Below are 110,299 nucleotides of genomic sequence, written 5' to 3' on the forward strand. Positions count from 1 at the left end.
TTAGAAAGTGGTACTCGACGACCAGACCTGATTTTGTTTACAGGTGCGGTAGGGAGAGCATACCAACAACTGTATGACCCGGTGATGCCTTATAAGGATGAGATGGAGTTGTTTGTATAACACTACAAGGAAGTATGGAAGGAGGGCTTTGCGTCTATTGTTAGTCGTCCAAACCACGGCTGCTACTGGCTTCAGTGGCTTGACTCCCCCCGTCATCTAGCCAACAATGGCCCCGCGCTGCCATACAAACAGCGCCGGGACTGGTCTCCTGTATGTCTCCCCCGGCGGACACGCCGCGATTTCGCGGCTTTTTCGTGTCCGGTTGCTATTGCTTTGCCTGAATCTGGGCGGGCCGTGGCAGGGGCGCCTACGGGCGCGCCGGTCCGAGGGAGCGGTGAGACCAGCCTTGTCATGTGCCCGCCTTGCCGCGTCTAGCGGCCAGGCCCTTCATTTAAGGAGGTTGCAATGGCGAAGCCAGTCCGTCCGATGCCCCACATCGAATCCACTCCATCCCATTCCAAGGATCCCGCCGTCCAGCAGGACAGCATTTCCCCGCAACAGCCGGCGCTGCGGCGCTCGCAGTACCGCTGTGTTTCCGTGGAAACCAAGGCAACCCGCCTTCCTTTTGTCCGCTTTATTCTGGGCCGCAATCATCCGCATTACTGGCAACCGGCCGAACCCGAGGATTACGCCGAGGCCTGCATGCTGGGCCGCCAGTATGCCGCGCACCTGGCGCAGTGGCTGAAAAGCAATGAGCTGGACGCCGGCCGCGGCTTGCTGCTGCGCATTGCCAGGGATATGGACCACAGCGACCGCAGCCACCGCAACGGCTTGCGCCGCGGCTTTTTCAACTATCTGGAGACCTTGCTGTGCGTGGCCGGGCGGCAGTTGAACTTGTATCGCCACGTGGAGGCGATGCACCAGTTGCAGCGCAGCCGGGATCTGATGGCGTGCCTGGAAGGCAAGCGTAGACGTTGAGCGGATTTAAGCGCGGCCTGGCCTGGGTCAAACCGCGCTTGAGCTGATTGTAAAATGCCCCGCCTGCTGATGCTGGCGGGGCATTTTATTGAAAAAGAACAGGTGTGAGCGGAGCCGCTCATACGGCTTGATGCCCAAGCCTCCCTCAGCCAATTGACGGGATGTTTCCCGCCGCGCGAGCGCGAACGCCGGGCCGCCAGACGCCAACCGCTGCGGTGGCCACGATCAGCAGGATGTTGAGCCCGCCGCCTATGGCTTCGCGCAAAGTCGCGGCGTGGAAGTCCGCGCTCAGCGCGCCATTGAGCAGCGCGGCCTGGGCCAGTTGATTGGCCATATCCACCGCCGGCACCACCACGAAAGAGGCGTTGAGCAGGATCAGCAGCGTCAGGCCCAGCTTGAGCTGGAAGAAGCGGTTGCGCGGGCCGTAGCGCCGGTAGCCCAGCAGCAGGCCGCTGATCAGCATCAGCCACAGGCCGGGCACGGTCAGCGCCCAGGTGCCGATATGGATTTGCTGCCGCGTTTGCGCCAGCAGGGCCGGCGTGGCCGGGCCAGTTTCGGACAGCACAACCCAGGCCAGGATGCTGCCCAGAAACAAGGCCAGCGCGATGAAGTGAATCAGTTTGAGCGTGCGGTTCATGACTCTTCTCCAATGGGGGGGCTGAGCGTGTCCAGCGTGCTCAGCAGCTGTTGCAGGGTGTGGCAGGCGGCGTCGAAATCCGCGTCGGGCAGGTGCCGCGCCAGTTGCTCCGTCCATTGCGCCTGGCTGCGCTGGGTGCCGGCCACGGTGCGTTCTCCCTTGGCGCTCAGCCGGTACAGCGGGGAGCGGGCGTGTTGGGGGTTGGGCAGCACGTCGAAATAGCCTTCTTCCACCAGCTTGTGCAGTTGCTTTTGCGCGCCTTGGCGGCTGATGCCCATGCGGGCGGCGATTTGAGGCGCGGTTTGCGCTTCGCCCGCCAGGCCCGCCGCGCCCAGCACTTGCCAGCGCGCGCTATTGATGCCCAGGTGGGCTACCAGTTGATCGCCTCTGTCCAGCAGGGTGCCGTTTAGGCGGAAGATCAGCAGCATCAGATCGGTGATGCGCTGTGGGCGATGGCTTGGGTTTGATGGCATGCGGCTTCCTTTTTGACAACTGGTTGCCATTATTGACAACTGGTTGTCAAATTGCAAATCTATTTTGATCCTGTCGTGAATACTGTTGCTTGGGCATGACGGCGCAAGGTGGGGCGCCAGCGGTGCGGGCTCGAAAATTGAGTGGCAAATGATGATAAATGCGTATGTTCTTGTAAATATAGTCAAAAATGAAAATGTAATTTCTATGTTAGCATCGTCGGCTTTCTAAAAAGCTCAGTTCAAATCCAATGAAAAAACTCTTGCCCTTCTTGTTGCTCAGCCTGCAAGCCCATGCCGACGATGAGGCGCTGCGCCAGATTTTCAATTGCGACGGCAGTTTCTTTCGCTACATAGCCCAACCGGGCAAGGCTATTCCCGGCCTGCCGGTGACGGTGGAAAACGGCCGTGCCGCATTGCGGATGCAGCCTATTCGCGATCAAGCTCGGGAGATGGAGGAAGACGTCAGCGGCGCGTCCGAAGGTTTGACCTCGCTGTTACGCCACTCCGCAATCGAGGAGCCGGTAGCGCTGACCCCGCAATGGGCCTTGCGTAATTACGTGGAAGAGCACTACCACTTCACCAATAGCCCGACAGACGTCAACGGTGTGTCGGAAGCCTATAACTGGGGCTTTCGCTTGCTGGGTCAGCGGGATATGACGCTCAAGCAGTTCGTGGCTCAGCGGCCGGATCTGAAGTTCACCTGCTCCAAGGAAAAGGGTGGCGTTTGTACGTTGTTCCGCCAATGGGACAAGGGCGCGTGGAAAACCATCAAGCCTTCGCAGCAGTACGCGGATGTGCCGCGTTTGTTGCTGATCGCTTCAAAGTCTGATCCCAAGCATTTCTCGCTGGAATGCTCCTTGCTGGTGGAGGGCGAACGCCTGCCGTCGCAGTTGATCAAGGATTTGCAGCCGGATTGGGCCTTGAATTTTTAAAGTCTCGCTCTTGCCTGCGAGACTTTGAACAGCCTCTGAGTGTTGGCTCGCGATGTGCGTAGTCAGAGGCTGGCGAGATTCCCGTTTCAGCCCCTTTTTGGGGCTTTTTTCATGGGCAGCGCGGTTTGACCTGCAATGCCGATAGCCTACCCACAGTCTGTTTGGTGATATGAAAATGATAAATGGGAATTTAGTTTTAAATATGAATTACGTAGTAATAACTAAATCCTTGCCCAGGCGCGGATGCCCTAGCTATACCGGCATTGGGCGGGGCGGGCAAAGCTGGCTCCGTGTTGTTTCCAGTGTTGGATAACTCATTACGGGAGCATGACATGTCTGAACAATTGCTGGGTGGTTGGTCCGGTTTCCGGCCGGTGGATGAAAAGGACCGCAAGGTTTTCCATCAGGCCACGGAAGGTTTGCTGGGCGTGAAATACGTGCCGTTGGCGGTGTCCACGCAGGTGGTGGCCGGGGAAAACTATATTTTCCTGGCTAGCGCGGAGGTGGTGTATCCCGGCGCGCAGCCGCATCTGGTGGCGGTGTACATCTATCAGCCGCTGGGCGGCAAGCCGCCGCATGTGACTCGCATCGAGAACGTGCGTCTGTAAGCCTTCAGTCAAGACGCTGTTGCGCAACAAGCCCGCCGCCCGGCGGGCTTTTGTTTTGGGCGGCCGCGGCTTGTTCCAGCAGCCATTGTTTGAAGAAGCCCATTTCCGGGTCGCGCAGGAGGTCCGGGCGGTGTATCAGGTAATAAGCGAGATCGCTTCGTAGCGGCGGCGCGGGGAGTTCGCGCAGCCGGCCGGCGGCCAGTTCGGCTTGCAGCAAGGAGCGCCGCGCCAGCGCGTAGCCGCGGCCGGCCAGCGCGGCTTCGATGGCGGCGTTGGAGTCCACGCAGACCACGCCTTGGTCGCAGTCCAGTTCCAGGCCGGCGGCGCGGCTCCATAGCCGCCAATCGCCGCGGTGTTCGTCGTGCAGCAGCTGTTCCCCGCTGAGGGCGTCCAGCCGCGCCGGCAGCGTGGGAGCGCATACCGGCGTCAGTTCGTCGTCCAGCAGCTTGCAGGCGTTGAGGCCGGGGTAGTCGCCCAGGCCGTGGCGCACGGCGAAGTGGATGTTTTCCGAAGCGAGGTCGACCACGCGGTTGCCGGTGCTGACGTGGACGTCGATATGCGGGTGCTCGCGCATGAAGCCCTGTAGCCGGGGCAGCAGCCATTGCGCGCCAAACGATGGGGTGCAACTGAGCAGGATCACCCGGCGCGCGCCGGTCAGCCGCGCGGTGGCGTGGTCTATCAGGTCCAGCGCTTGGCGGCAGGCGTCCAGGTAGTCGCGGCCGGCGGCGTTGAGCGCCAGGCCGCGGGCGCGGCGTTCAAACAAGGGCTGGCCGAGGAAGCTTTCAAGTTTGCGCAGTTGCTGGGAGACGGCGCCGGGCGTGACGTGCAGTTCTTCGGCGGCCTGCTTGACGCTGAGCCGTCTTGCGGCGGCTTCAAAGAAGCGGAGGGAGTCCAGCGGCGGTTTGGGCATATCCGTTTAGATTTTCTAAATCATCAAGCAGGAAAAATCGTTTGTTCGCCGCATCTTTGCGGTTGATGATTTCAGTATCTGGTTTAGCAAAGTTAAATACAAGGCGAAGGGAGAGGCATCATGGGGATGGCGAGCTTGAGTCGTTTGCTGCTGTTGGCGGCTTTGTGGGGTGGCAGTTTTTTGTTCATGCGCATCGCCGCGCCTACGCTGGGTGCGTTGCCCACGGCGTTTGGCCGGGTGGCGCTGGGGGCGGTGGGCCTGTTGGGGTTGATCGCCTTGCTGCGGGTGCGTTTGTCCTTCAAGGGCAAGCTGGCCGCCACCATGATGCTGGGGGTGATCAATTCCGGCCTGCCTTTTCTGCTGTTCGCGCTGGCGGCCCGGGTGTTGCCGGCCGGTTATAGCGCGATCTTGAACGCCAGCACGCCGCTGATGGGGGTGTTGATCGGCGCGGCGGCGTTTGGAGAACGTATTACCGCCAACAAGCTGGCCGGTGTATTGATTGGTTTGGCGGGCGTGGCGGTGTTGACACGGACGGGGCCGGCCGCGGGGCCGGAAGCGCTGTGGGGCGTGGCGGTTTGTCTGACGGCCACCGCCTGCTATGGGCTGGCGGGGTTTCTGACCCGGCGCTGGATAGCGGACCGGGGCGGCCTGGATAGCCGCGTGGTGGCTTTGGGCAGCCAGCTGGGCGCGGTGGTGTTGCTGTTGCCGTTCATGGCGTGGCAGGCAAGCGCGCAGCCCTTGAGGTGGCCGGCGGCGGGAGCGGAAGTGTGGCTGGCGATGCTGGCCCTGGGCCTGCTGTGTACTTCGCTGGCCTATATCTTGTACTTCCGCTTGATAGCCGACGTCGGCCCGCTGAAGGCGTTGACGGTGACGTTCTTGATTCCGCCCTTCGGCATTTTCTGGAGTTGGCTGGCGCTGGGCGAGACGGCGACGCTATCCCAGGCCCTGGGCGGCGGTTTGATCGCGCTGGCGCTGTGGCTGGTGCTGCGGCCGGAAGCGCCGGCGGCGCGCGCCGCCGCGCCGGACGAGGATTGGTCGATCTAGCGGCGGCGCGGGGCGGGTTTAGTTAAGCAGCAGATAGTTGATCGGGCTTTCTCCGCAGGCCGCCAGGCCGCATTCGAGGAACACGGACAGGGCGTTGCCCAAGAGCAGCAACATGGTCAGGGCCACGCCGGCTCTGGCCAGCCGGCTCAGTTGCGCCGGGGGCTGGCGGTCGAAGCTGTGTTCTCGCTGGCACAGCATCAGCAACAGCCCGCTGCCGATGAAGACGGCGAAGAAGGCGATGGCGGCCCAGGTGTAGAAGTGCAGGCCCAGGACGGGCGGGCCGAAGCCGGCGTCGCCGGGGGCGATGTGCAACAGCACTTGGCGGCCGGCCACGGCGAAGCCGGCGGCGGCGGCCAGCAGCATCATGCCGTAATGGCCGGGCTTGTCGCCCAGCAGCACGTTGGCGGCCAGCGCCACCGCTATCGCGCACAAGGCCACGCGTTGCAGCAGGCAGAGCGGGCAGGGCAGTTCATGCTGGGCGAACTGGAAGTAGAAGGCGACGAGCAGCATCAGGTTGATCAGCAGCAGGCCCAGCTGGTTTAGTTTGCCGGTGAGGTTTTGCGTCATGTCGGGCTCCTCACAGGGAAATGGGCAATGTGCTGGTGGCGTGGAACTTGAACCAGTACAGCGTGAGCGCGAAGGCCAGGCCCCAGCAGGCGTAGGCCCATTGGCGCTTGCGCAGAATCAGGGCCAGCAGGGAGGCGGCTAGCAGTAGAAACAACAGGGTATCCATCGGGAAGTCCTTAATGTGGCGGGTCGGCGGGGCCGGCCTGGGTGGTGGTTGCCAATGAATATTAGCGCTTGCTTAATGTTGTGTGAATAGCTTGTTTACGGGCGGTGCAGCGAAATTCTTTACGCAATCAGTACATTTACGATTCGTATCGTATAAAACGGGCGCGGCCGCGCGCGATGCCGCGCCGCCGAGCTTTACGGCCCGCGGCGGCCATTGGCAAGCTTTTTGCATTGAAGCTGTTGTTAGCATACGCTCAAGGCCGCCGCCATGTCCGCCTCCGATCCCGCGCCGCTTTACGCGGTGAAAGTCCGTCGCGATTACAACAGCTGGGTAGCGCGCGAGTCGCTGGAGGATTTTGCGCTGCGTTATACCCCGCACAGCTTCCGGCGCTGGTCGCCGTGGCGAGTGGCGCACACCGCGCTGGGCGGTGCCGCCGCCTTTCTGGTGTTGGAGGCGGTGGGCGCGGCGATGCTGACGGCGGGAGGCTTCGTCAACGCGGCCTGGGCCATTCTGGCGGTGGGGCTGGTGATTTTGCTGGTTGGCCTGCCGATCAGCGTCTACGCCGCCCGCTATGGCGTGGACATGGATTTGCTGACCCGCGGCGCCGGTTTCGGTTATCTGGGCTCCACCGTCACCTCCTTGTTGTACGCCGCCTTCACCTTTATTTTCTTCGCGCTGGAAGCCGCCATCATGGCGTATGCGCTGGAGTTGGGGTTTGGCCTGCCGCCGGCCTGGGGCTATCTGCTGTGCACAGTGGCGGTGCTGCCGCTGGTGGCTCACGGGGTCACCGCCATCAGCCGGCTGCAAGCCTGGACCCAGCCGCTGTGGCTGGGCCTGCTGCTGTTGCCTTACGGCTTCGTGCTGGCGCGCCAGCCGGAGGCGCTGAGCGGCTTCTGGCACTATGCCGGGGCGGAAGGCGGGGCGGGCGGTTTCGATCTGCGCCGTTTTGGTGCGGCCTTCGGCATCGGCATCGCCTTGATCGCCCAGATGGGGGAGCAGGCGGACTATCTGCGCTTCATGCCGCCGCCCGCCGCCGGCCGCCGCCGCTGGTGGTTGGCCTGTCTGGCCGGCGGCCCGGGATGGGTGTTGCCGGGCATGCTGAAGATGCTGGGCGGCGCGCTGCTGGCCTGGCTGGCCTTGGATCACGGCCAGACGGACGGGCCGGCGCCGGATCCGGCTCGCCTGTATTGGTTCGGCTATGTCCAGGGATGGGGCGACGGCCGGCTGGCGCTGGCGGCGACGGTGCTGTTTGTGCTGCTGTCGCAGCTGAAGATCAATGTCACGAATGCCTACGCCGGTTCGCTGGCCTGGTCCAATTTTTTTGCGCGGCTGACCCACAGCCATCCGGGACGGGTGGTGTGGGTGGTTTTTAATCTCTTGATCGCGCTGTTGCTGATGGAGCTGGAGGTTTTCCAGGCGCTGGCGCATGTGCTGGCGCTGTTCGCCAATCTGGCGATCGCCTGGATGGTCACCGTGGCGGCGGATTTGGCCATCAACAAGCCGCTGGGGCTGAGCCCGCCGGGCATAGAGTTCCGCCGGGGCTATCTCTACGACGTCAATCCGGTGGGGCTGGGTTCGCTGGTCTTGGCCTCGGCGGTTTCGGTGTCGGCGCATCTGGGGGCGTTGGGCGAGCAGATGCAGCCGCTGGCGCCCTTCCTGTCTTTGCTGACCGCTTTGCTGGCCACGCCGGCGCTGGCCTGGCTCAGCGGCGGCCGTTATTACCTGGCGCGCCGGCCGGCGTTGCCGCCGGCCCCGCCGCAGCGCTGCGTATTGTGCCGCCGCCAGTACGAGCCGCCGGACATGGTGAGCTGCCCGGCGTATCGCGGTTGGATCTGTTCCTTGTGCTGCACGCTGGACGCGCGTTGTGACGACCGCTGCAAGCCCAAGGCGCGGCTGGACGAGCAATGGCGCGCATGGCTGAGCCGGCTGTTGCCGAGCGCTTGCCGGCCGTATCTGCAACGAGGCCTGGCCGATTATCTGCTGCTGATGACGCTGTTGCTGGCGGGCTTGGGCCTGTTGTTGGGCGGCTTGTTTTGCCTGGCGCGGAGCCGACCGGGCTTGGACGCGCTGGCGGCGCGGCTGCCGCAATTGGGCGCGGGCCTGCTGTTGGGCGGCAGCGTGCTGGCGTGGTGGCTGGTTTTGCTGCGCCAGAGCCGGCAGGTGGCGAGGCAGGAGTCCAAGCGGCAGACCCAGCGTTTGTTGCGGGAGATCGCGTCCCACCGCCGCACCGACGCGCTATTGCAAAAGGCGCGCCGGGCCGCGGAACAGGCCAACCAGGCCAAGAGCCGTTATGTGAGCACGCTCAGCCATGAGCTGCGCACGCCGCTGAACAGCATGTTGGGCTATGCGCAGATCCTGGACGGGGACCCTGAGATTCCGCCGTCGAAGCGGCCGGCGTTGGCGGTGATCCGCCGCAGCGGCGATCACCTGCTGTCGGTGATCGAGGGCACGCTGGATCTGGCGCGGATCGAGAGCGGCCGGCTCAATCTGGAGCCGCGGCCGCTGGATTTCGCTGAGTTCATCCGCCAATTGACGGCGATGTTCCAGTTGCAGGCGCGGGAGAAGGGGCTGGGCTTCCGCTTCCTTCCGCAAGGGGAATGGCCGGCCATGGTGCGCGCCGACGAACGCCGGCTGCGACAGGTCCTGATCAATTTGCTGGGCAACGCGGTCAAGTTCACCGCGCATGGCGAGGTTAGCCTGGGCTTGCGTTATCAGGGCGAGGTGGCGTGTTTCGAGATTGCCGACACCGGCCCCGGCATCGCGCCGGAGGAGGCCGAGCGCGTGTTCGAGCCGTTTGAGCGCGGCGGCGGGGCCGCCGGCCAGGGCGGCAGCGGGCTGGGCCTGACCATTGCGGGGATGTTGACCTCGCTGATGGGGGGCGAACTGAGGCTGGACAGCCGGCCGAGCGGGGGCTGCGTGTTTACGCTGCGCTTGTTCCTGCCGCGATTGGGCGCCGCGCCGGCGCCGCCCTTGTCGGCGCGCGTCGGCTATCAGGGCCGGCGGCGGCGGGTGCTGCTGGTGGACAACCATGCGCAGGATCGGGAGATGCTGGCCAGCGCCTTGCTGCCTTTGGGTTTCGAGGTGGAGCAGGCCGCCAGCGGCCAGGCTTGCCTGGACTGGCTGGAGCAGGCGGGGGCGCTGCCGGACCTGGTGTGCATGGATCTGGCGATGCCGGGCCTGGACGGCTGGGAAACCTTGAGGCGTATCCGCCGTCGGCACGGCGATGCGCCGGCGTTGGCGGTGATTTCCGCCAATGCCTTCGAGCAGGGGCAGGACAACGACGCGGGCATCCGCGCCGAGGATTTCTTCGTCAAGCCCATCCGGGTAGAGCGCCTGCTGGACTGGATAGGCCAGCGCTTGGAGCTGGAGTGGCTGAACGGCGCGGAGCCGGCGCTGCGCTGGCCGCCGGAGGAGGCGCTGGGGCTGACTCCGCGTCAGGCCGAGGTGCTGCATTGGCTGAGCCTGGGCAAGACCAACCGCGACATCGGCGACATCCTCGGCATGAGTCCGCGCACCGTCAACAAGCATCTGGAGCATGTGTTCGCCCGACTGGGGGTGGAAACCCGCACCTCGGCCGCGGCGCTGGCTTTGCGCAGCGCCGGAGGCGGGTGAGAGGGCATACGTCATGTAACGTATTTCGGCCGGGCGGGCCGGGGCTTAGTCTGATCCTGCAGTGCAACAATTTCCAGCCGGGCCGGCCAGACGGCCTCCCGGCGTTTCAGGATCGCCCCAGGAGCTTCCCATGTTCATTCGCCCTCATGTCTTGCCTACCCTTGCGCTGAGCCTGGCGCTGGGCGGCCTCGGCGCCGCGCCGGCCCTTGCCGCCGGCACCATCAAGGTGGGGGTGCTGCACTCCCTGTCCGGCACCATGGCCATTTCCGAAACCTCGCTCAAGAATATGGCGCTGTTCGCCATCGACCAGATCAACGCCGATGGCGGGGTGCTGGGCAAAAAGCTGGAGCCGGTGGTGGTGGACCCGGCTTCCAACTGGCCGTTGTTTGCGGAGAAGGCGCGCCAATTGCTGAGCCGAGACAAGGTGGCGGTGACCTTCGGCTGTTGGACTTCGGTGTCGCGCAAATCGGTGTTGCCGGTGTTCGAGGAGTTGAACGGTTTGCTGTTCTACCCGGTGCAGTACGAGGGCGAGGAGATGTCGCCCAATGTGTTCTACACCGGCGCGGCGCCCAATCAGCAGGCGATCCCGGCGGTGGAGTACCTGATGAGCAAGGAAGGCGGCGGCGCGCGGCGCTTCTTCCTGCTGGGCACCGATTATGTCTACCCGCGCACCACCAACAAGATTCTGCGCGCCTTCCTCAAAACCAAGGGGGTCAAGGACGCGGACATCCAAGAGGCCTACACCCCGTTTGGCCATAACGACTACCAGACCATCGTCGCCAATATCAAGAAGTTCGCCGCCGGCGGCAAGACCGCGGTGGTGTCCACCATCAATGGCGACTCCAATGTGCCGTTCTACAAAGAGCTGGGCAATCAGGGCCTGAAAGCGGCCGAGGTGCCGGTGATGGCGTTCTCGGTGGGCGAGGAGGAGCTCAAGGGCATGGACGCCAAGCCCTTGGCCGGCCATCTGGCGGCCTGGAATTACTTCATGAGCGTTAAGAACCCGGTCAATGCCAAATGGACGGCGGACTACCGCGCCTGGGCGCGCAAGAAGGGCATTGCCGGGGCGGACAAGCTGGTGACCAACGATCCGATGGAGGCGACCTACGTCGGCATCCGGCTATGGGCGCAAGCGGCGCGCAAGGCCGGCAGCACCGATGTGGCCGCGGTGAGCAAGGCCCTGGCCGGGGTGCGCCTGGACGCGCCGTCGGGCTATCCGCTGGAGATGGACGCCCGCAACCACCATTTGCGCAAGCCGGTGATGATTGGCGAGATTCAGCCCAACGGACAGTTCTCGGTGGTGTGGAAAAGCCGGAGCGTGGTGCGCGCACAGCCGTGGAGTCCGTACCTCCCTGGCAACGACAAACGGCCGGATGCCCCGGTGAAGAGCAAGTGAGCCGAGAAGGAGTCCGCGATGCCCTGGTGTAAAGCCTTGTCTTGGGCGCTGGCGCTGTGGTGCGCGGCGGCCGGCGCCGGCCCCTTGGCCGACCTGGCCGGCGCCGATCCGGCCGAGCGCGCCGGCTTGATTGAAAGCTGGGCGCCGCGCCCGGACGCGGAGCGCCGCGCGGCGGTGGCCGCGTTGGAGGAGGGCCGGCTGTTGCAGTCCGCCGATGGCCGGCGCGTGTTGTGGCTGCGGCCGGACGGCGCGCTCGGCGATGCGGTGTCCGGCCAGCCGGCGGCGGGCGACGCCGCCAGTCTGGAGCCGCTGCCGCTGAACAACCGGCTGCGCGGCGCTTTGGCGGTGTTTCACGCGGTCGACGAACTGGCCGCTGCGGATGCTGTCCGGCGGCTGGCCGCGGTCCGTGTGCTGGCGGACAGCGCTAACCCGGCCTTGCTGCCCTTGCTGCGGAACCGGCTGGCGCGGGAGGGTGACGCCGAGTTGCGGCGCGCGTTGGAGCAAGCGTGCGCCCGCTTGTCGCTGGCCAGCCCGGACCCGGCGCAGCGGAGAGCCGCCGCCGCGGCGCTGGCGGACAGCGGCGATCCGGCCGCCTTGGCCTTGCTGGCGCCCTTGACCGACGCCGCCAACGAAAGCGACGCCGGGGTGCGCGACGCCGCGACGAGTGCGCAAGCGGCCATCCGCGCCAGCGTGCAGGTGGACAATTTACTGGGAGCGGCCTTCGCCGGCCTCAGCCTGGGCTCGGTGCTGCTGCTGGCGGCGTTGGGCTTGGCCATCACTTATGGCTTGCTGGGCGTGATCAATATGGCGCACGGCGAGATGCTGATGCTGGGGGCCTATGTCTCTTATGCGGCGCAAAGCCTGTTTCAAAGCCGCTGGCCGGCCGCCGCCGACGCCTATCTGGCGCTGGCGTTGCCGGCGGCCTTCCTGTTCACCGCCGGCGTGGGCATGGCGCTGGAACGGCTGGTGATCCGCCATCTCTACGGCCGGCCGCTGGAAACGCTGCTGGCCACCTGGGGCATCAGCCTGGCGCTGATGCAGTTGGTGCGAACGCTGTTCGGCGCGCAGAACGTGGCGGTGGCCAATCCCGGCTGGTTGACCGGCGGCTGGGTCTTGAGCCCGGCGCTGACGCTGCCCTACAACCGCATCGCCGTCATTTTGTTCTCCGCGCTGACGCTGGGCCTGGTCTGGCTGGCGCTGAACCGCAGCCGGCTGGGTCTGTTTGTGCGCGCGGTGACCCAGAACCGGAGCATGGCGGACAGCCTGGGCGTGGCGACCGGGCGGGTGGACATGCTGGCCTTCGGCCTGGGCAGCGGCATCGCCGGCCTGGGCGGGGTGGCGCTGAGCCAGATAGGCAATGTCGGCCCGGACTTGGGCCAGGGCTATATCGTCGACAGTTTCATGGTGGTGGTGCTGGGCGGCGTGGGCCAGTTGGCCGGCGCGGCGTGGGGCGCGCTGGGCCTGGGCGTGGCCAACAAGCTGCTGGAACCGGCGCTGGGCGCGGTGCTGGGCAAGATTCTGATCCTGGCCGGCATCATTCTGTTCATCCAAAAACGTCCGCAAGGCCTGTTCGCCCTCAAGGGCCGGGCCGTGGATTAGGAGCCGCCATGCATCTTCCTTACTCTTTGAGGCTCTTGTCTGGCCTGAGCCGCAGGCGCTGGGGCGCGGCGGCGTTGGCCCTGGCCTGGCTCGGCTTGCTGGCGCTGCCCCTGCTGCATGTGTTCGCGCCGGCGGACAGCGGCTGGCGGGTGTCGGCTTATGTTCTGACCCTGGCTGGCAAGATTCTGTGCTACGCGGTGCTGGCGCTGGCTTTGGACCTGGTCTGGGGCTATGCCGGCTTGCTCAGCCTGGGCCACGGCTTGTTCTTCGCGCTGGGCGGCTACGGCATGGGCATGTATCTGATGCGGCAGATCGGCAACGATGGCGTCTACCAGAGCGCGCTGCCGGATTTCATGGTGTCGCTGGACTGGCGGGCGCTGCCGTGGTTCTGGCAGGGCAGCGAGCACCTGGCCTGGGCCTTGTGCCTGGAGGTGGGCGCGCCCGGGCTGTTGGCGCTGGGCTTTGGCTGGCTGGCTTTCCGTTCCCGCATTCGCGGTGTGTATTTTTCCATCATCACCCAGGCGCTGACCTACGCGGCGATGCTGCTGTTCTTCCGCAACGAGACCGGTTTTGGCGGCAATAACGGCTTTACCGGTTTCAAGCGCATCCTGGGCTTCGGCATTGCCGAGCCGGCCACCCGCGCCTGGCTGTTCATCCTCAGCGCGCTACTGCTGTCGCTGTCTTTGCTGGGGGCGTTCTGGCTGATGCGCGGCAAGTTCGGCCGCATTCTCACGGCGGTGCGCGACGCCGAATCGCGGCTGATGTTCTGCGGTTATCGGCCGCAGGATTACAAGCTGGCGATATGGGTGTTGTCCGCCATGCTGTGCGGGCTGGCCGGCGCCTTGTACGTGCCGCAGGCCGGCATCATCAATCCGGGCGAGATGTCGCCGGGCAATTCGATAGAGGCTGCCGTCTGGGTGGCGGTGGGCGGCCGCGGCACCTTGATTGGCCCGGTGCTGGGCGCGGTGCTGGTCAATGCGGCCAAGAGCTGGTTTACCGTGGCCTTGCCGGAGTACTGGCTGTTCTTTCTGGGCGGCTTGTTCATCGCCGGCACCCTGTTGCTGCCGCGCGGCTTGATGGGTTTGCTGGCGCGAGGCCGCGGCGCGTGAAGCCGCCGCGCAGTTATTTATTTTCCGGATATGCGACATGAATGCAACAAGCGAAAATACCGCTCCGCGTGGGCAGTGGGAGGGCGAGGCGGTGGGCTTGTCCCGTCCATTGACGTCGGGACTGGACATCCGGCACGGACAGATATTATATCTTGACGATGTCATAGTTGATTTCGACGGCTACCGCGCTTTGAACCGCTTGACGCTGTCGATCGCCGTCGGCGAATTGCGGGTGGTGATCGGCCCCAACGGCGCCGGCAAGACCACGATGATGGATGTGATCACCGGCAAGACCCGGCCCGACGCCGGCAGCGTGTTCTTCGGCCAGACCATAGACCTGCGCCGGCACGACGAGGCCGAAATCGCCCAACTGGGGATAGGGCGCAAATTCCAGAAGCCCACGGTATTCGAGGCGATGACGGTGGCGGACAACCTGGAGCTGGCGCTGGCCGGGGACCGATCGGTGCGTGCCAGCCTGCGCGCGCGGCTGGGCGCGGCTCCGCGCCGCCGCATCGACGAACTGCTGGAACGGGTGCGGCTGCAAGATCAGCGCGGCCGGCTGGCCGGCCTGCTGTCGCACGGCCAAAAGCAATGGCTGGAGATTGGCATGCTGCTTGCTCAGCAACCCAAGCTGCTCTTGCTGGACGAGCCGGTGGCCGGCATGAGCGACGCCGAAACCGAGCAGACCGCGGAGCTGCTGCTGAGCCTGAAGGGCGAGCACTCCCTGATGGTGGTGGAGCACGATATGGATTTCGTCGCCAGCCTGGGCTGCAAGGTGACGGTGCTGGCCGAAGGCGCGGTGCTGGCGGAGGGAACGCTGAGGCAGGTGCAGGCGGACGAGCGGGTGATCGAAGTGTATCTGGGGCGCTGACATGCTGGAAATCGACGGACTGGAACAGTATTACGGCGGCAGCCGCATCCTGCGCGGTATCAGCCTGCGCGCCGAGACTGGGCAGATCACCTGTCTGCTGGGGCGCAACGGCGCGGGCAAGAGCACGCTGCTCAAATGCCTGAGCGGGCAATTGCCGATACGCGGCGGGCGCATGCTCTGGCGCGGCGAGGACATTGCCGCGCTGGCCCCGCATCAGCGCGCGGCGCGCGGCATCGCCTATGTGCCGCAGGGGCGCGAAATCTTTCCGAGGCTGACGGTGGAGGAAAACCTGCGCTTGGGGCTGGCTCGCTTCTCCGGCGCGGCGGGCCGGCGCTTGCCGGACAGCGTGTTCGAGATGTTTCCGGTGCTTGACGAGATGCGCGGCCGCCGGGGCGGCGACCTGTCCGGCGGCCAGCAGCAGCAATTGGCGATTGGCCGCGCGCTGGTAGGGCGGCCGTCGCTGCTGATGCTGGACGAGCCGACCGAGGGCATTCAGCCCTCCATCATCAAGCAGATCGGCGCGGCGATCCGCCAACTGGCGGCTGGACGCGAGATGGCCATTTTGCTGGTGGAGCAGTATTACGACTTTGCCGAAGCGCTGGCGGACCGCTATCTGGTGATGGCGCGCGGCGAAGTGGTGCGCAGCGGCCTGGGCGGGGATATGCAGGCGGACGGCGTGCGCGGACTGTTGGCGATCTGAGCGATGCGCCGCGACTCCGCCGCCATCGGCCTGCCGCCGCCCTGGGCCGCCGAACTGGAACTGGCTTACCAGCGCCGCGACGGGCGCACCATTCCGGTGCGGCGCCGGCATTGCGGCCCTTTGAGGGTGCAACGCCACTTCATCGACGCCGCCGGCCAGTGCCAGCACATCATCGTGCACCCGCCGGGGGGCATGGCGGGCGGCGACAGCCTGAATCTGGCGGTGAGTTTGGAGGAGGGCGCGGACGCGCTGCTGACCAGCCCCGGCGCCGCCAAGTGGTACGACGGATTCGGCCGCCCGGCCAGCCAGCGGCTGGAGCTGAGCTTGGCTCCCGGCGCGCGGCTGGAATGGCTGCCGCTGGAAACCATTCTGTTCGCCGGCGCGGAGGTGAGCTTGCAAGGCCGCGTCCGGCTGCAGGGCGACGCCGCGCTGCTGTACGGCGATGTGCTCTGCCTGGGGCGTCCGGCCTGCGGCGAGCGTTTCGACCGCGGCCGCTGGCGGCAAAGCCTGGACATTGAACGCGACGGCCGGCTGATTTGGTGCGAGCGCGCCGCCTTGGCCGGCGGGGACCGCATGCTGGACGCGGCGGCGGGGATGGGCGGCCAGACCGTGGCCGGCCTGCTGCTGTGGGCCGGGCCGGCGCTGCCGGCGGCCTTGCACCAGGCGATCTTGGAACTGCCGCTGACGGGCCGCGCCGCCGCCAGCCAGCTGCCGGATGTCTGGCTGGCGCGCTTCATCGGGGACAGCGCCGAAGCCGCCCATCATTGGCTGCGGCGGGCCCGGCGTTTGCTTTACCCGTTCACCCATGGCCGCGCGGCGCAGGAGCCGCGCATCTGGGCGACTTGACCCTTCAATGAGAAATGGTATTTCACGATGGAATTGACGCCCAGAGAAAAAGACAAGCTGCTGATCTTCACCGCCGGCCTGCTGGCGGAGCGCCGCCGCGCGCGGGGCCTGAAGCTGAACTATCCGGAGGCGATGGCTTACATCAGCGCCGCCATCATGGAGGGTGCGCGCGACGGCAGGAGCGTGGCGGAGCTGATGCATTACGGCGCCACGCTGCTGGGCCGCGAGGAGGTGATGGACGGCGTGGCCGAGATGATCGCCGATATTCAGGTGGAAGCCACTTTCCCGGACGGCACCAAGCTGGTCACCGTCCATCAGCCCATTGTATGAGGACGCCGCGATGATTCCGGGACAGATCCAGGCCGCCGAAGGCGAGATCGAACTCAACGCCGGCCGCCGCACCGTGACGCTGACGGTGGCCAATACCGGCGACCGGCCTATCCAGGTGGGCTCGCACTATCACTTTGCCGAAACCAACGACGCCTTGCAGTTCGACCGCGCCGCCGCCCGCGGCTGCCGGCTGAACATCGCGGCCGGCACCGCGGTGCGCTTTGAACCGGGACAGACCCGCAGCGTGGAACTGGTGGAGCTGGCCGGCCTGAGGCGGGTGTTCGGCTTTCAGGGCCGGGTAATGGGGGGCTTATGAAAATCAGCAGGCAGGCGTATGCCGAGATGTTCGGCCCCACCGTCGGGGACCGGGTGCGCTTGGCCGACACCGAATTGTGGGTGGAGGTGGAGCGCGACTACACCGTGTACGGCGAGGAAGTGAAGTTTGGCGGCGGCAAGGTGATCCGCGACGGCATGGGCCAAGGGCAGGGGCTGGCGGCGGAGGTGGCCGACACCGTGTTGACCAATGCGCTCATCCTGGATCACTGGGGCATCGTCAAGGCCGACATCGGTCTCAAGGACGGCCGCATCGCCGCCATAGGCAAGGCCGGCAACCCGGATATTCAGCCCGGCGTCGACATCGTCATCGGCGCCGCTACTGAAATCATCGCCGCCGAAGGCATGATCGTCACCGCCGGCGGCATCGACAGCCACATTCATTTCATCTGCCCGCAGCAGATCGAAGAAGCCTTGATGTCCGGCGTCACCACCATGATAGGCGGCGGCACCGGGCCGGCCACCGGCAGCAACGCCACCACCTGCACGCCGGGGCCATGGCATCTGGCGCGGATGCTGGAAGCGGCGGAGGCCTTTCCGATGAACCTGGGCTTCACCGGCAAGGGCAACGCCAGCCTGCCGGAGCCGCTGCGGGAGCAAGTGCGCGCCGGCGCCATCGGCCTCAAGCTGCACGAAGACTGGGGGAGTACCCCGGCGGCGATAGACAACTGCCTGACGGTGGCGGACGAGATGGACGTGCAAGTGGCGATCCATACCGACACCCTGAACGAATCCGGTTTCGTCGAAGCCACGCTGGCCGCGTTCAAGGGCCGCGCCATCCACACCTATCACACCGAGGGCGCCGGCGGCGGCCACGCGCCGGACATCATAAAAGCCTGCGGCTACGCCAATGTGCTGCCCAGCTCCACCAACCCCACCCGGCCGTTCACGGTCAACACCATAGACGAACACCTGGACATGTTGATGGTGTGTCATCACCTGGACCCGGGCATCGCGGAGGACGTGGCCTTCGCCGAAAGCCGCATCCGGCGCGAGACCATCGCCGCAGAGGACATCCTGCACGACCTGGGCGCCTTCGCGATGATGTCCTCGGACAGCCAGGCGATGGGGCGGGTGGGGGAAACCATACTGCGCTGCTGGCAGACCGCGGACAAGATGCTGCGCCAGCGCGGCCCCTTGCCGGGCGACGGCCCCGGCCACAGCAACTTCCGGGTCAAGCGCTATCTGGCCAAGTACACCATCAACCCGGCGTTGACCCACGGCATCGCCCATGAGGTGGGCAGCGTCGAGCCCGGCAAGCTGGCGGATTTGGTGCTGTGGCGGCCTGCCTTCTTCGCGGTCAAGCCCAGCCTGATCCTCAAGGGCGGCGTGATCGCCGCCGCCGCGATGGGAGACCCCAACGCCAGCATTCCAACGCCGCAGCCGGTGCACTACCGACCGATGTTCGGCAGCTGCGGCGCGGCGGTGGCGCGCGGCAGCGTCACCTTTGTATCGCAGGCGGCGCTGCAGGCCGGCATCGGCGCGGAACTGGGCCTGCGCAAGCGCTTGGTGGCGGTGCGCGGCTGCCGCCATCTGCGCAAGACGGACCTGATCCACAACGATTATCTGCCGCATATCGAGGTGGACCCGCAAAACTATCAGGTGCGCGCCGATGGCCAGCTGCTGTGGTGCGAACCGGCCGAGCGCCTGCCGCTGGCGCAGCGCTATTTCTTGTTTTGAGAGGATGCCATGTTGCTGCTGACACGCCGCGCCGACGATGCGAGCGCCTGGGACGATGAGCTGCTGATGAGTTGCGAACTGCGCGGCAAGCGCCGGCTACGCACCCGCAGCGCCGCCGGAGAAGACTGCGGGCTGTTTCTGGAGCCGGGGCCGCCGCTGGCCGACGGCGAAGTGCTGCAGGCAGAGGATGGCCGCCGGGTGCGGGTAGTGGCTGCGGCGGAAGCCTTGCTGCATGTCAGTTGCGCCGACGCCATGGCCTTGACCCGCGCGGCTTACCACCTGGGCAACCGCCATGTGCATCTGCAAGTGGGCGACGGCTGGCTGCGGTTGCTGGACGACGAGGTGCTGGCGCGGATGCTGGAGCAGATGGGCGCGCAGGTGCGAAAAATCGACGCGCCGTTTCAGCCGGAGGCCGGCGCTTACGGCGGCGGCCATCACCACTCCCACGGCAAAGAGGCGGCCTTCCAATATCCGCCGCGGCTGCATCAGTACGGCGCGGCATGAGCGCGCTGTCGCGGCTGCAACTGCTGCGGCTGGCCAGTCCGGGCCTGCCTATCGGCGCGTATAGCTACTCGCAAGGGCTGGAGAGCGCGCTGGAGCTGGGCCTGGTGCATGACGCCGCCAGCGCCGCCGCCTGGCTGGGCGATGTGTTGCAAGGACCGCTGGCCCGTTTTGAAGCCGCGCTGCTGGCTCAGGCCTGGCGCGCGCTGGCCGCCGACGATCAACCGGCGCTGGCGCGGATCAATCAGCAATTGCTGGCCAGCCGAGACAGCCGCGAATTGAGGCAGGAAACCGTGCAGATGGGGTATTCGCTGCGCCGCTTGCTGCAAGCGCTGCCGGAGTGCGCCGCTTTGCCGTGGCCGGCCGGCCTGGAGCAGCCGGAGTTGGCGCTGCCGGCGGTATGGGCGCAGGCGGCGCGCGCGCTGGGCGCGGACGAGGCCGGCGCGGTGGATGCTTATCTATGGAGCTGGCTGGAAAACCAAGTCACGGTTCTGCTCAAGGCGATGCCGATGGGACAGACGGCCGGCCAGCAATTGTTGTCGGCGCTGTTGCCGGCCGTGGCCGCGGCCGGCGCGGAGGCGAGACGGATGCCGGCGGAACAACTGAGCAATTTCGCCCCTGGCCTCGCCTGGGCGGCGATGAAGCATGAAACCCAGTACAGCAGGCTGTTCCGGTCTTGAGCCGGCGGCCGCGATCTCAAGGAGAATAGCGATGAACACAACAGGACTCGCCAAGGGCCGCGGACCGTTGCGGGTGGGCATAGGCGGGCCGGTGGGCTCCGGCAAGACCCACCTGACCTGGGCGCTGTGCGCGGCGCTGCGCGATAAATACAATGTCGCCGCCGTGACCAACGACATCTACACCCAAGAAGACGCGCAATTCCTGGTCCAGCATCAAGCGCTGGAGGCGGATCGCATCATCGGCGTGGAAACCGGCGGCTGCCCGCACACCGCCATCCGTGAGGACGCGTCGATCAACTTGGAGGCGGTGGCGCGGCTGAACGCCCGCCATCCCGGCCTGGATATCATCTTCATCGAAAGCGGCGGCGACAACCTGGCCGCCACTTTCAGCCCGGAGTTGTCCGATCTGACGCTGTACGTGATCGATGTGTCCGCCGGCGACAAGATTCCGCGCAAGGGGGGGCCGGGCATCTGCAAGTCGGACCTGCTGGTGATCAACAAGATCGATCTGGCGCCGTTGGTGGGGGCCTCGCTGGACGTGATGGCGATCGACGCCGGCCGCATGCGCGGCGAGCGGCCCTTCGTTTTTTCCAATCTCAAGCTTGGTCAGGGTCTGGCCGACATCATCGCCTTTGTCGAAACCCAGGGCATGCTGCAACTCAACGTCTCAGGAGCCGAAAATGACTCTCTTGCGTAAACCTCCGTCGGCCGCGCTGGCCATATTGCTGGTCAGCGGGCTGGCCCAGGCTCACCCCGGTCACGCCGTCGCCGGTTTCTCCAGCGGCCTGGCGCATCCGCTTGGCGGGCTGGACCACCTCTTGGCCATGCTGGCGGTGGGCTTGTGGTCGTGGCGGCTGGGCGGCGCGGCCCGATGGCAAGGACCGCTGACCTTCATGGCTTTGCTGGCGATTGGCGGCGTCCTGGGCTGGTTGGGCGTGAGCGCGGCGGCGCTGGAAAGCGGCATCGCCGCCAGCGTGATCGCGCTGGGCTTGCCGCTGGCCTTCGCCTTGCAGCCGCGACGGGGGCTGGCCTTGACGGCGATTGCCGGTTTCGCCTTGCTGCATGGCATCGCCCATGGTCAGGAGATGCCGCACGACGCCTCCGGCTTGGCTTACGCCGCCGGTTTCGTGCTGGCTTCCGGCCTGTTGCACGCGGCCGGCTTGTTGTTGGGGCGAGCGGAAGCGCGCTTTGCGCTGGGCGAACGGCTGGGCCGCGTTGTCGGCGGCGGCATCGCCCTGTGCGGAGCGCTGATGCTGGGCGGCTGGGTCTAGCGGCGCGGCAAGGCAGGGCGCCGGCGGGTAAGCGGCCATCTTGCCAATGAAAAAACGCCGGCAAGCCGGCGTTTTCCGCTGAGACGGCCAGGGGCCGGTTCAGGCCTCCGCGTTGTGGTGGGCGACTACGTTGAAGCCTTCCTGCGGGCTGGGCGGCACGAAGTAGCGGGTGATGTGGTCGAACTCCGCCTCGCTGACGCTGAACGGGTGGGCGCCCTTGGCGTTGCGCTGACGCAGCCGCGCCTTGCAGGCTTCGTCGCTGACGTCCAGCAGGTGCAGCTGGTGCGCCGCGCCGCTGGCGTCGATCAGCTCGCGCATCCAGCGGCGGCTGTCCAGTGTATTGGCCGGCATGTCCAGCACCACGGACAGGCCTTGGCGCAGCAGGGAGGCGATGTGGGCGGTCAGCGCCTGTTTGAGCGACTGCGAGCGGCGCACGTAGTCGGTCATGGTACGGATCTCGCCGGGATAAAGCTGGGCCAGCCATTCGTCCTCGCTGATCAGTACGGTGCGAGCTTGTTTGGCCAGGTTGCGGGTCAAGGTGGACTTGCCCGCGGCGATCTTGCCGCAAACCAGATGCAGCGTCGCCGCGGCCGTGTCTTTGGATTGTTCATTGCTAGGCATGGCAGTCTCCTGGTGGTGGCTCATATGAAAAAACCCGCCGGGAGGGCGGGTTGCCGGGCTTCGTCTGGCCGCGCGCTAACCCGCCCCGAAACGGGCGTCGATCCAATCTTGGCTGGCATAGGGGACGAAACGGCGCATAGTGGGCTTATGGTCGCCGCTTGAGGCTTGCTTGTCAAACCGAGGCGGCGGGCCGGCCGCCGCAATATCCGGTAAACTGCGGCGATGTGCGTCAACTATCTATGTCCCCATCCCGATCAACTGCCGCTGTTCGGCGTGGAGCCTGGCGGGCTGGTCTGGCAGGAAGAGGCCTGGCAGGACTACGCCGCTCCCTTCATCGTGGCCGGCCGCCAGGGCCTGGAGCTGCGGCTGGGCAATTACGGGCTGGTGCCCAAGCGCCATCAACCGGATGGCCTGCGGTTGTCCACCACCAACGCGCGCTCGGAAACCGTGGCCGAGCTGAAAAACTTCCGCTACCCGTGGCGGGCCGGTCAGCGTTGCCTGGTGCCGATGCGGGCCTTCTTCGAACCTTCGTATGAAACCGGCCGCGCGGTGCGTTGGCGAATCGGCTTGGCCGACGATGCTCCGTTCGCGGTGGCTGGGTTGTGGCGGGCGTGGTCGGAGCCGGACGGCTCAATCAGCCACGCCTTCACTCAGTTGACGGTAAACGCCGAGGCGCACGCGCTGATGCGCCGCACGCATAAGCCTGAGGACGAAAAGCGTTCGCTGGTGATTGTGCGGCCGGAGGATTACCTGGCCTGGCTGACGGCGCGCCGCCCGGACGACGCGCATCGCTTGCTGCGGCTGTTTCCGGCGGAGGAGATGCGCGCCGAGGACGCGCCGCTGGCGCCGCGCCAGGGCGGGTCCAAGCCGGCGCCTCAGCCGCTGCCGCGTACATTGGGTTTATTCGACTGAGCGCCGGCGGTCTGTTCATGCTCTTCCTCTTCGCCCCGCGAACCACGAGGAAGAGCGTGAACCGGTTTTTAGATCATCGCCTTCGGATCCACCCACTGGTCAAACTGCTCCGCCGTCACATAGCCCAGCTCCAGCGCCGCCTGCTTGAGGGTGCCGCCGTTGGCGTGGGCCAGCTTGGCGATGGCGGCGGCCTTGTCGTAGCCGATGTGCGGATTGAGCGCGGTGACCAGCATGAGCGATTGCTCCAGCAATTGCTCGATGCGAGGACGGTTTGCCTGCATGCCGCGCACGCAATGATGGTTGAGGCTGTCCATGCCGTCTGCGAGCAGGCGCACGCTCTGCTGGAAGTTGTGCGCGATCAGCGGCTTGAACACGTTCAACTCGAAGTTTCCGGAAGCGGCGCCGATGGACAGCGCCACGTCGTTGCCCAGCACTTGGCAGCACAGCATGGTCATCGCCTCGCACTGGGTGGGGTTGACCTTGCCCGGCATGATGGAGCTGCCCGGTTCGTTTTCCGGAATCAGCAGTTCGCCCAGGCCGCTGCGCGGGCCGGATGCCAGCCAGCGGATGTCGTTGGCGATCTTGATCAAGGCGGTGGCCAGTTGTTTGAGCGCGCCGTGCGAGTGCACCTGCGCGTCGTGCCCGGCCAGCGCGGCGAATTTATTGCCGGCGCTGACAAAGGGCAGGCCGCAAGCGCGGTTGAGTTCGGCCGCCACGCGCGGGCCGAACTCCGGGTGGGTGTTGAGGCCGGTGCCCACGGCGGTACCTCCCACGGCCAGTTGGTAGAGGCCGGGCAACGCGGCGCGGACGGCGTGTTCCGCTTGCTCCAGCTGATCCACCCAGCCTGACAGCTCCTGGCCCAAAGTCAGCGGAGTGGCGTCCTGCAAATGGGTGCGGCCGATCTTGACGATGTCGGCGAAGGCGGCCGCTTTGTCCACCAGCGCGGCGCGCAGCCGGCTCAGCGCCGGCAGCAGCCGGTCATGCACCGCGCGCGCGGCGGCCACGTGCATGGCGGTGGGATAAATGTCGTTGGAGGATTGGCCGCGGTTGACGTCGTCGTTGGGGTGGACGAGCCGACCGGGGCCGCGCTCGCCGCCCAGCAGTTCCGAGGCGCGGTTGGCCAGTACCTCGTTCATGTTCATATTGGTTTGAGTGCCGGAGCCGGTTTGCCATACCGACAAGGGGAAAGCGTCCGGGTGTTTGCCGGCCAGCACTTCGTCGGCGGCGGCGACGACGGCGTCGGCCTTGTTCGCCGGCAGCTTGCCCAGCTCGCGGTTGGTCAGCGCGGCAGCGCGCTTGACTTGGGCCAGCGCCAGGATCAGTTCTTGCGGCATGGTTTCGTTGGAGATGGCGAAGTGGCCGAGCGAGCGCTGGGTTTGCGCGCCCCACAGCGCATTGGCCGGAACTTCAATGTCGCCGAAGGAATCGTGTTCTATTCTGTGTGTCATGGCATGCCTTTCGCACGGGAATGAGGTTTCGATTGTATGCCAAATGCAAGGCAAGGGCTGAACCATTGACCTGTTTTAGGGTCTGAATACAAGGCGGAGCACCTCGGACTGGCCGCTTTTCGAGGTGCTCCCATCGTTTTGGCCTTTGAGAGCGTGTTGACGATCTCGCGAGAAAAAGCGAGACAAGACGAAAACAGCGGAGAAAGTGGCACGTACATGGGGTACATGAGCGTTTCGACACTGTACTCACCGTGTCGAGTCTGACGAATCGCAGCAGATCGTAAACAGGTTCTTGGCTTGCATCTTGGCTTTCAACAGGAGTCCACCATGTCGCTTCGTTCCGAATCCACTTTGCGTTCCTTTACCCTGGCCTCGGGCCAGTCCTGTCAATTTCATTCGCTGCCGGCCCTGGCGGAGCTGGGTATCGGCGATGTCAGCCGGCTGCCGGTGTCGCTGCGCATCGTGCTGGAGTCCTTGCTGCGCCATCTGGACGGCCAGCGCGTCGGCGAGGAACATGTGCGCCAGTTGGCGGGCTGGCGGCCGCAGGCGCCGCGCAGCGAGGAGATCCCCTTTGTGGTGGCGCGCATCGTGCTGCAGGATTTCACCGGAGTGCCGCTGCTGTGCGATCTGGCGGCGATGCGCTCGGTGGCCGAGCGCTTCGGCAAGCCGCCCAAGCGCATCGAGCCGCTGGTGCCGGTGGATCTGGTGGTGGACCACTCGGTGCAAGTCGACCACTTCCGCGAGAACAACGCTTTGGACCTTAACATGAAACTGGAATTCCGCCGCAACGCGGAGCGCTACCGTTTCATCAAATGGGGAATGCAGGCCTTCGACACCTTCAAGGTGGTGCCGCCGGGCATCGGCATCGTGCATCAGGTGAACCTGGAATATCTGGCGCGCGGGGTATTGAGCAAGGACGGCGTGTATTACCCGGACAGCCTGGTGGGCACGGATTCGCACACCACCATGATCAACGGCCTGGGTGTGGTGGGCTGGGGCGTGGGCGGCATCGAGGCGGAAGCCGGCATGCTGGGCCAGCCGGTGTATTTCCTGACGCCGGACGTGGTGGGCGTGCATTTGAAGGGCAGGCTGCGCGAGGGCGTGACCGCCACCGACTTGGTGCTGACCGTCACCGAGCTGCTGCGCAAGGCGCAGGTGGTGGGCAAGTTCGTGGAGTTCTACGGCGCAGGCGCGGCCTCGCTGACCTTGCAGGACCGGGCTACGCTGGCGAATATGGCGCCGGAGTACGGCGCCACCATGGGTTTCTTCCCGCCGGACGAGCAGACCGCCGCCTATCTGACCGCCACCGGACGCAACGAAGCGGAGGTGGACGCGTTCCGCCGCTATTTCCAGGCGCAGCAGATGTTCGGCATGCCGCAAGAGGGCGAGATCGATTACAGCAGCGTGTTGGAACTGGACCTGGCCACGGTGGTGCCCAGCGTGGCCGGGCCGCGCCGTCCGCAGGACCGCATCGCCTTGCCGCAGCTGAAGCCGCGTTTCACCGAGCTCTTGCATCAGCCGGCCAAGGCCGGCGGCTACGGCAAGAACGAGGCAGGCGGTTTCAGCGGCAAGCTGCGCCACGGCTCGGTGCTGATCGCGGCGATCACCTCCTGCACCAACACCTCCAACCCGGGGGTGATGCTGGCCGCCGGCTTGCTGGCGCAAAAGGCGGTGGCGCGAGGGCTTAGCGTGGCCAGCCATATCAAAACCTCGCTGGCTCCCGGCTCGCGGGTGGTGACGGACTACCTGGGCAAGGCGCATTTGCTGGCGCCGCTGGAGCAACTGGGTTTCCGCGTGGCCGCCTACGGCTGCACCACTTGCATCGGCAACGCCGGCCCGCTGGATCCGGAATTGGAGAACGAGGTCAGCGGTCAGGATTTGATCTGCGCTTCGGTCTTGTCCGGCAACCGCAACTTCGAGGCGCGCATCCATCCGGCAATCAAAGCCAACTTCCTGATGAGTCCGCCGCTGGTGGTGGCCTTCGCCATCGCCGGCCGGGTGGATATCGATCTGGAACATGAGCCGCTGGGCGTTGGCGTGGATGGCAAGCCGGTGTACCTGCGCGATATCTGGCCCAGCCAACAGGAAGTGGGAGAGGCTTTGCTGCAAGCTACGGACGCGGCCACTTACCGCCGGCTGTACCAGGATTTCGCCAGCGGCAACCCCTTGTGGAACGACATTGCCGCCAGCGTGGGCGAGGTCTACGGTTGGGAGCCGTCCAGCTATATCGCGGAGCCGCCGTTCTTCCAGAATTTCGCGATGCAGCCCACGGCGCAGCCGCCCATCCGCGGCGCGCGCGCCTTGGCGATCTTCGGCGATTCGGTGACCACAGACCACATCAGCCCGGCCGGCTCGATCAAGCCCAGCTCGCCGGCCGGTCTGTATCTGCAGGCGCAGGGCATCACGCCCGGCGATTTCAACAGTTACGGCTCGCGCCGAGGCCATCACGAGGTGATGATGCGCGGCACATTCGCCAACGTGCGCATCCGCAACCTGATGCTGGCACCGGATGCGGACGGCAAGCCGGTGGAAGGCGGCCTGACCCTGTTGCAGCCGGACGGCGAGCAGATGTCGATTTACGACGCGGCGATGACCTATGTGCGCGCCGGCACGCCGACGCTGATCTTCGCCGGCGAGGAGTACGGCACCGGCTCCAGCCGCGACTGGGCCGCCAAGGGCACGCGGCTACTGGGCGTGCGCGCGGTGGTGGCCAAGAGCTTCGAGCGCATCCACCGCTCCAACCTGGTGGGCATGGGGGTGTTGCCGCTGCAGTTCCTGGACGGCGACAGCGCCGCCGGCCTCAAGGGCGATGAAACCTTCGAGCTGCGCGGGCTGGAGGACGGCATTGAGCCGCGGCAGCGGGTGCGCCTGCTGATCCGCGACGCCGCCGGAGGCGAACGTGAACTGCCCTTGCTGCTGCGCATCGACACGCCGGTGGAAGTGGATTACTACCAACACGGCGGCATCCTGCCTTATGTATTGAGGCAGTTGCTGGCCTGAGCGCCGTATTTTGAACGGCGCTTAATGAACAACAGCCGCTCAAAGCGGCTGTTGTTCATTGGCGGCGCGGCGTGGATTCAGCTGCGGCCCAGCTTGAAGTTTTGCCACAAGCGGCCGTAGATGCGCAGGGTTTCCTGACCCACGCTCTTTTGGATGAAACTGTTTTTCAAGTCTTCGGCGTTGGGGAAGATGGAGCGGTCGTTCAAGTACTGCTTGTTGACGAACTGCCGCGCCGGCAGGCTGCCGGGGGCGAAGGTCACGGTATTGGCGTTGTCCGCGGCGATCTTGGGATCCAGGCTGTAGTTGATGAAGGACAGCGCATTGGCCACGTTCTTGGCGTCTTTGGGGATGGCCATGCTGTCCACCCAGATGGCCACGCCCTGTTTGGGCATCAGCGGCACCACTTTGACGCCGTTCTTGGCGTCCACGGCGCGGCGCTTGGCGATGTTGAGGTCGCCGCCGTAGCCCATGGCCAGACAGACTTCCCCGCTGGCCATATCGTTGATGTAGCCCGAAGAGGAAATGCGGGTCACGCTGGCGCGAATGGCGTTGAGCTGGGGCATGATGGCGCGGTAATCGGCTTCCTTGGTGCTGCCCGGGTCCTTGCCGAAGTAGTGCAGCGCCATCGGGAAGAATTCGGATGGGGAATCCAGGATGCTGACACCGCAGGATTTGAGCTTGGATACATATTCCGGTTTGAACAGCAGGTCCCACTCGTTGGCCGGCAGCTTCCCGCCCAACGCTTTTTTAACCTTTTCCTCATTGATGCCCAGAGTGATCACGCCCCAGAAATACGGCACCGCGTATTTATTGCCGGGGTCCGACACTTCCATCATTTTCAGCAGCGCGGGGTCTATGTTCTTGTAATTGGGGATCTTGGTCTTGTCCAGCGGCTGGAACAGCCCGGCCTTGATGCCCAGGCCCAGCACATTGTTGGACGGCACCACCAGATCGAAGCCGGAGCGGCCGGTCATCAGCTTGGCGTTGAGGGTTTCCATGCTGTCGTAGACGTTGTAATTGACTTTGACGCCGGTTTGCTTGCTAAAGCCTGGCACGGTGGTGGGGGCGATGTAGTCGGACCAGTTGTAGACGTTGACGGTATTGGCTTGGGCATGGGCGCCCGCAGCGAGGCCGAGCGCTAGCAGGCAGTGCTTCCAGGTATTCATATTCTCTTCCTTCTCTCTCTTTGCGTGGTTCTTTTAGAGCCTGTTCAAAGTCTCGCGAGCAATGGCGAGACAAGGCGAAAACGAGCGAAAAAGCGGAGTGCACAAGGGGTGCATGAGCATTTTGAGCTTGTACCCACCGTGCAACGCTTCACGAAGCGCCGCGGATTTTGAACGGGTTCTTATGCGGTGGCCGGTGAGCCCGGCTCTAGCGCAAGGCACCGGCGCGGGCCGGATCTTGCCGAGCCAGCATATCGCCCCATGCGAGTTGCGTCTATTATTTTTGCCATGTGATGTTTTTGTGTTAATTATCTGCATACTCCATGCAACCACGCCTGACGCGCGCGGTCCTGTCATAAGCGGGGCCAGCCGGCGGACACGGCGGGACGCGCGCATTCGCGCCGGTGCTTGTGTGCCGGCGCGGACAAAGATAACAAGGCGAGGGCCGACGTTGCGGCGGGGTCCCGGAGCAAAGGAGATGCACCATGCGTAATGTTGACAACGCGCTGCCGGCCCCGGACGGGGGAGGCTTGAGCGCCAAGGGCTTGCCCGCCGGTTCCATTGGCATTCTCGGACTGGTGGTGATTGGGATTTCCGTATGCGCGCCGGCGTACACGCTGACCGCCTCCCTGGGCCCCGCGGCCACTCAGGTGGGCAAGCAGATGCCGGCGGTGTTTTTCGTCAGTTTCATTCCCATGCTGTTGGTGGCCATAGGCTACCGCGAGCTGAACCGCGAGATGCCGGACGCTGGAACCTCCTTCACTTGGGCAACGCGGGCTTTTGGGCCATGGATAGGTTGGGTCGCGGGCTGGGGGCTGGTGGTGTCCACGGTGCTGGTTCTGTCCAACACCGCCGCGGTGGCGGTGGACTTCATGTATCTGGCGCTGGGACAGGCCTTGGAGCGGCCGGACATCGCAGCGCTGCCTGACGACGCGGTGGTGAACATCGCCTCCTGCCTCAGCTTCATGGCCGTGGCCACCTGGATTTCCTGTCGCGGTCTGCAATCCACCAAGCGGGTGCAATATGTGTTGGTGTCGTTCCAGGCTTTGGTGTTGGCCTGGTTTGCCTGGGCGGCGTTCAGCGCCGCCGCCGACGGTGGCCATCCGTATTCCATACCGGTGGAGTGGAGCTGGTTCAACCCCTTCGCGGTGGAGAGTTTTTCCCAATTCGCCGCCGGGGTGGCGGTGTCCATCTTCGCCTATTGGGGCTGGGACACGGTGGTGACCATCAGCGAGGAAACCACGGGCGACAAACGCGCCAATCTATCCGGCAAGGCCGCCACGCTGGTGATGGTGCTGCTGGTGGGCTCTTATGTGCTGATCAGCGCGGCGGTGGTGTCCTTCGCCGGGGTGGGCACCGACGCCACCGGCCTCGCCAACCCGGCTATCGCGGCCAATGTGTTCACCGCGCTGGCCGGGCCCGTGATGGGGCCGGCGGCCATCTTGCTGTCGCTGGCGGTGATGTCCAGCTCCGCCGCGTCCTTGCAGTCCACCTTTATGTCGCCGGCGCGCACCATGCTGGCGATGGGCCATTACCAGGCCTTGCCGGCCAAGTACGCGGTGGTGGAGTCCCGCTTCAAGGCGCCGGCTTACGCCACCGTGGTGTCAGCGCTGGTGGCCTCTGTGTTTTATGCGGTGATGCGGGTGGTGAGCGAGAACGTGCTGTCCGACACCATTACCGCGCTGGGCATGATGGTGTGCTTCTATTACGGCCTGACGGCCTTTGCCTGCGTCTGGTATTTCCGCAAGCAGGCACTGACTTCGGCACGTCATTTCCTGTTACGCGGCCTGTGTCCGGGCTTGGGCGGCATCCTGCTGTTCGTCGCGCTGGTTCGCACCACGCTGGACAGCATGGACCCGGCCTTCGGCAGCGGTTCTCATATCGGCGGCCTGGGCCTGGTGTTCATTCTGGGCGTGACAGTGGCGCTGACGGGCTTGCTGGTCATGCTGTACATGTATCGTAAATATCCAGCTTTTTTCCGCGGCGAGGTATTGAAGAAGGGCACGCCGGTGTTCGGCTTCGACGAAAAAATCTGAGCGCGCGCAAATGAAAAGCCGCCCGGGAGGGCGGCTTCGACTGGGCCGGCGCGGCGGTTCAGATGCGGAAGAAACGCACCGCTTGATGCAGGCGCTGGGCAATGTCCGACATGGAGTGGGAGCTGTCCGCCACATTGCTGACGATGGCGGTATTTTCCTCTGCCATCTGCGCCACTTTTTCCATGTTCTGCGCGATTTCGGTGCTGGCCAGCTTTTGCTCCTGCACGGCGCTGACGATGGTGCCGGTGCTGTCGGTGGACTTGGCCACCGCTTGTTCGCCCTCCTGCAAGGCGTTCTCCACGGTGGAGACAAAGGCCTGGCTGCTGCTGAGCGAAGCAAGGCTGCTGGTGATGGCGTCTTCCAGTTCCACCGACTGGGTGCCCAGCACATGAGTGACCTGGTCGATTTCCTTGGCGGATTCAGCCGAGCGTTCGGCCAGTACGCGCACTTCGTCGGCCACCACCGCGAAGCCGCGGCCCAGTTCGCCAGCGCGCGCGGCTTCGATGGCGGCGTTGAGCGCAAGCAAGTTGGTTTGGTCGGCGATGTCGCGCACCTGGCTGGTCATGCTGGTGATCTTGCGGGTGTTGGCGACGAAGTTCTTCACCGCTTCGGCAATGCCGTTGACGGCTTTTTCGACATTGTTGACCTCCTTGACCAGCAAGCTGAGTTGGGCGGTGCCGTTCTTGGCGGTGACCAGGCTGGTTTGCGCGTGCTCACGCACTTCCTGGGCCGCTTCTGCCACATGGCTGATGCTGACGGTCAGTTCTTCCACCGCAGCGGCGGAACTGGCGGCGGCCTGGCTTTGCTGGTGGGAAGCGGTCAACACTTGCTCGGCGGATTCGGACAATTGGCTGGCCACGCTATTGGCTTCTTCCGCGCCTTGCTGGACGTTGCCGATGGCTTGCACCAACTGCTCGCGCATATCGGCCAGCGCGGCGATCACCTGGGCGGGTTCGTCCTTGCCGTCCGGCTTCAACTCGATGCGCAGATTGCCGGCGGCCACTTCGCGCGCGGCCTCTACGGCGCTGTTCAGCGGGCGGGTGATGGAGCGGGTCAGCAGCCAGCCTATCAGCGCGGCCGCGACCAGGCAGATGGCGGTGATGGTCAGCGAGGTGGCGCGCACGGCGGTGGCGCTGGCCTCCGCGTCCTTGCGGCTGTCTTGAGCCCGGTCCGCCAGCGCCTTGCTCAGCGCTTCCACCTTTTGTTCCAATTGGTGGATCAGCGGACGGTGCTGGTTGACCATGAAGGCTTCGGCCTCCTTGTTCTGGTTGGCCATGGCCAACGCCATCAGCTTTTTAGTGGGCGCGTCCAGCGCTTCCTGTGCCTGGCCCACGTCTTTGAGCAGGGCGGCGGTAGCGGGCATGGGCGGAAACTTGGTGAAGTGGTCTTCCAGCGCTTTTTCGGCGTTGTTGAAGGCCTTGATGGTTTGGTCGGTCTGCGCCTTGATCTCGGCCATCTTGGCTGGATCGGTTTCAATGATCAGATCGCGCGCGCCGATGCGCTGCTGCTGCAGGTGGTGGTCCAGCTGAGCGACTATCAGCAGGGATTCCAGCCGGTTGTCAGTAATGTCCTCCATGCCGTCGCTGATGGAGGAGAGTCCGTTGAGCATGACCACACTCATGATCAGCACCAGGGCGATCAGCGCGCCGAAGGCGAGGGCGAGTCTTTGTCCAATGCGCAGGTTTTTCATCAGTTTGTCCCGTAGTGTCTTTATTGTGGTACTTCCAATTTAATATATTTATGAAGTGATCAAAAAGTGAATAATTACTTATAGGACAGCGGATAAAATTTTTGGAGACGTTTTTGCTACCTTGCGGAAAACCATGGGCATGAAGCAGGCGAAGGCAAGGCGGGTGGGAGCGCGGCCTGGCGGCGCGGATTATGCGAAAGATATGAAAAAAGCGGACCGGGGTCCGCTTGATCTGCTTTGCCGCGGCGCGCGGCTTACTTCTGGATTTGCGCCTTGGCTTTGAGCTCGGCGATCAGCTTTTCCACGCGGCCGCCCATGATGCGCTGGGTCAGTTGCGGGCGGATGTCGTCCAGCGCCGGCACATTGCGTTGCACGCGGGCGTCGTCCAGCTTGATCACGTGCCAGCCGAACTCGGTTTTCACCGGTTTGGCGGTCACTTCGCCCTTGGACAGCTTGGTCATGGCTTCGGAGAACGGCGCTACAAAGGTGCCGGCTTCCTGCCAGTCCAGATCGCCGCCCTTGTCCTTGCTGCCCGGATCCTGGGATTTCTCCTTGGCCAGTTTGTCGAAGGCCTTGCCTTTCTTCAGCGCGTCGATCACCGCCTTGGCTTCGGCTTCGGTTTTCACCAGGATGTGGCGAGCATGGTATTGCTTGGTTTCCGGCACGCTGGCCACCAGCTTGTCGTATTCGGCTTTCAGGTCGGCGTCGCTGAACGGGTTGGACTTTTCATAGTCCTTGATCAGGCGGTTGGCCAGCGCCATTGCCTGCATATTGGCCAGTTCGGCGGCGAATTCCGGCGATTTGTCCAGACCCTTCTTCACGGCTTCCTGGCGCAGCACTTCGGCAGTGACCAGTTGATCCTTGACCATGTCGCGCGCTTGCGGGTTGGCCGGCTGGCCCTGGGCTTCCATCATCTTGACCACGGCGTCGATGCGGGCGTCGGAAATGGCCTGGCCGTTGACGACCGGGCCGGCAACCACGATGGCGCTGCCGGCGAAGGCGGCGACGAGGGCGCTGGTCAGCAGGAGTTTACGCATATTCTTAGGTGTCCTGAAGGTTTGGTTTATTGGATCTTGGCCTTGGCGCGCAGGTCTTCCACTGCCTTGGCGATGGCTTCTTCTTGCAGTTGGCGGCCGATTTGCGGCTTGGCCTCATCCAGCGACGGAAGCTTGGCGTCACGAATGTCTTCCACCTTGAACACGTGCCAGCCCAGCGGGGACTGGTACGGTTTGCTGCTGGTCTGGCCTTTGCGGATGTCTTTCAGCGCGGCGGCCAGCGGCGGGTCCATGCGGTTGAGGTTGCCCCAGCCCATTTCGCCGTTGCTCTGCTTGGCGTTGGGGTCGATAGAGCGGGTTTTCACCAGTTCGTCGAACTTGGCGCCTTTTTTCAGATCGGCGATCACTTTTTGCGCGTCGGCCTCGCTCTTCAGCGTGATCTGGCGCGCGTGGATCTCCTTGCTGCCGGTCTGTTGGGCGGCGAGCTTGTCGTAGACGCTCTTGATCTGGGCGTCGCTCACCGGCGTTTGTTTGGCGATGTCGGCGAACAGCGCTTCTCGCAGCATTTCATTGCGGATGTCATCCAGGCGCTGGGTGAACAGCGGCTGCTTGTCCAACTGGCGCTTGCGCGCTTCCTGCAGGATGACTTCGCGGGTGATCAGCGAGGTTTTCAACTGCTCGCGCAATTCCGGATTGTCCTGAGCCTTGCCGCCGCTGCTTTGCACGATGTTGGCGACTGCGGCGTCCAGTTCTTTCTTGTCGATGGCTACGCCGTTGACCACGGCGATGGATTCCGCGGCGGCGGGCAGGGCGATGGTGGCGGCCAGCACGACGGCGGCGATGCGGGAAAGCTTCATGGGGTACCCCTTGGATGGAATCAATTCAGATTTCTTCAGGCGTGAACGCTCTGATGGCCAGAGCGTGCACCTTGGTTTGCATCAAGTCGCCCAGCGTTTCGTAGATCAGCCGGTGGCGATGCACGCGGCTCAGCCCCTGAAAGCGGGCGCTGACAATGGTAAGCGTGTAATGCCCGCCGCCGTCGCGCGCGCCGGCGTGGCCGGCGTGCAGCGCGCTGTCGTCCTGGATGTCCAGGTGTTCCGGTGTTAAGGCTTGCAAGGCGGCGCGGAGGAGTTCAACCGTGGCGCTCATTGAGGCAACACCTTGAGGAAGGGCTTGACGCTGACGCAGGCGTAGACGCCGGCCGCCGCATAGGGATCCGCGTCGGCCCAGGCCTGGGCGGCATCCAGTGATTCGAACTCCGCGACGATCAGGCTGCCGCTGAAACCGGCGGGGCCGGGGCTGGCGCTGTCGATGGCGGGACAGGGGCCGGCCAGCACCAGGCGGCCGGCGTCCTGCAGCGCCTGCAAGCGCGCCAGATGGGCCGGACGGGCTTCCAGCCGGCGCGGCAGCGAGTCTTCGTTATCTTGGCCGATGATGGCGTAAAGCATTATTTCTTTTCCTCAATGTATTTGGAGAGGAACAGGCTTTGGGCGATGACGAAGGCCAGCATCAGGCCCAGGCCGCCAAACAGCTTGAAATTGACCCATACGTCTTCGCTGAAGCGATAGGCGACGAACAGATTGAGCGCGCCCATGAAGGCGAAGAAGCCCACCCAGGCCCAAGTCAGCTTGCGCCATACCGGCGCCGGGAGCTGCAACTGTTGGCCCATCATCAGCTTGAGGCCGTTTTTGCCCAGGAAGTCGCTGATCAACAAGCCGGCGCCCATTACCCAGTACAGCACGGTGGGCTTCCACATGATGAAGTGCTTGTCGTGCAGCAGCAGGGTGGCTCCGCCCAGCACCACGATCAGGCCCAGGCTGACCCACTGCATGGTGTCGACCTTGCGGTGACGCAGCCAGGTCCAGCCCACCAGCAAGGTGGTGGCGACGATGGCGACGCCGGTGGCGATGAACATGTCGCGGCTCAGCCAGTAAGTGGCGAAGAACAGGACGACGGGAAATAGGTCAGTGAAGAATTTCATGCGCACGATTATGGGGGCGGCCCGGCGGATATTCAAGCCGGGCAAGGGTTGAAGAGTTCAATGCGAAACGGTGGCTCGCCCGGCGTCCGCGCGTTGGGCGAGCCTGTTGCAAGGCAGCGTCAGCGCTGGGTTTGCTTGACCACGCTCATTGCGCTGGCCACCAGCGAGCTTACGTCGGCCACGTTGGCAGGCAGGATGATGGTGTTGTTTTCCTTGGCCAGTTTGCCGAAGGCCGCGACATATTGCTCCGCCACTTTCAGGTTGACCGCTTCCAGACCGCCCTCGGTGTGGATGGAGCTGGCCACGCGCTTGATCGCGTCGGCGGTGGCGTCCGCCACTAGGCGCAGCGCCTCGGCCTCGCCCTGCGCTTTATTGATGGCGGCCTGTTTGTCCCCCTCGGAATTGTTGATGGTGGCTTGCATCTCGCCCTGGGATTTCTGGATCGCCGCTTCGCGCGAGCCGTTGGCCAGGTTGATCTGTTCCATCTTCAAGCCTTCGGACTGGGCGATGCGCGCGCGCTTTTCCCGCTCCGCGGTGATCTGCGCCTGCATCGCGTGCAGGATGTCCTGTGGGGGCACTAGGTCCTTGATCTCGTAGCGCAGCACTTTCACGCCCCAGTTGACGGCGGCTTCGTCCAGCGCGGCCACCACGGTCTGGTTGATCTCGTCGCGTTCCTCAAAGGTCTTGTCCAGCTCCATCTTGCCGATCACCGAGCGCAGCGTGGTTTGCGACAGCTGGGTGATGGCGATGATGAAGTTGCTGGTGCCGTAAGAGGCGCGCTGGGCGTCGGTTACCTGAAAGTAGAGGATGCCGTCCACTTTCAGTTGCGTGTTGTCGCGGGTGATGCAGACCTGGCTGGGCACGTCCAGCGGCACTTCCTTCAGGCTGTGCTTGTAGGCGATGCGGTCGATGAAGGGAATGATGATGTTGAGGCCGGGAGCCAGCGTGCCGTGGTAGCGGCCGAGGCGCTCGACGATGTAAGCGTTCTGCTGCGGCACCACGGCCAGTGATTTGAACACGAAGACGATGACGGCGGCGAGCAGGATCAGGGGCAGGAGTTCCATGGGTCTTATTGTTCCGGTTGGGTTGAACTGATTTTGAGCAGGTTGCCGTCGCGGCCGACGATGTAGGCGGTGGCGCCGGTTTCCAGCGGCGCGCCATCGACCGGGGCGGCGTCCCAGGCCGCGCCGCGGTATTGCACGCGGGCGTGGCCGGAGGCGGGGGCGTGGAGAATTTGCACCGGCTGACCCAGGTCCGGGTCGTCGGCCCGCGGCTGGGCGGGGAGGGGCGGATGTCGGCGTTTGTAGCCGTAGACCAGCGCCACGCCGGCCACGCCGGCGATGCTGGCGATCACGTATTGGCTGGCTTCGGGCGCGCCCAGCCAGGCGGACACGCCGCCGCACAACATGGCGACGGCGACGACCAGCAGGTAAAAGGTGCCGGAGTAGAACTCGGCGATCAGCGCGATCAGCGCGCTGGCAATCCAGATGGCGGTTAGCGGCAAGATGATGCCCTTGTCAAATTAATGCGCTCATTTTCATGCCATCGCCGCGGAATGACAAGCGAGCGGGAGCGTGTCCCTCAAAAACGAACGCGCTCTCAAGAGTCGGTTCAATGCCGCTTTGCCGAAGCGCGGCGGACATCAAACCGGTTCTTTAGACATGATCTTTGTCCGGCAGATAATGGGACAGGCGAGCCTCTTCCTCGTCATCCAGCCAGAATTTGTCCAGCATGACCCAGACTACGGCAAGCAGCGAAGCGAGCACGACGAGCAGGATGATCATGGCTTTGGCTCCTTTAAGGTGAACAAGGCGCATTCCCGTTTTCATTATAGTGCTTGCCCCGGTGCTTTGCCGGCGATAGGGGTACAATCCACCCCTTCAGACACCCAGAGGGACGGAATGTTCCATTTGCAAGCGTTGGCGCAGGCCGAGGTTGAAATCAAGAAGAGCCGTTTCATCGGCATTGTGCAAGCGGTGAGCAGCCGGGAGGAGGCGCAGGCGCGGCTGGCGGAGATCCGCGCCCAATGGCCGGATGCGCGTCATTACTGCGCGGTGTTGCTGTGTGGCGCGGATTCCATGCTGGACGACGACGGCGAACCTTCCGGCACTGCTGCGCGGCCAATGTACAACGTGCTTAGGCACAAGGGCGTCTGCGATGTGCTGGCGGTGGTGGTGCGGTATTTCGGAGGAATAAAATTGGGTGCGGGCGGCTTGGTCAGAGCCTACACTCAAGCTGTTAACGCCGCGATGGACGCGGCCAGCCTGGTGGCGGTGGTGCCGCGCGGAGATTACGAGGCGACGGTGGATTTCGCCGGCGAGGCGCGTCTGCGCCATTTATGCCAAGAGCTGGGGGTGCCGGTGTCGGCCCCCAGTTACGGCGAGCGGGTGAGCTTGAGGCTGAGCTTGCCTCTCGCCGAGGCGGAGGCCCTGCTGGCGGCGTTGACGGACGGGATGGCCGGCGCGTTGGAGGTGTCGCCGGTCGACTGAGGCGCCGTACGGCGCGGGCGGGGCCGCGCCGGCCCTTCAAGCTGGAGAGAGGGAACTCATGTCGCAACAGCAATATCGCCTGGTGACGCGCAGCGATTTCGACGGACTGGTGTGCGCGGTGCTGCTCAACGAGCTGAATCTGATCAACGAGATAAAGTTCGCCCACCCCAAGGACATGCAGGACGGCAAGGTGGAGATCACCGAGAACGACATCACCACCAACCTGCCGTACGTGGCGGCGGCGCATCTGGTCATCGACCATCATCTTTCCGAAACCCTGCGCAACTCCAGCGCGGACAATTATGTGATAGACCCCAAGGCGCCCTCGGCGGCGCGGGTGGTGTACAACCACTTTGGCGGCAAGCAGGCGTTTCCCAATATCAGCGACGAGATGATGGAGGCGGTGGACAAGGCCGATTCCGCGCAGTACACGCTGCAGGAAGTGCTGCACCCGTCCGGCTGGGTGCTGCTCAATTACCTGATGGACGCGCGCACGGGGCTGGGGCGCTTCAAGGAGTTCCGCATCAGCAATTATCAGTTGATGCTGGACTTGATTCGTTATTGCCGAGATCACAGCATCGATCAGATCCTGGCCCTGCCGGATGTGCAGGAGCGCGTCGAGTTATACGCCAAACACGAGGCGTTGGCCAAGGAGCAGATCCGGCGCTGTTCCCGCGTCTATGGCAACCTGGTGGTGTTGAATCTGCTGCATGAAGATGTGATTCACCCGACCAATCGTTTCATGATTTACGCGCTGTTCCCGGACTGCAATATCTCCATCCATCAGCTGTGGGGCGTCAATCGCCAGAACACGGTGTTCGCGGTGGGCAAGTCCATCATTAACCGCACTTCGCGCACCAATGTCGGCGCGCTGATGCTGCAGTACGGCGGCGGGGGGCACGAGGCGGCCGGCACTTGCCAGGTGGGCAACGACCAGGCCGAGGACGTGCGCGATGAGTTGATCGCGCGCATCCGCGGCCACGGCTGAGAAAACGGATGCTGGCGTCCAGCAACGACTTTGCGAGCAAGCGCGAGCCAGCGCAACAGATCTTGAACAGGCGCTAAACGTCAGGCCAGCTGGCGCAGTACGTCCAGGGCCTGATGCAGGTCTTGGCACACCGCCTGCGCGTGATGGGTCTGGTCCGCTGGCGGGGCCACCAGGTCCGGCACCAGAATCACGCGCATGCCGGCGGCAACGCCGGCGTGCAGGCCGTAAATCGAGTCCTCAAGCACTACGCAGCGCTGAGGGTCGACGCCTAGCTTGCGCGCGGCGGCCAGGTAGACGTCCGGCGCCGGCTTGGTGTGGGCCACTTCGTCGCCGGCCACCACAGTGTCGAAATAACGCGAGAGCCCGGTGCGGCCCAGCTTGATGTCCGCCAGTTGACGCTGGGTGGATGTAGCCACCGCGCGGGGCAGGCTCTGCGCGAGCGCCCAGTCCAACAGCGCCTCGATGCCGCGCTTCAGCGGAATCTCTTCATGTTCCAGCATCTGCCAGTAATGCCTGCGGCCCACGTTCTGCAGCGCGACGGCGTCGTCTTGATTGCCCAGCTTTTCGCTGAGGAATTCGGTGCAGCGGCGCATGGACAGGCCCACCATGTCCAGTAGCAGCTGATCGCTGAGCGTCACGTCCAGCTCGTCGGCGGCTCGGCGCCAGGACTCCATGGAAATTCTCTCGGTATCTATCATCAAGCCATCCATGTCGAGCAGAATGGCGTCATAATTTTGCGGCATGCGGACTCCTTTTCCGGGCTTCGACCATACGCCTATAGCCCGGCTGCGGCAAGCGCTCGCCCTCTGGTATAGTGTCCCATCGCAAACGGCAGAGGAGGCGGATGTGCAATCGGTATTGGTAGCCAATCCCAAGGGCGGCAGCGGCAAATCGACCTTGGCGACCAATCTGGCCTGCTATTACGCCGCGCGCGGCAAACGCGTGATGCTGGGCGATGTGGACCGGCAGCAATCCTCGCTGGGCTGGCTGGCGCAACGCGACGCTGCGCTGCCCTCCATCGCGGGTTGGGAGGTCAAGGCCGGCGAGGCCGCGCGGCCGCCCAAGGGCACCGAGGTGGTGGTGCTGGACAGCGCGGCGGGCCTGCACGGCAAGAAGCTGGCGGCGCTGGTGTCCCGGGTAAGCCGCATCCTGGTGCCCATTCAGCCGTCGCCGTTCGATATGTGGGCGAGCGAGGCTTTTTTCGAGCAACTGCTGGAAGAGAAGGCCATTCGGAAGAACAAGGCTTTTATGGCGGTGGTGGGCATGCGGGTGGACCCTCGCACTCGCTCCGCGCGCGCGCTGGAGAAATTTCTGGCGGACCACGAAGTGCCGGTGTTGACCTGGTTGCGCGACACCCAACTTTACGTGCAGGCGGCTTCCAGCGGGCTGTCCCTGTTCGATCTGCCGCCGTCGCGCACCCAGCGCGACCGAGAAGCCTGGCAGCCGCTGCTCAACTGGCTGGGCGAGGGAGACGAAAGCTGGTGCGACAAGTGAAAAATTTTGTCTTGATCTGAAATAAAATGGCTTGACGTGAAGAAACCGGCGGCGTAAGGTGTACCGGTAAGTGCGTGCGAGCCAAACGAGGCGTCGCAGGGGACACTGTAAACGGGAGCCGTCGGGGCTCCCGTTTATATTTGGGGCCCCTCGTTTTTTGACTCTATTTCCGCTTTGGGAGCACACGCATGATCAAGACAGAACTCAATTACGGCGACGTTTATCTGGTGCCGAAAAAAACCGTAGTGGACAGCCGCAAGGAATGCGACACCTCGGTGCAGTTCGGCCCGCGCCGTTTCGACATGCCGGTCTACGCGTCGAATATGAAGTCGGTGGTCAGCGCCGAGACCAGCGAGCTCTTCGCAGCTCAGAACTGGTTCTACACCATGCACCGCTTCAATGTGGACGCGGTGGCTTTCACCCGAGCCATGCAGGAAAAAGGTCTGTTCGCCTCCATCAGCGTAGGCGTCAACGAAGACACCCTCGAACAACTGGACGCGCTCAAGCAAGCGGGGCTCACCCCTGAGTACATGACGCTCGACATCGCCAACGCCTGGTGCGTGAAGGCGGAGCGCATGATCAAGCACATCAAGCAGCTCTTCCCCGGTACTTTCCTGATCGGCGGCAACATCGCCACCGCGGAGGCCGCGCGCGACCTGGAAAGCTGGGGCTGCGATGCGATCAAGGCCGGCATCGCCGGCGGCCGCGTCTGCATCACCAAGAACAAGACTGGCTTCCATCGTCCGATGATTTCCACGGTGCAGGACTGCGTGGCCGCGGTCAAAGTGCCGGTGATCGCGGATGGCGGCATCGTCGAGCACGGCGATATCGCCAAGGCGCTGGCCTGCGGCGCCAGCATGGTCATGGCGGGCTCTCTGTTCGCCGGTTACGACGAATCCGCCGGCGAGATCGTCGAGATCAACGGCAAACACTACAAGGAATACTTCGGCAGCGCCTCTCAGTTCAACAAGGGCGCCTACGTCAACGTCGAAGGCAAGAAAATCCTGGTGGAGTACAAGGGCAGCATCGGTAAGCTGTTGCGCGAACTGAAGGAAGACCTGCAGTCGTCGATCAGCTACGCCGGCGGCAACACCTTGCAGGCCTTGCGCAACGCCGAGCTGATCCAGGTTCGCCGCTGATCCGGGCTGCTCGGCTCAGGCGTGCTGCGTCGTCGGACGGGGCGCGTCTTCTTGAGGCTGGGCGCGGCATTGCGCCCAGATCGAGCACTCCAGTTGCATGGCCACCTCGTCGCGTTGATTGAGGGTGGTCCAGCGCACTTTCACCACGCCGAAGCCAGGCTGGCTGTTGGAGCGGCGCTTGTCCAGCACCTCCACGGCGACGCGCAAGGCGTCGCCGGCGCGGGTGGGCTGCGGCCAGCGCATCTTGTCGATCTGCATGCCGATCAGGCCGTTGGCCATCTTCCCAAGCTCGGTCTGGGTCACTAGCCGCATGCTCAGGCTGCTGGTCTGCCAGCCGCTGGCGGCCAGGCCGCCGAACAGGCTGTCCGCGGCGCTTTGCGGGTTGGTATGGAAATGCTGCGGATCATACTGCCGTGCGAAGCCGATCAGCTCTTCCTCGCTCAGTACGTGGGTGGGGCTGTGGAACAATTGTCCCGCTTTCAAATCTTCAAAATAGAGCATATCGACTTACGTTCGCGTCACCTCGAGCGCGCAGCTTAACGCGGCCGGCGAAACGGGTCAAAATCCGCAAGGCATTCAGCCTGGCAAGGGGGATATTTTGTCGCAAGATAGACAGTTGGAAGTGTGCGCCGGCTCGCTGGCGTCCTGCCTGGCCGCCGCGCGGGGCGGGGCGGCCAGGGTGGAATTATGCGCCAGCCTGGAAACCGGAGGGGTCACGCCGTCGCCGGGTATGATTGCACTGGCGCGGCAGAGGCTGGACATCGGCCTGCATGTGATCGTGCGTCCGCGCGGCGGTGATTTTCTGTATTCCGACGACGAATTCGAAGTCATGCGCCGCGACGTGCTGGCCTGCCGCGAACTGGGCGCGGACGGGGTGGTGCTGGGCTTGCTGACCGCGGACGGCGACGTGGATGTGGAGCGCACGCGCGAGCTAGTGCGGCTGGCGGGGCCGATGACAACCACCTTCCACCGCGCCTTTGATATGGCGCGAGATCCGGAACTGGCGCTGGAGCAGGTCATCGCCAGCGGCTGCCGGCGCGTGTTGACCTCCGGCCAGGCGCCGGACGCGCTGCGAGGGGCGGCTTTGATCGGCCGCTTGCGTCGTCAGGCCGGAGAGCGCTTGACCCTGATGCCGGGCAGCGGTGTGCGACCGGACACGTTGGCCGAGCTGGCGCGGGCCACTGGTTGTCGTGAATTCCACGCCTCTGCTCGGAGCAGGGTGAGCAGCGCGATGCGCTATCGCCAAGCCGAGGTGAGCATGGGGGCGGTGGGCATGGACGAGTATGACAGAATGGAAACCTGTGTCGAAACCGTGCGAGTCATGACGGATTTGCTGCGCGGATTGGATTGACGCTTGTCTGGCGGAACGGATTTGCAGGATGATGTTGACATTTACCGGCGGCGGGCCATTTTAAGAGCCTGTTCAAAGTCTTGCGAGCAAGAGCGAGACAAGGCGAAAACGGCTGAGAAAGCGGAATGACGCGTGGTGCATGAGCATTCGAGGACGGTTTCAACGCCGTATCGCCGACGCGCAGCAGATCGTGAACAGGTTCTAAGGGCCGCTAAGCAAACCTCGCGGAGACCTGTACCAAGGCGCGCCGACTCAGGCCTTGAGTGCGACAAGAAGGCTCAACGCAGGGTCAGGGGTTTTGTGAGCGGTTTTAAGGAGCGCAAGATGAGCAAGCCGTCGCATGTGGTCAATATCGACCAGGTGGAAGCCGTGGACTATCGGGAAGGGGATGGGTGGGGCGGCAGCTATCAGCCGTTGACGCCGGCGCTGGACGCCTTGCCCGGCCGGCTAGGCGCCAATCTGACCCGCCTGCCGCCCGGGCGCGCGGGCTGTCCCTTTCATTCCCATGCCCGCGAGGATGAAATCTTCTATGTGTTGTCCGGGCGCGGAGTGCTGCGCTTGGGCGATAGCCTGCAGGAAATCGGTCCAGGAGACTGTATTTCCTGCCCTGCGGGCACCGGCGTCGCGCATCAGATCGCTAATCCCTTCGATCAAGACCTGGTCTACCTCGGCATCGGCGTCAACGACCCGCACGAGGTTTGCGTGTATCCGGATAGCGGCAAGGTGCTGGTGCGCCATCTGAAACAAGTGGGGCGATTGGAAAGCGCGCCGTATTACGATGGCGAGCCGGCGCGCCCAGGCATCTTCGACTTGCTGGAGCGCCAGCAGGTTTTGCCCCGGAAATAGGCGGTTTGGCATGCGGCGGCGGCATGAGCGATAAAGGAACCATCGCTCATTAATGGACAAGGCAATGAAGAGGCGGGGATTAAGTCTTGCGGGAGCGGTGTTGGCGCTGGCCTGGCCGCTGAGCGCGGCGGCGGAGCCATTGCTGCTCTGCTATGAGGACCAGGCCTCCTATCCCTGGCTGGACGGCCGCGGCGGCGGGCTGGACATTCAACTGATCAAACACCTGCAGAGCGGGTTGAAACGGGAGCTGTCCCTGCATCCAATGCCGTGGCGGCGCTGCATCAATATGCTGCGCCAAGGCAAGATGGACGGCGCTTTCGCCGCCAGCTTCCTGCCCGAGCGCTTGCAATGGGGCGTGTACCCCATGTTGTCGGATGGCGAGCCGGACGCCAGCCAGCGGCTGCATAGCGCCACTTACTCCCTGTACCGGCTCAAGGGCACCACGGTGGACTGGGACGGCGCGCGTCTATCCAGCGGGATGGCGCCGATAGGCATGCAGACCGATTTTTCCATCGGTGTTTTCCTGCGCAAGCAGCAGGTGGCGATAGACGACAGCAACCGCGATCCGCTGGCCATCCTGCAAATGTTGCGCTTGCGGCGCTTAAGCGGCGCGGCGCTGCAAACACCGCGCGCGGAGCAGATTCTGCACGACCATCCCGAGCTGGCGGAGGCGATAGAGCGCTGCCGGCTGCCTTTGGAAGAGAAGCCTTATTTTCTGATACTGTCTCGCCAATTGGCGTACCGCGAGCCGGGCCTGCCGGGCAGAATCTGGGCGGAACTAGAACGGCAACGGGAAGCGCCGGCTTTTCTCGCCCAGTTGCGGGCGGCGGGAGCGCACCGGGAAGCAGGCGGGGCGGCGCGCAAATGAAGACAGAATGCTCAGCGACCGCTTGCTATCAAACTTAAAGTTTTTGCTTTATTATTTTCCGCTCCATGATTGACTTGGGAATCCCAATGCATAAAAAAACGCTTCTGGCCGCAGGCTGTTTGTGGCTGACCGCCGGACCGGTCTTGGCGGAGGCCTGGTCCTATCCCGGCTGGCAGGATGGCCGCGACACCCGCGTCAAGGCGCTGGCTCTGTTGCAAACCTTGAACGCCACCTTGCTGAGCAATAGCAGCGCCACCCGCACTTTGCAGCAGTGGTGCGCCGATCACCGGATGGCGTCGCCGGCCCAGATTCGCGCCTTGCGCAATCCGGCGGACCACAAGGACGCCAGCGCGGAAGTGCGCGCCCAGTTGCAGGCGCGGCCGGGCGAACGCATCGCCTACCGCCGCGTGCAATTGGCCTGCGGCGAACACGTGCTGTCCGAGGCCGATAACTGGTATCTGCCCTCCAAGCTGAGCGCGGAAATGAACCGCCTGCTGGACAGCAGCGATGTGCCGTTTGGCCGCGCGGTAGCCGCGCTGAATTTCCGCAGGCAGACCGAGGAGGTCAAGCTGCTGTGGTCGCCGTTGCCGGCTGGCTGGGAAATGAAAGCCGCTGCTTCGGAGACCGCCGCCGCCGGGCTGGATATCGCCCAGCAAGTGCTGCAACACCGCGCCGTGCTGTATCGCGGCAGCGACAACGCGCCGTTCAGCGTGGTGGTGGAAACCTATCAGCGCGAAGTCTTCGCCTTTCCGCTGGCTTATTGAGAATCTGTTCATGTTCTGCTGCGGGTCAGCAGATAGCTCGAGCCGGGTGCTGGCAGCGCCCGCCGAGTAAACATCACAAGAAAAAACGACCATGATGAAGCAAAAACAAATGCTGGGCTGCCTGTTGGTGGGCAGCCTGATGGCGGGCCAGCCGGCGCTGGCGGACCGCTTGGACGACATTCTGCAACGCGGCAGCGTGCGGGTGGGCACCACCGGCGACTACCGCCCGTTCAGCGAACGCGATTCCGGCGGCGACTACCGCGGCCTGGATATCGAAATGGCCCAGAGCCTGGCGCGGGCGCTGGGCGTCAAGTTGGAGCTGGTGGCCACCAGCTGGCCGACGCTGATGCGCGACCACGCTGCCGGCAAGTTCGATATCGCGATGAGCGGGGTGTCGATCAATCTGGAGCGGCAGAAGAGGGCGCTGTACTCCTTGCCTTATCTGAACGACGGCAAGACGCCGATCACCCGCTGCGAAAACGCCCAGCGTTTCCAGACCATCGCCCAGATCAACCAGCCTCAGGTCAAACTGATCGTCAACCCGGGCGGCACTAATGAAAAGTTCGCTCGCGCCCGCCTGCCGGCGGCCGCGTTGACCGTGCATCCGGACAACGTGACCATTTTCAAGCAGATCATGGACGGCAAGGCGGATCTGATGGTGACCGATGCGGTGGAAACCCGTTACCAGCAAAAGCTGCACCCGGAGCTGTGTGCGGTACACCCGGACAAGCCGTTCGACTTTTCGCAAAAAGCCTATCTGCTGCCCAATGACTGGCGCTGGAAAGCCTGGGTGGACCAGTGGCTGAGCCAGACACTGCAAAACGGCGAGTTCGCCGGCTTGTCGGCCAAGTGGCTGGGAAACTAAGCGGAACCTTAAGAACCTGTTCACGATCTGTTGCGCTGCGGCGATACGGCGTTAAAAACAAGCTTAAAATGCTCATGTACCACTCGACCATTCCGCTTTTTCGCTCGTTTTCGCCTTGTCTCGCTCTTGCTCGCGAGATCGTGAACAGGTTCTAAGAACGTGTTTTCGCCTTGTCTCGCCCCTGCTCGCGAGACTTTGAACAGGCTCTAAGGCTCGCTGCCGCGTAGTTGCTCGATATAGCAATTGAACAGCTCGGCATGGCTGGCCACGCCGAGCTTCAGATACAGATTGCGGCGGTGCACCTTGACCGTTTCCGGCGAAATGGCCAATTGCTGGGCGATGGCCTTGCTGGACAGGCCGCACAGCGTCAGCCGCGCCACCTCGGCTTCGCGCTCTGACAGCTTGCCGTGGCCAAAATGACTCAGCGTTTGAGTCAGTTGGTCGGACAGGCGGGCAGAAGGCGGGGCGGGCGCGGAGCACAACTGCCAGTGGCGCCGCATTGCGGACAGCAGCCATGGCTGCATCACGCGCAGCTTGCCGATGTCGGCGGGCTCGAACTCGCTGGCCTTGCCCAGCGACAATGACAAGACCTGTCCCGCATCGACGCGCAGCAGCACCTGAACCTCGTCCACGCCGACTTCGCCGCTCATGTATCGTTGAAAATATTCGCTTTGACGGAAGTGGTCCGGCGCGATGTCGGGCAAGTGGTGGATGCCGTCGACAAAGGGATGCTGGGTGTATTGATAGAAGGGGTCCAGCAGGTACAGCCCCTGGCAGTAAAGCGCCATCGGCGACGCCGCGGCCTGATGTTGAAAATCGCACTCTTCCAGAATCCGCGGCGGCGCATCCGTGTGGTAACAGGCGGCCAGCGCATTGTCCAGCGGCACGCCGCCGCGCAACAGTAAAACCATCTGACGCCAAAACCCGGGCAGGCCGATTTGCGCCATCAGCTGAGCCAGATGATGGTGCAGCGGCAGTTCCTTCAACAAAGCTTCCATCCGGCAATCCCCGCTTGGGGTAACCCATCACGGTGATTGGGCACCTTCTCGCGTCAAAATACACTGTCTTCCGCAAGTCTGACTACAAGACCATAGCGACAAGAGGAGAACAGCATGAGCCAAGAAGCAAGCAGTCCGGGATTGCGCCGCTCGTTGAGCGTGACGGATGTCGTGTTGATTACCGTATCCGGCGTGACGCCGGCCAGTTCCATTTTCGTGATTGCGCCGTTTGCACTGCAAGGCGCCGGCAGCGGGGCTTTTTTGGCCTTCGCGCTGGCGGCGGCGCTGGCCGTCGCGTTCGCGCTTTGCTACGCCGAGCTGGGCGCGGCCCACCCCAACGCCGGCGGAGAATACGTGATCATCGAGCGGGTGTTCGGCCGAGCGCTCAGCCTGCAGATGTATCTGCTGATTCTGTGTCTGCTGCTGTTCATTCCCGCGGTGCTGGCCACCGGCGCCGCGCCCTATCTGAATTCCGCGCTGGGCACCCGGCTGGACGGCGCTGAAGTGGCGCTGGCCATGATTGTGCTGTGCTTCGGCATCGCGGTGCTGGACATCAAGCTGAACGCCTGGCTGACCGGCTCCTTCCTGCTGCTGGAGCTGGCCGCCTTGGCCTTGATCGCCTGGCTGGGTTTCAGCGAGGCGCAACAGCCGGCGACGGTGCTGTGGCAGCCGGTAAAGGCGGGGGCCGACGGCGGCCCGAGCGCGGTGTCCGCCGCGACAATCTTCGCCATGGTGGGGACGGCCGTGTTCGCTTACAACGGTTTTGGCGGGGCGGTGTACTTTGCCGAGGACATGCGAGAAAGCGGCCGGCCGGTGGCGCGGGCGGTGCTGGCTGCGCTGTCCATCGTGGTACTGGTGGAGCTGATACCGGTGACCGCCTTGATCCTGGGGGCGCCGTCGCTGGCGGAGATGAGCCGGCAGGCTGACCCCATCAACTACGTGCTGAGTCATTTGAGCAGCCCGACGCTGGCGTGGGTGATCAGCGGCGGCATCTTTTTATCGGTATTCAACGCCATCATCGCCATCGTGGTGCAAAGCGGTCGCTTTTTGTACTCCAGCGGCAGGGACGGCTTGTGGCCGGCGCCGGCGAGCCGGGCGCTGCAGCGCATCCATCCGCGCTTTGGCACGCCCTGGGTGGCCACGCTGGCATTGGCCATCCCGTCCGCCTTGTTGACCTTTCATTCCAGCTTGGGCGATCTGGCTTCCTTCACCGTAATCATCCTGATGCTGAACTACTTATTGCTGGCGCTGGCGGCCTTGCGCAGCCGCCTGGGCCTGCACCCTCACCCTTACCGCATGCCGGGCTGGCCGTGGCCGCCCTTGCTGGCGGCGGTTGGCAGCCTGGCCCTGTTGTGGGCGGTGCTGCGGGACGCGCCGACGCGCGACTGGTGGATTATCGGCGGCATCGCGCTGACCGGGCTCTTGCTGGCGGGCCGTAAGCAGCCTGTCGCGGTATTGATCGTTGAAGAACAGAAAGAGAGGTGATTATGTTGAAACGAGCCAGGGCATTGGGCATTCGCATCGGCCAGGGCGAGCCCGGCCCCTTGAACGCGATTACGGACGTGCCCGGCGTGCGGGTGGGGCATGCCGCCGCCTGGGCGGATTTCGACGACGGCCGCCGCGCACGCACGGGGGTCACGGTGATTGAGCCGCGGCTGGGTTTGGCGCGGCGCAGGCCGTGCTTTGCCGGCGTGCATGTCTTGAACGGCAACGGCGACGCCACCGGGCTGGAGTGGCTGCGCGAGGCCGGCGTGCTGAGCACGCCGATCGCGCTGACCAATACCCACAGCGTGGGCGTGGTGCGAGACGCCTTGATCGCCAGCGAGCGCGAGGTGGTGGCCGGAGAGCCTCAGCTGTATTGGACCATGCCGGTGGTGCTGGAAACCTTTGACGGCCTGCTCAACGACATCAACGGCTTCCACGTGACGGCGGAGCACGCGCGCGCCGCGCAAAAGGCGGCCAGCGGCGGCTTGCCTGCCGAGGGCAGCGTGGGCGGCGGCAGCGGCATGATCTGCCACGAATTCAAAGGCGGCATCGGCACCGCCTCGCGGCGGCTGCCGGCGGAGGCGGGCGGCTGGACCGTGGGGGCGTTGGTGCAGGCCAATCATGGCAAGCGAAGCTCGCTATTGGTGGAGGGCTACCCGGTAGGCCGCCAGCTGAGTTGCATGGAGATTCCCTCTCCGTTTGAAACTGGACGGCTGCCGCAGCCCGGCATGGGTTCCATCGTGGCGGTGCTGGCCACCGACGCACCCTTGTTGCCGGATCAATGCCGGCGGCTGGCGCAGCGCGCCGGCATCGGCATCGCCCGCACTGGCGGCGGCACCGAGGACTCCAGCGGCGACATCTTCGTGGCCTTCGCCACTGGCAATCAGGGCTTGCCGATGACCGATTACGCCGGCAAGGGCGAGTTGACCTGCGCGGTGGAAATGGTGAACGCGGACCATCTGTCGCCCTTGTTCGAGGCGGCGGCGGAAGCGGTGGAAGAGGCCATCGTCAACGCCTTGCTGGCGGCGGGAGATCTGATGGGCAACCACGGTCGCGCGGCGCATGGACTTAAGGCCGAGCGCTTGCTGAGCGCGCTGACGGAAAGCGGCTGGCGTCCGCGTTAAGACCCGCTAACCAAACCCCTGATCCTGCGTTGCGCCTCCTTGTCGTACTACTTGTACTGCCTGCGTCGGCGCGCCTTGGCTCAGGTTCTCTGCGAGGTTTTGTTAGCGGCTCTAAGCCGCAGGTCCGTCAGGCTCCGGCATTGGGTTTGCGCCATGTGATGCTATTATCATTGTGTGGCCGCCCCAGGCGGCGAATCGACGTGCAGGAGGCGGGCATGAAGACACCGGACATTCCGGCGGACGAGCCGCAGCGTTTGGCAACCCTACGCGCGTTGGGCGTGCTGGACACCGCGGCGGAGGAGCGTTTCGACCGGCTAACCCGCATGGCCAAGCGCTTGTTCCGGGTGCCTATCGCCTTGGTCAGCCTAGTGGACGAAAACCGCCAGTGGCTCAAGTCCTGCGTCGGCATGTCGACGGTGGAAACAGAGCGCGATATTTCCTTTTGCGGCCACGCCATTCTGGGCGATGACATCTTCTACATCCCGGACGCCTTGGCGGATGAACGTTTCGCCGACAATCCGCTGGTGACGGGCGCGCCGCATATCCGTTTCTACGCCGGTTGTCCGCTGCATGCCGCCAACGGCGCCAAGGTGGGCACTCTGTGTGTGATCGATGTCCAGCCGCGGGAGTTCGATCACGACGACGCACAGGCGCTGCACGATCTGGCGCGCATGGTGGAGGCGGAACTGATTGCCTTCCAGGCCGCCACTACGGATGAACTGACAGGCCTTTCCAATCGGCGAGGTTTCCGGCTGCTGGCGCAGTACAGCCTCAATTTCTGCGCGCGGCAAAACCTGCCGGTCAGCCTGGCTTTTATGGACCTGGACAAGTTCAAGGCGATCAACGATTGCTTCGGTCACGCCGCCGGCGACCAGGCGCTGGCGGCCTTTGCTGAGCTGATGCATGGCTCTTTTCGATCCGCGGACTTGCTGGCGCGGCTAGGTGGAGACGAGTTCGTGGTGTTGCTGTCCGATGTCGGGCAGGAGCGGGCGCAGGCGGCGATGGCCAAATTCGCACGCCATCTGGACGCTTACAACGCCAGCTCCGGGCAGCCGTATCCGCTGGCGTTTTCCGTCGGCATCGTGGAGCTGGACGCGGAGCGCCATTTCTCCATCGAGGCCTTACTGGCGGAGGGCGATGAACTGATGTATTCGATCAAAGCCGCTAAAAGGTAGCCGCAACCAAGTTTTTCGTGGCTGTCCGTGTGGTTTTTTGCGCCGGAACTTTCTCTTTTCATGCCCCTTTGGTCTGAAAACAGACTGCGCATTGCATGCGTTCAGAATAATATTCAAGAGTCGGTTCAAAGCCTCGCTCTTGCTTGCAAGAGCGTAAACACGTTTTCAGAGTGGGCGCGCCGCCTGGAGCGCCGTCCCGACCTCTATGAGTACCGAGCGCACATATCTGGCGGGCAGCATAGGCCGGCACGTGCTGCACTGCTTCACCGCCGAAGCGGCGCAGGCGGCGCACTGAACGCGGCCGCTCAGTCCCGCTCCAGCCAGGCTTTGGCCGCGGCCAGATCGCGCGCCACCCAGTCGGCGTCGGCTTCGAATTGCGCGTCGTCGACGCCCGGCTGGCGGAACAGCGTCAACAGCAGCTCGCAACCCTCGTCCCGCGCCAGCAGGCGCAAGGGGACGTAGATTTCCGCCAGACCGGGCGGCGACACCCAGTGATCCAGCACGCCGTAGGCGTTGGCCGGCGGAAAGCGCAAGGGCATCACGCCGTGAGGCGTGTCCGCCAGCCAGCCGTCGCTGCCGTGGTGCTGCGCGCCGGCCAGCAATTGCCCGAGGCGCTGCGCCGGGAGATATTCCGCCAGCCATCGCGTCAAACGCCGTTGGTCGCCGCGCGGTCTCCACAAGCTTTGTGGAGTTTGCTGGAGGCGATGTACAGCGTTGAATGCGCGCGAGAGAGGTTGCAGTTGTGGATTGCTTAGCGGTGGGATGGTTTAGTCAAGTAGACTGCCTGGAGACAAGGCGAAAAAGACAAAAGCCCGGACATATGTCCGGGCTTTTGATATTGGCGGAGGCTGTGGGATTCGAACCCACGGACGGTCGCCCGTCGGCAGTTTTCAAGACTGCTGGTTTAAACCACTCACCCAAACCTCCAGCGTCTGGTCATTACCGATACGAGCAGAGTGCAAGATCACGGCATGAGCCCGACCTGCCGCACTCCCCGAATCGGTAAGAGGGCGCAATTCTAGCGGGTCTTAGCCGCTTTGACTAGAGGGCCGGTGCATTTGACGCCAGCATTTCCGCCGCGTGCTCGCGCGTGGTCTGGGTCAGCTCCACGCCGCCCAGCATGCGGGCGATTTCCAGCACCCGCTGTTCGCTGTCCAGCGGTTCGATGTGGCTCTTGACCCGGCCTTTGTGCTCGCTCTTGCTGACCTGCCAGTGGTGACTGCCGCAGGAGGCCACTTGCGGCAGGTGGGTGATGCACAGCACTTGGTAGCGCTGGCCCAGCTGGCGCAGCATGTGGCCGATGACTTCTGCGACGCGGCCGCCGATGCCGACGTCCACTTCGTCGAAGATCAACGTGGGTACGCTGGCCACTTGGCTGATCACCACCTGCATGGCCAGGCTGATGCGGGACAGTTCGCCGCCGGAGGCCACTTTGGCCAGCGGGCGCAGGCTGGTGCCGGCGTTGGCCGCCACCAGGTATTCGATGGATTCCAGGCCGTGGGCGCTGGGCTCGGACAGGGGTGCCAGCTCGATGGCGAAGCGCGCGCCGCTCATCGCCAGGTGCTGCATTTCCGCGCCGATGCGCGCGGACAGCTCGCTGGCGGCTTGGCGGCGTTTACCGGACAGCGCTTCGGCCTGCGTGCGGTAGCGCGCCAAGGTGGAGGTTTCCGCCAGGGACAGCGCTTCGATGTCGGCGGAGGCTTCCAGTGCTTGCAGCTGCTGCTGCCAGTCGTCCAGTTTTTCCTGCAGGTCTTGCGGCTGAACCCGGTATTTGCGCGCGATGCTCATCAGCGCGTCGAGCCGGCTTTCCACTTCGGCCAGCTGGCCGGGGTTTTCGTCGATGTCGCTGGCGTAGTCGCGCAGGCTGTAAACCACTTCGCGCAGTTCGGCGTCCACGGAGTCCAATAGCGACAGGGTGTCCGCCAGCCGCGGGTCCAGGTTGGCCAGCTTGCTGAGCCGGGTTTGCACCTGGGACAGCATGGTCAGGCAGCTGTTGTCCATCTCGGACAGGGTGTCCACCGCCAGCTGTGCGCTTTGCGCCAGTTCGGCGGCGTTGGCCAGCCGGGAGTGGCTTTGGTTCAACGCGCTCCATTCGTCCGGCTGTAGATTGAGTTCGCTCAGTTCGTTGATCTGCCAGTTCAGCCTTTCGCGCTCGACTTCGGATTCGCGCGACAGCCGTTCGGCGTCGGCGCGGGCGCGGCGGGCGGCTTGCCAGTCCTGCCAGGCTTTGTGCACGTCGCGGGCCAGCGCGGTGGAGCCGGCGTAGGCATCCAGCAGCTGGCGCTGGGCGTCGGCTTTCATCAGCGACTGGTGGGCGTGCTGGCCGTGGATGTCGACCAAAAATTCGCCCAGCTGCTTGAGTTGGCTGAGGGTGGCGGCTTGGCCGTTGACGAAGCTGCGCGAGCGGCCGGATTTATCCAGCAGCCGGCGCAGCAGGAGCACGTCGTCGTCGCCGTTGAGGCCGTTTTCTTCCAGCCATGCGTCGATTTCCGGGCGGCCGCGGGTGTCGAATTCGGCGGTGATCTCGGCGCGTTCGGCGCCTTCGCGCACTTGGGCGCCTTCTGCGCGGTCGCCCAGCAGCAGGCTCAAGGCGTCCAGCAGTATGGACTTGCCGGCGCCGGTTTCGCCGGTGAGCACGGTGAAGCCGGCTTGGAAATCCAGCGAGATGCTGTCGACGATGACGAAGTCTTTAACAGTCAGCGATAGGAGCATGGGTGTTCGCGTCAGGTGTCAGAGCAGGCGCTCGCCCCAGTGGAGCTTGTGGCGCAGCATGTCGTAGTAGTTGTAACCCACCGGGTGCAGAATGCGCAGCGGGTTGCGGTAGCGGCGGATCAGCACGCGGTCCATTTCCATCAGGTCGCAATGGGATTGGCCGTCGAAGTGCACGCGCGCGTCCAGGCCGCGGGTGAGCATGAATTCCACTTCGCAGGAGTCATTGACCGCGATGGGGCGGTTGCTCAGCGATTGCGGGCAGATGGGCACCAAGGCGATGGCCTGCAGCGTGGGGTGCAGGATGGGGCCGCCGGAGGCCAGCGAGTAGGCGGTGGAGCCGGTGGGGGTGGAGACGATGAGGCCGTCCGAGCGTTGGCTGTAGACGAACTGGTTATCGATGAAAACTTCGAATTCTATCATCGAGCCCATCGCGCCGCGGCTGAACACCACGTCGTTGAACGCCAGCGCGTTGGCCACCTCGGCGTCTTCGCGTATCACCGCGGCTTGCAGCAGGATGCGGTCTTCCGGCACGAAATCGCCGCGCAGGATGGCGTCCACCGAGTCCAGCATCTCGTGCAGCGGGATATCGGTCATGAAGCCCAGCCGCCCCTGGTTGATGCCGATCAGCGGCACCCGGTAGGGGGCCAGCAGGCGGGCGATGGACAGCATGGTGCCGTCGCCGCCCAGCACAATGACGATGTCGGCCAGCTTGCCCATGTCGTTGCGGTCTATCAGCGCGTGCGGGCCGGCTTCTTGCTGGGTGGCGCTGTCTTTGTCGATCAGCACGGTGGCGCCGGAGGCGGACAGGTGGTCGGCCAGCCGGCGCAGGGATTCGACGATGGCGGGCTTGCTGTGCCGCGCCACCAGGCAGACGTGTTTGAACAGTCGTTCCATGGCGTTGTTTCAGTAAGGGGTGGGCGTATCGTTCAAAAAACTGTCGTCGTTGGGTTTCTTGCCGGTGGCTTCCAGCGCTTTCAGGTAGAAGCGCACCAGGTCCGCCAGAGAGTCTACACCGAGTTTGTTGAACAGGTTGGCCCTATGTACTTCTATGGTGCGCGGAGACAGGTCCAGCACCCGGGCGATTTCCTTGCTGGACATGCCGTCCGCCACCAGTTCCAGCACTTCGCGCTCGCGGCCGCTGATGCGGGCGAGCAGGCCCATCACTTCCTGGGTTTCTTCTTCCTTGCGGTGTTGCAGGATGCTGAGGCGTATGCCTTTGCGCAGGCTTTCGATCAGCCGCGCTTGGTCTATCGGCTTGGTCAGAAAGTCGATGGCGCCGGTTTGGAAGGCGCGGCGGCATTGTTCGATGTCGCCGTGGCCGGTGATGAAAACGATGGGCAAGGTCACGTTTTTATTGATCAGTTGCTCCTGCAGCGCCAGGCCGTTGATTTGCGGCATGCGGATGTCCAGCACCAGGCAGGCGATGTCGTTGCCGCCGTAGTGGGCGAGAAATTCCATCGCGTTGGGGAAGGTGACGGTGCGCATGCCTTGCGCGGCGATGAGCATGGCCAGCGAATCCAGTACGGCCGGATCGTCGTCGACGATGTAGACGGTTGGCGTGGTGTTTTGCATTGTGTTTTTGACTCCTGCCGGTTACCCCGTTGACGGCGGCGCGTCCCTTTGCGGCAGTTCAATGATGAATTCCGCGCCGCCGGTTGATTTGTTGCGTGCGCTCAGCTTGCCGCCAAACGCTTCTATGGCGGTCTGGCAGATGGCCAGGCCCAATCCCATGCCGCTGGCTTTGGTGCTGAAGAAGGGCGCGAAGATGCGATCCAGCAATTCCGGCGCGATGCCGGCGCCGTTGTCGCCTATGCTGAGCCGGATCCAGCGGCCGTTCAGGCTAGTGGCGATGCTGAGCCGCCCCCAGGGGGCGACGGTTTCCATGGCGTCCAGCGCGTTGCACATCAGGTTCAGCACCACTTGTTCCAGTTGTATGTTGTCAGCGTAGACCAAGGGCAGATCATGGCAAATATTCTGCTCAATATGAATATCGTGGGTTTTTAGTTCGTATTCCAGCAGGTTGAGCGCATTGTCCACCACCTGGTTCAGATCGATGGGGGTGAATTGCTGGGTTTTTTTGATCACGAATTCGCGCAGGCGCTGGATGATTTGACCGGCGCGGCTGGCTTGGGTGACGGAGGAATCCAGCGCGCGGCGCAGCATGGCCATGTCCGGCTCTTCGTCTTCCAGCAGGCTGAGGCCGGCCTGGCAGTAGCTCATGATGGCGGACAGCGGTTGGTTGATCTCGTGTGCGATGCCGGAGGCCATCTCGCCCATGGTGTTGATGCGGGCGACGCGGGCCAGCTCCATTTCGTGCTGGCGCAGGCGGGTTTCGCTGGCTTCCAGCGCGGCCAGCATGCGGCGGCGGATCGGCGCGGTATCGCGGAAGGTCAGCACCGCGCCCATCAGCCGGCCGTCGCGGCCGGGCAGCGGGGAAACCGAGCCTTCGATCAGCAGTTTTTCGCCGTCGCTGCGCATCAGATAGCAGTTTTGCGCCAGCAGCACGGTTTCGCGGCGCTGGATGGCCTTGTGCACCGGATCCTCCTCTACCTGGCGCGCAAACTCATAGTTGAGCCTTACCACTTGATGCAGCTTGCGTTGCGCGGCGTCCCGGGCTTTGAGGCCAAGCAGGGTTTCCGCCGCCGGGTTGAGGTAGCGGATGCTCAGGTCGATGTCGATGCTGATCACAGCGTCGCTGATGCCGCTGAGCGCCACCATCGCGTATTCGCGCTCGCGGTGGAGCTTGTCTTGCGCCTGTTCCTGCGCCTGGCGGTTTTGCGCCCGCAGCGCCAGGATGACTAGCAACAGGTAGGCCGGCACCATGGAGAAGACGGCGCTGAGCAGGAGTTCCAGCGGAGCGGTGCGGTCGAAACTGAGCTGGCGGCGCACCGTCAGTTCATAGGGCAGGTAGGGCGTGTCCAGGCTCTTGCGGATTTCCAGGGCCGGCAGCAGCCATTGCGCCAGCCAGCCGGGCTGGTCCTGTTGCTGATGGCGGTAGATGAGCGGGTCGTAGCCGCTGGGCGCGCTGTCCTTGCGCTGTAAGGCCACGCTGTAGCGCGTCGCCATATTGGGGGTCAGGCTGACCAGCTTGTCCAGCGCCAGCACCTGCACCACCATGCCCGCGGTCTGCTCGCTGCGCACCAGCGGCACTGGCGAGGGGGCTTCGGTATTGTAGATGGCGGAGAAGAAGGCCAGGGCCTGCTTGCCGTTGTTGAGGCGCAGCACCGGGGATACCGCCTCGCCCTGACCCATCGCGCGGTGGACGGTGGGCGCCAGCACGGTGTCGGCCAGCAGGTCCAGGCCCATTTCGCGCCAATCGTCGGAGGCCAGGCCGGGCTCGGCCATGCTCAGCGGCAGGTAGCGCGGCCGTTTAGCCGCCAGCCGCCAGGCTTGTTGCTGGTCCCAGGCGTTGTCCTGCTGGTGCTGGTAGTCGCGGATGCGGTAGGGCTGGCCTTGCAGCTGGCTGCGCATGCGTTCGAATTCGCGGCGGTAAGCGTGGCTGACCAGCGGCTGGTAGCCGATGAAGTAGAGCTGAGGCTGTTCGCGCGCCAGAGACTCCACCAATAGGCGGATGCGCGCTTCACGCAGGCTGTTTTCCTGATCGACGATGTCGACCACGCTTTGTTGCAGCATCTCGCTTTCCTGCAGGCGGGTCTGCAGGCCGGAGAGAATCAGGCTGTGCACCTGTTGGTGTTCTTGATGCTGCTGATTGAGGTCCAGCGCCACCGATTGGCCCAGCAACAGGGCGAAGGTGAGCAGCCACAACACGGCGCAGGCCAGGCGTCCGCGGGGGGAGGCGGTGCGCAACAGGTCCAGGTGACGGGTGAAGGCGGTGCGGAATGCAGTGATGATGCTGTGCTTGTCTGCCATGGGGAGGTTGGGTTCGTCCGGCGCGCAGCCAATCTGGGCATCGCCGCTACTGTGCCGGATTATAGCGGCGATGCCCGGGGCGCGCGAACCAAGCCGGGAGCTGGGTTCGCCCCTGGCAGGGTGTGGCTTATTTCTTCAAGTAAACAGAAAAATGTTGCTGAAACTTGGCCAATTTTGGCGCTACAACCATCTGGCAATAGGGCTCGTGGCCATGTTGATCAAAGTATTGCTGGTGATAGTCTTCCGCCGGATAAAAAGGCGCCGCTGCCTCCAGCCGAGTGACGATGGGCGCCGGGTAGTCGCCGGCCAGGTCCGCTAGCTTTCGTTCCGCCGCCTGACGCTGTTCTTCGTCGTGGTAAAACAGCACCGACGCGTATTGCGGGCCGACGTCGTTGCCCTGGCGGTTGAGGGTGGTGGGGTCGTGCAACGCGAAGAAGGCGCGCAGCAGGGTGTCGTAATCGATCTGGGCCGGGTCGTAGCGGATCTGCACCGCTTCCACGTGGCCGCTGCGGCCGCCGCAGACTTCCTTGTAACTGGGGTTGGCGCCGGGGCCGCCGGTATAGCCGGAAATGGCGCTGTGGACGCCGGCCAAGCGGTTGTAGGCGCTTTCGATGCACCAGAAGCAGCCGCCTGCGAAGGTTGCGGTTTTCATGTTTGGCTCCATTGACGGGTGGGATGAGTATGAGTCGTGTCGGGGAGAGGGATCTGTCCCTCGGCGCCGAAAATTTGCCAAGCCAGGCGCACGGTTTCGGTCTGGATCGCCACGGTGTCCTCAATTGGCACCGCGTAGCCGCCGCCCATGACGACGGCGACAGCGGCCTTGGCCTGGCGACAGGCTTCCAGCACCATGCGGTCTCGTGCGGCCAGGCCGTTGAAGCTTAGCGCCAGCTTGCCCAGGCGGTCCCCAGCATAGGGGTCGGCGCCGGCCAGGTAAAACACCAGGTCCGGGTCCGTGGCGAACAGGCGCGGCAGTTGCTCGGCCAGAATGGCGAGATAGGCCTCGTCGCTGGCGCCGTCCGGCAGTTCTATGTCCAGGTTGCTGGCTTCGCGGCGGAAGGGAAAGTTGCCGGCACCGTGCATGGAGAAGGTGAAGATGCGGTCGTCGCTGCGCGTGATGGCGGCGGTGCCGTCGCCCTGGTGCACGTCCAGGTCTATTACCAGCGCGCGTCGGGCCCGGCCTTCGTCCAGCATCAGCCGCGCGGCCACGGCGATGTCGTTGAACACGCAAAATCCGCTGCCCATCGCGCGGCCGGCGTGGTGGGTGCCGCCGGCCAGGTTGACGCCGCAGCCGCGCGCCAGCGCCCAGCGGGCGGCGGCGATGGTGGCGCCCACCGAGCGACGGCTGCGTTCCAGCAGTTGCGGGCTCCAGGGCAAGCCGATCTCGCGCTGCTCGGCGGCGCTGAGCGCGCCGTTGAACACCTTGTCCAGATAGGCGTCGTCGTGGGCCTGCGCCAACTCGTAGCGGCTGGCCGCCGGCGCGGCGTCCATTGCTTCGGCGGCGAACCTCGCCACCGCCTGCGCCAGCAGCGCGTATTTTTGCGCGGGGAAGCGATGGCCGGGCGGTAGCGGCAGCGGAAATTGATCGGTGCGGAAAATGCGCATCGCGGCGCTCAGAAGGCTTTGACCAAGGCGAAACGCGGCAGGGTCTGGCCCTCGTGAGCGACGCTTTCCTCGAACATGCCGGCCGGGCGCGCCCATAGGCCGAACTCGCCGTAAAGCGCGCGGTACATCACCAGCAGTTCACCGGTTTCGGAGTGGGTGGCGGTACCCAATACTTCGTAGAGCGGTCCTTTGTAATGGCGATAAATGCCGGGAGCGATTTTCATGGGGCCTCCTTGGGTTTACGGCAGATGGGCGAGGGCGTCGGCCATCAGTTGGAACAGGCCGTCGGCGTCCACCTCGGTCAGGTAGAGCGCGTTGGGCTCGCGGCCGGATTCTCCGTGCCAGTCCACCACGGTGGCTCCGGTGGTGTAGTGGCCGGCCAGTTCCACTACCACGTTGACGGTGCGGCCGCGGAACAGATCGGGGCGCAGCAGGTAGGCGATCACGCAGGGGTCGTGCACCGGCGCGCCGTCCTGGCCCAGCTTTTGCACGTCGTAGCGCTCCAGAGACGTCAGCAGCGAGGCCGCCAGCGGCCCGCAGCGGTTGGGGAGGTCGCGCAGCAGCGCCACGCGCGCCGGGGTGGTGGTTGCCTGGTGGGTGACATCCAGCGGCAACATGACGATGGGCGCGCCGCTGCGCAACACAATGTCCGCCGCGTGCGGGTCGGTATGAATGTTGAACTCCGCCGCTGGGGTCATATTGCCGCCGGCGAAATAGCCGCCGCCCATGAGTACGATGCGGCCAATGCGCGCGGCGATGTCCGGCGCCCGGCGCAGGGCCAGCGCGATATTGCTCAATGGCCCCACCGGGCAAAGGGTGACGCTGCCCGGAGGTTCGCGGCGCAGCGTGTCGATGATGAAGTCCACCGCATGCTCTGAGCGCACCGGCATCACGGGTTCGTGCAACGGCGCGCCGTCCAGGCCGCTGGCGCCGTGCACATGTTCGGCGCCCTGGTAGGGCTGGACCAGCGGCCGGTCTGCGCCGGCGTAGACGGGCACGTCGCCGCGTCCGGCCCATTCGCAGACGATGCGGGCGTTGCGGGTGGTCAGTTCCACGCCGACGTTGCCGGCCACCGTGGTCAGCCCCAAGAGCTCGATGTCAGCGCGCGCGCCCAGCAGGAACAGGATGGCGACCGCATCGTCCAGGCCGGGGTCCGTATCGAAAATGACGCGGTGCTGTTTCATGTCGGCTCCATTGGGCAATGTCATCAAGGGGGCGAAGGATGCCGCAGCGCTTGGCGGCGCGTCAAGGCGCGGCCGGTGCTGACGACGAGGACTCGCTCCATTCATAGACTCTGAATTCGGTATCCAGTTTAAACCCTGATCGTTCATACAGCCGCTGCGCGTTCAGGTTGTCGTGCGCGGTTTGCAGCGTGACGCCGCCGCCCAGCGCGGCGACATGGCGCTGGCAATGTTCCAGCAATAATTGGCCGACGCCGCCTCCGCGAGAGGCCGGCGATACGAACAAGTCGTGCAGCAACCAGTGCGGACGCAAGTCTAGCGAGGAGAAACCAGGATAGAGCAGGGCGAAGCCTTGGACGCCGGCCGCGTCTTCGGCCAGGAAAACCACCGCTTCGCCCTTGCGCAGCCGCTGTTCCAGAAAGGCGGCGCAGGCCTCCGCCGGCTGCGTTGTCCGATAAAAATCGAGATAGGCCAGAAATAAGGGCAGCCATGAGCCGACGGACTCTTCGTCGGCCTGGCGAATAGCGATTTGCATTGAATGCCTTTCCCCGCTTTGCGGTACAATATTCGCCTTTTTTCCGGCGATGTTTGCAATGAAATTGGTTCTTGCCCCGATGGAGGGCCTGGTGGACGAGGCGATGCGCGATGTGCTGACCCGGGTGGGCGGCATTGATCTGTGCGTGACCGAGTTTGTCCGCGTCACCTCGGCGCTTTTGCCCACCCGCACCTTCATGCGGCTGGCGCCGGAGCTGGCGCGCGGCGGCAAGACCCGCGCCGGCGTTACGGTACGAGTGCAATTGCTGGGTTCGGACCCGGTTTGCCTGGCCGAGAACGCGGCCAAGGCCGCCAGCCTGGGCGCGCCGGGCATAGATCTGAATTTCGGCTGTCCGGCTCCCACTGTCAACCGCCATCGCGGCGGCGCCGTTTTGCTTAACGACCCTGAACTGCTGTTCCAGATCGTGCAGGCGGTGCGCGCGGCGGTGCCAGCCGAAATACCGGTTACCGCCAAGATGCGGCTGGGCTATGAAGACAAGAGCCGGGCGCTGGAGTGCGCGCGGGCGTTGGAGGCCGGCGGCGCGCAGGAACTGGCGGTGCATGGCCGCACCAAGGTGGAGGGCTACCGCCCGCCGGCGCACTGGGACTGGATCGCCCGCATCCGTGAGAGCGTGGCGGTGCCCGTGGTGGCCAACGGCGAAGTGTGGACGCTGGACGATTACCGCGCCATCCGCCAGCAAAGCGGCTGCGACACGGTGATGATAGGGCGGGGCCTGGTCGCCTGCCCGGACCTGGCTTTGCGTATCAAGCGCCAGGACGGCGCCGAACCCATGCCCTGGAACGAGATGCAGCCCTGGGTGCTGGACTTGTTCCTGCAGTGCCGCGTCCAGTCCGAGGATGGACGCTACCCGGTGGCGCGGACCAAGCAATGGCTGGGGCAACTGAAACGAACCTGGCCGGAGGCCGGCGCCTTGTTTGAGCGCATCCGCAGGCTGACCACGCCGGACGAAGTGGAGCCTGTACTGCGAGACATGCTTGCTAAGTAAATGTACTCATATCTAAATGCTATGGGAATGTGTAGCATTCAATTGCGCGCTGCACTGGTATAGCAGGGCGCTGTGATTCCGGCGGCTCCCCAGCTCCGGCGATTACACTTCCCCGATACCTTGCAGCCCTCCCTATACGGGAGGGATTTTTTTTATCCGCCGCGATGGACTATCAATGAAAAGCGGCCGGCCTGTTGTTTCCTCTTTGTTCCCAGCCGCAGCGGCGCCGCCATCGGCGGTTTCCCATCAAGACTTCATCGCGGAGGCGGCATGGATACGGCCCCGACGGTTAGCTGGCTGGAAAAGCTGATCCCTCAGGCGTGGCACGACAGCTTGACGCTGTTTGTGGCGTTGACCGCCGCCTGCGCCGCCTTGCTCTATCTGCTGCGGCCGGAAACCCGTAAATCGACGCTGCGCTCTTTGTTGGCCGCCGCCCTAGCCTTGGTGGCGATCAATCTGGGGCCTCAGGACGGCCAGGCGGTGGCGGAGTGGATCAAGCAGGTGGCCGTCATCGTACTGGGACTGGCCTTGATCCGGCTATGGGCGATGATGTTGATGCGGCTGTTCCTGCCCTTGCTCCGCCTGCATCCGCCGCGCATTCTGGAGGACATCCTGCTGGTGCTGGGCTGCGTGGGCTGGGGGTTGGCGCTGCTGCGTCTGGCTGGCCTGGATCTGAGCCACATCGTCACCACTTCGGCGGTGATCACCGGCGTGCTGGCGTTCTCCATGCAGGATACGCTGGGCAATATTCTGGCCGGCCTGTCGCTGCAACTGGACAATTCGGTGGAGGTGGGAGACTGGATCAAGTCCGGCGAGCTGTCCGGGCGGGTGGTGGAAATCAACTGGCGCGCCACCTTGGTGGAAACCCGCAACTGGGAAACCGTGGTGATTCCCAACAGCCAGCTGATGAAGGGGCAGTTCGCCATCCTGGGCAAGCACCAGGGCGCGCCGTTGCAATGGCGGCGCTGGGTGTGGTTCAACATTAACTGGGATACCTTGCCCAATCAGATCATCACCGTGGTGGAACGCTCCTTGCGTGAGGCCCAGTTGCCCGGCGTGGCCTTGTCGCCGGAGCCCAACTGCATTCTGATGGGCTTCGAGAACGGCTATAGCAAGTACGCAGTGCGTTACTGGCTGACCGATCTCGCAGCCGACGATCTGACTGATTCCGTGGTGCGCACCCATATCGACGCCGCCTTGCGCCGCCATAATCTGAAAATGTCCTCGCCGCACTACAATGTGCTGACCATCAAGGACAATGAAAAGTACATGGAAGCGCGCATGAAGAAGCACCTGGAAGAACGGGTGCAGGCGTTGCGCAAGGTGGAGCTTCTGTCCAGCCTCAACGACGAGGAGCTGGTGGTACTGGCCGATCAACTCAAGTTCACCCCCTTTGTCACCGGCGACATCATCATGCACCAGGGCGCGGTGGCGCACTGGCTCTACATCATGCTCAACGGCGAGGTGGAAGTGTGGGTGAATCTGCCGGATGGCAGCCGAAAGCTGGTGGACGTGCTGGAGGGCGGCAACTTCTTCGGCGAAATGGGCTTGATGACCGGAGAGGCGCGCAGCGGCACCGTGATCGCGCGTTCCAATGTGGAGTGCCTGCGGCTGGATAAAGAAGCCTTTCAGGCGATTCTGAGCTCGCGCAAGGAGTTGGCGGAGGCGATTTCGTCGATTCTGGCGGAGCGGCTGGCGGAACGCACTCGCAAGCTGCCGCAGGATTGGCAAGAGGGCAACGGCTTGCCGCAACGGGCGGAACTGGTGGACAAGATCAGACGCTTCTTTGGCTTGGCCAAGCACTGACCCATTACGGCCTTGGGCCAAGTTCTCCTCAGAACCTGTTTACGATCTGCTGCGCATTGTGCAGCGCTATCCAGTGAGTACGTCTTCGAAATGCTCATGTACCCCGTGTGCATTCCGCTTTCTCAGCCGTTTTCGCCTTGCCTCGCTCTAGCTCGCGAGATCGTAAACAGGTTCTCAGGACATTAAGCGTGGTCCACGGCGGCCACCAGCTTAGGGGCCGCGCGGTCTAACTCAATCCAGCGGGTGGAAGTGCTTGAGGATGCTGGAGAAATCCAGCTTGCCGAAGCCGGCTTGCGCGTGCTCCTCGTACAGATTGCGCGCCAAGGAGCCCAGCGGATTGGCCGCGTGGCTGTGTAGCGCGGTTTCCTCGGCCAGTCCCAGGTCTTTCAGCATCAGTTCGGTCATGAAGCCGCCGCTGTAGCCTCTGCTGGCCGGCGCGTTCTCCATCACGCCGGGCCAGGGGTTGTACAGCTCGGTGGCCCAATTGCGGCCGGAGCTCTGGCTGATGATGTCGGACAACACTTTGGGGTCCAGTCCGTTTTTCACGCCCAGCGCCAGCGCCTCGGCGGTGCCTGCCATCAGGATGCCCAAAAGCATATTGTTGCAGATCTTGGCGGTTTGGCCGGCGCCGGCGGCGCCGGCGTGGAAGATGTTCTTGCCCATGGCTTGCAGCAAGGGCCGCGCCCGTTCCAGCTCGGCGGCGGCGCCGCCGACGATGAAGGTGAGCGTGCCGGCGGCGGCGCCGGCGGTGCCGCCGGACACCGGCGCGTCGAGCATTTTGAGGCCGGCAGCGTCGGCCGCGGCGGCCACTTTGCGCGCGGTGGCGGCGTCTATGGTGCTGCAGTCCACCACCAGGGTGCCGGCCGGCAGTTGCGAGAACAGGCCGGACTCGCCCAGATACAAGCCTTCCACGTGGCGGCCGGCCGGGAGCATGGAAATCACCGCGTCGGCGCCGCGAACGGCGTCGGCGGCGGAGGAGGCCGAGCGCGCGCCGGCGGCCGTCAGCTTGGCCAGCGCGTCGGCGGACAGGTCGAACACGTTCAGCTTATAACCGTGTTTCAGCAGATTGGCGGCCATCGGTCCGCCCATATTGCCCAGGCCAATGAAGGCGATGGTTTGCATATTCTGTCTCCTCTATTGTTATTGGAGCGCGGCCAGCGGGTGTTCGGCCGCCGTCCACGGCGAATCGAAATGGCTGTCCACCCAGCTTGGCGGGATGTCGGCCAGCTCGCGGTAGTGCCATTGCGGCGCCCGGTCTTTGTCCACCAGCAGCGCGCGCACGCCTTCGCGGAAGTCCGGCTTGGCGCAGAAGTTGACCGACAGCGCCAGTTCCATGCGCAGGACCTCGGCCAAGGACAGGTGTTTGGCGCGCTGGAAGATTTCCCAACACACCGCGGCGGAGCTGGGGCAGCCGTGGGCAAAGCTCTTGGCGGCCGCGGCCAGCCACGGGTCTTCGAAGGCGGTGTCGCGCAGCGCGGCGGCCACCGCGTCCAGGCTGCCGCGGTTCATCAGTTGGTGAACCGCCAGCAGGTTGCGGCCGGCGTTGGCTTCCGGCAACGCCACGCCGCGTTCCATTTCGTTAAGCAAGGCGCTGACCAGGCCGTGGTGGCGTTCCGCCGGTTGTTCCCAGGCCAGTTCGCGCAGCGCCGTCAGCAAGGCCGGCTGGCCGTCGGCAGGCAGCACGTGGTCGGCCAGATTGCACAGCAGCGCGTCGCCGGCGTTCAGCGGCGCGCCGGTCAGGCCGAGGAACAGGCCGAGCTTGGCCGGCATCCGTTGCAGGAACCAGCTGCCGGCCACGTCCGGGTATAGGCCGATGGTGATTTCCGGCATGGCGATGCGGGTGGCCGGGGTGGCCACGCGGTGGCTGGCGCCGGCCATCAGGCCCAGGCCGCCGCCCATCACGATGCCGCCGCCCCAGACGATCAGCGGCTTGCGGTAGCGGTGGATGTGATAATCGAGCCGATATTCCTCGCTGAAGAAGGCGACGGCGTGCGGGTTGGGATAGACGTCGCCGTCTTCCAGCAGCGCGGCGCGCAGCGATCGCACGTCGCCGCCGGCGCAGAAGGCCTTGTCGCCGGCGCCGCGCAACAGCACGGCCACCACGGCGTCGTCGTTCTCCCAGGCGTTCAAGCGCGCGTCCAGCAGCCGTATCATCTCCAGCGTCAGCGCGTTCAGCGATTTTTCCGCGTTCAGCGTGGCGATGGCGATGCGCTGGCCGCCGCGGACCGGCAGTTCTTCAAACAGTACCAGGTGGGACATGGCGGATTCGTCCTTGGGTGAAGGTCAGGCGTTCTTCCACTGAGGCGCGCGTTTTTCCAGGAAGGCGCGGGTGCCTTCGCCCTGATCCTGCGTGTCGAACAGCTTGATGAAGCCTTCGCGTTCGTGGATCAGATTGTGAGCCGGCGGCTGCAGCCGCGCGCGTTGCACCAGCTGCTTGCACACCGCCACCGACGATGGCGATTGGCGGTCGACTTTTGCCGCCAGCGTGAGCGCGGCGTCCAGCGCCTGGCCTTTGGCCACCACTTCTTCCACCAGGCCGATGCGCTCGGCGGTGCGCGCGTCGATGCGCTCGCCGCACAGAATCATGCGTTTGGCCCAGCCTTCGCCCACCAGCCAGGGCAGGTTCTGGGTGCCGCCGGCGCAGGGCAGCAGGCCGACCCCGGCTTCAGGCAGCGCCATTTGCGCCTGCTCCTCTGCGATGCGGATGTCGCAGGCCAGCGCGCACTCCAGGCCGCCGCCCATCGCATAACCGTTGACGGCGGCGATGCTGACGCCGCGGAAGGCGGACAGCGCCTCGAAGGCCTCGCCGAACAGCATGGTCATTTCCGCGGCCACCTTTTTGTCGCCGTCCGCGAACAGATTGAGATCGGCGCCGGCGGAGAAGAATTTTTCGCCCTGGCCGGTGATCACCAGCGCGTAGATGTCGCGGTCGGCGTTCAGGTCTGCCACCAGTCGTTTCAGCGCGCTCAGGCTATCTCGGTTCCAGGTGTTGGCCGGCGGATTGTCTATGGTGACCACGACGGTGTGGCCGCGTTTTTCCACGTTCAGGTGGGCGTAGTTGTTCATGGCGTTTGCCTTTATGGATTCGGTTTTGATTGAGCGAGGCCGGGAAAATCCAGCGAAGCGGCTGAGGCAAGGCGGCGCAAGGCCGCATCTTGGATTTTCCGGCTTCGATCAGCGCAGTGTTTCCAGCGCGCCGTCTTGCAATAGTTTGCGCGCCACGATCATCCGCATCACTTCATTGGTGCCTTCCAGGATCTGGTGCACGCGCAGATCGCGCACGTGGCGTTCCAGCGGGAAGTCCTTCAGATAGCCGTAGCCGCCGAACAGTTGCAGCGCGTTGTTGGCCACATTGAAACTCAAATCGGTGGCCAGCCGCTTTGCCATGGCGCAATAAGCGCTGGCGTCCGGGCTGGCCTGGTCCAGTTTCCATGCCGCCAGCCGCACCATCTGCCGCGCGGCCACCAGTTCGGTCAGCATGTCCGCCAGCCGGAACTGCACGGTTTGCAGCTCGGCCAGCGGCTGGCCGAATTGCTGGCGCTCCTGCACATAGCGCTGGGCGGCGGCCAGCGCGGCTTGAGCGGTGCCCACCGCGCAGGTGGCGATGTTGATGCGGCCGCCGTCCAGTCCCTTCATCGCGAAAGCGAAGCCTTGGCCTTCCTCGCCCAGCCGGTTGGATGCGGGGATTTCCACCTTGTCGAAGGTGATGGCGCGGGTGGGCTGGCTGTTCCAGCCCATTTTTTTCTCTTTCTTGCCGTATTGCACCCCGGCCGCGTCCGCCGGCACCACGAAGGCGGACACGCCCTTGGGTCCGGGGCCGCCGGTGCGCGCCATCACCACCAGCACCTGGGTGCTGCCGGCGCCGGAGATGAACATCTTGGAGCCGTTGAGCACGTAATGGTCGCCCTTGCGCTCGGCGCGGGTCTTCAGCGAGGCGGCGTCGGAGCCGGCGCCGGGCTCGGTCAGACAGTAGCTGCCCAGCAGTTCGCCGCTGACCATGGGCGGCACCCAGCGCTGAGCCAGCTCCGGGCTGCCGAAGCTGGCTATCATCCAGGCCACCATATTGTGGATGGTCAGATAGGCGGCGGTGGAAGTGCAGCCGGCGGCCAGCTCTTCGAAGATGATGGCGGAGTCCAGCCGCGGCAGGCCCAGACCGCCGTAGGCTTCGGGGGTGTACAGGCCGAGAAAGCCCATCTCGCCGCTGCGGCGGATCACCTCCAGCGGAAAGATTTCCTCTTCGTCCCATTCGGCGGCGCGCGGCGCGAGTTCGCTGGCGGCGAAGTCGCGGGCGCTGTCCTGAAAAGCGATCTGTTCTTCAGTCAGTGCGAAATCCATGGCGGGCTCCCGGTCAGCGCAGCGAAATGGTGGTGTTGACCTTGCCGCCGCTGGCGGCGTCGTCGAACCAGCGGCTGGTGACGGTTTTGGTCTGGGTGTAGAACAGCACGACCTGTTTGCCGTAAGGGCCGAGGTCGCCCAGCTTGGAGCCGCGCGAACCGGTGAAGCTGAACAGCGGCACCGGAACGGGGATGGGCACGTTGATGCCCACCTGGCCGACGTCGATCTCCTCCTGGAATTTGCGCGCCGCCGCGCCGCTCTGAGTGAACACCGCTGTGCCGTTGCCGTTGGGGTTGGCGTTGACGATGGCGATGGCGTCGTCCAGCGAGTCCGCCGCCATCAGGCACAGCACCGGGCCGAAGATTTCCTGGTGGTAGATGCTCATTTCCGGTTTGACGCCGGAGAAGATGGTGGGGCCGACGAAGTTGCCGCGCTCGTAGCCGGCTACCTGGATATCGCGGCCGTCCAGCTCCAGACGCGCGCCTTCTTCCACGCCGCGGGCGATCAGGCCGGCCACGCGCTCGCGGGCGGCGCAGGAGATCAGCGGGCCCAGGTCCGGGTTGTCCTTGCCGGCGCCCACGCTCAGGCCGCGCGCCTTGGCCACCAGTTCCGGAATCCACTGTTGGGCCTCGCCCACCAGCACCGCCACCGACAGCGCCATGCAGCGCTGGCCGGCGGCGCCGAAAGCGGCCCCGGCCAACTGGTTCAGCGCCTGTTCCTTATTGGCGTCCGGCAACACGATGGCGTGGTTCTTGGCGCCCATCATGCATTGGGTGCGCTTGCCGTTGAGGCTGGCGCGATGGTGCACATGGGTACCCACCTTGGTGGAGCCGACGAAGGACACCGCCTTGATGTCGCGGTGGTCGCACAGGGCGTTGACCACATGTTCGCCGCCGTGCACCACATTGAGCACGCCGGGCGGGATGCCGGCTTCCAGCGCCAGCTCCACCAGGCGCATGGTCACCATCGGGTCTTGTTCCGAGGGTTTGAGCACAAAGGTGTTGCCGGTGGCGATGGCCATCGGGAACATCCACAACGGAATCATCGCCGGGAAGTTGAACGGGGTGATGCCTGCGCAGACGCCCAGCGGTTGCAGCACGGTGTAGGTGTCCACGCCGCCGGCGACGTTCTCCGCGTATTCGCCCAGTTGCAGATTGCCGATGGAGGACGCGTGCTCCACCACTTCCAGGCCGCGGAAGATGTCGCCCTCGGCGTCGGCCAGGGTCTTGCCTTGCTCGGCGGTCAGCAGCGCCGCCAGTTCCTTCATGTGCTCGCGGATCAACTGTTGATACTTCAGGAAAATGCGCGCGCGCGCGCCGATGGCGGTTTTCTTCCAACTGGCGAAAGCCGTCTTGGCGGCGCTGACGGCGGCGTCGACTTCGTCCTGGGTGGCCATCGGCACCCGCGCCAGTACCTCCTGGGTGGCCGGGTTGACGACGTTCCGCCATTCGGCGCTGCGGGATTCGACGAATTCGCCGCCTATCAGCAATTTGATGGTGGGGACTGCCTGGGTCATGGTGCTGCCTCCGTCTGATCTTGATGAAAGCCCGTTGCCGACGGCGCCGGCTCAGGCGTAGCTGTAAAAACCCTTGCCGCTCTTGCGGCCGAGGTGGCCGGCCTGCACCAGCTGGGCCAGCAGCGGGCAGGCGCGGTATTTGCTGTCGCGGAATTCGGTGTAGAGGATGTCCATGATGGACAAGCAGGTATCCAGGCCGATCAGGTCCGCCAAGGCCAGCGGGCCGATGGGGTGGTTCATGCCCAGCTTCATCACGGTATCGATGTCCTCGGCGCTGGCCAGGTTTTCGTATAGCGTGAAAGCGGCCTCGTTGATCATTGGCATCAGCACCCGGTTGGAGACGAAGCCGGCGGCGTCCTTGACCGTGACCGGGGTTTTGCCCAAGGCCTGGCTCAATTCATAGACCAACCGGTAAGCGGCGTCGCCGGTTTGCAGCGCGCGGATGATCTCCACCAACTGCATCACGGGCACCGGGTTCATGAAGTGCATGCCCACCACGCGCTCCGGCTGGCTGACCCAACTGGCGATGCGGGTTAGCGAAATCGAAGAGGTGTTGGACGCCAGCACCGCGTCCGGGCGCACCACGGCGGCCAGCTCGCGGAAGATGCTTTCCTTGACGGCGGCGTTTTCGGTGGCGGCTTCCACCACCAGATCGCGGTCGGCCAGGTCGGCAAGGCGGGTCGTGGTCTGGATGCGGGCGAGAATGGCGGGGACATCGGCTTCGGCCAACTGGCCTTTCTTCACCAGCCGCGCCAGGCTGGAGGCGACGGCGGCCAGGCCCTTGTCCAGGGCGGCCTGGCTGACGTCGGCCAGGCGCACTTCGTAACCATGGGCGGCGAAGACCTGGGCGATGCCGTTGCCCATGGTGCCGGCGCCCACCACTGCGATTTTGGCTTGCATGTTGTTTCCTCGACTATTTGCTCTATGCTGTATTCAAGATAGCTTGACGTTTACGTTAACGTCAATCAACAATGACAAGCGCAACGGCGAATGTTGCGCGAATGGTCCGGCGGCGCCGGGGAGGGCGGGAGAGGGAGATGGCGGAGCAGACTTACAGCATTACCGAGTTGGCGCAGGAGTTCGACGTGACCACGCGCACCATCCGCTTTTACGAAGATCAGCAACTGCTGGAACCGCTGCGGGCGGGGCAGCGCCGCATCTACAGCCGGCGCGACCGGGTGCGGCTGATGCTGATCCTGCGCGGCAAGCGCATCGGTCTGTCCCTGCAGGAAATCCGCGAGCTCTTCGCGCTCTACGACGCGGCCAGCGACGACGCGCCTCAGCTGCACGAGTTCATCCGCATCCTGCAGCGCAAGGAACAGCAGTTGCTGGAGCAGATGGAAGACATCAAGGTGGTATTGAGCGAAATTTCCCAATTACGGCATCAGTGCGAGAAAACGCTGGACAGGCGCGGCGCGGATGCCCGGCAATCGACATGAGGAGTAAGCAATGCAACAGCAAGACATCGTGATCGTGGGCATGGCGCGCACCGCCATGGGCGGCTTCCAGGGCGCTTTGGCGGCCAAGACGGCGGCGGAGCTGGGCGCGGCGGCGATCCAGGCCGCGGTGGAGCGCGCGGGCGTGCCTGCGGCGGACATCGACGAAGCCATCGTCGGTTGCGTGTTGCCGGCCGGCCAGGGCCAGGCGCCGGCGCGCCAGGCGGCGCTGGGCGCCGGCCTGCCGCTGGCGGTGAACTGCACCACGGTCAACAAAATGTGCGGTTCCGGCATGAAGGCGGCCATGCTGGCCCATGATCTGCTGCGCGCAGGCAGCGCGCGGGTGATGGTGGCCGGCGGCATGGAGAGCATGAGCAATGCGCCCTATCTGATGACCAAGGCGCGGGCCGGCTTACGGCTGGGCCATGGCGAGATCAAGGACCACATGTTCCTGGACGGCTTGGAGGACGCTTACGACAAGGGCAAGTTGATGGGGGTGTTCGCCGAATGGTGCGCCGAGAAGTACGGCTTCAGCCGCGAGGCCCAGGACGCTTTCGCCATCGCCTCGCTGAACCGCGCTCAGGCGGCGATCCGCGACGGCCTGTTCCGTGATGAAATCACCCCGGTGACAGTGAGCGGCCGCGGGGGAGAGCAGGTGGTGGATACCGACGAGCAGCCCTTGAAGGCCAACGTCGACAAGATCCCGACGCTGAAGCCGGCGTTCAAGAAGGACGGCACGGTGACGCCGGCCAACGCCAGCTCCATTTCCGACGGCGCCGCCGCGCTGGTGTTGATGACGGTGGAGGAGGCGGCGCGCCGCGGCTTGCGGCCGCTGGCCCGCATCGTGGGTCACGCCACCCACGCTCAGGAACCAGGCTGGTTCACCACCGCGCCGGTGGAAGCGATCCGCAAGCTGCTGGCCCAGGCGGGCTGGAGCGCCGGCGATGTGGATCTCTACGAGATCAACGAAGCCTTCGCCGTAGTGACGATGGCGGCGATGCACGACTTGGGCCTGCCGCACGACAAGGTCAACGTGCATGGCGGTGCCTGCGCGCTGGGCCATCCCATCGGCGCCTCCGGCGCGCGCATCATCATCACCCTGCTGTCGGCGTTGCGCCAGCGCGGCGGCAAGCGCGGCGTGGCCAGTTTGTGCATAGGCGGCGGCGAGGCCACCGCGATGGCGCTGGAGTTGCTGTAAGAGCCTGTTCACGATCTTTTCGAGAGGGGTCATGACCCAAGGCTGAATCCGCCGTCAAATCGCTCAAACAGGGTAGCCGCTCAAGACCTCGGGCCTGCCACCCGACGGCAGGTTTGAAGAGGCCTGGGGCGCGTCGGATACGTGGCTTCCTGTGTATCAAGCCGTGTTTCAAAGCACGGACGAAAGATCGTACACAGGTTCTAACCGCTTTTCAGGCGGCGAAGCTAGGCCGGGCCTAGCCCTCGGCCCACCAGCCGGGCCGGCCGCAGCGAAGCACCCCGCGCACCGGTTTGCGGCGGGCGATCAGCTCGGCGGAGCAACAGGCGTCCACCAGTGTCAGGTTGGCGGCGTCGCCGACCTGCGGCCATACGCGGCGGCCGGCGTCGTCCAGCGGCGACAGTCCGCGGGTGATATGGCGCAGCGCGCGGCTCAGCGCGTATTCGTCGTTCCATCCGTGGCGTTCGCCCAAGCGGCTGGCGCGCTCGACGATGCTGCCGCTGTTGTACGGCGTCCAGTGGTCGTTGATGTTGTCGTTACCCAGGCTCAGCGGAATGCCGTGTGCGGCCAGGGCTTGCGGCGGCGGCATGGGCACATCGATGGGCGCGGCCGACACGATGGCGATGCCGCTGGCGGCCAGCGCCGCGCACACCTGATCCAGCCGGCTCGGCTCCAGTTCTCCCAGGCAGTAGGCGTGGCTGACGCTGACTCGGCCGGCCAGGCCGGCGGATTCGCTCAGCCGCGCCAGGCGTTCCAGCGTGTAGGCGCCCAGTTCGCCGCGATCATGCAGATGCAAGTCCACCGGCGCGCCGTGTTTGACCGCCAGCTCCAGCGTGGCGTTGAGCGAGCGTTCGATGTCGCCGTCCACGCTGGCCGGGTCCACTCCGCCAACCACGTCGAAGCCGGAGGCCAGCGCTTGGTCCATCAGTTTGATCGTGTCGCCGGCCAGCAGGCCGTGTTGCGGAAAGGCCACCAGTTCGTAATCCAGCCAATGCCGGCGGCTGTCCAGCGCCAGGCGAACTTGCTCCATGGTGGCGAGGCCGGCCACCGGGTCCACATTGCAGTGCACGCGGGCGAAGGCGACGCCGCTGGATGCAATCAGGTCCAGCAGCGCTTCGGCGCGGCGCCGGGTGTCCGGCAGGAAATCGAGCAGAAAGCCCTGTTCCTCGCGGATGCGCTCAGCCACGCTGATGAAGGGGGTCGCGGCGCGCCAAGGGCCGCCGTAATGACCTTTGTCCAGGTGGATGTGCATGTCGGCGAAGGCCGGTAGCGCCAGCCAGCCGCATGCGTCGCGTCGCGGCCGGCCGTCGTCAGGAGGGGAGTCGAAGCGCATTTCGGCGATGCGGCCGTCGGCGATCAGCAGATGGGCGCGGCGGGCGGCGGTGGAGACGACTTGGCCGGCGGCGTCGCGTTCGAAGCCGTTTTCCAGCAATAGAGGGCCAAGCCAGTAAGCGGGGGGAGTCGTCATGCGTGGTGTCCTTGCGGCGAAAGGGGCGGTGTCGGGCAGTGGAAACGCGACATTGGATTTTTTATCGCTAAGCACAGAAGCGATCGCACTTTATTACGTTCGAATAATTGCGTTAGCATGGTTCGACAACCCAACCATAAGAGAATTCTGCGATGAAGCTTACCTTGATCTCGCTGGCCTTTGTCGCCGCCAGCCTGGCGCTGCCGGCAGAAGCCGCCTCCGCCCCTGCGGACGGCCACGCGCTGCCTCCCGGCATTGCCTGGCTGCAGGGCGACGTTCCGGCCGCTTTTGCCAAGGCCAAATCGGAAAACAAGCCGTTGTTCCTGTACTGGGGCGCGGTATGGTGCCCGCCGTGCAACCAGGTCAAGGCCACCATTTTCAACCGCCAGGATTTCATCGCCCGCACTCGCCAGTTCGTGCCGGTTTACCTGGACGGCGACAGCCCGGACGCGCAAAAGCTGGGCAGCGAGTTCAAAGTACGCGGCTATCCAACCATGATTCTGTTTCGGCCGGACGGCGCGGAGATCACCCGCCTGCCGGGCGAGGTGGACCCGGAGCGTTATCTGCGCACGCTGGAACTGGGCCTGGCGGCGGCGCGGCCGGTGAAAGTCTTGCTGCAGTCTGCCCTGGCCGGCGATGCGTTGGCGGATGGGGACTGGCAATTGCTGGCGGATTATTCCTGGGACACGGATCAGGCGCAGATCGTGCCGGAGAAACAAGTGGCGGCGACTTTGGCGCGGCTGGCGGACAAGGCTCCGGCCCAGCCGACGGCCACTGCCTTGCGGTTGAAGTTGAAAGCGCTGGCCGCGGCGGCCAGCGAGGAGACGCCGGTGACGGACCGCGCGCAAGGGCTGGCAGTCGCGCGCGCAGCCTTGGCCCAGCCGCGCGTCAACGCCGACATCTTGATCAACAGCGCCGCCGACATCGTCAAGGCCTTGAGCGCGGAGGGGCCTGAGCGTTTGGCGCTGGCGGCGCAATGGGACGCCGCTTTGGACAAACTGGCCGTGGACGCGGGCTTGTCCACCGCGGACCGCCTGGGCGCCTTGTCGTCGCGGTTGGCGTTGGCTCGCTTGAACCAGCCCAAGGGCGAATTGCCGCGCGCCTTGCGCGAGGAGGTCAAACAGCGAGTGGCGGCGGCGGACAAAGCCACCGGAAATCCCTACGAACGCCAAGCGGTCATCACCGCAGGCGCAGATCTGTTGACGCAAGCGGGCTGGTTGGACGAATCCGACGCGCTGCTCAAGGCGGAGCTGGGCCGTTCCCACGCGCCTTATTACCATATGCTGATCCTGGCTTCCAACGCTAAGCAGCGAGGCGACAAGGCCGCGGCGCTGGACTGGTATCGCCAGGCCTACGAAGCCGCCAACGGCCCGGCTACGCGTCTGCAATGGGGCGTCAGCTATTTGAGCGGGGCGATTGAGTTGGCGCCGGGGGATGAAAAACGAATAGAGAGCACCGCCAGCGCAATCTTCAAGGAAGCGGGCAGCACGCCCAGCGCCTTCTACGAACGCAACCGGCGCTCGCTGGAAAAAGCCGTAAACCGGCTCAAGGCCTGGGGCCGGCAGCAACAGCAGGCGGCGACGCTGGCGCGCTTGGCCGGACAGCTGGACGAGGTGTGCGGCAAGCTGCCGGCCGGCGATCCGCAAAAGCCGGTGTGCGAGGGTTTGGCGCAGTCCGCCCGGTCTTGAATCAAGCCGCGGCGGCCGGCAACGCAGACAGCATCACTTTGTCGCGGCCGTGGTGCTTGGCTTGGTACAGCATGGCGTCGGCCTCGCAGAACAGGCTTTCCAGCGAAGCGTGGCTGCTGTTCAGACAGGCCACGCCCAAGCTGGCGGTGAAGCGCAGCTGCGCGCCGGCCTCCGGCAGCGGCAGTTCAATGCGGGCGATGGCGGCGCGCAGCCGCTCCGCCACCTGGCCCGCCTGCTCTCTGCCGGTATCCGGCAGTAGAATGCAGAACTCCTCGCCGCCGTGGCGGCCGATCAGATCCGTTTGACGCGCTTGGCGTCGCAGGCAGTCGGCCAGCGCGGTCAGCGCCTGGTCGCCGGCCAGGTGACCGTGACGGTCGTTGATGCTTTTGAAATGGTCTAGATCCAGCACGATCAAGGACAGAGCCCGCCGCTCGCGCTGGGCCAGACGGAAGGCGGCCACCGCCTCTTCATCGAAGCTGCGCCGGTTCAGCAAGCGGGTCAGGCTGTCGCTGCGTGATTGCTGCAACAACTGATCCATCGCCCGCTCGTACACCAGATAGAGCTGGCATACCACCACGCCGTAGCCGGACCACTGTGTCATCAACAGCAGCAGGTTCTGACGCTGGCCGGCGACTTCGATGTCCGGTTGTATGGCGGATAGCGCCAGCGCCAGTCGCGCCAGCTCCAGCAGCAGGGTCAGCATCGCCAGCGCCGAGGCCAGCGATTTGCCGGCGCGCGGAGAATCCTGTTCCGCCTGCCACAGCCGCCAGGCGATCAAGCCCCATAGCAGACAGGCGCCCAGCGAAAAGATGGCGTGGCGGGCCAGTGCCGAATGTGCGAGGCCTTCGTGGATGAACAGCAGCAGGGGAATGAAGACCAGGGCCAGGCCCAAGGGTAGGCTGTAGTGGCTGGAGTGCTTGTAAAAACGCTCAATGCTGATCAGAACGTGCAGCGCCGCCAACTGGATCAGCAGCTTGGCGCTGATGGAAATCAAGGCTGGGTCCAGATCCAGCGGCGCAAGGTAGAGCAGGCCGGCCGCCGCGTCCAGCAACCCGCCGATGGCGAGTGCCAGCACCGCGGGTTGGCGCTGGCTGCGCTGCCAGAACAGGAAAGTGACCAGGGAGATGACCAGGCTGTAGCCGGCGGTGCAAGCCAGTGTAGTCCGAGGGTCGAGAAAAAGTGACATCGTGTTCTATGGGCAAAGAGCGTCCGGCAGGGTATCGGCCAGGCAAGCCGACGACAATAGCAGTCTATTGATATTCATACAATTTCACTCTGAAATAAAACGCCGCCCCATGCCAAGGGATGCGGCGCGTGCGCTACAATTATTTCTTTTGATTGTTGGTTTGCATCATGGACAAGCCGCGGTATCCGATCAGCGAGCGCGAAGTGGAATTCAGCGCGATGCGCGCGCAAGGCGCGGGCGGGCAAAACGTCAACAAAGTGTCGTCGGCGGTGCATCTGCGCTTCGACGTGCGGGCCTCCTCCCTGCCGGAATGGCTGCGGGAGCGGCTGCTGGCCTTGCCGGATCAGCGCCTGAACAAAGAGGGCGTGCTGGTGATCAAGGCCCAGCAGCACCGCACCCAGGAGTTGAACCGCGCGGATGCGCTTCAGCGCCTGCAAGCCTGGGTCGACGCCGCCAGCCACACTCCCAAGGCGCGCCGCGCCACCAAACCCACTTACGGCTCCAAGCAGCGCCGGCTGGCCGGCAAGACGCGGCGCGGCGAAGTCAAGTCCCTGCGCGGCAAGGTGGATCTGTAGCCGGCCGCAACGGCTTCGGCGGAATCTTGGGAATGTATTAGTGTTAATGCTATAGACATGAGCGCTAAGGCAAGGGGACCGCTATGCAAGGCTTGACGATTCGGGTGCAGCTGCAGCTGCTGGCTTTCGGCGTAGTGGTATCCTGCCTGCTGATCGGCGCGGTTGGCTACCAAAGTACGGTGCACTTGGTGCGCAGTATCAATGAATTGCTGGACAGCCAGGGCGAGGTGCGGCGACAGATGGATGCCGACATGATGCACGACGCGGTGCACGGCGATGTTCTGGCGCTGATGTTGGCGCAGAAAAATGGCGATCGCGCCGCGCTGGCCGAAATCCGCAAGGACGTGGACGAGCACAGCAAGCGTTTTCTCGGTGCGATGAAGGAAAACCAGGACAAGATCAGCGATCCCGAGGCCCGTTCCTTGCTGCAGCAAATTCTGCCGGTGGTGGAACGCTATACCGGAGCGGCCGCCGCCATCGTAGCCGCTGGTTTTGACCAGCCGGAGCAGGCCGCGGCCAAGCTGAAGGACTTCCAGCAGGATTTCGCGCTGCTGGAGGACAAGATGGAAAAACTGGCTGACGCCATCGACAGCGGTTCGCGCCGGCAGAATGACAGCACGGTGGCGCAGGTGGGCGTGGCCGCCGTGATAATCATTGTGGCGGCGGTGGCCGCGGCTTTGCTGATGGCCCTGCTGTGCTGGTGGGTGGCGCGATCGGTGCTGCCGCCTATCGAGCGTTTCAAGGATACGGCACAACGTATCGAACGCAGCGGCGATTTATCCATCCGCGCTCATGTGGGGCGGCGTAATGAGCTGGGTGCCGCCATTGGAGAATTCAATACCCTGATGGACACCCTACAGGGCATTGTGGGCAAAGTGGGCCAGACTTCAGGCGCGCTTGGGGAGTCGGTCGACGAGATCGCCCAACTCACCCAAAGCGTGGAACAGGCCAGCCGTTTGCAAACCGATTCGGCGCAGTCCATGGCCGGCGCCATTCAGCAACTAGCCGACCATCTGGCCAGCGTGGCCGAGCATGCCGACAGCACTTTGCGCATCGCCGGCGAAGTGGGGCAATGCTCAAGCGAAGGCAGCAAGGCGGTGCAGCAGACCGTGGGCAATATTGGCAACCTGGCCGAAACCATTCATCACAGCGCTAACAGTGTGCAATTGCTGGAGGGCGACATCCGCAAGATAGGGGGCATGGTGGACGCAATCCGCGGTATTGCCGATCAGACCAACCTTTTGGCCTTGAACGCGGCCATCGAAGCCGCGCGCGCAGGCGAATCCGGCCGCGGCTTCGCCGTGGTGGCGGACGAGGTGCGCGCGCTGGCGGAGCGCACCGCACAGGCGACGGCGGACATAGTCAACGTCATTTCCCAGTTGCAGGCCACCTCGGAGCAAGTGGTCAGCAGCATGGAAAACGGTGTGGGCCAGGTGGAGCAGGGCGTGGAACTGGTGAAGCAGCTGGGCGGCATGGTGGACCAGATCGGCAGCCAGGCCGGCGTAGCGGAGGAGCGCATCCGCAATATCTCCCGGCTGCTGGATAACCAGAAGGCGGCCGGGGCGCAGATCCTGGCCAACGTCGACGAAGTAACCCAGCACGCCGGCATTACCAGCCGTTCGGTGGGACAAGTGCAAGACGAATTGGTGCAACTGCGCGGCCATTTCGGCGAGCTGAGCGAATCCATCCGCCATATGCGGGTGTGAGCGGTTTGGCCGCTGCCGCCTGCGCGGGTAGAATGCGCAGTTTTCGGCACGCGGAAGCGATGTGAGGATACGGCCATGGCCAAGAAGCAAAAACAAGACGAGTTGGACGAGGAAACCCGCGCGCTGCTGGAATGGTGCGCCGAGGTGGAGACTCACCTGGTGGCGGCCGGCGCCACCGTGGCGGAGGCGCAGGAGCATATCGAGGAACAGGCGGAGTGGTACACCGATCAGTACTACGATGGCCTGAGCCCGGAAGAGGCGGCGCGGGCGGCGCTGAAATGAGTAGACGCATCGCCGTCATCGACTTCGAAACCAATGGCGCGTCTCCGGGGCGCGATTGCCGCGCCACCGAAATCGGCGTGGCGCTGCTGGAGGACGGCCGCATCGTCGGCCGCTATCAAAGCCTGATCAACGCCGGCGTGTGGATTCCGCCGATGATCGAGCGCCTGACAGGCATCAGCAACGCGATGTTGCGCGACGCGCCGCCGCCGGCGGTAGCGATGGCCGAAGCGGCGCGCTTCGTCGGCGACACGCCGCTGGCCGCTCACAACGCCAGTTTCGACCGCAAGTTTTGGGATTACGAGCTGTCCCAACTGGGTCTGGCACGCAAGCAGGACTTCGCTTGCACCCTGTTGTTGTCGCGCCGGGTGCTGCCGCAGGCGCCGGACCACAAGCTGGGTACTTTGGCGCGCTGGCTGAGCTTGCCGGACACCGGCCGTGCCCACCGCGCGCTGGCCGACGCGGAAATGGCCGCGCAACTGTTGTGCCATTTGCAGGGCGAGCTCAGCCGCCGCTACGGCGCGCGGCTGGCCGATCACAGCCAATTGTGCGGCATGCAGAAGATCAGCGCCGCCAAGATAAGTCAGTACTTGCAGGCCCAGGCTGGCTGAGAACCAGTTTTTGATCTGCCGCGCTTCGCGGTCACGCGACAGAGTGAACACCGCCTTTAAATGTCTTGTCATGTATCGTTGCCGGCCGCGCCGACGCCAAAAGCGGGCCTGGCCGAGAACCAGTCCAGCGCGCGTTCACGCAGCGCGGCAATGGCCGGCGTCTCCGCCCGCTCGCGCAGGCAGGCCAGCACAATGCGTTGCTCCGGCAGCGGTTCGGCGATGGGCCGCAGCGTCAGCGGCCGGCCGTCGTAACTGTGGTCTCCGCTGGGCCGGGTGTAAGCGATGGCCACGCCCAGACCGTGGGCCACCATGCCGCGCTGTAGTTCAAAACTGCGGACCGACTCCAGCCGTGCCGGTCGCAACCCGTGCATGCGCAGCAAGTCCAGAAAGTGCGGGCCGCTGTGCGCCTGTTCGGTCAGCAGCAGCGGCCATTCGCACAGCTCCTTCAACATCACCTTTTCGGCCTGCGCCAGCGGGTGGTCAACCGCCAGCAGCGCGTGGGGCGCCAGCGTGCGCAGTTCGGTCAAGGCCAGCGTGGGCGGCAGCGCCAGATCATAGCTGATGGCGGCGTCCAGCCCGCCCTGAAGCAGCTGTGGACCGATCAGGTCGAACCCGCATTCACGCACCTCCACGCGTAGAGAGGGGTGACGTTCGCGCAGCGCGCGCAACACAGGCGGCAAGCAGTAGGGCGCCAAGTCCTCGAAGCAGCCTAGCGCCAACTCCCCGGCCAGCGCGTCCGCGCCATTGGCCAGCCCCTCCAGCGCCATTGCGGCTTCCACGGTCCGTCGCGCTTGCGTCAAGGCCTGCCTGCCAAACGGCGTCGTCGCCATTCCGGCGCCGCGGGTGCGGACAAACAGCGCTTGTCCCAGGATGTTTTCCAGCTCGCCAACGGCGGCGGACACGGCAGGTTGAGACACGTTCAGCCTCTCGGCCGCCGCGCTGATGCCGCCGTGGCGGGCCACGGCCAGCGCGTAGCGCAATTGGCGCAGGGTCAACTTCATCGCTTTTTCCGAGGAGGATAATCAAAACATATTATTTTATTTTGGCATGGGTTTGCGGCGATAGTGAGGACAAGCGCCCGCAGCGGCGGCGCCCACACGCATTAGAGCCTGTTCAACGTTTCGCGAGCGAGGGCGAGACAAGGCGAGAACGAGCGAAAATGAGCTTGTACTCGCCGTGCAACGCTTCACGAGGCGCGACAGACTTTGAACCCTGGAAAGAGGAGAACGCCATGCTTGCCTGTCCCGAGATTTCCGCCGCCGACATCGCCGCCTTCCAGCGCGACGGCGCGGTTTGCCTGCGCGGCCTGTTCCGCGATTGGGTCGATGTCATCGCCGCCGGCATCGAGCGCAATTTGCGCGCTCCGGGGCCGTACGCCGGCAATGTGGTGGCCGCCGGCGAGCCGGGCTCCTTCTTTGAGGACTATTGCAACTGGCGGCGGGTTCCTGAATTCCAGGCGGTGGTCACGGAATCCCCGGCCGCGGCCGGCGCCGCCGCGCTGATGCGTTCGGCCACCGCGCAATTCTTCCATGAACATGTGCTGGTCAAAGAGCCGGGCACGCACAAACCCACGCCTTGGCATCAGGACATCCCGTATTACTTTGTCGACGGCGAGCAGACTGTCAGTTTCTGGATTCCGGTGGACCCGGTGAGCGAGGCGACGTTGCGCTTGATCGCCGGTTCGCACCGCTGGCAGGAGTGGGTGCGGCCGCTGCGCTGGAAAGATGAATCCAGTTTTTATCAAGGCGACGCGCGCCGATATCGAGACGCGCCTGACCCGGATCGCGAGCCGGGCATGGAGGTGCTGGAATGGGCTTTGGAACCCGGCGACGCGGTGCTGTTCGACTTCCGCACTGTGCACGGCGCGCGGGGCAATCCCGGCGGCGGTAGGCGGCGAGCCTTGTCATTGCGCTGGCTGGGCGACGATGCGCGCTACGTCGAGCGTCCGGGCCGCACCTCGCCGCCTTATCCGGATCATGGCATGCAGCCGGGCCAGCGGCTGTGCGAGGATTGGTTTCCGGTGTTGTGGCCGGCGGCCTAGGCCGGGCTGGCGCTCCAGCGCATCAGGAATTCGTCGTCGGCGTGTTGGATGTCGACAAATCCCAGGCGCAGGTAGAGCCGCCGCGCCGGGTTGCGCTCCAGCACGCGGAGTTCCAAAGCGGCTCCGGCGTGTTCAGCCTCGCGCTGCAAGCCGCGTAGTAATTGTGAGCCCAGGCCGTGGCCTTGCCGGTCCGGCAGTAGTTGCAGCTGGATCAACTGCCAGGCGGCAGGGTGGCGCGCGACTTTGAGCAGGCCTATGTCCCGCTCGCCCTCCATGATGATTTGGGCATGTCGGAGGCCGTAGTGGATGCGACTCAGGTGCGCGTCTTCATCGCTGGGCATGTTCGCCGCTTGCAGGTGCGGGCCCATACTGGCGCGGCGCAGAGCTAGGAGGAAGGCGAGGTCCGCGAGCTGGGCAGGGCGTAAGGTGGTGGGCTGGCCCAGAGTTTCGCTCCTGAAGTCGGCTGGACGTGGGTGGTGGAGCATGGCTTCATTGCTTAGCGCCAGCTAAAACGGCCCGCGTTGGCGGGCCGTTTGGCTCAGGCGTCCAGCCCCTGCTGGGCCAACGCCGCGGCGCGCAGCACCGCGCGCGCCTTGTTCTGGGTTTCCTGCCACTCCATTTCCGGCGAGGAATCGGCGACGATGCCGGCGCCGGCTTGCACGTAGAGCATGCGGTTCTTCAACACCGCGGTGCGGATGGCGATGCACAGGTCCATGTCGCCGTTGAAGCCGAGATAGCCAACCGCGCCGCCGTAGATGCCGCGCTTGCTGGGTTCGAACTGATCGATGATTTCCATCGCCCGCACCTTGGGCGCGCCGGACAGGGTTCCCGCCGGAAAAGTGGCCTTGAGCACATCGATGTTCGACACTTCCGGACCAACCTTGCCTTCCACGCTGGACACGATGTGCATCACGTGGGAATAGCGTTCGATAGCCATATTGTCGGTGACGCGCACGCTGCCGGTGGCGGCGACGCGGCCCACGTCGTTGCGGCCCAGGTCCATCAGCATCACATGCTCGGCGATTTCCTTGGGGTCGGCCAGCAGCTCCGCGGCCAGCGCCTCGTCCTGCTCGCGGGTCTGACCGCGCGGGCGAGTGCCGGCTATAGGACGCACGGTGACGGTGTCTTGCTCGCGGCGGACCAGGATTTCCGGCGAGGCGCCCACCACATGGAAGTCGTCGAAATGATAAAGAAACATATAGGGCGATGGGTTCAGGCTGCGCAGCGCGCGGTAGAGGCTGAGCGGGGACTCCGCGAACGGCATCTGCATGCGCTGCGACAAAACCACCTGCATGATGTCGCCGTCCTGAATGTAGCGCTTGCAGGCGGACACCGCGTCCTTGAAGGCCTGTTCGCCGTATTCGGACGCCGATTGCGTGCTTTGGCCGGGCAAGGACAAGGGCGCCTCCAGCGGCGCGCGCAGGCGTGCGCGCAGTTGCGCCAGCCGCGCTTCGGCTTTGAGCAGAGCGTTGGGCACTTCCGGGTCGGCGTAGACGATCAGATAAAGCTTGCCGGACAGGTTGTCCACCACCGCCAACTCCTCTGACACCATCAGCAGCATGTCCGGCGTGCCTATGGTATCGGGCTTGCTGGTCTCCGCCAGGCGTTTTTCGATATGGCGGATGGTGTCGTAGCCGAAATAGCCCACCAGGCCGCCGGTGAAGCGCGGCAGGCCGGGTTGAGGCGGGGTGTGGAAGCGTTGTTGGAAGGCTTCAATGAAGGCTAGCGGGTCGCCGTTGTGGCGCTCGATGACCTTGTCGCCGTATTCCACCTGTACCTGCTGGCCGCTGACCCGCAGCCGGGTGGTGGACGGCAGGCCGATGAAGGAATAGCGGCCGAAGCGTTCGCCGCCGACGACGGATTCCAACAGATAGGAATAGGGTTGGTTGGCCAGCTTCAGATAGACCGACATCGGGGTGTCGAGGTCGGCGAACAATTCCAGACTGACCGGGATGCGGTTGTAGCCGGCGGCGGCCAGGCGGTTGAATTCTTCATGGGTCATGGCGGGTCCTGCGTTTTTGTGGTCGTGGTGAGGTCGAATGCGGCTTGTTAAACAGGCATTGAGCGACGCCATCGGCATCCACGCCGGTATCCTTGCTTTTTCATGAAGACGTCATCCATAAAAGAAATTATCAGCTGATCAGCTATTCTTCATCAAATCGTATAGTTCGGCAATATTAGCCACTATCAAATCGGCGCCCAGGCTCGCCGCGTCGGCGTAGCCGTAGCTGACGGCGATGGCGGCGCAGCCGCCGTTGCGAGCGGCCAGCACATCGTTGGCGGAGTCGCCCACCATCGCCATCTGCTCCGGTGAGATGCCCAGTACCTGGCATACATGTTGCAGCGGCAGCGCCGACGGTTTCTTTTCCGCCAGGGTGTCGCCGCCGATGACCAGACTGAAGTGGTCGCGCAGGCCAAGCTGCTCCAGCAACGGCAGCGCCAGCCGCTCGGATTTGTTGGTCACCACCGCCAGCGGCAGTTGCAGCGCGCGCAGCAGGCCCAGGCCCTCGCTAACGCCGGGGTAGACGGTGGTGCGGTCGCTCAGGTGTTCGCGGTAGTACTGGATGAAGAAAACATAGCCGCGCTCCCACAGCGCGGCATCGGCCTGGCCGTCGCGTTCATTGGTCAGCGCGCGGTGGACCAGGCTGGCGATGCCGTCGCCGACATGTTCTTGAATGCGCAGGGCCGGCAGCGGCGGCAGGTCCAGGTGCTCACGCATGGCGTTGGCGGCGGCGGCCAGATCGGGGATGGAATCTACCAGGGTGCCGTCCAGATCGAAGGCGACGGCTTTGATGTGTTTCAGGTTCATATGCGTTTCAGTGCGGCGGCCTTGGCCGCTGTTTGGTGCTTGCCGCGCGCGTTTGCGCGCGGCAGATCGTGAGCAGGTTTTAGCCCAGGTTGCGGATGTCCACCACGGCTTGCAGGCCAAAGGCCGGCGACAGCAGGTGGTCGACGATGCGGCGCGCTGCGGCGGCCGGGGTGCTCAGTTCGCCGTCCGCTTTCAGCGCGTCGAAACGCGCTTTTTGCGGAAACTGTTTGGCGTCGCTGTCGCGGATGCTGGCCTGCATGTCGGTGTCCACCACGCCGGGGTAGAGCGAGACGATTTGCGCGGCATTGTCCTGGCCGGCCTGCTCCGCGGTCACGCTGCGGCTGAAGTGGTCCAGCCCGGCCTTGGTGGTGCAATACACGCTCCAGCCCGGATAGGGCTTGGCGGCGGCGCCGGAGGAAATGTTGAGGATGCGGCGGCGAGCTTTAAGGCTGGCGCTGGCGCGCAGCAGCGCGTCGGTGGCCAGCATCGGCGCCGCCAGGTTGATCGCCAAGGCGCGTACCACGTCCTCGGCCGGGTAATGGCCGGCTTGGGCAATGGGGGTGGCCACGCCGGCGTTGTTGATCAGGTTGAGGCTGGCGCAATCGGCCGGTTTCAGTTGTTCCACCGCGGCGGCGATGGCCGGGGCCACCGCGGCGGCGTCGGAGAGATCGACGTCAAGGGCGATCAGGCGTTCCGGATAGCGGCGCGCCAGCGGGGCCAGCGCGTCCACGGCGCCGCGCGCCAGGCCGGCGACGCGGTAGCCGTCGGCAAGCAGGGCTTCGGTCAACGCCAAGCCTAGGCCGCGGGAGGCGCCGGTCACGATGAAGGCATGCATATTCTGTGCTCCTGGGAAGGGGGCCGGCTTCAGCTAAGCTGGGCCAGCTCGGCGCGCATCGCGTCGATCACGGTTTTATAGTTGTCCTGGCCGTAGATGGCGGAACCGGCGACGAAGGTGTCGGCGCCGGCCTCGGCCACCGCGCGGATATTGTCGGCCTTGATGCCGCCGTCCACTTCCAGCCAGATTTCGCCGCCGTGCTTGGCGGTGTATTCATCAATGCGGCGGCGCGCCTCGCGCACCTTGTCCAGCGCGTGCGGGATGAATTTCTGCCCGCCGAAGCCCGGGTTCACCGACATGATCAGCACCATGTCTATCTTATCCATCACGTGATCCAAATAGGACAGCGAGGTGGCCGGATTGAACACCAGGCCGGCTTTGCAGCCCGCGTCCTTGATCAGGCCCAGCGTGCGGTCCACGTGCTCGGAGGCTTCCGGGTGGAAGGTGATGATGTCCGCGCCGGCTTTGGCGAAGGCGGCGGCCAGGCTGTCCACCGGCTTCACCATCAGATGGACGTCGATGGGCGCGGCGCTGTGCGGGCGGATGGCTTCGCACACCATAGGCCCTATGGTCAGGTTGGGCACGTAGTGGTTGTCCATCACATCGAAATGGATGATGTCTGCGCCGGCGGCGATGACATCGCGAACCTCTTGACCAAGACAGGAAAAATCGGCGGAAAGAATGCTGGGAGCGATACGGAAAGTGCGCATAGGGCGTTGCTTTGGGCAAGGATGAACACGGGATGGCCACATTCTACCGCGCCAAAAGCGTCCCGGCGGGATAAAATGAAGCACAAACAACAAAAGGAGCGCTGAACATGGCGGAAAAAACCTACCGTGTCGAAGTGGAAGCCGAACCGCATTACATCGAAGAACAGTCCAATATGGCCAACGACATCTATGTGTTCGGCTATCGCATCCGCATCACCAACACCGGCAGCGAACCGGCGCAACTGGTCAGCCGCCACTGGATCATCGCCGACGCCAACGAGCAGGTGCAGGAAGTGCGAGGCATGGGCGTGGTGGGCGAGCAGCCGCGCATCGAGCCGGGGCAGTCTTTCGACTATTCCAGCGCCACTCATCTGAAAACGCCCTACGGCTCAATGAAGGGCAGCTATCAGTTCCTGGCCGACGACGGCAAGCGTTTCGAGGCCGAAATCCCCGAGATGAATCTGGTGGCGCCGCGCGTGCTGCATTGATGGCCCGTTCCATGTCCGCTGCGCGTTGGCGACGCGGCGTTGAAGCCGGAGCTGGCATGCTCATGCGTCGCTTGACCATGCCGTTTCCGTCAGCCTCAACGCTTTGCCTCGCTCCATCTCGCTAGACTTTGAACCGGCGCCGGGGCTTCACAAAGCCGGCGGCGTTATTTTTCCCTTGGCCAGGTCCACCAGACGATGAAGGTGGCCAATCCGCCGGCAATCGCCGCTTCCAGCAATAATATCCACATGTCCGCGCCCCCTGGCGAGCGTTGATGATGTTTGCACAACAACTCAACTCTCACTTTGGAACAGCTTGACCCAACAGGCAATCCCGAATATGCGCTTTACCCATTCCGGCCCGGCTCCTAGCCGCCGAAACGATGTCGCCACCCTCAAAACGCTTTTGCCCTATTTGTGGGTGTTCAAGTGGCGGGTGCTGCTGGCGCTATCCTGTATGGTGCTGGCCAAGGTGGCCGCGGTCAGCGTGCCCTTGTATCTGAAAGACATCGTTGATCAACTTTCGGTGCCGGCCACCCTCTTGGCGTTGCCGGTGTTGGCGCTGACCGGCTATGGCTGCGCCCGCTTGTTGTCCAGCGTGCTGGGGGAACTGCGAGACGCGGTGTTCGCTAGGGTGATACAGGGCGCGGTGCGCAGCGTGGCTGGCGGCGTGTTTCAGCATCTGCTGCGGCTGTCGTTGCGGTTTCACCTGGAGCGCCAGACCGGCGGCATGAGCCGCGACATCGAACGCGGCACCAAGGGCATAGGCTTTCTGCTCAATTTCACCGTGTTCAACATCCTGCCCACGCTGCTGGAAATCGGCATGGTCACCGCCATTCTTCTACACCGTTACGCCTGGCCGTTCGCGTTGGTGACTTTCGGCACCATCGCCGTCTACATTGCGTTCACCCTGGTGGTGACAGAGTGGCGCACCGTTTACCGCCGCAGCATGAACGATCTGGATTCCAAGGCCAACGCCAAGGCAATCGACGCGCTGCTGAATTACGAGACGGTGAAGTACTTCAACAACGAAGGCTATGAGGCGGAGCGCTACGACAAGAATCTGGCGGCCTGGGAGGCTTCCGCGATCAAGAACCAGGTATCTCTGTCCATGCTCAACGCCGGCCAGGGCCTGATCATCGCCAGCGGCGTCACTTTGATCATGGTGTTGTCCGCACGCGAGGTTGTGGCCGGGAGGATGACGGTGGGGGACGTGGTGCTGGTGGCCACTTTCATTACCCAGTTGTACGCGCCCTTGAACTTCCTGGGTTTTGTCTATCGCGAGATCAAGCATTCGCTGGCCGACATCGAGCGCATGTTCGCGCTGCTGAGCGCCAACGAGGAGGTGGCGGACGCGCCAGGGGCTGAGGTCTTGGCCGCTCGGGCGGCCGGGGTGCGCTTCGAGCAGGTGGGGTTCGCTTATGAAAGCAAGCGCCGGATTCTAAGCGAAGTCAGTTTCGAGATTCCGGCCGGCAAGACGCTGGCTGTGGTCGGCGCCAGCGGCGCCGGCAAATCCACGCTGTCGCGCTTGCTGTTCCGCTATTATGACGTTGGACAGGGGCGGATTCTGGTCAACGGCCGCGACATTCGCGAACTGACTCAGGACAGCCTGCGCGCCCATATCGGCATCGTGCCGCAGGATACCGTGCTGTTCAACGACACAGTGTATTACAACATCGCTTACGGCCGGCCGGGAGCCAGCCGCGAGGAGGTGATAGCGGCGGCCAAATCCGCGCATATCCACGACTTTGTCAGCGGTCTGCCGGATGGTTACGACACGATGGTGGGCGAGCGAGGGCTAAAGCTGTCCGGCGGGGAAAAGCAAAGGGTGGCGATTGCGCGCACTATTCTGAAGAACCCGCCCATTCTGATTTTCGACGAGGCCACCAGTGCGCTGGACTCCAGAACCGAGAAGGCGATCCAGCGCGAGCTGGCGGAGATATCCGCCAACCGCACCACTTTGATCATCGCCCACCGGTTGTCCACCATTGTCGACGCCGACCAGATCCTGGTGATGGAAGCCGGGCGTGTGTTGGAGCAGGGCGCGCACCGGGAACTGTTGGAGCGCGGCGGCCGCTACGCTGAGATGTGGCGCTTGCAGCAGACCGAGCAGCCGGCGGCCGACGAGGCCTGAGAATCTGTTCAGAGTCTGCCGCGTGCCGGTGGTGGTGTCTTGAACAGGCTCAGGGCTGGCGGCGGCCGGCAGCCTTCAATTCGCTCATCGCCGCCAAGACGCCGTCGGCCAGCGTCAGCATGCGCTGGCAGTCGGCCGCTTGCGGCAGGGGAGAAAAGTCCAGCTTTGGGGCCAAGGCCTGCAAGGCGCGGCGGGCGCTGGCGGCGACATCGGCGGCCAGATTGAAGTCGCCGGGCGACATCACCCGGCCATTCCGGATTTTCTTGTAGTATACGGCCGCCATCTGCGCGTATTGGGCCGAGGTTTGCTGTGCGGCCAAGCTGGGCTCCAAAGCCTCCAGCAAGCTCATGATTTCGCGACAGGCCTGTTCCGCGGCGTTCCAGCGCTTGTCCTGTTGCTGGCGTTGCTGCGCCTGGGGCTTGGTCGCGGCTTTCTTGCTGGCCATCTTGAACTCCTGGGATAAAAGACAGAGCGCCGCATTCTAGCCATCCCGGCCGCGGCGCGCCACCGTCGCGCTATTCGTGCAGGTGGAAACCTAGCAGAGCGTCGTCTTCACTGGGCAGAGACAGTTCGACGAAGTCGTTCAGGCAGAACAGAGTCAGTTTGCCGCCGTAGACGGCGCCGGTATCCAGGTTCAGCACATTGTCAAAGCGGGTGGCGCTGGTTTGCGGGGTATGGCCCACCAGCAGCAGGTCCACCCCGCGCACGACGCCGCCGCGGCCGTGGCGCGCGCGTTCTCGAGACCATAGCGTGACGTTGCGGCTGGTCTCCGGCAGGGTGCCGTTCTCCAGGCCGGAAGTCAGCGCTTCCCAGTCGTTGTCCGGGCAGTCGGCGTGCAGCACGCCGATCTTGCCGCCGTCCGCATCGGTAACTTCAATGGCGTATGGCAGGCGCTGAAAAGCAGTCAGGCAGGCTTGCCGCTGAGGGGCCGGCAGCGTCAGCAACCAGGAGCCTCCGTTGTTCACATGGCGGACTTCGGCTTGCTTGTCCCCCAGCAGCGAGTCAATCGCCAGTTGCTCGTGATTGCCGCGCACCGCATAGAACCAGGGTTGCGCCAGCCACTCCAGCACTGCTGCGCTGTCGGCGCCGCGATCTATCATGTCGCCAACCGACAGCAGGCGATCGCATTCGGGATTGAAAGCGGCCATTTTCAGCAAGCGCGACAATTGGCGGAAGCATCCGTGAATGTCGCCAACCGCCCAGTCTCGGCCTTGGGTATTGCTTTGCAGCTTCAGAATCATGCTTGAACTCGGGGGTGGGGTGCGTTTATTTTGCGCCATGCCCATGGTTTTGTCATTGAGTTGATAGTTTCAAAGCTAGAATTGTTTTGATTTGACTATCAATGGCTTACCGAGTTCGGCGCCGTCTGGGCTAGCCGGTTAACCATTCCTGGCAAAATTGCCGGCGGAAGTCGCGCAACCATTGCAGCCGCAGTTCCGCCATTTTTCTGCCGGCTTCTGTTTGCATCATGGCCGGCAATTTGGCGAGTTTGACCTCGATGTGATCCAGCGCCCAGCGGCGGTCGTCCAGTTCGCGGGCCTCGCCCAGCGGGTCCAGAGGGTGGGCCAGCGCGGAGTCCATGCGCCCGGCGGTATAGAACAGCCGCGCCAAGCCGACGGCACCCAGCGCGTCCATGCGGTCGGCGTCCTGCACGATGCGGGCCTCCAGGCTTTGCGGCGGTATGGCGGCGCTGAAACTGTGCGCCTCGATGGCGTGGGCGACGCCGTCCAGCCGGTCCGCCGGAAAATCGCTGGCGGCCAGCAGCGCGCGGGCGCGCGCGGCGGCCTGGCGCGAGGCCAGGTGGCGCTCCGGGTGGTTCTTCGGCAAGTTGACCAGATCGTGCAGATAGCAGGCGGCCAGCACGGTCAGCGCGTCAGCGGCGGGGTGGGCGTCCAGCAACTGTCGGGCGCAGGCCCAGACACGGTGAAAATGGTTCAGGTCGTGGGCGCCGTCGTCGTCGCCCGGCTGTTGTTGCAGCAGGTCGATCAGGCGGGCGCGCCAGACGTCGATAGTCGCATTGGGGAGGATGGCGTTCATGGCGGCGGCAAGGATTGGGGCAGGGGATTACAGCCCCAATCCGCGTTGCCGTCAAGCTGGCCATTTAGAGCGGCTAACAAAAATCAGTTTCACGGCTGAGGCAAGGCGCGCCGACGCAGGCGGTACTTGAGTACGGCAAGTCGGCGCAACGCAGCATCAGGGGTTTGTTAGCCGCTCTTGGCAGGTGCTTAGCCTGCGTTCATCTCGCAGTAGCGCGCGGCGATAGCGGAGGCCAGGCGGGCGTTGTTCAGCACCAACTGGATGTTGGCGGCCAGGCTGTTGCCGCCGGTCAGCTCGCAGACGCGGGCCAGCAGGAAGGGGGTGGACTCCTTGCCGGCTACCCCTTGCTCCTCGGCTTCGCGCAAGGCCTGCTCGATGGCGGCGTCTATCTTGTCGCGCGGCATCGCGTACTGCTCCGGAATCGGGTTGGCCACCACCATGCCGCCGCGCAGCTCCAGGCTCCACTTGGCCTGCATTGCGGCGGCGATGTCGGCGGCTTCGTCCAGACGGTGATCCAGTTTGAAGGCGCTGTCGCGGGTGAAGAAGGCCGGGAGGTGGTCGCAGCGGTGGCCGATGACCGGCACGCCGTGGGTTTCCAGGTATTCCAGCGTCAGTCCCAGGTCCAGGATGGACTTGGCGCCGGCGCAGACCACGGCTACCGGGGTTTGCGCCAGTTCCTGCAGGTCGGCGGAAACGTCGAAGCTGCGTTCGGCGCCGCGATGCACGCCGCCGATGCCGCCGGTTGCGAACACGCGGATACCGGCCATCGCGGCGATGATCATGGTGGAGGCTACCGTGGTGGCGCCGCTGCGCTTGCCGGCGACGATGAAGGGCAGGTCGCGGCGGCTGACCTTGGCGATGTCGCGGCCGCCCTTGCCCAGGTATTCGATCTCATCCGCGCTCAGGCCCGCTTTCAAGCGGCCGTCGATGATGGCGATAGTGGCCGGCACCGCGCCGTGGGCGCGGATTTCCGCTTCCACTTGCAGCGCGGTTTCCACGTTCTGCGGATAGGGCATGCCGTGGGAAATGATGGTGGATTCCAGAGCCACTACCGGGCGGTTGGCGGCCAGTGCCGCGGCTACTTCGGGGTGGATATCGAGATGGGCGTTGTGCATTGCGTGCTCCTTGTTGATGACGAGATCAGGCGTTCAGATAGGCATCCACTGCCGCGCGCGACAGAGAAGGGTTGTTGGTGGCGGCGCAGGACAGTGTCAGCGCGGCGCAGCCGCGGGCAAAGCGCACGCTGTCCGCCAGCGACAATTCATTGAGCCAGCCCCAGACCAGGCCGGCCATCAGCGCGTCGCCGGAGCCGGTGGTGTTGACGATGGCGCAGTCCGGCGCGTTCAGCCAGCCGTCGCCGGCTTCGCCGCTGTAATAGATGCCGGCGCCGGCCATGCTCAGCACCACGCGGCGCACGCCTTGGCCATGGAACCAGCGCGCCGCATCCGGTGCGTGTTCCGCCCGCTCCAGCGGCAGGCCGGACAGGGCGGCGGCTTCCAGGCGATTGGGTTTGAGCGTATGTATGCGGGACAGCCAGGGTCGAATGCGTTCCGCCTTGAACGCGGATACCGGGTCGACAAATAGCGGCTTCTCGCCGCTTTCGGCTATCAGCCAGGCGAGCGCGTCTGCGCTCAGATTGGTGTCCGCCACCACCGCGCCCGCATGGCGCACCAGATCGCGTTGCGCTTGCAGGCGTTCCGGTGTCAGCCGGTTGAGGATGTCCATATCGTTGATGGCCAGCGCCATGTCGCCGTCGGCCTGCTGGATGGACAGATAGGTGGAAGTGGCCGCGTCCGGCAGCGTCAGACAGCCGCGGACGTCGACGCCAGCGCGCTGGGTGGCTTCTAACAGCGAACGGCCGTGGATATCGTCGCCCACCACCGAAACCAGCCGGCAGTCGGCGGCCAAGCGCGCCAGATTTTCCGCTACGTTGCGAGCCACGCCGCCGGGCGAACAGCGTACCTGGCCGGGATTGGAGTCGCCGTGGCGCAGCGCGGCGGCGGCGCTACCGACAATATCCATATTGGCGCCGCCGACGGCGGCGACATAGCGCTGCTCGGCCAGGATGTAACCCTTGCCGCGGATGTGACCCTTCTGCGCCAGGTTCATGATATGCCCAGCCACCGCCGAGCGGCTGATGCCCAGCTGATCCGCCAGCTCCTGCTGCGGAATCAGCGGATCGCGGCGCAGCAGGGCGAGGATTTGTTGTTCCCGCTCTGTCATCAAACATTTGTCCGTTTTGCAAACATTTGTCCGATATTACTGCTTTGGCATGTCGCGGGTCAAGGGCGGCGCATTTCTCATGGAGATAGTCGCGGGCAGATGAGACGGTGATCACGCCGGACGCGCTGAGGCAGCATGGCTACCGGCTGTTCTTCATTCACTTGCATGAGCGGCGAGTCATCGCGGAACGCCAGTGAAACGCTTGGATGGATGAGCGGGAAATCGATCAGGTATAGGCTGTGCAAGCGCATGGATGGGGGAGAATGAGGGTAGCGATGGTTATGCGCGGAAATGGCGAGGCGTGCTCGGCGCTGTAGTGTATTGGATACAAAAGACTAAATTCTGCGATGACAGCCTGAGGCAATGCGTCTAGACTATAGCCATGCGCATTGTGCGTGTTTCAAAGGGAGGCAAAGTATGGATGGATTGAGTCAGATCAGCGGGCAAGGCGTATCCAACAGCCTCCAGATCTACGCATTGAAAAAAGCCATGTCGGCGTCGGCGCAGTCGGCTTTGAGCCTGGTGCAGGGCGCGTCCGATAATATGGCGCAGGCCCAGGCCAGCAATCCCGCCCATCTGGGGCAGAACATCGATACCCGCGCCTGATCCGGCGCGGGAACTGAAAAAGCGGCCTTGGCCGCTTTTTTTATTACGGATTGTGGGCGTTCAAGCGCTGAGCGCCTGATCCCAATCCTCGGGGAATTGGCGTTCCAGCCAGTTCGCCAGCCATTCGGCCACGCTCTCCCAGCGGGTGTCCAGCATCATCATGTGACCAAGATGGGGCAGGATGTCCGCCGCCACGTCCAGGCGGCGCGCGGTGGCCACTACGTCCTCAGGCCCCACCAGCCGGTCTTCCGCCGCGCCCAGCACCAGCGCCGGCAGCCTCGTCAGCGGCCGGTTGGTCAGCGGGTTGACCAGGGTCATGTCCATTAATGCGCGCTGACTTTCCTGTTGGCAACGGCTGATCAGCAGCTCCACGGCCGATTCGGGCGCGTCCGGCGATAGCAGCATGTCTTTCAGTTCGATGAACTCCGGGTCGTACAGGCCGTGCTGGTACATATTGAGCTTGAGAAACAGGGCGGGCGCCTGCGTCAGCAGCCTCAGGCTGGAAGAGGCCAAGCCGGTGGGCGGCACCGAGGCCAGCAAGGCCGCGCCCGGAAGCTTGTGGCGGCTCAGATATTGCTGCACCACATAGCCGCCCATGGAGTGGCCCACCATCACCGGCGCGGCCGGCAACTGTTTGAGCGCGAAGTCCAGATTGCGCACATAGTCGTCGATGCCGATGGCGGCCAGGTAGTCCCGGCCCTCGCTGCCGCCGTGGCCTTCCAGGCTTAGCGCCCAGCAATCGTAACCTTGCCGGGCGAACCAGGGCATGAAGTTTTCCCGCCAGCACCAGGCGCCGCAGAAGGCGCCGTGAATGAACAACAACGGCGGCGCATGGCGCGCCGCCGTTGTGGCCGGGGCTTGATGGAGCAGCTCCAGGCGGGGGTGCATCACAGTACTTCTGCTGCGTGGTCGGCCAGCCGCGAGCGCTCGCCGCGTTGCAGTGTGATATGGCCGGAATGGCCCCAGCCCTTGAAGCGGTCCACCACATAAGTCAGGCCGGAGCTGCCCTCGGTCAGGTAGGGGGTGTCGATCTGAGAGATATTGCCCAGGCAGACCACCTTGGTGCCGGGGCCGGCGCGGGTGATCAGCGTCTTCATTTGCTTGGGCGTCAGGTTCTGAGCCTCGTCTATGATCAGGTATTTGTTGAGGAAGGTGCGGCCGCGCATGAAGTTCAGCGATTTGACCTTGATGCGGGAGCGAATCAGATCGCGCGTCGCGGCGCGGCCCCAGTCGCCGCCGTCGTCATCGCTCTTGTTGAGCACGTCCAGATTGTCCTCCAGCGCGCCCATCCACGGCGCCATTTTTTCCTCTTCGGTGCCTGGCAGGAAGCCGATGTCCTCGCCCACCGGCACGGTGACCCGGGTCATGATGATTTCGGAGTACAGCTTCTGTTCCAGCGTCATCGCCAGGCCGGCGGCCAGCGTCAGCAGCGTCTTGCCGGTGCCGGCCTGACCCAGCAGCGTGATGAAGTCCACCTCAGGATCCATCAGCAGATTGAGGGCGAAGTTCTGCTCGCGATTGCGCGCGGTGATGCCCCAGACATTGTTTTTGTGGTGGCTGTAGTCCTTCAGCGTCTGCAGCACCGCGGTCTTGCCTTCCACCTGAGTCACTCGCGCCTGCAGCGGCTGGGCGCCTTCCTGCCACAGCATCTGGTTGACGTAGAGATTCTGGCCGTCCGGGCCTTTGACCTGGTAGTAGCTGCGGCCTTGTTCCTGCCAGGATTTCATGTCCTTGCCGTTGCGCTCCCAGAAGCTCTCGTCAATCTCCCGGGTGCCGGTGTACAGCAGGTCTGTGTCTTCCAGTACCTTGTCGTTGAAATAGTCTTCCGCGTCCAGGCCCAGCGCGCGGGCCTTGATGCGCATATTGATGTCTTTGGATACCAGGATCACCGAGCGGCCCTGCTGCAGTTCCTTCAGCGCCATCACGATGCCGAGGATCTGATTGTCGGCCTTGCCCACCGGCAGCGACGGCGGCAGCACGCTGTGTATCGCCTGAGTCTGCAGGATCAGCTTGCCGGTGGCGGCGTCGCGGCTGGCGTTCTTCAGCGGAATGCCGGATTCGATTTTGGCTTCGGCGCCGCTAACGATCTCATCGAGGAAACGGCTGGCTTGGCGCGCATTGCGCGCCACTTCGGACATGCCCTTCTTGTGGGTGTCCAATTCTTCCAGCGTGATGATGGGGATGAACACATCGTGTTCTTCGAAACGATACAAGCAGGTGGGGTCGTGCAGCAGCACGTTGGTGTCGAGAACAAACAGCTTGCTGGCGCTGATTTTTTTGCGGCTGGCCATAATGATCCCCTGGTTTTATCGCGGGGCGGTCCGGTGGCCGGCCGCCCCGACGCGGTTTTAGAGCGTCTTAACGAAGTCCAGCACCGCCGCGGCGTGGCCGGGCACTTTGACGCCGCGCCATTCGCGCGCGATGTGGCCGTTCCCGTCAATCACGAAGGTGCTGCGTTCAATGCCTCTGACTTGTTTGCCATACATATTCTTCATCTTGATGACGCCAAACAAATTGCAGACGGTCTCCTCTGTGTCGGACAGCAGTTCAAACGGCAGCTCCAGCTTGGCCTTGAAATTTTCATGGGATTTCAGACTGTCGCGGGAAATGCCGACGATGGCGGCCCCGGCGGCGGCGAATTCGGCATGGAGGTCGCGGAAGTCCATGCTTTCATTGGTGCAGCCGGGAGTGTTGTCTTTGGGGTAGAAGTAGATCACCAGCGGCTTGGGGCTGGAGGACAACTGAAACGTGACGCCGGCGGTGCCGGGCAGGGTGAAGTCGGGGCAAGCAGTGCCGGACATGCAGTAACTCCTGTGGTGGAACTGGGTGGTGCGTCCGCCTTGTTTTGAGATTAGCGGATTCCCGCCCGGTTAGACAATGGGAATGGGTAACGAAATTTTCACGGCGCGTGTTCGCGCCGCAGCAGCACCAGAAGCGCGCCGGCGCCGCCCATGGTTTCGCCGGCCTCGCAGAAGGCCAGCACGTCGGGGTGGTGCTTGAGCCAGGCGCGCACCATGCGTTTGAGAACTGGCTGGCCGTTGGAGCCGAAGCCCTTGCCGTGTATCACCCGCACACAGGGGCCGTGTCGGCGCGCCTGGTGCAGGAACAATGCCAGCGCGTCCTGTGCCTGATAGCGGTCGCAGCCGTGCAAGTCGAGCTGACGCGTCACCGGCCAGAAACCGGCGCGCAGCTTCTTCAGCGTGGCCGAAGGCATGCCGGGTCGGGCGAAATGGGCGTCGACCTCGGCGGGTTCGAACCAGCCCACCATGTGCTGTAACAAGGCCTGCTGCACTGCTTCCGACGCTTGGCCGTGCTGATGGCGGCGGCGCGGATGCGGGCTGGGCTTGGGGCGGGGGCTGGCGTGACGGCCATCCGGCTTCATGGGCTTGACGTCGCGAAACAGCTGGCGGAAATCCGGCTCCGGCTCGGCCTGCGGCGCGGCGGAAACGGAAACGCCAGCAGGCGCGCGGGAGTCGCGCACCTGCTGGCGCATGCCTTGCAAGGCTTTCTTGAAGGCTTTCAAGCGTTTACCTCAGGCTGTCCAGATAGCGTTCCGCGTCCAGGGCGGCCTGGCAGCCGGAGGCCGCGCTGGTCACCGCCTGGCGGTAGATATGGTCCTGCACGTCGCCGGCGGCGAATACGCCCGCCACGCTGGTGGCGGTGGCGTTGCCTTCGCGGCCGCTCTTGGTGATCAAGTAGCCGGTAGCGTCCATTTCCAGCTGGCCTTTGAAGATTTCAGTGTTGGGTTGGTGGCCGATGGCGACAAACAGGCCCATCACCTTGATTTCTTCAGTGGCGCCGTCCTGCATCGATTTCAGGCGCAGGCCGGTGACGCCGGAGTCGTCGCCCAGCACTTCGTCCAGAGTGGCGTTCAGCTTCAGGCTGATCTTGCCTTCCTTGACGCGGTCCATCAGTTTGTCGATCAGGATTTTCTCTGCGCGGAAGGTGTCGCGGCGGTGGATCAGGGTGACGTGCTTGGCGATATTGGCCAGGTACAGCGCCTCTTCCACGGCGGTGTTGCCGCCGCCGATCACCGCCACGTCCTGATTGCGGTAGAAGAAGCCGTCGCAGGTGGCGCAGGCGGACACGCCCTTGCCCTTGAAGGCTTCTTCTGACGCCAGGCCCAGGTATTTGGCCGAAGCGCCGGTGGAGATGATCAGCGCGTCGCAAGTGTACTCGCCGGCATCGCCCACCAAACGGATCGGTTTTTCGTGCAGATGCGTGGTGTGGATGTGGTCGAACAGGATTTCGGTGCCGAAGCGCTCGGCGTGTTGCTGAAAGCGCTGCATCAGTTCCGGGCCCATCACGCCGGCGGCGTCCGCGGGCCAGTTGTCCACATCGGTGGTGGTCATCAGCTGGCCGCCTTGCGCCAGGCCGGTGATCAGCACCGGCTTCAGGTTGGCGCGCGCCGCGTAAACAGCGGCGGTGTAGCCGGCGGGGCCGGAGCCAAGAATCAGCAGGGGGCTGTGGCGAGTCGTGGTCATGATGTTTTCCTGTGTGAGAAGCGGTAAGAGAGCCGATGGCGACGGTCCGGGGCGGAGTGCTTGGAGCCGAGAACGCGCCGTTCAGTTCTGAAGTATGGAGCCAAGCCGGCGGAATCCAAGCTCCTGACGCCCGCCGGCGTCGGCCGCGCCTGCGCGGCGGCGACCGTTTCGGCTGACAATATACAAGAGCGGCGAGGCAAGGTTAAGGGCCGGCGTGATTGGAATATTCAACATTGCTGATTGAAATCCTTTATCGCCCGTCCAGGCCGTCCTATTGGCCGGGCTTGGTCCAGGTCAAAATCATTTGCGCATTCACGCGTTGATTCAAAAGCTTGCCGTTTCTCGGGTCGTCCTCATGCCGGAATTCGTGGCGGGGCTGGGCCCGCCTGGCCCGCCGCGGCCGCGTGGCGGCTACTTGCCAGCGCCGGCCGCGTGCTATACTGTCCGCTTTCGCGTTGGGTGCGTGGTGTAACTCCACGCAGCGCCAGTCTAAGGTGAGGCAATGTCCTTCGAGTCTGCCGATCCGTGGCGTCGTACCGTCCCAGATGACTAAACCTGTCACACACTTAAGGATTTAACATGCAAGTACAGCTGGAAACATTGAGCAATCTTGAGCGCCGCATGAATATCGCCCTGCCGATGGCGGCTATCGACACGCAAGTGGCCGAGCGCCTGAAGCGCGTGGCCCGCAACGCCAAGATTCAAGGTTTCCGCCCGGGCAAGGCTCCGTTGAAGATCGTGGAAATGAACTACGGCGCCCAGGTGCGTGAAGAAGTGATGGGTGAGCAGGTTCAACAGGGTTTCTACTCCGCCGTGAGCGAGCAGAAGCTGCGTGTCGCAGGTTACCCGCGTTTCGAGCCGGTAGCCGCTGGCGACGACAAGGAAAACTTCAAGTTCGCAGCCACTTTCGAGGTTTACCCGGAGGTGAAGCTGGGTGAACTGGCCGGCAAGGAAGTGGAAAAGCCGCTGACTCCGGTGACTGACGCCGAAATCGAGAAAACCATCGATATCCTGCGCAAACAGCGCACTCGCTACAACCGCGTTGAGCGCGAAGCCGCCACCGGCGACCGCGTGATCATCGACTTCAAGGGCGCCATCGACGGCGTGGCCTTCGAAGGCGGTTCCTCCGAGAACTTCCCGTTCGTGCTGGGTCAGGGCCAGATGCTGGCCGAGTTTGAAGCGGGCGTTGCCGGCATGAAGGAAGGCGACATCAAGAGCGTGGAAGTGAGCTTCCCCGAGGACTACCACGGCAAGGACGTGGCCGGCAAAACCGCCGTGTTCGAAATCCTGCTGAAGAATGTGGCCGAAGCCGTGCTGCCGGAAGTGAACGAAGAGTTCGCCAAGCAGCTGGGCATCGCCGACGGCGACGTAGAGAAAATGCGCGCTGAAATCCGCAAGAACGTGGAGCGCGAAGTGAAGCGCCGCCTGCAGGCCCGCACCAAGGAAAACGTGATGCAGGTGCTGTTGGACTCCACCGAGATCGAACTGCCGAAAGCCCTGGTCAGCCTGGAAATCGGCCGTCTGGTCGAGCAAGCCCGTCGCGACATGCAGCAACGCGGCATGAACGTCAAGGACATGCCGTTCCCGCCGGAGCTGTTCGCTCAACAAGCCGAGCGCCGCGTGGCTCTGGGCCTGATCCTGTCCGAAGTCGTGGAATCCAACAAGCTGGAAGCCAAGCCGGAGCAGGTCAAGGCCATGATCACCGAGTTTGCCGACAGCTACGAAGATCCGGCTGAAGTGCTGACCTGGTACTACGCCAGCCCGGACCGCCTGGAAGGCCCGACTTCCATGGTGCTGGAAGACAATGTGGTTGAATTTGTGCTGTCCAAGGCCAATGTTGTAGAGAAAGAACTGTCCTTCGACGCCCTGATGGGCAACAACGCCTGATAACAGCTGGAGTGGCCGATGAAATCGATGATGGAACCTCAAGGTCTGGGCCTGGTGCCCATGGTGGTGGAACAAAGCGGCCGCGGCGAGCGCGCGTATGATATCTACTCGCGTCTGCTGAAGGAGCGCATCGTTTTCCTGGTGGGCCCCGTCACGGATGAGTCGGCCAACCTGGTTGTGGCGCAGATGTTGTTCCTTGAATCGGAAAATCCGGACAAGGATATTCACTTCTACATCAACTCGCCGGGTGGGTCGATTACCGCGGGCATGTCCATTTACGACACGATGAACTTCATCAAGCCGGATGTTTCCACCTTGTGTATCGGCCAGGCCGCCAGCATGGGCGCCTTCCTGCTCGCCGCCGGCGCGCCGGGCAAGCGCTTCGCGCTGGCCAACAGCCGGGTGATGATTCACCAGCCGCTGCTGTACGGCGGCGGTCTGTCCGGCCAGGTCACCGATATCGAGATCCACGCTCGCGAACTGGTCAAGGTCAAGGCCAAGATGAACGAGCTGTTGGCCAAGCACAGCGGTCAACCGCTGGAGCGGGTGATGGCCGACACCGAGCGCGACAACTTCATGTCCGCCGACGAGGCACAGGCCTACGGCTTGATCGACAAAGTGCTGACGTCCCACAAGGACGTGAAAGCTTAAGGAGTGATGGAATCCGCCAATGGCTGACAAGAACAGCAATGAAAAGCTTCTCTACTGCTCTTTCTGCGGCAAGAGCCAGCATGAAGTCCAGCGCCTGATCGCCGGGCCGCAGGTCTTCATCTGCAACGAATGCGTCGAGTTGTGCAACGACATCATTCGCGAGGAGCTGGAGAAGGGCGTCGGCGATGCCGCGTCCGCCCCCGAAGACAGTCCGCTGCCCACGCCTCAGGAAATCCGCGCGGATCTCGACCAGTACATCATTGGTCAGGATTTCGCCAAGAAAACCCTGTCGGTGGCGGTGTACAACCACTACAAGCGCCTGAGCAGCCCGGCAAGCAAGAACGATGTCGAGCTGGCCAAGAGCAATATCTTGCTGATCGGCCCGACCGGCTCCGGCAAGACCTTGCTCGCCCAGTCGCTGGCCCGTCTGCTGGACGTGCCCTTCGTCATCGCCGACGCCACCACGCTGACAGAAGCGGGTTACGTGGGCGAGGATGTCGAGCACATCATCCAGAAGCTGCTGCAAAAATGCGATTACGACGTGGACAAGGCCCAGCGCGGCATTGTCTACATCGACGAGATCGACAAGATCTCGCGCAAGTCGGAAAACCCGTCCATCACCCGCGACGTATCGGGCGAGGGCGTGCAGCAGGCGCTGCTGAAGCTGATTGAGGGCACCGTTGCCTCGATTCCGCCGCAGGGCGGCCGCAAGCATCCGAATCAGGAATTCATTCAGGTGGACACCACCAACATCCTGTTCATTTGCGGCGGCGCTTTCGACGGCCTGGAGAAGATTATTCGCCAGCGCTCGGAGAAGGGCGGCATTGGTTTCGGCGCCGACATCAGCTCCAAGGATGATGGCAAGAGCTTGTCCGTGTTGTTCCAGGAGGTGGAGCCACAGGATCTGATCCGTTTCGGTCTTATTCCTGAGCTGATCGGCCGGCTGCCGGTGGCGGCAACGCTGGAGGAGCTGGACGAGGAAGCGCTGGTCACCATCCTGACCCAGCCGAAGAACGCGCTGATCAAGCAGTATCAGAAGCTGTTCTCGATGGAGTCGGTGGAGCTGGAGGTTCGTCCGTCCGCCTTGCGCGTGATCGCCAAGCAGGCGCTGATCCGCAAGACCGGCGCGCGCGGCTTGCGCTCCATTTTGGAACGGGCGCTGCTCGACACCATGTACGAGCTACCGTCCATGGCCGATGTGGAAAAAGTGGTGGTGGATGAAAAGGTTATCGACAAGGGCGACAAGCCGTTGTTCATCTATCGCGACAAGGACGACAAGGCGCAATCGGCCTGATTGTTCGCCGCGAATCCGGAGACCGCCCAAACCGGGCGGTTTTTTATTTGTAGAGCCGGAAATCTGATTTAGTATGGGGGTGTTGAATTTTACTGTCCGCCCCCCATCTCCCAAGCATTGTTTCACAAGCAAGGTTAGGTGATATGCCGCAACCCGCAGAACTCAAAGAAGAATCCACGCTGCCATTGCTGCCATTGCGCGATGTGGTGGTCTTCCCCCATATGGTCATCCCGCTGTTCGTCGGCCGCGCCAAGTCCATTCGAGCGCTGGAGCTGGCGATGGACGAGGGCAAGCAAATCCTCTTGGTGGCGCAGCGTTCCGCCTCCAAGGACGAACCGTCCGCCGACGATCTGTACCCAGTTGGCACCATCGCTTCGGTGTTGCAGATGCTCAAGCTGCCGGACGGCACCGTCAAGGTGCTGGTCGAAGGCCGTCAGCGCGCGATGATCGAATCCGTAGGCGAGGAAAACGAGTGCTTTGTCGGCGCCTTCAAGCCGCTGAGCCCGGAGGCCGAGGAATCGACCGAGACCGAGGCAATGCGCCGCGCGCTGCTTGCCCAGTTTGAGCAGTATGTCAAACTGAACAAGAAAATTCCGCCGGAGGTCTTGAACTCGCTGGCCGGCATTGACCGCGCCGGCCGCATGGCCGACACCATCATCGCTCACCTGCCGCTGAAGCTGGAGCAGAAGCAGGAAGTGCTGGAGATGTTCGATGTGCAGCAGCGCCTCGAACACCTGATGTCTCAGCTGGAAGGCGAGATCGACATCCTCCAGGTGGAAAAGCGCATCCGCGGCCGCGTCAAGCGGCAGATGGAAAAGAGCCAGCGCGAGTACTACCTGAACGAGCAAGTGAAGGCGATTCAGAAAGAGCTCGGCGAAATGGACGAGGTCAGCGACCTCGACGAGCTGGAAAACAAGATCAAAGCCGCAGGCATGAGCAAGGAAGGCCGCGAGAAGGCGATGTCCGAGCTCAAAAAGCTGCGCATGATGTCGCCGATGTCGGCCGAAGCCACCGTGGTGCGCAATTACATCGACACCCTGCTCGAACTGCCGTGGAAGAAGAAAACCAAGATCAGCAAGGACGTGGCCAAGGCCGAGGAAGTGCTGGACGAGGATCACTTCGGTCTGGAAAAGGTCAAGGAACGCATCCTGGAGTATCTGGCGGTGCAACAGCGCGTCGACAAGCTCAAGGCGCCCATCCTGTGCCTGGTGGGGCCGCCGGGCGTGGGCAAGACCTCGCTGGGTCAGTCCCTGGCGCGCGCCACCAACCGCAAGTTCGTGCGCATGGCGCTGGGCGGGGTGCGCGACGAGTCCGAGATCCGCGGCCATCGCCGCACCTATATCGGCTCCATGCCGGGCAAGGTGCTGCAGAACATGAGCAAGGTGGCGGTGAAAAACCCGTTGTTCCTGCTGGACGAAGTGGACAAAATGGGCGCGGATTTCCGCGGCGATCCGTCGTCGGCGCTGTTGGAGGTGCTGGACCCGGAGCAGAACCATTCCTTCATCGATCACTACGCCGAAGTCGAATTCGACTTGTCCGACGTGATGTTCGTGGCCACTGCCAACTCGCTGAACATTCCGCCGGCGCTGCTGGACCGGATGGAGATCATCCGCCTGGCCGGCTACACCGAGGACGAGAAGGTCAATATCGCCACCAAATACCTGCTGCCCAAGCAAATGAAGGCCAACGGCGTGCAGGAGGGCGAACTGGCGGTGCAGGAGTCCGCGCTGCGCGACATCGTGCGCTATTACACCCGTGAGGCCGGCGTGCGCAGTCTGGACCGCGAGATCGCCAAGATCTGCCGCAAGGTGGTGACCAGCGCCTCGCTGAAGGCGGGCAAGGCGGCCAAGGTGACGGTCAGCGGCCGCAATCTGGACAAATACCTGGGCGTGCGTCGCTTCGACTACGGCATTGCCGAGGACGAGAATCGCATCGGCCAGGTTACCGGGTTGGCCTGGACCGAGGTGGGCGGCGAACTGTTGACCATCGAGGCGGTGTCGCTGCCGGGCAAGGGCAACATCATCCGCACCGGCCAACTGGGCGAGGTGATGCAGGAGTCCATCACGGCGGCGATGAGCGTGGTGCGCAGCCGCGCGCGTTCGCTGGGCATCAAGCCGGACTTCTACGAGAAGAGCGATATGCACATCCACGTGCCGGAAGGCGCGACGCCCAAAGACGGGCCAAGCGCCGGCATTGCGATGACCACGGCCCTGGTGTCCATCCTGACAGGCATTCCGGTGCGCGCCGACGTGGCGATGACCGGCGAGATCACGCTGCGAGGCGAGGTGTTGCCCATCGGCGGCCTGAAGGAGAAGCTGCTGGCCGCTCACCGCGGCGGGATCAAGCATGTGTTGATCCCCAAAGGCAATGAAAAAGATTTGGTTGAAATTCCCGCCAATATCAAGCATAAAATCGAAATCCATGCCGTTAAGTGGATAGACGAGGTCTTGACCTTGGCGTTGGAGCGGCAGCCGGAGCCTTTGCCGGAGGAGGACAAGCCGGCGGAGGAGTTGCGAGCGACGCAGGAAGCGGCGCAAGGCGTGTCCGTGATGAAGCATTAAGAATCATGGCCTTAGCCGAACGTTGAATAACTTGTGTGCAAGCGGCTTTCCAGCGTGTTTGCGAAATGGCAAAATGCCCGTCAAAGCCGCTTGACACAAGGATTTCGCCCTTGCTATAAAGCAAGCGGTTTTTATCCGAATTACGTAGACCGAGAACGACGAAAGGGGACTTACGTGAACAAGTCTGAACTGATTGACGCTATTGCCGCTGAGGCCGATATCTCCAAAGCCGCCGCCGCCAAGGCGCTGGACGGCATGGTGGCCGCTGTAACCGACGCTCTGAAAAAGGGCGACACCGTGACCCTGGTGGGCTTCGGCACCTTCTACGTTGGCGAACGCGCTGAACGCAGCGGCCGCAACCCGAAGACCGGCGCCACCATCAAGATCCCGGCAGCTCGTTCGCCGAAGTTCCGTGCTGGCAAGGCACTGAAAGACGCGCTATAATTAGCGGCCTTGGCAGCCCCTAGCGGCTGGCAAGGTGTTTCGAGGGGCGTTTAGCTCAGTTGGTAGAGCGTCTGCCTTACAAGCAGAATGTCGGCGGTTCGACTCCGTCAACGCCCACCACAGTCCGGAGCGGTAGTTCAGTTGGTTAGAATACCGGCCTGTCACGCCGGGGGTCGCGGGTTCGAGTCCCGTCCGCTCCGCCAGAACTCACAAAAAGGTGAACGAAATTCAGCGTTCACCTTTTTTTTTGACAAGGGTGGCTCAAGCCAATCGCCATGTTCGAGTTTGTCCAGAACAATAAAGTCTTCATTCAGGTTGTATTGGGAGCTGTTGCGCTGACCTTCGTGGGCTTCGGCGTGGGCAGCTATGAAGCAGCTTCCGACGACCCTTATCTCGCCAAGGTAGGTTCCTCCAAGATTTACAAGCGCGATCTGGATCGAGCCTTGGAAGGCCAGCCCACCGATCCGGCCAGCCGTCAGGCCGCGCTGGAAAACCTGATTCGCCAAGAGCTGCTGCTGTCCGACGCACACGACCGCGGCGTCACCGTCAGCCCCGAGCAGTTGCGCAAAGTCATTGCCTCCATTCCCGCCTTCCAGGACAACGGCAAGTTCAGCCCGGAACGTTATCGCGAGTTCCTGCAAAACCGCTACCCGTCGCCTGAGGCATTCGAAACCCAGGTCAAACGCGACCTCGTGCTGCAAAGCCAGCTGACCGGCATCGCCGGAACCGAGTTCGTCGCGGGCACGGTGGTCAATCGCTTGGCCGGTCTGTTGGGCGAGGGCCGCGAAGTGCGTTCCTTGCTGTTGAAGCCGGCGGACTTCGCCGCTGAAGTCAAAACCGACGAAGCATCGCTCAAGGCCTTCTACGACGCTAATTTGAAGCGTTTCCGCGTGCCGGAGCGGGTCAAGCTCGATTATGTGCTGCTGTCCCAGGATGCGTTGGCTCAAGGCGTCAAGCCCAGCGACGCCGAGCTGCAGAAGTACTACGAAGAACACAAGGCCGAGTTCAGCAATGAGCAGCGCCGTGCTTCTCACATCTTGCTGACGGTGGCCAAGGACGCCAAGCCGGAGCAGAAGGCCAAGATCAAGGCGGAAGCCGAGGCGTTGTTGAAGGATGTTCGCGCCAATCCGGCTCGTTTCGCGGAGTTGGCCAAGGCCAAGTCGCAAGACCCGGGTTCCGCGGCCAATGGCGGCGATCTGGGCTTCTTCGGCCATGGCATGATGGTGAAGCCTTTCGACGACGCGGTGTTCCGGATGAAGCCGGGCCAGATCAGCGAAGTGATCGAGACCGAGTTCGGTTATCACATCATCAAGCTGGACGAGGTCAAGGCGCAGGACTTCGCCGAAGTGAAGGCGGCTATCGCCGAGAAGCTGCAGCGTCAGCAGGCGGGCAGCCTGTTCCGCAGCCAGGCCGACAAGCTGACCGAGCTGGCTTATCAGCAGGGCGACTCATTGAAGGCTCTGCAGGAGCAACTGAAGCTGCAGCCGCAGCATTCGGATTGGCTGAGCCGCGGCAAGCCGGCGGCGGACCCTCTGCTCAACAGCCCCAAGGTGCTTGAAGCGGCGTTCAGCGAGGACGTGCTGAAGAAGAAACACAATAGCGAGCCAGTGGATATCGGCAACAACCGCCTGTTGGTGGTGCGCGTGGCCGAGCATCAGCCGGAGCGTCAGCAGTCGATGGACGAAGTGCGCGATGTAATCAAGGCCGAACTGGTGGCCAAGGAAGGCGCCAAGCTGGCCGAGAAGAAGGGCCAGGCCCTGTTGGCTGAGCTGAAGGCGGGCAAGGGCGACGGCAAGGCCTGGGGCGAATCCAAGACCCTGCTGCGCCGCGATCCGGCCGGGTTGCCGATTGGCGACGCGCGCGCCGTGTTCGCCGCTCAGGCGGGCAAGCTGCCGGCCTTCGCCGGCGCCAAGCGTGATAACGGAGAATACGCGCTCTATCGCATCGATAAGGTGATTCCTGCACCGGCGGCCAGCGAGGCCGAACGCGGCCAACTGAGCGCCATTTTGGGCGAGATGAACGCCAATGCTCAGTTGTCCAGCTATCTCGACACGCTGCGTCAGAAGTACAGCGTGACGATGGGCAAGCAGGGTTTGTCCGACGCTCAATAAATCCGTGTTGGAGTTGTCTCATCGCCGCCGTCAGCGCTTGCTGGCGGCGGTTTTTCATATGTTTTGCGCTGATTTGTTTATAGCTATTCCCGCTAAGAGAGACGTTTTTTTGAACTGGATGAGACAATTTCAATGTTTTTTGGGGCGGGGCTATTGACTGAAAACGAAAAAAGATGTTCAATCATAAACAAATTTAGTCGCCGATTTGAACACAGCTTGCGGGCGTAAAACAGCTAAAGCGTGGGTAAGCAGACCCAGGAAACAAACCAGCATCTGCTTACAGTAATCTCGATTCAGCAGTGATTCCGAAGATTCCCATGCAAGGCCCGCCAAGCTCATTGGCGGGCCTTGTGTTTTTGGAGTGTTTGGAATGATTCATCTGCAAAATGTTCGTAAGCGTTTCCGTCATCCCGAGGGTGGCTGGTTCGACGCGGTCACGGACACCTCTCTTACCATTCGTCCGGGCGAAGTCTTCGGACTGATCGGCTTTTCCGGCGCCGGCAAGTCCACTTTGCTGCGCCTGATCAATTTGCTGGAGCGTCCGGACCACGGCGCGGTCATCGTCGATGGCGAAGACCTGACCAGCTTGTCCGCCAAGGCTTTGCGCCGCGCGCGCCAGAATATCGGCATGGTGTTCCAGCAGTTCAATTTGATGGCCAACCGCACCGTGGCCGGCAATGTCGCCTTCCCGCTGGAAGTGGCGGGCTGGGCTAAGACGGACATAGACAAGCGCGTCAACGAATGTCTGGAAGTGGTGGGTTTGCTGGACCGCGCCAACCACTACCCGGCCCAATTGTCCGGCGGTCAGAAGCAGCGCGTCGGCATTGCCCGCGCCCTGGCACCCAGCCCCAAGGTGATTCTGGCCGATGAGCCCACATCGGCGCTGGACCCGAAAACCACTCAAGCCGTGTTGGAGTGCCTGAAAGACATTAATCAACGCTTTGGCGTCACTATCGTCATCGTCACTCATGAGATGGGCGTGGTGCGGGCGATCTGCCATCGCGCGGCGGCTTTGGACGCCGGCCGAGTGGTGGAAGTGGTGGATGTGTCGGATAACGAAGTGGCGGCGGATTCCGATCTGGCGCGCTCGCTGCTGGAGGCCGCGTAATGGATGCCGCAACCCTGAACGAAGCATTGCAAAACCTGGCGAGCATGGGGCCGGAAATCTGGCAGGCCTTCCAGGAAACGCTGGTGATGCTGGGCATAGGCCTGAGCGCGGCCGTCTTGCTGGGCGGCCCGCTGGGCATCGTGCTCTACCTGACCCAGCCGGGCCAGCAGTTCGCCAACCGCGCGTTGAACGGCGTGTTGGGCTGGGTGGTGAACCTGGTGCGTTCCTTCCCCTTCATCATTCTGATGGTGTCGTTGGTGCCGCTGACGCGGGCGCTGGTGGGCAGCACCATTGGTCCGGTGGCGGCTTCGGTGCCGCTGGCCTTCGCCGCGATTCCGTATTTTGGTCGTCTGGTCGAGCAGACGCTGCGCGAGATTCCTCGCGGAGTGGTGGAGGCGGCCGAAGCGATGGGCGCCAGCCCGCTGCAGATCATTTGCAAGGTGCTGCTCAACGAGGCGCGCTCCGGCCTGATTTCCAGTCTGACCATCCTCACCATCAGCTTCCTGAGCTATACCGCGGTGGCGGGGGTGGTGGGCGGCGGCGGCATTGGCGACTTGGCCATCCGCTATGGCTACTACCGTTATCAGACCGATGTGATGGTGGCCATGGTGCTGATGCTGGTGGTGCTGGTACAGATCATCCAACTGCTGGGCAACCGGCTGGCGGCCAAGCTCGACAAACGTTGACATTCGCCGGCGCTTGGCGCCGGCATGGTGGACCTTTTACCTATCAATGGACAAAGCAGGAGAAAAAAATGCGTAGATTCGTGATCAAGGCAGTGGCGGCTTCGGTATTGGGATTGGCGGCGGCGGGCGCGGCGCTGGCGGCGGACCCGGCCAAGAAGGACATCGTGATTGGCACTACCGTCGGCGATTTCGGCGACATGGTCAAGCAGTCGATCAAACCGATTCTGGAAAAGCAGGGCTACAAGGTCAAGCTGGTGGAGTTCACCGACTATGTCCGCCCGAACCTGGCTTTGCAGGAAGGCGCGCTGGATGTGAATGTGTTCCAGCACAAGCCCTATCTGGACAACTTTGTCAAAGAGCACAAATTGAGCCTGAAAGAGGCTTTCCAAGTGCCGACCGCGCCGCTGGGCATTTACGCTGGCAAGATCAAGGCGCTGAAAGACGTCAAAGTGGGTTCCACCGTGGCCGCCCCCAATGATCCGTCCAACTTTGCCCGCGCACTGGTGATGCTGGCCGATCTGGGCTGGGTCAAGCTGAAGCCGGGCATCAACCCCTTGACCGCTTCCGAGCGCGACATCGCCGTCAATGTGAAGAAGATCAAGATTATTCCGCTGGAGGCCGCACAATTGCCGCGTTCGCGCAGTGATGTGGACTTCTCGGTGATCAACGGCAACTACGCCACCAGCTCCGGCATTAAGCTGACCGAGGCGGTCTATCAGGAGAAGAGCTACGCCTATGTCAACTGGGGCGCGGTGCGCACGGCTGACTTGAGCAAGCCCTGGGCCAAGGACGTGGTGGCGGCTTACAACTCGCCGGAGTTCAAGGCTTTCGCCAAGCAGAAATACGCGGGCTACAAGCTTCCGCAGAACTGGAAGTAAGCGAGATTGTTATTCGCGCGCCGGCCAACGGCCGGCGGCGCAGGATTTCTTGTAACACTCCTGGCTACAAGACTTGGTGGGAGGGCTTAGCCCTCCCTATTTTTTTGCGCGCTTAGAACCTGTTCAAAGTCTGCCGCGCTTCGTGGAGCGTTGTACCGTGAGTACAAGCTCAAAATGCTCATGTACCACGTGACCATTCCGCTTTTTCGCTCATTTTCGCCTTGTCTCGCCCTTGCTCGCGAGACTTTGAACAGGCTCTTAGGGGCTCTTATTTCAGGTAGGAGCGCAGCACACTCGTCACCTGTTCCAAGTCTTTGCCGCGCTGTGCGGGGTCGACAGCCTCCGGGCCCAGGTGCTCGCGCAGATGGCCCTCGATCACTTCCATCATCAGTCCATTGACAGCGCCGCGTACTGCGGCGATTTGTTGCAAAATTGCCGAGCAATCAACTTCCTGTTCCAGTGCGCGTTCCAACGCTTCCGCCTGGCCTTTGATGCGCCGGACGCGGGTCAATAACTTCTTCTTGTCTTTCACTGTATGCGGCATGCGAGTGGACGTCCCTTATTGTTGATAATATACTGGGGTATAGTATATGGGCGCAGCTTTGCTGCGGTGTCGCCGGTTTGTCCCTCCGAGAGCGGGGAGGCCGGCATGAACGTATTGTAAAAGAAGGCTGAAGATGCCGCCAATCGCCGAGCTGATTCAACAAGGAAGTATTAATCTCTGGTTGTTCATTCCTTCCGCCATCCTGCTGGGGGCGTTGCACGGGCTGGAGCCCGGGCATTCCAAGACCATGATGGCTTCTTTCATCATTGCTATCCGCGGCAGCATCGGCCAGGCCGTGCTGCTTGGCCTGTGCGCTCGCTGATCGTTTGGCTGCTGGCTGCGCTGGCGCTCAAGTACGGGAATCAGTTGATTGCCGAGCAGGCGGAGCC

The 110,299-nt window shown here is 63.8% G+C and carries 113 protein-coding genes and 3 tRNA genes (2 of these 116 only partly in view); 60 read left to right on the plus strand and 56 right to left on the minus strand.

Features of this window, described 5'->3' with window-relative positions:
- Positions 1-120, plus strand: partial view of a deoxycytidylate deaminase gene (locus BR71_RS23950; protein ID WP_156039075.1) — the 3' end only. The gene continues 1,560 nt to the left of window position 1, outside the view; only the last 120 of its 1,680 coding nucleotides appear in the window; its start codon lies off the left edge, out of view; its stop codon occupies positions 118-120.
- A gap of 345 nt (positions 121-465) precedes the next feature.
- Complete coding sequence (locus BR71_RS20660) at positions 466-978, plus strand: hypothetical protein (protein WP_156039076.1); 513 nt, start codon at positions 466-468, stop codon at positions 976-978.
- Positions 979-1,123: 145 nt separating this feature from the next.
- Here the strand turns inward: BR71_RS20660 and BR71_RS20665 are convergent, their stop codons facing one another.
- Together BR71_RS20665 and BR71_RS20670 are read right to left on the minus strand one after the other, a co-directional pair.
- Entirely contained in the window at positions 1,124-1,615 is a 492-nt protein-coding gene (locus BR71_RS20665; protein ID WP_043641673.1) for a DUF2269 family protein, read from the minus strand.
- The gene (locus BR71_RS20670; protein WP_043641675.1) at positions 1,612-2,088 is read right to left on the minus strand and encodes a MarR family winged helix-turn-helix transcriptional regulator; all 477 of its coding nucleotides are present in this window, start codon (positions 2,086-2,088) and stop codon (positions 1,612-1,614) included. The genes BR71_RS20665 and BR71_RS20670 overlap by 4 nt, the downstream gene beginning before the upstream one ends.
- A gap of 248 nt (positions 2,089-2,336) precedes the next feature.
- On the opposite strand from BR71_RS20670, the gene BR71_RS20675 reads away from it, so the two are divergent.
- A complete protein-coding gene (locus tag BR71_RS20675) occupies positions 2,337-3,020 on the plus strand; it encodes a hypothetical protein (protein ID WP_043641677.1) in 684 nt (227 codons plus the stop codon).
- Between the two features lie 332 nt (positions 3,021-3,352).
- Positions 3,353-3,628, plus strand: a complete 276-nt coding sequence (locus BR71_RS20680) for a hypothetical protein (protein ID WP_043641678.1) — start codon at positions 3,353-3,355, stop codon at positions 3,626-3,628.
- 4 nt (positions 3,629-3,632) lie between these two features.
- Here the strand turns inward: BR71_RS20680 and BR71_RS20685 are convergent, their stop codons facing one another.
- Positions 3,633-4,538, minus strand: a complete 906-nt coding sequence (locus BR71_RS20685; RefSeq protein WP_052370935.1) for a LysR substrate-binding domain-containing protein — start codon at positions 4,536-4,538, stop codon at positions 3,633-3,635.
- Between the two features lie 120 nt (positions 4,539-4,658).
- On the opposite strand from BR71_RS20685, the gene BR71_RS20690 reads away from it, so the two are divergent.
- Positions 4,659-5,582 (plus strand): DMT family transporter, encoded by a 924-nt coding sequence (locus BR71_RS20690; RefSeq protein WP_043641680.1) that lies wholly within the window; start codon positions 4,659-4,661, stop codon positions 5,580-5,582.
- A gap of 18 nt (positions 5,583-5,600) precedes the next feature.
- Here BR71_RS20690 and BR71_RS20695 read toward each other — a convergent pair whose 3' ends face one another.
- Together BR71_RS20695 and BR71_RS24410 are read right to left on the minus strand one after the other, a co-directional pair.
- Positions 5,601-6,149 (minus strand): disulfide bond formation protein B, encoded by a 549-nt coding sequence (locus tag BR71_RS20695; RefSeq protein WP_043641683.1) that lies wholly within the window; start codon positions 6,147-6,149, stop codon positions 5,601-5,603.
- A gap of 10 nt (positions 6,150-6,159) precedes the next feature.
- Positions 6,160-6,315 (minus strand): DUF5993 family protein, encoded by a 156-nt coding sequence (locus tag BR71_RS24410; RefSeq protein WP_019103097.1) that lies wholly within the window; start codon positions 6,313-6,315, stop codon positions 6,160-6,162.
- A 267-nt stretch (positions 6,316-6,582) separates the two neighbouring features.
- On the opposite strand from BR71_RS24410, the gene BR71_RS20700 reads away from it, so the two are divergent.
- The 14 genes from BR71_RS20700 (at position 6,583) to BR71_RS20765 (ending at position 21,243) form a co-directional block, all read left to right on the plus strand.
- Positions 6,583-9,927: an ATP-binding protein gene (locus tag BR71_RS20700; RefSeq protein ID WP_052370936.1), complete on the plus strand. Its 3,345-nt coding sequence runs from the start codon at positions 6,583-6,585 to the stop codon at positions 9,925-9,927.
- 130 nt (positions 9,928-10,057) lie between these two features.
- On the plus strand, positions 10,058-11,323 hold the full coding sequence (gene urtA, locus BR71_RS20705) for an urea ABC transporter substrate-binding protein (protein WP_052370938.1): 1,266 nt from the start codon (positions 10,058-10,060) through the stop codon (positions 11,321-11,323).
- An 18-nt stretch (positions 11,324-11,341) separates the two neighbouring features.
- A complete protein-coding gene (urtB, locus tag BR71_RS20710) occupies positions 11,342-12,922 on the plus strand; it encodes an urea ABC transporter permease subunit UrtB (RefSeq protein ID WP_043641685.1) in 1,581 nt (526 codons plus the stop codon).
- A gap of 8 nt (positions 12,923-12,930) precedes the next feature.
- Positions 12,931-14,031, plus strand: coding sequence for an urea ABC transporter permease subunit UrtC (gene urtC / locus BR71_RS20715; RefSeq protein ID WP_043641687.1), 1,101 nt, complete (start codon positions 12,931-12,933; stop codon positions 14,029-14,031).
- Between the two features lie 37 nt (positions 14,032-14,068).
- Positions 14,069-14,902: an urea ABC transporter ATP-binding protein UrtD gene (gene urtD / locus BR71_RS20720; protein ID WP_043641690.1), complete on the plus strand. Its 834-nt coding sequence runs from the start codon at positions 14,069-14,071 to the stop codon at positions 14,900-14,902.
- A 1-nt stretch (position 14,903) separates the two neighbouring features.
- Positions 14,904-15,602 (plus strand): urea ABC transporter ATP-binding subunit UrtE, encoded by a 699-nt coding sequence (gene urtE, locus BR71_RS20725; RefSeq protein WP_043592229.1) that lies wholly within the window; start codon positions 14,904-14,906, stop codon positions 15,600-15,602.
- Between the two features lie 3 nt (positions 15,603-15,605).
- Positions 15,606-16,448 carry an urease accessory protein UreD gene (locus BR71_RS20730; protein WP_043641691.1) on the plus strand — a complete coding sequence of 281 codons (843 nt, stop codon included), beginning with the start codon at positions 15,606-15,608 and terminating at the stop codon, positions 16,446-16,448.
- Between the two features lie 27 nt (positions 16,449-16,475).
- Positions 16,476-16,778 (plus strand): urease subunit gamma, encoded by a 303-nt coding sequence (ureA, locus tag BR71_RS20735; protein WP_043641694.1) that lies wholly within the window; start codon positions 16,476-16,478, stop codon positions 16,776-16,778.
- 10 nt (positions 16,779-16,788) lie between these two features.
- On the plus strand, positions 16,789-17,094 hold the full coding sequence (locus BR71_RS20740) for an urease subunit beta (RefSeq protein ID WP_043641697.1): 306 nt from the start codon (positions 16,789-16,791) through the stop codon (positions 17,092-17,094).
- The gene (gene ureC / locus BR71_RS20745) at positions 17,091-18,791 is read left to right on the plus strand and encodes an urease subunit alpha (protein WP_043641699.1); all 1,701 of its coding nucleotides are present in this window, start codon (positions 17,091-17,093) and stop codon (positions 18,789-18,791) included. Before BR71_RS20740 ends, ureC begins: the two co-directional genes overlap by 4 nt.
- Before the next feature lie 9 nt (positions 18,792-18,800).
- Positions 18,801-19,295: an urease accessory protein UreE gene (gene ureE / locus BR71_RS20750; protein ID WP_043641702.1), complete on the plus strand. Its 495-nt coding sequence runs from the start codon at positions 18,801-18,803 to the stop codon at positions 19,293-19,295.
- On the plus strand, positions 19,292-19,972 hold the full coding sequence (locus BR71_RS20755) for an urease accessory protein UreF (RefSeq protein WP_043641704.1): 681 nt from the start codon (positions 19,292-19,294) through the stop codon (positions 19,970-19,972). Before ureE ends, BR71_RS20755 begins: the two co-directional genes overlap by 4 nt.
- Before the next feature lie 31 nt (positions 19,973-20,003).
- Positions 20,004-20,669: an urease accessory protein UreG gene (gene ureG, locus BR71_RS20760; protein WP_043641707.1), complete on the plus strand. Its 666-nt coding sequence runs from the start codon at positions 20,004-20,006 to the stop codon at positions 20,667-20,669.
- Entirely contained in the window at positions 20,653-21,243 is a 591-nt protein-coding gene (locus BR71_RS20765; protein ID WP_052370940.1) for a HupE/UreJ family protein, read from the plus strand. Before ureG ends, BR71_RS20765 begins: the two co-directional genes overlap by 17 nt.
- A gap of 99 nt (positions 21,244-21,342) precedes the next feature.
- Here BR71_RS20765 and BR71_RS20770 read toward each other — a convergent pair whose 3' ends face one another.
- Entirely contained in the window at positions 21,343-21,864 is a 522-nt protein-coding gene (locus BR71_RS20770; protein ID WP_052370942.1) for a P-loop nucleotide/nucleoside kinase family protein, read from the minus strand.
- 222 nt (positions 21,865-22,086) lie between these two features.
- Here BR71_RS20770 and BR71_RS20775 point away from each other — a divergent pair, with 222 nt between their 5' ends.
- On the plus strand, positions 22,087-22,776 hold the full coding sequence (locus BR71_RS20775) for an SOS response-associated peptidase (RefSeq protein WP_052370944.1): 690 nt from the start codon (positions 22,087-22,089) through the stop codon (positions 22,774-22,776).
- Between the two features lie 68 nt (positions 22,777-22,844).
- Here BR71_RS20775 and fumC read toward each other — a convergent pair whose 3' ends face one another.
- The gene (gene fumC / locus BR71_RS20780; protein ID WP_043641709.1) at positions 22,845-24,224 is read right to left on the minus strand and encodes a class II fumarate hydratase; all 1,380 of its coding nucleotides are present in this window, start codon (positions 24,222-24,224) and stop codon (positions 22,845-22,847) included.
- A 327-nt stretch (positions 24,225-24,551) separates the two neighbouring features.
- Here fumC and acnA point away from each other — a divergent pair, with 327 nt between their 5' ends.
- On the plus strand, positions 24,552-27,224 hold the full coding sequence (acnA, locus tag BR71_RS20785) for an aconitate hydratase AcnA (RefSeq protein ID WP_043641710.1): 2,673 nt from the start codon (positions 24,552-24,554) through the stop codon (positions 27,222-27,224).
- A gap of 77 nt (positions 27,225-27,301) precedes the next feature.
- Here the strand turns inward: acnA and BR71_RS20790 are convergent, their stop codons facing one another.
- On the minus strand, positions 27,302-28,390 hold the full coding sequence (locus BR71_RS20790) for a polyamine ABC transporter substrate-binding protein (protein ID WP_043641713.1): 1,089 nt from the start codon (positions 28,388-28,390) through the stop codon (positions 27,302-27,304).
- A 482-nt stretch (positions 28,391-28,872) separates the two neighbouring features.
- Between BR71_RS20790 and BR71_RS20795 the strand changes: the two genes are divergently transcribed.
- A complete protein-coding gene (locus BR71_RS20795) occupies positions 28,873-30,423 on the plus strand; it encodes an APC family permease (protein WP_052370946.1) in 1,551 nt (516 codons plus the stop codon).
- Positions 30,424-30,481: 58 nt separating this feature from the next.
- On the opposite strand, the gene BR71_RS20800 is transcribed toward BR71_RS20795, so the two are convergent.
- From BR71_RS20800 to BR71_RS25040, 9 genes are all read right to left on the minus strand, one after another.
- Positions 30,482-32,113 carry a methyl-accepting chemotaxis protein gene (locus BR71_RS20800; RefSeq protein ID WP_052370947.1) on the minus strand — a complete coding sequence of 544 codons (1,632 nt, stop codon included), beginning with the start codon at positions 32,111-32,113 and terminating at the stop codon, positions 30,482-30,484.
- A 254-nt stretch (positions 32,114-32,367) separates the two neighbouring features.
- Positions 32,368-33,150: a peptidylprolyl isomerase gene (locus tag BR71_RS20805; protein WP_043641714.1), complete on the minus strand. Its 783-nt coding sequence runs from the start codon at positions 33,148-33,150 to the stop codon at positions 32,368-32,370.
- A gap of 26 nt (positions 33,151-33,176) precedes the next feature.
- Positions 33,177-33,965: a peptidylprolyl isomerase gene (locus BR71_RS20810; RefSeq protein WP_043641716.1), complete on the minus strand. Its 789-nt coding sequence runs from the start codon at positions 33,963-33,965 to the stop codon at positions 33,177-33,179.
- 25 nt (positions 33,966-33,990) lie between these two features.
- Positions 33,991-34,257: a BolA family protein gene (locus tag BR71_RS20815; RefSeq protein WP_043641717.1), complete on the minus strand. Its 267-nt coding sequence runs from the start codon at positions 34,255-34,257 to the stop codon at positions 33,991-33,993.
- Complete coding sequence (locus tag BR71_RS20820; protein ID WP_043641719.1) at positions 34,254-34,556, minus strand: YciI family protein; 303 nt, start codon at positions 34,554-34,556, stop codon at positions 34,254-34,256. Before BR71_RS20820 ends, BR71_RS20815 begins: the two co-directional genes overlap by 4 nt.
- Positions 34,556-35,089, minus strand: coding sequence for a septation protein A (locus BR71_RS20825; protein WP_043593525.1), 534 nt, complete (start codon positions 35,087-35,089; stop codon positions 34,556-34,558). Before BR71_RS20825 ends, BR71_RS20820 begins: the two co-directional genes overlap by 1 nt.
- A 119-nt stretch (positions 35,090-35,208) precedes the next feature.
- Entirely contained in the window at positions 35,209-36,153 is a 945-nt protein-coding gene (locus BR71_RS20830) for an SPFH domain-containing protein (RefSeq protein ID WP_043641720.1), read from the minus strand.
- Between the two features lie 5 nt (positions 36,154-36,158).
- Positions 36,159-36,593, minus strand: a complete 435-nt coding sequence (locus BR71_RS20835) for an NfeD family protein (protein WP_043641722.1) — start codon at positions 36,591-36,593, stop codon at positions 36,159-36,161.
- A 151-nt stretch (positions 36,594-36,744) separates the two neighbouring features.
- The gene (locus tag BR71_RS25040) at positions 36,745-36,873 is read right to left on the minus strand and encodes a hypothetical protein (protein ID WP_019100378.1); all 129 of its coding nucleotides are present in this window, start codon (positions 36,871-36,873) and stop codon (positions 36,745-36,747) included.
- 117 nt (positions 36,874-36,990) lie between these two features.
- Here BR71_RS25040 and BR71_RS20840 point away from each other — a divergent pair, with 117 nt between their 5' ends.
- Both BR71_RS20840 and BR71_RS20845 read left to right on the plus strand, forming a co-directional pair.
- Positions 36,991-37,578: an IMPACT family protein gene (locus BR71_RS20840; RefSeq protein WP_043641726.1), complete on the plus strand. Its 588-nt coding sequence runs from the start codon at positions 36,991-36,993 to the stop codon at positions 37,576-37,578.
- A 58-nt stretch (positions 37,579-37,636) separates the two neighbouring features.
- The gene (locus BR71_RS20845; protein WP_019100376.1) at positions 37,637-38,566 is read left to right on the plus strand and encodes a DHH family phosphoesterase; all 930 of its coding nucleotides are present in this window, start codon (positions 37,637-37,639) and stop codon (positions 38,564-38,566) included.
- 80 nt (positions 38,567-38,646) lie between these two features.
- Here the strand turns inward: BR71_RS20845 and BR71_RS20850 are convergent, their stop codons facing one another.
- The gene (locus BR71_RS20850) at positions 38,647-39,309 is read right to left on the minus strand and encodes an HAD family hydrolase (RefSeq protein WP_043641728.1); all 663 of its coding nucleotides are present in this window, start codon (positions 39,307-39,309) and stop codon (positions 38,647-38,649) included.
- A 103-nt stretch (positions 39,310-39,412) separates the two neighbouring features.
- Between BR71_RS20850 and BR71_RS20855 the strand changes: the two genes are divergently transcribed.
- Both BR71_RS20855 and BR71_RS20860 read left to right on the plus strand, forming a co-directional pair.
- Entirely contained in the window at positions 39,413-40,060 is a 648-nt protein-coding gene (locus BR71_RS20855; protein ID WP_043641731.1) for a ParA family protein, read from the plus strand.
- 188 nt (positions 40,061-40,248) lie between these two features.
- Positions 40,249-41,199 carry a GMP reductase gene (locus tag BR71_RS20860; protein WP_043641733.1) on the plus strand — a complete coding sequence of 317 codons (951 nt, stop codon included), beginning with the start codon at positions 40,249-40,251 and terminating at the stop codon, positions 41,197-41,199.
- Positions 41,200-41,214: 15 nt separating this feature from the next.
- Here the strand turns inward: BR71_RS20860 and BR71_RS20865 are convergent, their stop codons facing one another.
- On the minus strand, positions 41,215-41,700 hold the full coding sequence (locus tag BR71_RS20865) for a MaoC family dehydratase (protein ID WP_019100372.1): 486 nt from the start codon (positions 41,698-41,700) through the stop codon (positions 41,215-41,217).
- 97 nt (positions 41,701-41,797) lie between these two features.
- On the opposite strand from BR71_RS20865, the gene BR71_RS20870 reads away from it, so the two are divergent.
- The 5 genes from BR71_RS20870 (at position 41,798) to BR71_RS20890 (ending at position 45,893) form a co-directional block, all read left to right on the plus strand.
- Positions 41,798-42,550 (plus strand): copper homeostasis protein CutC, encoded by a 753-nt coding sequence (locus BR71_RS20870; RefSeq protein WP_043641736.1) that lies wholly within the window; start codon positions 41,798-41,800, stop codon positions 42,548-42,550.
- 324 nt (positions 42,551-42,874) lie between these two features.
- Complete coding sequence (locus BR71_RS20875) at positions 42,875-43,396, plus strand: cupin domain-containing protein (protein WP_052052229.1); 522 nt, start codon at positions 42,875-42,877, stop codon at positions 43,394-43,396.
- 64 nt (positions 43,397-43,460) lie between these two features.
- Positions 43,461-44,264 carry a type 2 periplasmic-binding domain-containing protein gene (locus tag BR71_RS20880; RefSeq protein WP_162179245.1) on the plus strand — a complete coding sequence of 268 codons (804 nt, stop codon included), beginning with the start codon at positions 43,461-43,463 and terminating at the stop codon, positions 44,262-44,264.
- An 86-nt stretch (positions 44,265-44,350) separates the two neighbouring features.
- Positions 44,351-45,028, plus strand: a complete 678-nt coding sequence (locus BR71_RS20885) for a hypothetical protein (RefSeq protein WP_043593544.1) — start codon at positions 44,351-44,353, stop codon at positions 45,026-45,028.
- 91 nt (positions 45,029-45,119) lie between these two features.
- Positions 45,120-45,893: a transporter substrate-binding domain-containing protein gene (locus tag BR71_RS20890; RefSeq protein ID WP_081862775.1), complete on the plus strand. Its 774-nt coding sequence runs from the start codon at positions 45,120-45,122 to the stop codon at positions 45,891-45,893.
- Between the two features lie 206 nt (positions 45,894-46,099).
- Here the strand turns inward: BR71_RS20890 and BR71_RS20895 are convergent, their stop codons facing one another.
- Entirely contained in the window at positions 46,100-46,891 is a 792-nt protein-coding gene (locus BR71_RS20895) for a helix-turn-helix transcriptional regulator (protein ID WP_043641738.1), read from the minus strand.
- A 114-nt stretch (positions 46,892-47,005) separates the two neighbouring features.
- On the opposite strand from BR71_RS20895, the gene BR71_RS20900 reads away from it, so the two are divergent.
- The 3 genes from BR71_RS20900 to BR71_RS20910 all read left to right on the plus strand — a co-directional run bounded on the left by BR71_RS20900 (position 47,006) and on the right by BR71_RS20910 (position 50,675).
- Complete coding sequence (locus BR71_RS20900) at positions 47,006-48,376, plus strand: APC family permease (protein WP_043641742.1); 1,371 nt, start codon at positions 47,006-47,008, stop codon at positions 48,374-48,376.
- 2 nt (positions 48,377-48,378) lie between these two features.
- On the plus strand, positions 48,379-49,500 hold the full coding sequence (locus BR71_RS20905) for a DmpA family aminopeptidase (protein ID WP_043641743.1): 1,122 nt from the start codon (positions 48,379-48,381) through the stop codon (positions 49,498-49,500).
- Positions 49,501-49,715: 215 nt separating this feature from the next.
- Complete coding sequence (locus tag BR71_RS20910) at positions 49,716-50,675, plus strand: GGDEF domain-containing protein (RefSeq protein ID WP_043641744.1); 960 nt, start codon at positions 49,716-49,718, stop codon at positions 50,673-50,675.
- 305 nt (positions 50,676-50,980) lie between these two features.
- Here BR71_RS20910 and BR71_RS20915 read toward each other — a convergent pair whose 3' ends face one another.
- The 11 genes from BR71_RS20915 to BR71_RS20965 form a co-directional block, all read right to left on the minus strand.
- Positions 50,981-51,325 (minus strand): hypothetical protein, encoded by a 345-nt coding sequence (locus BR71_RS20915; RefSeq protein ID WP_052370950.1) that lies wholly within the window; start codon positions 51,323-51,325, stop codon positions 50,981-50,983.
- Between the two features lie 189 nt (positions 51,326-51,514).
- Positions 51,515-51,602 (minus strand) — tRNA-Ser (locus BR71_RS20920).
- Positions 51,603-51,716: 114 nt separating this feature from the next.
- Positions 51,717-53,387, minus strand: a complete 1,671-nt coding sequence (recN, locus tag BR71_RS20925; protein WP_043641747.1) for a DNA repair protein RecN — start codon at positions 53,385-53,387, stop codon at positions 51,717-51,719.
- An 18-nt stretch (positions 53,388-53,405) separates the two neighbouring features.
- Positions 53,406-54,281, minus strand: coding sequence for an NAD kinase (locus BR71_RS20930; RefSeq protein WP_019103054.1), 876 nt, complete (start codon positions 54,279-54,281; stop codon positions 53,406-53,408).
- 9 nt (positions 54,282-54,290) lie between these two features.
- Positions 54,291-54,959: a response regulator transcription factor gene (locus BR71_RS20935; protein WP_043641750.1), complete on the minus strand. Its 669-nt coding sequence runs from the start codon at positions 54,957-54,959 to the stop codon at positions 54,291-54,293.
- A 21-nt stretch (positions 54,960-54,980) separates the two neighbouring features.
- Positions 54,981-57,257 (minus strand): ATP-binding protein, encoded by a 2,277-nt coding sequence (locus BR71_RS23185; protein ID WP_052370952.1) that lies wholly within the window; start codon positions 57,255-57,257, stop codon positions 54,981-54,983.
- Positions 57,258-57,384: 127 nt separating this feature from the next.
- On the minus strand, positions 57,385-57,909 hold the full coding sequence (gene msrA / locus BR71_RS20945) for a peptide-methionine (S)-S-oxide reductase MsrA (RefSeq protein ID WP_043641752.1): 525 nt from the start codon (positions 57,907-57,909) through the stop codon (positions 57,385-57,387).
- Positions 57,906-58,859 (minus strand): histone deacetylase family protein, encoded by a 954-nt coding sequence (locus tag BR71_RS20950; protein ID WP_081862776.1) that lies wholly within the window; start codon positions 58,857-58,859, stop codon positions 57,906-57,908. Before BR71_RS20950 ends, msrA begins: the two co-directional genes overlap by 4 nt.
- A gap of 8 nt (positions 58,860-58,867) precedes the next feature.
- Positions 58,868-59,083, minus strand: coding sequence for a DUF1653 domain-containing protein (locus tag BR71_RS20955; RefSeq protein WP_043593565.1), 216 nt, complete (start codon positions 59,081-59,083; stop codon positions 58,868-58,870).
- 15 nt (positions 59,084-59,098) lie between these two features.
- Positions 59,099-60,043: a nucleoside hydrolase gene (locus BR71_RS20960; protein ID WP_043641755.1), complete on the minus strand. Its 945-nt coding sequence runs from the start codon at positions 60,041-60,043 to the stop codon at positions 59,099-59,101.
- Positions 60,044-60,104: 61 nt separating this feature from the next.
- Positions 60,105-60,575: a GNAT family N-acetyltransferase gene (locus BR71_RS20965; protein WP_052370954.1), complete on the minus strand. Its 471-nt coding sequence runs from the start codon at positions 60,573-60,575 to the stop codon at positions 60,105-60,107.
- A 58-nt stretch (positions 60,576-60,633) separates the two neighbouring features.
- Between BR71_RS20965 and BR71_RS20970 the strand changes: the two genes are divergently transcribed.
- Together BR71_RS20970 and BR71_RS20975 are read left to right on the plus strand one after the other, a co-directional pair.
- On the plus strand, positions 60,634-61,581 hold the full coding sequence (locus tag BR71_RS20970) for a tRNA dihydrouridine synthase (RefSeq protein ID WP_043641757.1): 948 nt from the start codon (positions 60,634-60,636) through the stop codon (positions 61,579-61,581).
- Between the two features lie 270 nt (positions 61,582-61,851).
- The gene (locus tag BR71_RS20975; protein ID WP_043641760.1) at positions 61,852-63,387 is read left to right on the plus strand and encodes a mechanosensitive ion channel family protein; all 1,536 of its coding nucleotides are present in this window, start codon (positions 61,852-61,854) and stop codon (positions 63,385-63,387) included.
- A 231-nt stretch (positions 63,388-63,618) separates the two neighbouring features.
- On the opposite strand, the gene mmsB is transcribed toward BR71_RS20975, so the two are convergent.
- From mmsB to BR71_RS21005, 6 genes are all read right to left on the minus strand, one after another.
- Complete coding sequence (gene mmsB, locus BR71_RS20980; RefSeq protein ID WP_043641764.1) at positions 63,619-64,509, minus strand: 3-hydroxyisobutyrate dehydrogenase; 891 nt, start codon at positions 64,507-64,509, stop codon at positions 63,619-63,621.
- Between the two features lie 18 nt (positions 64,510-64,527).
- On the minus strand, positions 64,528-65,646 hold the full coding sequence (locus BR71_RS20985) for an enoyl-CoA hydratase/isomerase family protein (protein ID WP_043641765.1): 1,119 nt from the start codon (positions 65,644-65,646) through the stop codon (positions 64,528-64,530).
- Positions 65,647-65,670: 24 nt separating this feature from the next.
- Positions 65,671-66,453 carry an enoyl-CoA hydratase gene (locus BR71_RS20990; protein WP_043641767.1) on the minus strand — a complete coding sequence of 261 codons (783 nt, stop codon included), beginning with the start codon at positions 66,451-66,453 and terminating at the stop codon, positions 65,671-65,673.
- 108 nt (positions 66,454-66,561) lie between these two features.
- Entirely contained in the window at positions 66,562-67,722 is a 1,161-nt protein-coding gene (locus BR71_RS20995) for an acyl-CoA dehydrogenase family protein (protein ID WP_043641769.1), read from the minus strand.
- A gap of 13 nt (positions 67,723-67,735) precedes the next feature.
- A complete protein-coding gene (locus tag BR71_RS21000; protein WP_043641772.1) occupies positions 67,736-69,238 on the minus strand; it encodes a CoA-acylating methylmalonate-semialdehyde dehydrogenase in 1,503 nt (500 codons plus the stop codon).
- 51 nt (positions 69,239-69,289) lie between these two features.
- The gene (locus BR71_RS21005; protein ID WP_043641775.1) at positions 69,290-70,138 is read right to left on the minus strand and encodes a 3-hydroxybutyryl-CoA dehydrogenase; all 849 of its coding nucleotides are present in this window, start codon (positions 70,136-70,138) and stop codon (positions 69,290-69,292) included.
- Positions 70,139-70,275: 137 nt separating this feature from the next.
- Between BR71_RS21005 and BR71_RS21010 the strand changes: the two genes are divergently transcribed.
- Together BR71_RS21010 and BR71_RS21015 are read left to right on the plus strand one after the other, a co-directional pair.
- On the plus strand, positions 70,276-70,677 hold the full coding sequence (locus BR71_RS21010; RefSeq protein ID WP_043593585.1) for a MerR family transcriptional regulator: 402 nt from the start codon (positions 70,276-70,278) through the stop codon (positions 70,675-70,677).
- 10 nt (positions 70,678-70,687) lie between these two features.
- Positions 70,688-71,872, plus strand: a complete 1,185-nt coding sequence (locus BR71_RS21015; RefSeq protein ID WP_043641779.1) for an acetyl-CoA C-acyltransferase — start codon at positions 70,688-70,690, stop codon at positions 71,870-71,872.
- 235 nt (positions 71,873-72,107) lie between these two features.
- Here the strand turns inward: BR71_RS21015 and BR71_RS21020 are convergent, their stop codons facing one another.
- The gene (locus BR71_RS21020; protein ID WP_043641781.1) at positions 72,108-73,337 is read right to left on the minus strand and encodes an amidohydrolase; all 1,230 of its coding nucleotides are present in this window, start codon (positions 73,335-73,337) and stop codon (positions 72,108-72,110) included.
- Positions 73,338-73,489: 152 nt separating this feature from the next.
- Here BR71_RS21020 and BR71_RS21025 point away from each other — a divergent pair, with 152 nt between their 5' ends.
- Positions 73,490-75,025, plus strand: a complete 1,536-nt coding sequence (locus BR71_RS21025; protein WP_043641785.1) for a thioredoxin family protein — start codon at positions 73,490-73,492, stop codon at positions 75,023-75,025.
- Position 75,026: 1 nt separating this feature from the next.
- Here BR71_RS21025 and BR71_RS23190 read toward each other — a convergent pair whose 3' ends face one another.
- Positions 75,027-76,211 (minus strand): GGDEF domain-containing protein, encoded by a 1,185-nt coding sequence (locus BR71_RS23190; RefSeq protein WP_052370956.1) that lies wholly within the window; start codon positions 76,209-76,211, stop codon positions 75,027-75,029.
- 167 nt (positions 76,212-76,378) lie between these two features.
- On the opposite strand from BR71_RS23190, the gene arfB reads away from it, so the two are divergent.
- From arfB to BR71_RS21050, 4 genes are all read left to right on the plus strand, one after another.
- Positions 76,379-76,786 (plus strand): alternative ribosome rescue aminoacyl-tRNA hydrolase ArfB, encoded by a 408-nt coding sequence (gene arfB, locus BR71_RS21035; protein WP_043641787.1) that lies wholly within the window; start codon positions 76,379-76,381, stop codon positions 76,784-76,786.
- A gap of 83 nt (positions 76,787-76,869) precedes the next feature.
- Positions 76,870-78,492 carry a methyl-accepting chemotaxis protein gene (locus BR71_RS21040; protein WP_043641789.1) on the plus strand — a complete coding sequence of 541 codons (1,623 nt, stop codon included), beginning with the start codon at positions 76,870-76,872 and terminating at the stop codon, positions 78,490-78,492.
- A gap of 75 nt (positions 78,493-78,567) precedes the next feature.
- A complete protein-coding gene (locus tag BR71_RS21045; RefSeq protein WP_019101381.1) occupies positions 78,568-78,774 on the plus strand; it encodes a hypothetical protein in 207 nt (68 codons plus the stop codon).
- A complete protein-coding gene (locus tag BR71_RS21050) occupies positions 78,771-79,382 on the plus strand; it encodes a 3'-5' exonuclease (RefSeq protein ID WP_043641791.1) in 612 nt (203 codons plus the stop codon). The genes BR71_RS21045 and BR71_RS21050 overlap by 4 nt, the downstream gene beginning before the upstream one ends.
- A 68-nt stretch (positions 79,383-79,450) precedes the next feature.
- Here the strand turns inward: BR71_RS21050 and BR71_RS21055 are convergent, their stop codons facing one another.
- Entirely contained in the window at positions 79,451-80,383 is a 933-nt protein-coding gene (locus tag BR71_RS21055) for a LysR family transcriptional regulator (protein ID WP_043641793.1), read from the minus strand.
- Between the two features lie 230 nt (positions 80,384-80,613).
- Here BR71_RS21055 and BR71_RS21060 point away from each other — a divergent pair, with 230 nt between their 5' ends.
- The gene (locus BR71_RS21060; protein WP_043641796.1) at positions 80,614-81,423 is read left to right on the plus strand and encodes a phytanoyl-CoA dioxygenase family protein; all 810 of its coding nucleotides are present in this window, start codon (positions 80,614-80,616) and stop codon (positions 81,421-81,423) included.
- On the opposite strand, the gene BR71_RS21065 is transcribed toward BR71_RS21060, so the two are convergent.
- The 5 genes from BR71_RS21065 to rpe all read right to left on the minus strand — a co-directional run bounded on the left by BR71_RS21065 (position 81,420) and on the right by rpe (position 85,777).
- Positions 81,420-81,764 (minus strand): GNAT family N-acetyltransferase, encoded by a 345-nt coding sequence (locus BR71_RS21065; protein WP_208854921.1) that lies wholly within the window; start codon positions 81,762-81,764, stop codon positions 81,420-81,422. The two genes, BR71_RS21060 and BR71_RS21065, sit on opposite strands and share 4 nt — an antisense overlap.
- Positions 81,765-81,961: 197 nt before the next feature.
- Positions 81,962-83,425 (minus strand): anthranilate synthase component I, encoded by a 1,464-nt coding sequence (gene trpE, locus BR71_RS21070; protein ID WP_043641798.1) that lies wholly within the window; start codon positions 83,423-83,425, stop codon positions 81,962-81,964.
- A gap of 138 nt (positions 83,426-83,563) precedes the next feature.
- Complete coding sequence (locus tag BR71_RS21075; RefSeq protein ID WP_043641800.1) at positions 83,564-84,232, minus strand: phosphoglycolate phosphatase; 669 nt, start codon at positions 84,230-84,232, stop codon at positions 83,564-83,566.
- Between the two features lie 79 nt (positions 84,233-84,311).
- Positions 84,312-85,067, minus strand: a complete 756-nt coding sequence (locus tag BR71_RS21080) for an SDR family oxidoreductase (RefSeq protein ID WP_043641801.1) — start codon at positions 85,065-85,067, stop codon at positions 84,312-84,314.
- Positions 85,068-85,096: 29 nt separating this feature from the next.
- Entirely contained in the window at positions 85,097-85,777 is a 681-nt protein-coding gene (gene rpe / locus BR71_RS21085) for a ribulose-phosphate 3-epimerase (RefSeq protein ID WP_043641803.1), read from the minus strand.
- 107 nt (positions 85,778-85,884) lie between these two features.
- Between rpe and apaG the strand changes: the two genes are divergently transcribed.
- A complete protein-coding gene (apaG, locus tag BR71_RS21090; protein WP_019101389.1) occupies positions 85,885-86,265 on the plus strand; it encodes a Co2+/Mg2+ efflux protein ApaG in 381 nt (126 codons plus the stop codon).
- A 337-nt stretch (positions 86,266-86,602) separates the two neighbouring features.
- Positions 86,603-88,396, plus strand: a complete 1,794-nt coding sequence (locus tag BR71_RS21095; RefSeq protein WP_043641805.1) for an ABCB family ABC transporter ATP-binding protein/permease — start codon at positions 86,603-86,605, stop codon at positions 88,394-88,396.
- A 49-nt stretch (positions 88,397-88,445) separates the two neighbouring features.
- Here BR71_RS21095 and BR71_RS21100 read toward each other — a convergent pair whose 3' ends face one another.
- The 5 genes from BR71_RS21100 to BR71_RS21120 all read right to left on the minus strand — a co-directional run bounded on the left by BR71_RS21100 (position 88,446) and on the right by BR71_RS21120 (position 92,656).
- Positions 88,446-88,841: a hypothetical protein gene (locus BR71_RS21100; RefSeq protein ID WP_052370961.1), complete on the minus strand. Its 396-nt coding sequence runs from the start codon at positions 88,839-88,841 to the stop codon at positions 88,446-88,448.
- 70 nt (positions 88,842-88,911) lie between these two features.
- Entirely contained in the window at positions 88,912-89,637 is a 726-nt protein-coding gene (locus BR71_RS21105) for a metallophosphoesterase (RefSeq protein ID WP_052370963.1), read from the minus strand.
- Positions 89,638-89,767: 130 nt separating this feature from the next.
- Positions 89,768-90,433 (minus strand): HD domain-containing protein, encoded by a 666-nt coding sequence (locus BR71_RS21110; protein ID WP_043641807.1) that lies wholly within the window; start codon positions 90,431-90,433, stop codon positions 89,768-89,770.
- Positions 90,434-90,621: 188 nt separating this feature from the next.
- Positions 90,622-91,548, minus strand: coding sequence for a pseudouridine-5'-phosphate glycosidase (locus tag BR71_RS21115; RefSeq protein WP_019101394.1), 927 nt, complete (start codon positions 91,546-91,548; stop codon positions 90,622-90,624).
- 25 nt (positions 91,549-91,573) lie between these two features.
- The gene (locus BR71_RS21120) at positions 91,574-92,656 is read right to left on the minus strand and encodes a PfkB family carbohydrate kinase (protein WP_043641809.1); all 1,083 of its coding nucleotides are present in this window, start codon (positions 92,654-92,656) and stop codon (positions 91,574-91,576) included.
- 417 nt (positions 92,657-93,073) lie between these two features.
- On the opposite strand from BR71_RS21120, the gene BR71_RS21125 reads away from it, so the two are divergent.
- Complete coding sequence (locus BR71_RS21125; RefSeq protein ID WP_043641810.1) at positions 93,074-93,262, plus strand: putative motility protein; 189 nt, start codon at positions 93,074-93,076, stop codon at positions 93,260-93,262.
- Positions 93,263-93,322: 60 nt separating this feature from the next.
- On the opposite strand, the gene BR71_RS21130 is transcribed toward BR71_RS21125, so the two are convergent.
- The 5 genes from BR71_RS21130 to trxB all read right to left on the minus strand — a co-directional run bounded on the left by BR71_RS21130 (position 93,323) and on the right by trxB (position 97,746).
- Complete coding sequence (locus BR71_RS21130) at positions 93,323-94,150, minus strand: alpha/beta hydrolase (protein ID WP_232060563.1); 828 nt, start codon at positions 94,148-94,150, stop codon at positions 93,323-93,325.
- Complete coding sequence (locus BR71_RS21135) at positions 94,150-95,553, minus strand: PhoH family protein (protein WP_043593601.1); 1,404 nt, start codon at positions 95,551-95,553, stop codon at positions 94,150-94,152. Before BR71_RS21135 ends, BR71_RS21130 begins: the two co-directional genes overlap by 1 nt.
- 57 nt (positions 95,554-95,610) lie before the next feature.
- Complete coding sequence (locus BR71_RS21140) at positions 95,611-96,063, minus strand: peroxiredoxin (protein WP_043641816.1); 453 nt, start codon at positions 96,061-96,063, stop codon at positions 95,611-95,613.
- Between the two features lie 98 nt (positions 96,064-96,161).
- Entirely contained in the window at positions 96,162-96,785 is a 624-nt protein-coding gene (locus tag BR71_RS21145; protein WP_043641818.1) for a Smr/MutS family protein, read from the minus strand.
- A gap of 4 nt (positions 96,786-96,789) precedes the next feature.
- Positions 96,790-97,746, minus strand: a complete 957-nt coding sequence (gene trxB / locus BR71_RS21150) for a thioredoxin-disulfide reductase (RefSeq protein ID WP_043641820.1) — start codon at positions 97,744-97,746, stop codon at positions 96,790-96,792.
- 579 nt (positions 97,747-98,325) lie between these two features.
- On the opposite strand from trxB, the gene tig reads away from it, so the two are divergent.
- The 11 genes from tig to BR71_RS21205 all read left to right on the plus strand — a co-directional run bounded on the left by tig (position 98,326) and on the right by BR71_RS21205 (position 109,366).
- The gene (gene tig, locus BR71_RS21155; RefSeq protein ID WP_019101402.1) at positions 98,326-99,633 is read left to right on the plus strand and encodes a trigger factor; all 1,308 of its coding nucleotides are present in this window, start codon (positions 98,326-98,328) and stop codon (positions 99,631-99,633) included.
- Positions 99,634-99,651: 18 nt separating this feature from the next.
- On the plus strand, positions 99,652-100,284 hold the full coding sequence (gene clpP, locus BR71_RS21160) for an ATP-dependent Clp endopeptidase proteolytic subunit ClpP (protein WP_019101403.1): 633 nt from the start codon (positions 99,652-99,654) through the stop codon (positions 100,282-100,284).
- A gap of 19 nt (positions 100,285-100,303) precedes the next feature.
- Positions 100,304-101,578, plus strand: coding sequence for an ATP-dependent Clp protease ATP-binding subunit ClpX (gene clpX, locus BR71_RS21165; RefSeq protein ID WP_019101404.1), 1,275 nt, complete (start codon positions 100,304-100,306; stop codon positions 101,576-101,578).
- Positions 101,579-101,721: 143 nt separating this feature from the next.
- Positions 101,722-104,139, plus strand: a complete 2,418-nt coding sequence (gene lon / locus BR71_RS21170) for an endopeptidase La (protein ID WP_043641823.1) — start codon at positions 101,722-101,724, stop codon at positions 104,137-104,139.
- Positions 104,140-104,193: 54 nt separating this feature from the next.
- Complete coding sequence (locus BR71_RS21175) at positions 104,194-104,583, plus strand: HU family DNA-binding protein (RefSeq protein WP_474456863.1); 390 nt, start codon at positions 104,194-104,196, stop codon at positions 104,581-104,583.
- 44 nt (positions 104,584-104,627) lie between these two features.
- Positions 104,628-104,703, plus strand: a tRNA-Val gene (locus BR71_RS21180).
- A gap of 6 nt (positions 104,704-104,709) precedes the next feature.
- Positions 104,710-104,786: transfer RNA gene (locus BR71_RS21185), tRNA-Asp, on the plus strand.
- 72 nt (positions 104,787-104,858) lie between these two features.
- On the plus strand, positions 104,859-106,694 hold the full coding sequence (locus tag BR71_RS21190) for a SurA N-terminal domain-containing protein (RefSeq protein ID WP_043641825.1): 1,836 nt from the start codon (positions 104,859-104,861) through the stop codon (positions 106,692-106,694).
- Positions 106,695-107,064: 370 nt separating this feature from the next.
- The gene (locus tag BR71_RS21195) at positions 107,065-107,802 is read left to right on the plus strand and encodes a methionine ABC transporter ATP-binding protein (protein ID WP_052052234.1); all 738 of its coding nucleotides are present in this window, start codon (positions 107,065-107,067) and stop codon (positions 107,800-107,802) included.
- Positions 107,802-108,488, plus strand: a complete 687-nt coding sequence (locus tag BR71_RS21200; RefSeq protein ID WP_043641827.1) for a methionine ABC transporter permease — start codon at positions 107,802-107,804, stop codon at positions 108,486-108,488. Before BR71_RS21195 ends, BR71_RS21200 begins: the two co-directional genes overlap by 1 nt.
- Before the next feature lie 68 nt (positions 108,489-108,556).
- On the plus strand, positions 108,557-109,366 hold the full coding sequence (locus BR71_RS21205; protein ID WP_019101410.1) for a MetQ/NlpA family ABC transporter substrate-binding protein: 810 nt from the start codon (positions 108,557-108,559) through the stop codon (positions 109,364-109,366).
- A 268-nt stretch (positions 109,367-109,634) separates the two neighbouring features.
- On the opposite strand, the gene BR71_RS21210 is transcribed toward BR71_RS21205, so the two are convergent.
- Positions 109,635-109,910 carry a metal/formaldehyde-sensitive transcriptional repressor gene (locus BR71_RS21210; protein WP_019101411.1) on the minus strand — a complete coding sequence of 92 codons (276 nt, stop codon included), beginning with the start codon at positions 109,908-109,910 and terminating at the stop codon, positions 109,635-109,637.
- Between the two features lie 133 nt (positions 109,911-110,043).
- Here BR71_RS21210 and BR71_RS25045 point away from each other — a divergent pair, with 133 nt between their 5' ends.
- Positions 110,044-110,232, plus strand: a complete 189-nt coding sequence (locus tag BR71_RS25045) for a HoxN/HupN/NixA family nickel/cobalt transporter (RefSeq protein ID WP_052370964.1) — start codon at positions 110,044-110,046, stop codon at positions 110,230-110,232.
- Positions 110,220-110,299, plus strand: the 5' end (the start) of a protein-coding gene (locus BR71_RS25050) for a HoxN/HupN/NixA family nickel/cobalt transporter (RefSeq protein ID WP_052370966.1). It continues 871 nt past the right edge of the window; the window shows 80 of its 951 coding nt (coding positions 1-80); the start codon lies at positions 110,220-110,222; the stop codon falls past the right edge of the window. Before BR71_RS25045 ends, BR71_RS25050 begins: the two co-directional genes overlap by 13 nt.

Source organism: Chromobacterium haemolyticum DSM 19808 (assembly GCF_000711885.1).
Classification (GTDB): Bacteria; Pseudomonadota; Gammaproteobacteria; order Burkholderiales; family Chromobacteriaceae; genus Chromobacterium; species Chromobacterium haemolyticum.

Bases quoted from the DNA above. Each gene is read 5' to 3' on its own strand.
- BR71_RS21135 (WP_043593601.1), bottom strand. From the start codon at position 95,553: ATGGCCAGCCGCAAAAAAATCAGCGCCAGCAAGCTGTTTGTTCTCGAC.
- urtD (WP_043641690.1), top strand. From the start codon at position 14,069: ATGAATGCAACAAGCGAAAATACCGCTCCGCGTGGGCAGTGGGAGGGC.
- mmsB (WP_043641764.1), bottom strand. From the start codon at position 64,509: ATGCAAACCATCGCCTTCATTGGCCTGGGCAATATGGGCGGACCGATG.
- BR71_RS20885 (WP_043593544.1), top strand. From the start codon at position 44,351: ATGCATAAAAAAACGCTTCTGGCCGCAGGCTGTTTGTGGCTGACCGCC.
- BR71_RS21210 (WP_019101411.1), bottom strand. From the start codon at position 109,910: ATGCCGCATACAGTGAAAGACAAGAAGAAGTTATTGACCCGCGTCCGG.
- BR71_RS21080 (WP_043641801.1), bottom strand. From the start codon at position 85,067: ATGCATGCCTTCATCGTGACCGGCGCCTCCCGCGGCCTAGGCTTGGCG.
- BR71_RS21020 (WP_043641781.1), bottom strand. From the start codon at position 73,337: ATGACGACTCCCCCCGCTTACTGGCTTGGCCCTCTATTGCTGGAAAAC.
- BR71_RS20800 (WP_052370947.1), bottom strand. From the start codon at position 32,113: ATGAAAAACCTGCGCATTGGACAAAGACTCGCCCTCGCCTTCGGCGCG.
- BR71_RS21130 (WP_232060563.1), bottom strand. From the start codon at position 94,150: ATGCACCCCCGCCTGGAGCTGCTCCATCAAGCCCCGGCCACAACGGCG.
- BR71_RS20805 (WP_043641714.1), bottom strand. From the start codon at position 33,150: ATGCGTAAACTCCTGCTGACCAGCGCCCTCGTCGCCGCCTTCGCCGGC.
- urtB (WP_043641685.1), top strand. From the start codon at position 11,342: ATGCCCTGGTGTAAAGCCTTGTCTTGGGCGCTGGCGCTGTGGTGCGCG.
- BR71_RS21120 (WP_043641809.1), bottom strand. From the start codon at position 92,656: ATGACAGAGCGGGAACAACAAATCCTCGCCCTGCTGCGCCGCGATCCG.
- BR71_RS21060 (WP_043641796.1), top strand. From the start codon at position 80,614: ATGCTTGCCTGTCCCGAGATTTCCGCCGCCGACATCGCCGCCTTCCAG.
- clpP (WP_019101403.1), top strand. From the start codon at position 99,652: ATGAAATCGATGATGGAACCTCAAGGTCTGGGCCTGGTGCCCATGGTG.
- trpE (WP_043641798.1), bottom strand. From the start codon at position 83,425: ATGACCCATGAAGAATTCAACCGCCTGGCCGCCGCCGGCTACAACCGC.
- BR71_RS21110 (WP_043641807.1), bottom strand. From the start codon at position 90,433: ATGAACGCCATCCTCCCCAATGCGACTATCGACGTCTGGCGCGCCCGC.
- BR71_RS20850 (WP_043641728.1), bottom strand. From the start codon at position 39,309: ATGCCGCAAAATTATGACGCCATTCTGCTCGACATGGATGGCTTGATG.
- BR71_RS20700 (WP_052370936.1), top strand. From the start codon at position 6,583: ATGTCCGCCTCCGATCCCGCGCCGCTTTACGCGGTGAAAGTCCGTCGC.
- BR71_RS20955 (WP_043593565.1), bottom strand. From the start codon at position 59,083: ATGAAAATCGCTCCCGGCATTTATCGCCATTACAAAGGACCGCTCTAC.
- BR71_RS21100 (WP_052370961.1), bottom strand. From the start codon at position 88,841: ATGGCCAGCAAGAAAGCCGCGACCAAGCCCCAGGCGCAGCAACGCCAG.
- BR71_RS20810 (WP_043641716.1), bottom strand. From the start codon at position 33,965: ATGAAGCTTTCCCGCATCGCCGCCGTCGTGCTGGCCGCCACCATCGCC.
- BR71_RS20970 (WP_043641757.1), top strand. From the start codon at position 60,634: ATGAAATTGGTTCTTGCCCCGATGGAGGGCCTGGTGGACGAGGCGATG.
- BR71_RS20675 (WP_043641677.1), top strand. From the start codon at position 2,337: ATGAAAAAACTCTTGCCCTTCTTGTTGCTCAGCCTGCAAGCCCATGCC.
- urtC (WP_043641687.1), top strand. From the start codon at position 12,931: ATGCATCTTCCTTACTCTTTGAGGCTCTTGTCTGGCCTGAGCCGCAGG.
- BR71_RS21190 (WP_043641825.1), top strand. From the start codon at position 104,859: ATGTTCGAGTTTGTCCAGAACAATAAAGTCTTCATTCAGGTTGTATTG.
- BR71_RS20815 (WP_043641717.1), bottom strand. From the start codon at position 34,257: ATGAGCGCCACGGTTGAACTCCTCCGCGCCGCCTTGCAAGCCTTAACA.
- BR71_RS21095 (WP_043641805.1), top strand. From the start codon at position 86,603: ATGCGCTTTACCCATTCCGGCCCGGCTCCTAGCCGCCGAAACGATGTC.
- BR71_RS21045 (WP_019101381.1), top strand. From the start codon at position 78,568: ATGGCCAAGAAGCAAAAACAAGACGAGTTGGACGAGGAAACCCGCGCG.
- tig (WP_019101402.1), top strand. From the start codon at position 98,326: ATGCAAGTACAGCTGGAAACATTGAGCAATCTTGAGCGCCGCATGAAT.
- BR71_RS20930 (WP_019103054.1), bottom strand. From the start codon at position 54,281: ATGGAACGACTGTTCAAACACGTCTGCCTGGTGGCGCGGCACAGCAAG.
- BR71_RS20860 (WP_043641733.1), top strand. From the start codon at position 40,249: ATGATCAAGACAGAACTCAATTACGGCGACGTTTATCTGGTGCCGAAA.
- BR71_RS20935 (WP_043641750.1), bottom strand. From the start codon at position 54,959: ATGCAAAACACCACGCCAACCGTCTACATCGTCGACGACGATCCGGCC.
- BR71_RS21065 (WP_208854921.1), bottom strand. From the start codon at position 81,764: ATGCCCAGCGATGAAGACGCGCACCTGAGTCGCATCCACTACGGCCTC.
- BR71_RS20690 (WP_043641680.1), top strand. From the start codon at position 4,659: ATGGGGATGGCGAGCTTGAGTCGTTTGCTGCTGTTGGCGGCTTTGTGG.
- BR71_RS20685 (WP_052370935.1), bottom strand. From the start codon at position 4,538: ATGCCCAAACCGCCGCTGGACTCCCTCCGCTTCTTTGAAGCCGCCGCA.
- BR71_RS20665 (WP_043641673.1), bottom strand. From the start codon at position 1,615: ATGAACCGCACGCTCAAACTGATTCACTTCATCGCGCTGGCCTTGTTT.
- BR71_RS21115 (WP_019101394.1), bottom strand. From the start codon at position 91,548: ATGCACAACGCCCATCTCGATATCCACCCCGAAGTAGCCGCGGCACTG.
- BR71_RS20840 (WP_043641726.1), top strand. From the start codon at position 36,991: ATGTTCCATTTGCAAGCGTTGGCGCAGGCCGAGGTTGAAATCAAGAAG.
- BR71_RS20960 (WP_043641755.1), bottom strand. From the start codon at position 60,043: ATGAAACAGCACCGCGTCATTTTCGATACGGACCCCGGCCTGGACGAT.
- BR71_RS20845 (WP_019100376.1), top strand. From the start codon at position 37,637: ATGTCGCAACAGCAATATCGCCTGGTGACGCGCAGCGATTTCGACGGA.
- ureG (WP_043641707.1), top strand. From the start codon at position 20,004: ATGAACACAACAGGACTCGCCAAGGGCCGCGGACCGTTGCGGGTGGGC.
- BR71_RS21010 (WP_043593585.1), top strand. From the start codon at position 70,276: ATGGCGGAGCAGACTTACAGCATTACCGAGTTGGCGCAGGAGTTCGAC.
- apaG (WP_019101389.1), top strand. From the start codon at position 85,885: ATGGCGGAAAAAACCTACCGTGTCGAAGTGGAAGCCGAACCGCATTAC.
- BR71_RS20740 (WP_043641697.1), top strand. From the start codon at position 16,789: ATGATTCCGGGACAGATCCAGGCCGCCGAAGGCGAGATCGAACTCAAC.
- BR71_RS20880 (WP_162179245.1), top strand. From the start codon at position 43,461: ATGAAGAGGCGGGGATTAAGTCTTGCGGGAGCGGTGTTGGCGCTGGCC.
- BR71_RS20695 (WP_043641683.1), bottom strand. From the start codon at position 6,149: ATGACGCAAAACCTCACCGGCAAACTAAACCAGCTGGGCCTGCTGCTG.
- BR71_RS25045 (WP_052370964.1), top strand. From the start codon at position 110,044: ATGCCGCCAATCGCCGAGCTGATTCAACAAGGAAGTATTAATCTCTGG.
- BR71_RS20985 (WP_043641765.1), bottom strand. From the start codon at position 65,646: ATGTCCCACCTGGTACTGTTTGAAGAACTGCCGGTCCGCGGCGGCCAG.
- BR71_RS21105 (WP_052370963.1), bottom strand. From the start codon at position 89,637: ATGATTCTGAAGCTGCAAAGCAATACCCAAGGCCGAGACTGGGCGGTT.
- BR71_RS21015 (WP_043641779.1), top strand. From the start codon at position 70,688: ATGCAACAGCAAGACATCGTGATCGTGGGCATGGCGCGCACCGCCATG.
- BR71_RS23190 (WP_052370956.1), bottom strand. From the start codon at position 76,211: ATGTCACTTTTTCTCGACCCTCGGACTACACTGGCTTGCACCGCCGGC.
- ureE (WP_043641702.1), top strand. From the start codon at position 18,801: ATGTTGCTGCTGACACGCCGCGCCGACGATGCGAGCGCCTGGGACGAT.
- urtE (WP_043592229.1), top strand. From the start codon at position 14,904: ATGCTGGAAATCGACGGACTGGAACAGTATTACGGCGGCAGCCGCATC.
- BR71_RS20795 (WP_052370946.1), top strand. From the start codon at position 28,873: ATGCGTAATGTTGACAACGCGCTGCCGGCCCCGGACGGGGGAGGCTTG.
- BR71_RS20975 (WP_043641760.1), top strand. From the start codon at position 61,852: ATGGATACGGCCCCGACGGTTAGCTGGCTGGAAAAGCTGATCCCTCAG.
- BR71_RS20995 (WP_043641769.1), bottom strand. From the start codon at position 67,722: ATGGATTTCGCACTGACTGAAGAACAGATCGCTTTTCAGGACAGCGCC.
- BR71_RS20770 (WP_052370942.1), bottom strand. From the start codon at position 21,864: ATGCCTAGCAATGAACAATCCAAAGACACGGCCGCGGCGACGCTGCAT.
- BR71_RS20820 (WP_043641719.1), bottom strand. From the start codon at position 34,556: ATGCTTTACGCCATCATCGGCCAAGATAACGAAGACTCGCTGCCGCGC.
- BR71_RS20755 (WP_043641704.1), top strand. From the start codon at position 19,292: ATGAGCGCGCTGTCGCGGCTGCAACTGCTGCGGCTGGCCAGTCCGGGC.
- BR71_RS21055 (WP_043641793.1), bottom strand. From the start codon at position 80,383: ATGAAGTTGACCCTGCGCCAATTGCGCTACGCGCTGGCCGTGGCCCGC.
- BR71_RS23185 (WP_052370952.1), bottom strand. From the start codon at position 57,257: ATGGCAGACAAGCACAGCATCATCACTGCATTCCGCACCGCCTTCACC.
- BR71_RS21125 (WP_043641810.1), top strand. From the start codon at position 93,074: ATGGATGGATTGAGTCAGATCAGCGGGCAAGGCGTATCCAACAGCCTC.
- BR71_RS21025 (WP_043641785.1), top strand. From the start codon at position 73,490: ATGAAGCTTACCTTGATCTCGCTGGCCTTTGTCGCCGCCAGCCTGGCG.
- BR71_RS20680 (WP_043641678.1), top strand. From the start codon at position 3,353: ATGTCTGAACAATTGCTGGGTGGTTGGTCCGGTTTCCGGCCGGTGGAT.
- BR71_RS20670 (WP_043641675.1), bottom strand. From the start codon at position 2,088: ATGCCATCAAACCCAAGCCATCGCCCACAGCGCATCACCGATCTGATG.
- BR71_RS20890 (WP_081862775.1), top strand. From the start codon at position 45,120: ATGATGAAGCAAAAACAAATGCTGGGCTGCCTGTTGGTGGGCAGCCTG.
- BR71_RS21075 (WP_043641800.1), bottom strand. From the start codon at position 84,232: ATGAACCTGAAACACATCAAAGCCGTCGCCTTCGATCTGGACGGCACC.
- arfB (WP_043641787.1), top strand. From the start codon at position 76,379: ATGGACAAGCCGCGGTATCCGATCAGCGAGCGCGAAGTGGAATTCAGC.
- BR71_RS21205 (WP_019101410.1), top strand. From the start codon at position 108,557: ATGCGTAGATTCGTGATCAAGGCAGTGGCGGCTTCGGTATTGGGATTG.
- msrA (WP_043641752.1), bottom strand. From the start codon at position 57,909: ATGAAAACCGCAACCTTCGCAGGCGGCTGCTTCTGGTGCATCGAAAGC.
- BR71_RS21000 (WP_043641772.1), bottom strand. From the start codon at position 69,238: ATGACCCAGGCAGTCCCCACCATCAAATTGCTGATAGGCGGCGAATTC.
- BR71_RS20660 (WP_156039076.1), top strand. From the start codon at position 466: ATGGCGAAGCCAGTCCGTCCGATGCCCCACATCGAATCCACTCCATCC.
- BR71_RS20900 (WP_043641742.1), top strand. From the start codon at position 47,006: ATGAGCCAAGAAGCAAGCAGTCCGGGATTGCGCCGCTCGTTGAGCGTG.
- BR71_RS21005 (WP_043641775.1), bottom strand. From the start codon at position 70,138: ATGCAAGCCAAAATCGCAGTGGTGGGCGCCGGCACCATGGGCAACGGC.
- BR71_RS20965 (WP_052370954.1), bottom strand. From the start codon at position 60,575: ATGCAAATCGCTATTCGCCAGGCCGACGAAGAGTCCGTCGGCTCATGG.
- lon (WP_043641823.1), top strand. From the start codon at position 101,722: ATGCCGCAACCCGCAGAACTCAAAGAAGAATCCACGCTGCCATTGCTG.
- trxB (WP_043641820.1), bottom strand. From the start codon at position 97,746: ATGACCACGACTCGCCACAGCCCCCTGCTGATTCTTGGCTCCGGCCCC.
- recN (WP_043641747.1), bottom strand. From the start codon at position 53,387: ATGCTCCTATCGCTGACTGTTAAAGACTTCGTCATCGTCGACAGCATC.
- BR71_RS21200 (WP_043641827.1), top strand. From the start codon at position 107,802: ATGGATGCCGCAACCCTGAACGAAGCATTGCAAAACCTGGCGAGCATG.
- fumC (WP_043641709.1), bottom strand. From the start codon at position 24,224: ATGACACACAGAATAGAACACGATTCCTTCGGCGACATTGAAGTTCCG.
- BR71_RS20765 (WP_052370940.1), top strand. From the start codon at position 20,653: ATGACTCTCTTGCGTAAACCTCCGTCGGCCGCGCTGGCCATATTGCTG.
- BR71_RS20775 (WP_052370944.1), top strand. From the start codon at position 22,087: ATGTGCGTCAACTATCTATGTCCCCATCCCGATCAACTGCCGCTGTTC.
- ureA (WP_043641694.1), top strand. From the start codon at position 16,476: ATGGAATTGACGCCCAGAGAAAAAGACAAGCTGCTGATCTTCACCGCC.
- BR71_RS24410 (WP_019103097.1), bottom strand. From the start codon at position 6,315: ATGGATACCCTGTTGTTTCTACTGCTAGCCGCCTCCCTGCTGGCCCTG.
- BR71_RS20875 (WP_052052229.1), top strand. From the start codon at position 42,875: ATGAGCAAGCCGTCGCATGTGGTCAATATCGACCAGGTGGAAGCCGTG.
- acnA (WP_043641710.1), top strand. From the start codon at position 24,552: ATGTCGCTTCGTTCCGAATCCACTTTGCGTTCCTTTACCCTGGCCTCG.
- BR71_RS20905 (WP_043641743.1), top strand. From the start codon at position 48,379: ATGTTGAAACGAGCCAGGGCATTGGGCATTCGCATCGGCCAGGGCGAG.
- BR71_RS20825 (WP_043593525.1), bottom strand. From the start codon at position 35,089: ATGAAATTCTTCACTGACCTATTTCCCGTCGTCCTGTTCTTCGCCACT.
- BR71_RS21050 (WP_043641791.1), top strand. From the start codon at position 78,771: ATGAGTAGACGCATCGCCGTCATCGACTTCGAAACCAATGGCGCGTCT.
- BR71_RS20730 (WP_043641691.1), top strand. From the start codon at position 15,606: ATGCGCCGCGACTCCGCCGCCATCGGCCTGCCGCCGCCCTGGGCCGCC.
- BR71_RS20895 (WP_043641738.1), bottom strand. From the start codon at position 46,891: ATGGAAGCTTTGTTGAAGGAACTGCCGCTGCACCATCATCTGGCTCAG.
- BR71_RS20990 (WP_043641767.1), bottom strand. From the start codon at position 66,453: ATGAACAACTACGCCCACCTGAACGTGGAAAAACGCGGCCACACCGTC.
- urtA (WP_052370938.1), top strand. From the start codon at position 10,058: ATGTTCATTCGCCCTCATGTCTTGCCTACCCTTGCGCTGAGCCTGGCG.
- BR71_RS20830 (WP_043641720.1), bottom strand. From the start codon at position 36,153: ATGGAACTCCTGCCCCTGATCCTGCTCGCCGCCGTCATCGTCTTCGTG.
- BR71_RS21195 (WP_052052234.1), top strand. From the start codon at position 107,065: ATGATTCATCTGCAAAATGTTCGTAAGCGTTTCCGTCATCCCGAGGGT.
- BR71_RS20865 (WP_019100372.1), bottom strand. From the start codon at position 41,700: ATGCTCTATTTTGAAGATTTGAAAGCGGGACAATTGTTCCACAGCCCC.
- clpX (WP_019101404.1), top strand. From the start codon at position 100,304: ATGGCTGACAAGAACAGCAATGAAAAGCTTCTCTACTGCTCTTTCTGC.
- BR71_RS25040 (WP_019100378.1), bottom strand. From the start codon at position 36,873: ATGATCATCCTGCTCGTCGTGCTCGCTTCGCTGCTTGCCGTAGTCTGG.
- ureC (WP_043641699.1), top strand. From the start codon at position 17,091: ATGAAAATCAGCAGGCAGGCGTATGCCGAGATGTTCGGCCCCACCGTC.
- rpe (WP_043641803.1), bottom strand. From the start codon at position 85,777: ATGCGCACTTTCCGTATCGCTCCCAGCATTCTTTCCGCCGATTTTTCC.
- BR71_RS20910 (WP_043641744.1), top strand. From the start codon at position 49,716: ATGAAGACACCGGACATTCCGGCGGACGAGCCGCAGCGTTTGGCAACC.
- BR71_RS21040 (WP_043641789.1), top strand. From the start codon at position 76,870: ATGCAAGGCTTGACGATTCGGGTGCAGCTGCAGCTGCTGGCTTTCGGC.
- BR71_RS20790 (WP_043641713.1), bottom strand. From the start codon at position 28,390: ATGAATACCTGGAAGCACTGCCTGCTAGCGCTCGGCCTCGCTGCGGGC.
- BR71_RS20950 (WP_081862776.1), bottom strand. From the start codon at position 58,859: ATGCGCATTTTCCGCACCGATCAATTTCCGCTGCCGCTACCGCCCGGC.
- BR71_RS21140 (WP_043641816.1), bottom strand. From the start codon at position 96,063: ATGTCCGGCACTGCTTGCCCCGACTTCACCCTGCCCGGCACCGCCGGC.